This is a genomic window from Micromonospora sp. NBC_01412 (genome assembly GCF_045040215.1).
Taxonomy (GTDB): domain Bacteria; phylum Actinomycetota; class Actinomycetes; order Mycobacteriales; family Micromonosporaceae; genus Micromonospora; species Micromonospora rubida.
This window is the reverse complement of sequence record NZ_CP109528.1, coordinates 863,421-978,763: the sequence shown is the minus strand read 5'-3', so window position 1 is coordinate 978,763 and position 115,343 is coordinate 863,421. Positions and strand designations below refer to the sequence as shown.

General features: G+C 73.3%; 99 protein-coding genes and 2 pseudogenes (2 of these 101 cut by a window edge). 60 read left to right on the top strand and 41 right to left on the bottom strand.

Annotated features, from left to right (window positions below; all coding sequences use genetic code 11):
- The 3 genes from rsgA to OG617_RS04115 form a co-directional block, all read left to right on the top strand.
- Window positions 1-712: the 3' portion of a ribosome small subunit-dependent GTPase A gene (gene rsgA / locus OG617_RS04125; RefSeq protein WP_405098807.1), read on the top strand. The gene continues 341 nt to the left of window position 1, outside the view; the window shows 712 of its 1,053 coding nt (coding positions 342-1,053); the start codon falls outside the window, past its left edge; the stop codon is at window positions 710-712.
- Window positions 713-1,062: 350 nt separating this feature from the next.
- Window positions 1,063-4,008 (top strand): excinuclease ABC subunit UvrA, encoded by a 2,946-nt coding sequence (uvrA, locus tag OG617_RS04120; protein ID WP_405098805.1) that lies wholly within the window; start codon window positions 1,063-1,065, stop codon window positions 4,006-4,008.
- A 176-nt stretch (window positions 4,009-4,184) separates the two neighbouring features.
- Window positions 4,185-4,670, top strand: coding sequence for a Rieske (2Fe-2S) protein (locus OG617_RS04115; protein ID WP_396681968.1), 486 nt, complete (start codon window positions 4,185-4,187; stop codon window positions 4,668-4,670).
- 48 nt (window positions 4,671-4,718) lie between these two features.
- On the opposite strand, the gene OG617_RS04110 is transcribed toward OG617_RS04115, so the two are convergent.
- Window positions 4,719-7,907 carry a penicillin acylase family protein gene (locus tag OG617_RS04110; RefSeq protein WP_405098802.1) on the bottom strand — a complete coding sequence of 1,063 codons (3,189 nt, stop codon included), beginning with the start codon at window positions 7,905-7,907 and terminating at the stop codon, window positions 4,719-4,721.
- A 232-nt stretch (window positions 7,908-8,139) separates the two neighbouring features.
- Between OG617_RS04110 and OG617_RS04105 the strand changes: the two genes are divergently transcribed.
- On the top strand, window positions 8,140-9,486 hold the full coding sequence (locus OG617_RS04105; RefSeq protein WP_405098800.1) for a jacalin-like lectin: 1,347 nt from the start codon (window positions 8,140-8,142) through the stop codon (window positions 9,484-9,486).
- 10 nt (window positions 9,487-9,496) lie between these two features.
- Window positions 9,497-11,464: an excinuclease ABC subunit UvrC gene (gene uvrC / locus OG617_RS04100; RefSeq protein WP_405098798.1), complete on the top strand. Its 1,968-nt coding sequence runs from the start codon at window positions 9,497-9,499 to the stop codon at window positions 11,462-11,464.
- A 61-nt stretch (window positions 11,465-11,525) separates the two neighbouring features.
- Here the strand turns inward: uvrC and OG617_RS04095 are convergent, their stop codons facing one another.
- Together OG617_RS04095 and OG617_RS04090 are read right to left on the bottom strand one after the other, a co-directional pair.
- Window positions 11,526-11,939: a MarR family winged helix-turn-helix transcriptional regulator gene (locus OG617_RS04095; RefSeq protein WP_405098796.1), complete on the bottom strand. Its 414-nt coding sequence runs from the start codon at window positions 11,937-11,939 to the stop codon at window positions 11,526-11,528.
- A 23-nt stretch (window positions 11,940-11,962) separates the two neighbouring features.
- Entirely contained in the window at window positions 11,963-12,343 is a 381-nt protein-coding gene (locus tag OG617_RS04090) for a hypothetical protein (RefSeq protein WP_405098794.1), read from the bottom strand.
- A 370-nt stretch (window positions 12,344-12,713) separates the two neighbouring features.
- On the opposite strand from OG617_RS04090, the gene OG617_RS04085 reads away from it, so the two are divergent.
- From OG617_RS04085 to OG617_RS04075, 3 genes are all read left to right on the top strand, one after another.
- Window positions 12,714-13,733 carry a hypothetical protein gene (locus OG617_RS04085; RefSeq protein WP_405098792.1) on the top strand — a complete coding sequence of 340 codons (1,020 nt, stop codon included), beginning with the start codon at window positions 12,714-12,716 and terminating at the stop codon, window positions 13,731-13,733.
- Window positions 13,734-14,245: 512 nt separating this feature from the next.
- On the top strand, window positions 14,246-14,461 hold the full coding sequence (locus OG617_RS04080) for a DUF397 domain-containing protein (protein ID WP_405104098.1): 216 nt from the start codon (window positions 14,246-14,248) through the stop codon (window positions 14,459-14,461).
- 65 nt (window positions 14,462-14,526) lie between these two features.
- Window positions 14,527-15,426 (top strand): SWIM zinc finger family protein, encoded by a 900-nt coding sequence (locus OG617_RS04075; RefSeq protein WP_405098790.1) that lies wholly within the window; start codon window positions 14,527-14,529, stop codon window positions 15,424-15,426.
- A 72-nt stretch (window positions 15,427-15,498) separates the two neighbouring features.
- Here OG617_RS04075 and OG617_RS04070 read toward each other — a convergent pair whose 3' ends face one another.
- The gene (locus OG617_RS04070; protein WP_405098788.1) at window positions 15,499-16,500 is read right to left on the bottom strand and encodes a hypothetical protein; all 1,002 of its coding nucleotides are present in this window, start codon (window positions 16,498-16,500) and stop codon (window positions 15,499-15,501) included.
- Window positions 16,501-16,970: 470 nt separating this feature from the next.
- Here OG617_RS04070 and rapZ point away from each other — a divergent pair, with 470 nt between their 5' ends.
- The 8 genes from rapZ to OG617_RS04030 all read left to right on the top strand — a co-directional run bounded on the left by rapZ (window position 16,971) and on the right by OG617_RS04030 (window position 24,064).
- Window positions 16,971-17,894, top strand: coding sequence for an RNase adapter RapZ (gene rapZ / locus OG617_RS04065; protein ID WP_405098786.1), 924 nt, complete (start codon window positions 16,971-16,973; stop codon window positions 17,892-17,894).
- On the top strand, window positions 17,891-18,871 hold the full coding sequence (gene yvcK / locus OG617_RS04060; protein ID WP_405098784.1) for a uridine diphosphate-N-acetylglucosamine-binding protein YvcK: 981 nt from the start codon (window positions 17,891-17,893) through the stop codon (window positions 18,869-18,871). Before rapZ ends, yvcK begins: the two co-directional genes overlap by 4 nt.
- A 54-nt stretch (window positions 18,872-18,925) precedes the next feature.
- Window positions 18,926-19,906, top strand: coding sequence for a DNA-binding protein WhiA (whiA, locus tag OG617_RS04055; RefSeq protein ID WP_396681985.1), 981 nt, complete (start codon window positions 18,926-18,928; stop codon window positions 19,904-19,906).
- 330 nt (window positions 19,907-20,236) lie between these two features.
- The gene (gene gap / locus OG617_RS04050) at window positions 20,237-21,241 is read left to right on the top strand and encodes a type I glyceraldehyde-3-phosphate dehydrogenase (protein WP_396681987.1); all 1,005 of its coding nucleotides are present in this window, start codon (window positions 20,237-20,239) and stop codon (window positions 21,239-21,241) included.
- Window positions 21,238-22,437, top strand: a complete 1,200-nt coding sequence (locus tag OG617_RS04045) for a phosphoglycerate kinase (RefSeq protein ID WP_405098781.1) — start codon at window positions 21,238-21,240, stop codon at window positions 22,435-22,437. The genes gap and OG617_RS04045 overlap by 4 nt, the downstream gene beginning before the upstream one ends.
- The gene (gene tpiA / locus OG617_RS04040) at window positions 22,437-23,228 is read left to right on the top strand and encodes a triose-phosphate isomerase (RefSeq protein WP_405098779.1); all 792 of its coding nucleotides are present in this window, start codon (window positions 22,437-22,439) and stop codon (window positions 23,226-23,228) included. Before OG617_RS04045 ends, tpiA begins: the two co-directional genes overlap by 1 nt.
- Before the next feature lie 95 nt (window positions 23,229-23,323).
- On the top strand, window positions 23,324-23,584 hold the full coding sequence (gene secG, locus OG617_RS04035) for a preprotein translocase subunit SecG (protein ID WP_396681992.1): 261 nt from the start codon (window positions 23,324-23,326) through the stop codon (window positions 23,582-23,584).
- Between the two features lie 135 nt (window positions 23,585-23,719).
- Window positions 23,720-24,064: an RNA polymerase-binding protein RbpA gene (locus OG617_RS04030; RefSeq protein WP_405098776.1), complete on the top strand. Its 345-nt coding sequence runs from the start codon at window positions 23,720-23,722 to the stop codon at window positions 24,062-24,064.
- 110 nt (window positions 24,065-24,174) lie between these two features.
- On the opposite strand, the gene pgl is transcribed toward OG617_RS04030, so the two are convergent.
- The 6 genes from pgl to tkt all read right to left on the bottom strand — a co-directional run bounded on the left by pgl (window position 24,175) and on the right by tkt (window position 32,691).
- A complete protein-coding gene (pgl, locus tag OG617_RS04025; RefSeq protein WP_405098774.1) occupies window positions 24,175-24,945 on the bottom strand; it encodes a 6-phosphogluconolactonase in 771 nt (256 codons plus the stop codon).
- Window positions 24,946-25,063: 118 nt separating this feature from the next.
- Window positions 25,064-26,080, bottom strand: coding sequence for a glucose-6-phosphate dehydrogenase assembly protein OpcA (locus OG617_RS04020; protein WP_405098772.1), 1,017 nt, complete (start codon window positions 26,078-26,080; stop codon window positions 25,064-25,066).
- Window positions 26,081-26,111: 31 nt separating this feature from the next.
- Entirely contained in the window at window positions 26,112-27,662 is a 1,551-nt protein-coding gene (zwf, locus tag OG617_RS04015) for a glucose-6-phosphate dehydrogenase (RefSeq protein WP_405098770.1), read from the bottom strand.
- Between the two features lie 2 nt (window positions 27,663-27,664).
- On the bottom strand, window positions 27,665-29,311 hold the full coding sequence (locus OG617_RS04010; protein WP_405098768.1) for a glucose-6-phosphate isomerase: 1,647 nt from the start codon (window positions 29,309-29,311) through the stop codon (window positions 27,665-27,667).
- Between the two features lie 46 nt (window positions 29,312-29,357).
- Window positions 29,358-30,536 carry a transaldolase gene (tal, locus tag OG617_RS04005; RefSeq protein ID WP_405098766.1) on the bottom strand — a complete coding sequence of 393 codons (1,179 nt, stop codon included), beginning with the start codon at window positions 30,534-30,536 and terminating at the stop codon, window positions 29,358-29,360.
- A gap of 16 nt (window positions 30,537-30,552) precedes the next feature.
- Complete coding sequence (gene tkt / locus OG617_RS04000) at window positions 30,553-32,691, bottom strand: transketolase (protein ID WP_405098764.1); 2,139 nt, start codon at window positions 32,689-32,691, stop codon at window positions 30,553-30,555.
- A 251-nt stretch (window positions 32,692-32,942) separates the two neighbouring features.
- Between tkt and OG617_RS03995 the strand changes: the two genes are divergently transcribed.
- From OG617_RS03995 to OG617_RS03985, 3 genes are all read left to right on the top strand, one after another.
- Entirely contained in the window at window positions 32,943-33,902 is a 960-nt protein-coding gene (locus OG617_RS03995; protein ID WP_405098762.1) for a heme o synthase, read from the top strand.
- Window positions 33,903-34,254: 352 nt separating this feature from the next.
- On the top strand, window positions 34,255-34,593 hold the full coding sequence (locus OG617_RS03990; RefSeq protein ID WP_405098760.1) for a hypothetical protein: 339 nt from the start codon (window positions 34,255-34,257) through the stop codon (window positions 34,591-34,593).
- A gap of 7 nt (window positions 34,594-34,600) precedes the next feature.
- Window positions 34,601-35,524: a RimK family alpha-L-glutamate ligase gene (locus OG617_RS03985; RefSeq protein ID WP_405098758.1), complete on the top strand. Its 924-nt coding sequence runs from the start codon at window positions 34,601-34,603 to the stop codon at window positions 35,522-35,524.
- A gap of 141 nt (window positions 35,525-35,665) precedes the next feature.
- Here OG617_RS03985 and OG617_RS03980 read toward each other — a convergent pair whose 3' ends face one another.
- Entirely contained in the window at window positions 35,666-36,628 is a 963-nt protein-coding gene (locus OG617_RS03980) for a COX15/CtaA family protein (protein ID WP_405098756.1), read from the bottom strand.
- A 98-nt stretch (window positions 36,629-36,726) separates the two neighbouring features.
- Between OG617_RS03980 and OG617_RS03975 the strand changes: the two genes are divergently transcribed.
- The 12 genes from OG617_RS03975 to OG617_RS03920 all read left to right on the top strand — a co-directional run bounded on the left by OG617_RS03975 (window position 36,727) and on the right by OG617_RS03920 (window position 48,502).
- Window positions 36,727-37,506, top strand: coding sequence for a helix-turn-helix transcriptional regulator (locus tag OG617_RS03975; protein WP_396682016.1), 780 nt, complete (start codon window positions 36,727-36,729; stop codon window positions 37,504-37,506).
- Window positions 37,503-38,933, top strand: coding sequence for a Fe-S cluster assembly protein SufB (sufB, locus tag OG617_RS03970; protein WP_405098754.1), 1,431 nt, complete (start codon window positions 37,503-37,505; stop codon window positions 38,931-38,933). The genes OG617_RS03975 and sufB overlap by 4 nt, the downstream gene beginning before the upstream one ends.
- 81 nt (window positions 38,934-39,014) lie before the next feature.
- Entirely contained in the window at window positions 39,015-40,157 is a 1,143-nt protein-coding gene (gene sufD, locus OG617_RS03965) for a Fe-S cluster assembly protein SufD (protein WP_405098752.1), read from the top strand.
- Window positions 40,157-40,501 (top strand): non-heme iron oxygenase ferredoxin subunit, encoded by a 345-nt coding sequence (locus OG617_RS03960; protein WP_405098750.1) that lies wholly within the window; start codon window positions 40,157-40,159, stop codon window positions 40,499-40,501. The genes sufD and OG617_RS03960 overlap by 1 nt, the downstream gene beginning before the upstream one ends.
- Window positions 40,501-41,274 (top strand): Fe-S cluster assembly ATPase SufC, encoded by a 774-nt coding sequence (gene sufC, locus OG617_RS03955; protein WP_405098748.1) that lies wholly within the window; start codon window positions 40,501-40,503, stop codon window positions 41,272-41,274. Before OG617_RS03960 ends, sufC begins: the two co-directional genes overlap by 1 nt.
- 20 nt (window positions 41,275-41,294) lie before the next feature.
- Window positions 41,295-42,599, top strand: coding sequence for a cysteine desulfurase (locus OG617_RS03950; protein ID WP_405098746.1), 1,305 nt, complete (start codon window positions 41,295-41,297; stop codon window positions 42,597-42,599).
- Window positions 42,599-43,072 (top strand): Fe-S cluster assembly sulfur transfer protein SufU, encoded by a 474-nt coding sequence (gene sufU / locus OG617_RS03945; RefSeq protein ID WP_405098744.1) that lies wholly within the window; start codon window positions 42,599-42,601, stop codon window positions 43,070-43,072. The genes OG617_RS03950 and sufU overlap by 1 nt, the downstream gene beginning before the upstream one ends.
- 76 nt (window positions 43,073-43,148) lie before the next feature.
- Window positions 43,149-43,589 (top strand): metal-sulfur cluster assembly factor, encoded by a 441-nt coding sequence (locus OG617_RS03940; RefSeq protein WP_405098742.1) that lies wholly within the window; start codon window positions 43,149-43,151, stop codon window positions 43,587-43,589.
- A gap of 696 nt (window positions 43,590-44,285) precedes the next feature.
- Complete coding sequence (locus OG617_RS03935) at window positions 44,286-44,912, top strand: LysE family transporter (protein WP_405098740.1); 627 nt, start codon at window positions 44,286-44,288, stop codon at window positions 44,910-44,912.
- Window positions 44,913-44,996: 84 nt separating this feature from the next.
- The gene (locus tag OG617_RS03930) at window positions 44,997-45,656 is read left to right on the top strand and encodes an acVLRF1 family peptidyl-tRNA hydrolase (RefSeq protein ID WP_396682044.1); all 660 of its coding nucleotides are present in this window, start codon (window positions 44,997-44,999) and stop codon (window positions 45,654-45,656) included.
- A 58-nt stretch (window positions 45,657-45,714) separates the two neighbouring features.
- The gene (locus OG617_RS03925; RefSeq protein WP_405098738.1) at window positions 45,715-47,040 is read left to right on the top strand and encodes a helix-turn-helix domain-containing protein; all 1,326 of its coding nucleotides are present in this window, start codon (window positions 45,715-45,717) and stop codon (window positions 47,038-47,040) included.
- A 145-nt stretch (window positions 47,041-47,185) separates the two neighbouring features.
- Complete coding sequence (locus OG617_RS03920; protein ID WP_405098736.1) at window positions 47,186-48,502, top strand: helix-turn-helix domain-containing protein; 1,317 nt, start codon at window positions 47,186-47,188, stop codon at window positions 48,500-48,502.
- 98 nt (window positions 48,503-48,600) lie between these two features.
- Here the strand turns inward: OG617_RS03920 and OG617_RS03915 are convergent, their stop codons facing one another.
- Complete coding sequence (locus OG617_RS03915; protein WP_405098734.1) at window positions 48,601-49,443, bottom strand: carbohydrate-binding protein; 843 nt, start codon at window positions 49,441-49,443, stop codon at window positions 48,601-48,603.
- A 78-nt stretch (window positions 49,444-49,521) separates the two neighbouring features.
- Window positions 49,522-50,481 (bottom strand): helix-turn-helix domain-containing protein, encoded by a 960-nt coding sequence (locus OG617_RS03910; RefSeq protein ID WP_405098732.1) that lies wholly within the window; start codon window positions 50,479-50,481, stop codon window positions 49,522-49,524.
- A gap of 192 nt (window positions 50,482-50,673) precedes the next feature.
- Between OG617_RS03910 and OG617_RS03905 the strand changes: the two genes are divergently transcribed.
- Window positions 50,674-52,011, top strand: coding sequence for a carbohydrate-binding protein (locus OG617_RS03905; RefSeq protein WP_405098730.1), 1,338 nt, complete (start codon window positions 50,674-50,676; stop codon window positions 52,009-52,011).
- Between the two features lie 86 nt (window positions 52,012-52,097).
- Here the strand turns inward: OG617_RS03905 and OG617_RS03900 are convergent, their stop codons facing one another.
- Window positions 52,098-53,018, bottom strand: coding sequence for a neutral zinc metallopeptidase (locus OG617_RS03900; protein WP_405104097.1), 921 nt, complete (start codon window positions 53,016-53,018; stop codon window positions 52,098-52,100).
- Window positions 53,019-53,264: 246 nt separating this feature from the next.
- Here OG617_RS03900 and OG617_RS03895 point away from each other — a divergent pair, with 246 nt between their 5' ends.
- On the top strand, window positions 53,265-54,869 hold the full coding sequence (locus tag OG617_RS03895) for an ABC-F family ATP-binding cassette domain-containing protein (protein WP_396682055.1): 1,605 nt from the start codon (window positions 53,265-53,267) through the stop codon (window positions 54,867-54,869).
- A gap of 100 nt (window positions 54,870-54,969) precedes the next feature.
- Here the strand turns inward: OG617_RS03895 and OG617_RS03890 are convergent, their stop codons facing one another.
- Complete coding sequence (locus OG617_RS03890) at window positions 54,970-55,563, bottom strand: cadmium resistance transporter (protein ID WP_405098728.1); 594 nt, start codon at window positions 55,561-55,563, stop codon at window positions 54,970-54,972.
- Between the two features lie 210 nt (window positions 55,564-55,773).
- On the opposite strand from OG617_RS03890, the gene OG617_RS03885 reads away from it, so the two are divergent.
- The 3 genes from OG617_RS03885 to OG617_RS03875 all read left to right on the top strand — a co-directional run bounded on the left by OG617_RS03885 (window position 55,774) and on the right by OG617_RS03875 (window position 58,946).
- Complete coding sequence (locus tag OG617_RS03885) at window positions 55,774-56,001, top strand: helix-turn-helix domain-containing protein (RefSeq protein ID WP_007462679.1); 228 nt, start codon at window positions 55,774-55,776, stop codon at window positions 55,999-56,001.
- 46 nt (window positions 56,002-56,047) lie between these two features.
- Window positions 56,048-56,815: an enoyl-CoA hydratase/isomerase family protein gene (locus tag OG617_RS03880; protein ID WP_405098723.1), complete on the top strand. Its 768-nt coding sequence runs from the start codon at window positions 56,048-56,050 to the stop codon at window positions 56,813-56,815.
- Between the two features lie 151 nt (window positions 56,816-56,966).
- The gene (locus OG617_RS03875) at window positions 56,967-58,946 is read left to right on the top strand and encodes an ABC transporter ATP-binding protein (protein WP_405098721.1); all 1,980 of its coding nucleotides are present in this window, start codon (window positions 56,967-56,969) and stop codon (window positions 58,944-58,946) included.
- 88 nt (window positions 58,947-59,034) lie between these two features.
- On the opposite strand, the gene mug is transcribed toward OG617_RS03875, so the two are convergent.
- The 6 genes from mug to OG617_RS03845 form a co-directional block, all read right to left on the bottom strand.
- On the bottom strand, window positions 59,035-59,643 hold the full coding sequence (mug, locus tag OG617_RS03870) for a G/U mismatch-specific DNA glycosylase (RefSeq protein ID WP_405104096.1): 609 nt from the start codon (window positions 59,641-59,643) through the stop codon (window positions 59,035-59,037).
- Window positions 59,644-59,846: 203 nt separating this feature from the next.
- Complete coding sequence (locus OG617_RS03865; protein ID WP_405098719.1) at window positions 59,847-60,608, bottom strand: SDR family oxidoreductase; 762 nt, start codon at window positions 60,606-60,608, stop codon at window positions 59,847-59,849.
- Between the two features lie 33 nt (window positions 60,609-60,641).
- Window positions 60,642-61,124 carry a hypothetical protein gene (locus tag OG617_RS03860; RefSeq protein ID WP_396682066.1) on the bottom strand — a complete coding sequence of 161 codons (483 nt, stop codon included), beginning with the start codon at window positions 61,122-61,124 and terminating at the stop codon, window positions 60,642-60,644.
- Window positions 61,121-62,032, bottom strand: coding sequence for a DUF692 domain-containing protein (locus OG617_RS03855; RefSeq protein ID WP_405098716.1), 912 nt, complete (start codon window positions 62,030-62,032; stop codon window positions 61,121-61,123). Before OG617_RS03855 ends, OG617_RS03860 begins: the two co-directional genes overlap by 4 nt.
- Window positions 62,029-62,943, bottom strand: coding sequence for a TIGR04222 domain-containing membrane protein (locus OG617_RS03850; protein ID WP_405098714.1), 915 nt, complete (start codon window positions 62,941-62,943; stop codon window positions 62,029-62,031). Before OG617_RS03850 ends, OG617_RS03855 begins: the two co-directional genes overlap by 4 nt.
- A 114-nt stretch (window positions 62,944-63,057) precedes the next feature.
- Entirely contained in the window at window positions 63,058-63,630 is a 573-nt protein-coding gene (locus OG617_RS03845) for a TetR/AcrR family transcriptional regulator (RefSeq protein ID WP_405098712.1), read from the bottom strand.
- A 145-nt stretch (window positions 63,631-63,775) separates the two neighbouring features.
- On the opposite strand from OG617_RS03845, the gene OG617_RS03840 reads away from it, so the two are divergent.
- The gene (locus tag OG617_RS03840; RefSeq protein ID WP_405098710.1) at window positions 63,776-64,633 is read left to right on the top strand and encodes a carbon-nitrogen hydrolase family protein; all 858 of its coding nucleotides are present in this window, start codon (window positions 63,776-63,778) and stop codon (window positions 64,631-64,633) included.
- 64 nt (window positions 64,634-64,697) lie between these two features.
- Complete coding sequence (locus tag OG617_RS03835) at window positions 64,698-65,342, top strand: HAD family hydrolase (RefSeq protein WP_405098708.1); 645 nt, start codon at window positions 64,698-64,700, stop codon at window positions 65,340-65,342.
- A gap of 52 nt (window positions 65,343-65,394) precedes the next feature.
- On the opposite strand, the gene OG617_RS03830 is transcribed toward OG617_RS03835, so the two are convergent.
- Window positions 65,395-65,640, bottom strand: a complete 246-nt coding sequence (locus OG617_RS03830; RefSeq protein WP_396682077.1) for a DUF2630 family protein — start codon at window positions 65,638-65,640, stop codon at window positions 65,395-65,397.
- A gap of 698 nt (window positions 65,641-66,338) precedes the next feature.
- Between OG617_RS03830 and OG617_RS03825 the strand changes: the two genes are divergently transcribed.
- From OG617_RS03825 to OG617_RS03795, 7 genes are all read left to right on the top strand, one after another.
- Window positions 66,339-67,724 (top strand): cytochrome P450, encoded by a 1,386-nt coding sequence (locus OG617_RS03825; protein WP_405098706.1) that lies wholly within the window; start codon window positions 66,339-66,341, stop codon window positions 67,722-67,724.
- Window positions 67,721-68,635, top strand: a complete 915-nt coding sequence (locus OG617_RS03820) for a terpene synthase family protein (protein ID WP_405098704.1) — start codon at window positions 67,721-67,723, stop codon at window positions 68,633-68,635. The genes OG617_RS03825 and OG617_RS03820 overlap by 4 nt, the downstream gene beginning before the upstream one ends.
- Before the next feature lie 59 nt (window positions 68,636-68,694).
- Complete coding sequence (locus OG617_RS03815; RefSeq protein WP_405104095.1) at window positions 68,695-70,365, top strand: prenyltransferase/squalene oxidase repeat-containing protein; 1,671 nt, start codon at window positions 68,695-68,697, stop codon at window positions 70,363-70,365.
- Between the two features lie 98 nt (window positions 70,366-70,463).
- Window positions 70,464-73,046, top strand: a complete 2,583-nt coding sequence (locus OG617_RS03810) for a nitrate- and nitrite sensing domain-containing protein (protein WP_405098702.1) — start codon at window positions 70,464-70,466, stop codon at window positions 73,044-73,046.
- A gap of 76 nt (window positions 73,047-73,122) precedes the next feature.
- Window positions 73,123-73,545, top strand: coding sequence for a roadblock/LC7 domain-containing protein (locus OG617_RS03805; RefSeq protein WP_161689994.1), 423 nt, complete (start codon window positions 73,123-73,125; stop codon window positions 73,543-73,545).
- Between the two features lie 5 nt (window positions 73,546-73,550).
- Window positions 73,551-73,937 (top strand): DUF742 domain-containing protein, encoded by a 387-nt coding sequence (locus tag OG617_RS03800; RefSeq protein ID WP_161689993.1) that lies wholly within the window; start codon window positions 73,551-73,553, stop codon window positions 73,935-73,937.
- Complete coding sequence (locus OG617_RS03795) at window positions 73,918-74,526, top strand: GTP-binding protein (protein ID WP_405098699.1); 609 nt, start codon at window positions 73,918-73,920, stop codon at window positions 74,524-74,526. The genes OG617_RS03800 and OG617_RS03795 overlap by 20 nt, the downstream gene beginning before the upstream one ends.
- A gap of 97 nt (window positions 74,527-74,623) precedes the next feature.
- Here OG617_RS03795 and OG617_RS03790 read toward each other — a convergent pair whose 3' ends face one another.
- Window positions 74,624-77,476 carry an aconitate hydratase gene (locus OG617_RS03790; protein ID WP_405098697.1) on the bottom strand — a complete coding sequence of 951 codons (2,853 nt, stop codon included), beginning with the start codon at window positions 77,474-77,476 and terminating at the stop codon, window positions 74,624-74,626.
- Between the two features lie 159 nt (window positions 77,477-77,635).
- Here OG617_RS03790 and OG617_RS03785 point away from each other — a divergent pair, with 159 nt between their 5' ends.
- Complete coding sequence (locus OG617_RS03785) at window positions 77,636-77,992, top strand: VOC family protein (protein WP_405098695.1); 357 nt, start codon at window positions 77,636-77,638, stop codon at window positions 77,990-77,992.
- Between the two features lie 100 nt (window positions 77,993-78,092).
- On the top strand, window positions 78,093-78,758 hold the full coding sequence (locus OG617_RS03780) for a DedA family protein (RefSeq protein ID WP_405098693.1): 666 nt from the start codon (window positions 78,093-78,095) through the stop codon (window positions 78,756-78,758).
- Between the two features lie 81 nt (window positions 78,759-78,839).
- On the opposite strand, the gene OG617_RS03775 is transcribed toward OG617_RS03780, so the two are convergent.
- Together OG617_RS03775 and OG617_RS03770 are read right to left on the bottom strand one after the other, a co-directional pair.
- Window positions 78,840-79,502, bottom strand: coding sequence for a C39 family peptidase (locus tag OG617_RS03775; protein WP_405098691.1), 663 nt, complete (start codon window positions 79,500-79,502; stop codon window positions 78,840-78,842).
- Window positions 79,503-79,956: 454 nt separating this feature from the next.
- A complete protein-coding gene (locus OG617_RS03770) occupies window positions 79,957-80,136 on the bottom strand; it encodes a hypothetical protein (protein ID WP_405104094.1) in 180 nt (59 codons plus the stop codon).
- 69 nt (window positions 80,137-80,205) lie between these two features.
- Here OG617_RS03770 and OG617_RS03765 point away from each other — a divergent pair, with 69 nt between their 5' ends.
- A complete protein-coding gene (locus tag OG617_RS03765) occupies window positions 80,206-80,871 on the top strand; it encodes a hypothetical protein (RefSeq protein WP_405098689.1) in 666 nt (221 codons plus the stop codon).
- A gap of 368 nt (window positions 80,872-81,239) precedes the next feature.
- Window positions 81,240-86,744, top strand: coding sequence for a pullulanase-type alpha-1,6-glucosidase (gene pulA / locus OG617_RS03760; protein WP_405098687.1), 5,505 nt, complete (start codon window positions 81,240-81,242; stop codon window positions 86,742-86,744).
- A 208-nt stretch (window positions 86,745-86,952) separates the two neighbouring features.
- Here pulA and OG617_RS03755 read toward each other — a convergent pair whose 3' ends face one another.
- The 3 genes from OG617_RS03755 to OG617_RS03745 all read right to left on the bottom strand — a co-directional run bounded on the left by OG617_RS03755 (window position 86,953) and on the right by OG617_RS03745 (window position 92,917).
- On the bottom strand, window positions 86,953-88,914 hold the full coding sequence (locus tag OG617_RS03755; RefSeq protein WP_405098685.1) for a hypothetical protein: 1,962 nt from the start codon (window positions 88,912-88,914) through the stop codon (window positions 86,953-86,955).
- A 267-nt stretch (window positions 88,915-89,181) separates the two neighbouring features.
- Entirely contained in the window at window positions 89,182-91,119 is a 1,938-nt protein-coding gene (locus OG617_RS03750; RefSeq protein ID WP_405098683.1) for a hypothetical protein, read from the bottom strand.
- Window positions 91,120-91,435: 316 nt separating this feature from the next.
- Complete coding sequence (locus tag OG617_RS03745; protein WP_405098681.1) at window positions 91,436-92,917, bottom strand: aminopeptidase P family protein; 1,482 nt, start codon at window positions 92,915-92,917, stop codon at window positions 91,436-91,438.
- Window positions 92,918-93,028: 111 nt separating this feature from the next.
- Here OG617_RS03745 and asnB point away from each other — a divergent pair, with 111 nt between their 5' ends.
- Complete coding sequence (asnB, locus tag OG617_RS03740) at window positions 93,029-94,990, top strand: asparagine synthase (glutamine-hydrolyzing) (RefSeq protein ID WP_405098679.1); 1,962 nt, start codon at window positions 93,029-93,031, stop codon at window positions 94,988-94,990.
- Between the two features lie 61 nt (window positions 94,991-95,051).
- Here the strand turns inward: asnB and OG617_RS03735 are convergent, their stop codons facing one another.
- Window positions 95,052-96,164, bottom strand: coding sequence for a lytic polysaccharide monooxygenase (locus OG617_RS03735; protein ID WP_405098677.1), 1,113 nt, complete (start codon window positions 96,162-96,164; stop codon window positions 95,052-95,054).
- Between the two features lie 271 nt (window positions 96,165-96,435).
- Entirely contained in the window at window positions 96,436-96,810 is a 375-nt protein-coding gene (locus OG617_RS03730; RefSeq protein ID WP_405098675.1) for a nuclear transport factor 2 family protein, read from the bottom strand.
- Window positions 96,811-96,875: 65 nt separating this feature from the next.
- Between OG617_RS03730 and OG617_RS03725 the strand changes: the two genes are divergently transcribed.
- A complete protein-coding gene (locus tag OG617_RS03725; RefSeq protein ID WP_405098673.1) occupies window positions 96,876-97,811 on the top strand; it encodes a PfkB family carbohydrate kinase in 936 nt (311 codons plus the stop codon).
- A 69-nt stretch (window positions 97,812-97,880) separates the two neighbouring features.
- On the opposite strand, the gene OG617_RS03720 is transcribed toward OG617_RS03725, so the two are convergent.
- The gene (locus OG617_RS03720; RefSeq protein WP_405098671.1) at window positions 97,881-98,711 is read right to left on the bottom strand and encodes an MBL fold metallo-hydrolase; all 831 of its coding nucleotides are present in this window, start codon (window positions 98,709-98,711) and stop codon (window positions 97,881-97,883) included.
- A gap of 83 nt (window positions 98,712-98,794) precedes the next feature.
- Window positions 98,795-99,193: pseudogene (locus tag OG617_RS03715) on the bottom strand (thioesterase family protein); the annotation flags it as partial.
- Window positions 99,194-99,253: 60 nt separating this feature from the next.
- On the opposite strand from OG617_RS03715, the gene OG617_RS03710 reads away from it, so the two are divergent.
- On the top strand, window positions 99,254-100,330 hold the full coding sequence (locus tag OG617_RS03710; RefSeq protein WP_405098669.1) for a phosphatase PAP2 family protein: 1,077 nt from the start codon (window positions 99,254-99,256) through the stop codon (window positions 100,328-100,330).
- A gap of 64 nt (window positions 100,331-100,394) precedes the next feature.
- Here the strand turns inward: OG617_RS03710 and OG617_RS03705 are convergent, their stop codons facing one another.
- From OG617_RS03705 to OG617_RS03695, 3 genes are read right to left on the bottom strand one after another with little or no spacing between them, the layout of a single operon-like run.
- Window positions 100,395-101,873 carry a PH domain-containing protein gene (locus OG617_RS03705; protein WP_405098667.1) on the bottom strand — a complete coding sequence of 493 codons (1,479 nt, stop codon included), beginning with the start codon at window positions 101,871-101,873 and terminating at the stop codon, window positions 100,395-100,397.
- Window positions 101,870-102,466 carry a PH domain-containing protein gene (locus tag OG617_RS03700; protein WP_405098665.1) on the bottom strand — a complete coding sequence of 199 codons (597 nt, stop codon included), beginning with the start codon at window positions 102,464-102,466 and terminating at the stop codon, window positions 101,870-101,872. Before OG617_RS03700 ends, OG617_RS03705 begins: the two co-directional genes overlap by 4 nt.
- A 22-nt stretch (window positions 102,467-102,488) precedes the next feature.
- Window positions 102,489-102,719, bottom strand: coding sequence for a hypothetical protein (locus OG617_RS03695; protein WP_405098663.1), 231 nt, complete (start codon window positions 102,717-102,719; stop codon window positions 102,489-102,491).
- Window positions 102,720-102,956: 237 nt separating this feature from the next.
- On the opposite strand from OG617_RS03695, the gene OG617_RS03690 reads away from it, so the two are divergent.
- From OG617_RS03690 to OG617_RS03680, 3 genes are read left to right on the top strand one after another with little or no spacing between them, the layout of a single operon-like run.
- Window positions 102,957-104,072: an AAA family ATPase gene (locus OG617_RS03690; RefSeq protein WP_405098661.1), complete on the top strand. Its 1,116-nt coding sequence runs from the start codon at window positions 102,957-102,959 to the stop codon at window positions 104,070-104,072.
- Window positions 104,051-105,076: a DUF58 domain-containing protein gene (locus OG617_RS03685; RefSeq protein WP_396682287.1), complete on the top strand. Its 1,026-nt coding sequence runs from the start codon at window positions 104,051-104,053 to the stop codon at window positions 105,074-105,076. Before OG617_RS03690 ends, OG617_RS03685 begins: the two co-directional genes overlap by 22 nt.
- Window positions 105,073-106,023 carry a VWA domain-containing protein gene (locus OG617_RS03680; protein ID WP_405098658.1) on the top strand — a complete coding sequence of 317 codons (951 nt, stop codon included), beginning with the start codon at window positions 105,073-105,075 and terminating at the stop codon, window positions 106,021-106,023. Before OG617_RS03685 ends, OG617_RS03680 begins: the two co-directional genes overlap by 4 nt.
- A gap of 51 nt (window positions 106,024-106,074) precedes the next feature.
- On the opposite strand, the gene OG617_RS03675 is transcribed toward OG617_RS03680, so the two are convergent.
- The 5 genes from OG617_RS03675 to OG617_RS03655 all read right to left on the bottom strand — a co-directional run bounded on the left by OG617_RS03675 (window position 106,075) and on the right by OG617_RS03655 (window position 110,492).
- Window positions 106,075-106,197 (bottom strand): hypothetical protein, encoded by a 123-nt coding sequence (locus tag OG617_RS03675; protein WP_405098656.1) that lies wholly within the window; start codon window positions 106,195-106,197, stop codon window positions 106,075-106,077.
- 265 nt (window positions 106,198-106,462) lie between these two features.
- Window positions 106,463-107,605 (bottom strand): acyltransferase, encoded by a 1,143-nt coding sequence (locus tag OG617_RS03670; protein WP_405098654.1) that lies wholly within the window; start codon window positions 107,603-107,605, stop codon window positions 106,463-106,465.
- Window positions 107,602-108,498 carry an alpha/beta hydrolase gene (locus tag OG617_RS03665; protein WP_405098652.1) on the bottom strand — a complete coding sequence of 299 codons (897 nt, stop codon included), beginning with the start codon at window positions 108,496-108,498 and terminating at the stop codon, window positions 107,602-107,604. The genes OG617_RS03670 and OG617_RS03665 overlap by 4 nt, the downstream gene beginning before the upstream one ends.
- A 99-nt stretch (window positions 108,499-108,597) precedes the next feature.
- Window positions 108,598-109,260, bottom strand: a complete 663-nt coding sequence (locus OG617_RS03660; protein WP_405098650.1) for a response regulator — start codon at window positions 109,258-109,260, stop codon at window positions 108,598-108,600.
- Entirely contained in the window at window positions 109,257-110,492 is a 1,236-nt protein-coding gene (locus tag OG617_RS03655; protein ID WP_405098648.1) for a sensor histidine kinase, read from the bottom strand. The genes OG617_RS03660 and OG617_RS03655 overlap by 4 nt, the downstream gene beginning before the upstream one ends.
- Window positions 110,493-110,647: 155 nt before the next feature.
- Here OG617_RS03655 and fabG point away from each other — a divergent pair, with 155 nt between their 5' ends.
- The 4 genes and pseudogenes from fabG to OG617_RS03635 form a co-directional block, all read left to right on the top strand.
- Window positions 110,648-111,352, top strand: coding sequence for a 3-oxoacyl-ACP reductase FabG (fabG, locus tag OG617_RS03650; protein ID WP_396682275.1), 705 nt, complete (start codon window positions 110,648-110,650; stop codon window positions 111,350-111,352).
- A gap of 38 nt (window positions 111,353-111,390) precedes the next feature.
- On the top strand, window positions 111,391-112,158 hold the full coding sequence (gene fabI / locus OG617_RS03645; protein WP_396682273.1) for an enoyl-ACP reductase FabI: 768 nt from the start codon (window positions 111,391-111,393) through the stop codon (window positions 112,156-112,158).
- 98 nt (window positions 112,159-112,256) lie between these two features.
- Window positions 112,257-113,288, top strand: coding sequence for a ferrochelatase (locus OG617_RS03640; RefSeq protein ID WP_405098646.1), 1,032 nt, complete (start codon window positions 112,257-112,259; stop codon window positions 113,286-113,288).
- 75 nt (window positions 113,289-113,363) lie between these two features.
- Window positions 113,364-114,140, top strand: a pseudogene (locus OG617_RS03635) (HAD-IIA family hydrolase); the annotation flags it as partial.
- A gap of 203 nt (window positions 114,141-114,343) precedes the next feature.
- On the opposite strand, the gene OG617_RS03630 reads toward OG617_RS03635, so the two are convergent.
- Window positions 114,344-115,138, bottom strand: a complete 795-nt coding sequence (locus OG617_RS03630) for a hypothetical protein (protein WP_405098644.1) — start codon at window positions 115,136-115,138, stop codon at window positions 114,344-114,346.
- A 185-nt stretch (window positions 115,139-115,323) separates the two neighbouring features.
- Between OG617_RS03630 and OG617_RS03625 the strand changes: the two genes are divergently transcribed.
- On the top strand, window positions 115,324-115,343 hold the start of the coding sequence (locus OG617_RS03625; RefSeq protein WP_405098642.1) for a DUF3097 domain-containing protein. Its footprint extends 796 nt past the window's final position; 20 of the gene's 816 nt are visible here — the first part of the coding sequence; it begins with the start codon at window positions 115,324-115,326; the stop codon falls past the right edge of the window.

Below are 115,343 nucleotides of genomic sequence, written 5' to 3'. Positions count from 1 at the left end.
CGCCGCCGTCGTCGAGCCGGTGCACCCGGAGCCGGACGTCGCCCGCATCGAGCGGCTGCTCGCCCTGGCCCACGAGTCGGGCGCGACCCCGCTGGTGGTGCTCACCAAGGCCGACCTCGCCGCCGACCCGGCGGCGATCGCCCGGCAGTTCGCCGGGGTCGCGCCCGGGGTGCCGGTGCTGCCGGTCAGCGCCGAGCGGGGCGTCGGCCTCGACCCGCTGCGCGCCCACGTCGTCCCGGGCCGCACCCTGGCTCTGCTCGGGCCGTCCGGCGCCGGCAAGTCGAGCCTGGTGAACGCCCTGGCCGGGGCGGTGGTGATGCCGACCCAGGCGATCCGCCGGGTCGACGGCAAGGGCCGGCACACCACCACCTGGCGGGCGCTGGTCCCGATCCCCGGCGGCGGGGCGGTGCTGGACACCCCGGGGGTGCGGGCGGTCGGCCTGCTCGACGGCGCGGTCGGGCTGGACCGGGCCTTCGCCGACATCACCGAGCTGGCCACCGACTGCCGGTACGCCGACTGCGCGCACGACGCCGAGCCGGGCTGCGCGGTCCGCGACGCACTCGCCGCCGGGGAGCTGACCGCCCGAAGGTACGACAGCTGGCGCAAGCTGCAACGGGAGGTGGTCTTCGAGACCCGGCGCCGGGAGACCCGGCTGGCCGCGGAGCGCCGGGGCGGCTGGCGCGGTGGGCGCCGCCGGACGGGCCGACCGTGACGCGGGGTGTCCCCACCGTCGCTCCGTCCGCGCGGGTGTCGTGACGGAGGGTTGCCGTGGCGTCGCCCCGCGCGCCTCGGTGGGCCGGGCGACGCGGGGTCGCCCGGGCGTGGCCGTGGCCGGTGTCGCGCCGTCGCCGTGGGCCGTCCGCAGGTCGGGGCGGCGGTCCGGCGCAGCCGGTGTGAGCTGGGGGAATGTGCGGGCGCGGGAAGTTGTCGTACCTCGGAGCTAGAGTTGCCGAGGCGCTTCTTCTGCGCCCGCACAACCGCTCAGGGCCGTCCCGGAAGCCCCCGGACCGCCCCGGAGCGGACAGATCCTCTTCGCCTTCTTCTCCCGGGAGTACACGGACCGTGGCCGACCGACTGATCATCCGTGGCGCGCGCGAGCACAACCTGCGTGACGTCAGTCTCGACCTGCCCCGGGACGCCCTGATCGTCTTCACCGGGCTCTCCGGCTCCGGCAAGTCGAGCCTGGCCTTCGACACGATCTTCGCCGAGGGGCAGCGCCGGTACGTGGAGTCGCTCTCCTCGTACGCCCGGCAGTTCCTCGGCCAGATGGACAAGCCGGACGTCGACTTCATCGAGGGGCTCAGCCCCGCCGTGTCCATCGACCAGAAGTCCACCTCGCGCAACCCGCGCTCGACCGTCGGCACCATCACCGAGGTCTACGACTATCTGCGCCTGCTCTACGCCCGGGTCGGCGAGCCGCACTGCCCGGTCTGCGGCGAGCGGATCTCCAGGCAGAGCCCGCAGCAGATCGTCGACCGGGTGCTCGCGATGGCCGAGGGCACCAAGTTCATGGTGCTCGCCCCGGTCGTGCGGGGCCGCAAGGGCGAGTACGTCGACCTGTTCGCCGAGCTTCAGGGCAAGGGGTACGCCCGGGCCCGGATCGACGGCGTGGTGCACCCGCTGACCGAGCCGCCGAAGCTCAAGAAGCAGGAGAAGCACACCATCGAGGTGGTGATCGACCGGCTCGCCGTCAAGCCCAGCGCCAAGCGGCGGCTGACCGACTCGGTCGAGGCCGCGCTCGGGCTCTCCGGCGGCCTGGTGCTGCTCGACTTCGTCGACCTCGCCGAGGACGACCCCGACCGTGAGCGCCGCTACTCCGAGCACCTGGCCTGCCCCAACGACCACCCCCTGGCGATCGAGGACCTGGAGCCCCGGGTCTTCTCCTTCAACGCCCCGTACGGCGCCTGCCCCGAGTGCACCGGCCTGGGCACCAGGAAGGAGATCGACCCGGAGCTGGTCGTCCCCGACCCGGAGCGCAGCCTGCGCGAGGGCGCGATCCAGCCCTGGTCCACCGGGCACAACCTGGAATACTTCCTGCGCCTGCTGGAGGCCCTCGGCGAGGCCGAGCACTTCGACGTCGACACGCCGTGGCGGGCCCTGCCGGCGCGGGCGCAGAAGACCATCCTGCACGGCTCCGGCGACCAGGTGCACGTGCGCTACCGCAACAAGTTCGGCCGCGAGCGCTCCTACTACACCGGCTTCGAGGGCGTGGTGCAGTGGATCGAGCGCCGGCACACCGACACAGAGTCGGAGTGGTCGCGGGAGAAGTACGAGGGCTACATGCGCGACGTGCCCTGCGCGGCCTGCGGCGGGGCCCGGCTCAAGCCGGAGGTGCTCGCGGTCACCCTGGCCGGCAAGAGCATCGCCGAGGTCTGCAACCTGTCGGTGGGCGAGTGCGCCGAGCTGCTGGCCGGCATCGAGCTGACCGACCGGCAGAAGATGATCGCCGAGCGGGTGCTAAAGGAGATCAACGCCCGGCTGACGTTCCTGCTCGACGTCGGGCTGGACTACCTCTCCCTGGACCGCCCGGCCGGCACCCTCTCCGGCGGTGAGGCGCAGCGCATCCGGCTGGCCACCCAGATCGGCTCCGGCCTGGTCGGCGTGCTCTACGTGCTCGACGAGCCGTCCATCGGCCTGCACCAGCGGGACAACCACCGGCTGATCGAGACCCTGGTCCGGCTGCGCGGCCTGGGCAACACGCTGATCGTGGTCGAGCACGACGAGGACACCATCCGCGCCGCCGACTGGATCGTCGACATCGGCCCGGGCGCGGGCGAGCACGGCGGCCGGATCGTGCACTCCGGCTCGGTGCCCGAGCTGCTGGAGAACCCGGAGTCGGTCACCGGGGCGTACCTGTCGGGGCGCAGGGAGATCCCGACGCCGAGCCTGCGCCGGCCGCAGACGCCGGAGCGGGAGCTGGTGGTGCACGGCGCCCGCGAGCACAACCTGCGCAACCTCACCGTGTCGTTCCCGCTGGGCCAGCTCATCGCGGTCACCGGGGTCAGCGGCTCGGGCAAGTCGACGCTGGTCAACGACATCCTGCACGCGGTGCTGGCCAACCAGATCAACGGGGCCCGGCACGTGCCGGGCCGGCACACCCGGATCACCGGCCTGGAGCACGTGGACAAGGTCGTCGGCGTCGACCAGTCGCCGATCGGCCGCACCCCGCGCTCCAACCCGGCCACCTACACCGGGGTCTGGGACCACGTCCGAAAGCTGTTCGCCGAGACCACGGAGGCCAAGGTCCGGGGGTACGGGCCGGGCCGGTTCTCGTTCAACGTCAAGGGCGGCCGGTGCGAGGCGTGCTCCGGCGACGGCACGATCAAGATCGAGATGAACTTCCTGCCCGACGTGTACGTCCCGTGCGAGGTCTGCAAGGGCGCCCGGTACAACCGGGAGACCCTGGAGGTGCACTACAAGGGCAGGACCGTCTCCGACGTGCTGGAGATGCCGATCGAGGAGGCGGCGGAGTTCTTCTCCGCCATCCCGGCCATCCACCGGCACCTCAAGACGCTGGTGGACGTGGGTCTGGGCTACGTCCGGCTGGGCCAGCCCGCGCCGACGCTGTCCGGCGGCGAGGCGCAGCGGGTCAAGCTCGCCTCCGAGCTGCAGAAACGCTCCACCGGCCGGACGGTGTACGTGCTCGACGAGCCGACCACCGGCCTGCACTTCGAGGACATCCGCAAGTTGCTGATGGTGCTGGAGGGCCTGGTCGAAAAGGGCAACACCGTCATCACCATCGAGCACAACCTCGACGTGATCAAGACGGCGGACTGGCTGATCGACATGGGCCCCGAGGGCGGCCACCGGGGCGGCAGCGTGCTGGCCACCGGCACCCCGGAGGAGGTCGCCGAGGTGCCCGAGAGCCACACCGGCCAGTTCCTGCGCCAGGTGCTCAGGCTCGACGGCGACGCCAAGGGCGCCAAGGCGGCCACCGGCCGGGCCGCGAAGGCCAACGGCACCACCCGCGCCCGGCCCGGCCGGAAGGCCACGGCCGCTGCGCGCTGACCGGTCGACCGGCTCCGGGCCGGCGACGCGGCGGTCTCCCGGCGACGGGCACCGCCCGTCGCGGACCCGGAGCGATCACGGTGGTCGATTCGTTGAACCGTCAGGCACCGCGATTCGTGGACAGCGGGTACGGCCGCGGATCGTGACAGCGGCGGCAGTCGACAGAGAGGCCAGACATGAGTGACGAGCAGGTGCAGACTCCTCCAGGCACGCAGACACGCCGCGCCCTCCTTGCCGGTGCCGGTGCGGTGGGCGCGGCGGTCGTCCTGTCGGCCTGCGGGAGCGACGACGACACCGACGGCGGCCCCGCCCCGACCAGCGGCGGCCCGGGCGCGACCGGCGCGGGCGACGCCGAGGGCGGCAACCGGGACTCGTCCGCCCCGCTGGCCCGCACCGCCGACATCCCGGTCGGCGGCGGCGCGGTCTACGCCAGCAAGGGTGTGGTGATCACCCAGCCCGAGGCCGGCACGTTCAAGGGTTTCGACCCGATCTGCACCCACCAGGGCTGCCCGGTGTCGAACGTCGACGGCGGCACCATCAACTGCACCTGCCACAACAGCAAGTTCTCCATCACCGACGGCTCGGTGAAACAGGGCCCGGCGACGAAGCCGCTGGCGGCCAAGGAGATCAAGGTCGACGGCGACCAGATCAACCTGGCCTGACGGCGGCGGCCGGCACGGATCATCCGTGCCGGCCGCCGCCGCGGGGGGTCAGCGTGCGTACACCGACATCTCCCACAGCGAGAAGCCGTACTCGGTGGCCCGGGTCAGGCCGCGCATCCGCACGTACCGGGCGGTCCCGGCCGGGAACGCCGCCACGTCGGTGCCGCCGTCGCTGGCCGTGGTCGACCAGGCCGTGCGCCAGGTCGTCCCGTCGGCGGACACCTCGATCCGGTACGACCGGGCGTACGCCGCCTCCCAGGCCAGCACCACCCGGCCCACCGCTCGGGCGGAGCCCAGGTCGACGGTGAGCGTCTGGTCGTCGTTGCGGGAGCTGGCCCACCGGGTGCCGAGGTCCCCGTCGACGGACCTGGCGGCGGGGTAGCCGAACTGGGTGCTCGACGCGGTCACCGCCTTACCCGCGGCGAGGTTGGTCACGTCGTCGCCCCGCTTCGCGGGGAACGAGACGACCTGCTGGTAGGTGGGCCGGTTCTGCCAGGCGATCGTGGCGTGCTTGATCCCGCCCAGCGGCGACTGGATGATCGCGTCGGCGCACCACTGGTCGCCCGCCGAGCAGGTGGCGTCGCCGGGGTAGACCTGGGCGGCCGGGGTGGCCGCCGCGCCGCGCAGCGTGTCGAGCAGGACCTGCCGGCAGCCGGCGAGGGTGCCGCCGCCGCAGTACGTGCGGCCGAGGCCGCCGGCGACCGGGTCACCGAGCACCGCGCGCAGGTCCTTGTCGACGTACCCCCACCAGCCGTACTGGAACGACGAGCCCTTGTGCGACTGGGCCTCGGAGGGGGACTCGTTGATCTGCATGGCGTTGACCAGCGACTGGTACAGGTCCGGGCCGAGCGGGGCGGAGAACATCCCCCGCACCAGCAGCGGCCACCAGGCGTCGAAGGTGCGGATCGCGTCGGCGTGCTGGTACACCTTCGAGCCCTTGGCCGTCTCCACCCGCAGCGCGCCGGCCTGCCGCCACGCCTTCAGCCGGCTGATCTCGGCGGCCAGGGCGGCGTCGCCGACGGGCTGGCTCTCCAGCACCCGGATCAGCTCGCCGAGCACCTCGGTCCCGCGCAGGTCGGTCAGCCCGGCCTGCTCCACGAGGCTGGTCAGCGACGCCCGGTCGAACTTCTTCCCCGTCGCGAGGGCCGCCTTGAGCGGCCGGTCGAGCAGGTTGCCCCGGTGCACGGCGCCGAAGCTGAAGTTGCCGTCGGCCCCCCCGAAGTCCTTGGCCTGCTTGTTGTTCCAGCTCACGTAGTAGTCCTGGTCGACCGAGTTGGGGTGGGCGGCCAGCGGGGCGTACGTCGCGGTGTTCGTCGCCGGCTGGTAGCCCTGCCACTCGTACGCGGCCTCGGCCTTCATCGGCAGGTTCGGGTTCGACCCCGTGGCGCGCATCGGGTTGAGCCCGGAGTTGAAGTACGCCGACTGGGTGGAGTTGACGTAGAACCAGTTGAACGCGTACTCGACGTTGTTCGCCGAGGCGATGAAGGCAGCGGCGGAGCCCATCTGGGCCGGGTCGTTGAACATCTGGAAGCCGATCGCGGAGTCGGCCTCGTGCCGGTAGGTGGAGCGGAGCTGGGTGAAGGCGTGCGGCTTGCCGCCGACGGTCCCGCGCCAGGCGACCAGGCCGAGCTTCGTCCGCCAGGCGGTGAGCTTGTACGACCCGGCGGGAGTGCTGTCGGCCACCGTCGGGTTCCACTTGTTGGTGTGCGCGAGTTGCTCCATCGCCAGGCACTGACCGCGGTAGAGGTAGCGCGTGCTGGCCAGGGTGGGGGCGCTGCCGTCGGTGGTGCACAGCGGCACCGCGTACGTGTCGGTGATGTCCTGGGTGGCCGAGGTGGCGCTCCAGGCGTAGTCCTGGCCGCGACCGAGCAGCACGTAGAGGTTCAGGCCGGCGAACGCGGCGCCCCGGGCGCTGATCCCGGGGCCCTGCAACTCCTGGATCATCAGTAGCTGCGGGGAGAAGTAGCCGGTCTGCGGCCCGAACACGGCGACCGGGTGGCCGGTCGCGGAGTTGGCGGCGGAGACCAGGGCCGCGTTGGACATGCCCCGGTGCGCCGGGTCGATGGTCAGCCCGGACAGCGCGGCGGCCAGCTCGGACCCGCTGCCGGCGGAGGCGTTGCTGGCGGAGCCGGTGGGGTCGGTGAAGACCGGTTCGGCCTGCGCGGAGCCGGCGTCGGGCAGCGCCACGCTGGCCGCGTCCGGGGAGGCGGCGCCGTACGGGAAGCTCTGCCCGTTGTGCAGGGTCAGCACCGTCTCGGGGTCGTTCTGGTTGCGGAAGGCCGCCCACACCTTGTCGCCCTCGACCGGGCCGTACTTGGCGCGGGCGGAGATCCGCACCAGCGCGGACTGCATCTCGTTGCCGCCCCCGCCGCCGAACAGGCCGCCGACCACGCCGGCGATGGCGATCAGGTCGGTCATCTTGAACGGCTCCGGGCCGCCCTTGTTGGTGATCGCGTCGAGGTGCCCGGTCAGCACGTACTCGCCGGGACAGTTGCGGTCGGCCATGCAGACGCCGATGTAGGCGTTGATGCCGGCGATGTACTCCTGCACGTCGGTGTAGAGCCGCTCGCCGTTCGGCCCCTTGGTGCGCAGGGCATCCACCTGGGCCTGGAGGTCCGCGTCGGTGTACGGCGAGTTGCGCCAGACGCTCTGCTCCAGGGCCCGGTTGCCCGGGGACCCACCGGCGAACGGGGTGAGGGTGCCCAGGCCGACGTGCCGCAGCAGGTCCATGGTGAACAGTCGGTCCTCGGCGCCGGCGTAACCGGCGCCGTACATGGTGCCGCCGCGGGTGGTGCCGGTGACGTGCGGGACGCCGGTCGCCTTGTCCCGCAGGATGCGTACGTCGGAGCGGGGCGAGTAGTCGCGCTCGACCTGTCCGGAGGGGACGCCGAAGGAGGAGTCGTTGAAGAAGCTGCCGATCTGCTCCTCGCGCAGCCCGGCGTAGCCGTAGACCAGGTCGGCGTACTTGCCGAGCTGGTCGGCGGAGTGCCGGGGCATGGTGCCCACCGTCTGGTGGGCGAGGATCTCGACGAGGGTGGCGTTGCCGTTCTGGCCGGGCGGCACGATGTCGCCGCACTCGCCCAGGCAGTAGTCGTTGGCGGCGAACGTGGCGGCGGCGGTGGTGGCCGGCGCGCCCACGGCGGGGGTCGGGGTGGGGGAGGCGACGAGCAGGGCCGCGACGCCGACGGCGGCGGTCGCGCCGGCCAGCAGGCGGCGTGTGGTGGTGGGACGGGACATGGTGATCCTCCGAGGGGATGGGGATCAGGGCACGGGACGGGTGCGGATCATTACATGAAGAACATTCAGTTACCGGATGGTAATCTCCGCGCCCCGAGATTGGAAGATGCCAATCCTTGTATCGGCCGCCGGTCACCCGTGAGTGTTGAGTCGGCCGGATTCATTCGATAGTCTTCGATCCCTCCGAGCCGGTGCCGGCCGGACCCGGTCCCCTGTCGAGAAGGGACATCGGATGAGATCCGCCCGCCTGCTCGCCCCCGTGGCGCTGCTCGCCGCCCTGCTGCCCCCGTCCGCGCCCGCCGTCGCCGCGCCCGCCGCCGCACCCGCGCCGGCGCCGGCCGCCGTCACGTCCGGCACCTTCTCGGTGCTCACCTACAACGTCGCCGGCCTGCCCGAACCGCTGTCCGGCAGCAAGCCGGCGGTCAACACCCGGCCCATCGGCGAGCGGGTCAACGCGTACGACATCGTGCACGCCCAAGAGGACTTCAACTACCACGCCGACCTGTACGCCACCGACCGGCACCCGCACCGCACGCCGACCAGCGGCGGGGTGCCCATCGGCGACGGCCTCAACACGATGTCCAACTACCCGGTGTCGGACTTCGTCCGGGTCAAGTGGGACGACTGCAACGGCTTCGACTGCCTCACCCCGAAGGGGTTCAGCCGGTCCCGGGTCCGGCTCGCCGAGGGCGCCTTCGTGGACCTCTACGACGTGCACACCAACGCCGGCACGACCGAGGCCGACTTCACCGCCCGCCGGTCCAACATCAGCCAGCTCTCCGCGTACGTCGCGGCCAACTCCGCCGGCAACGCGGTGATCGTGATGGGCGACCTGAACTCCCGCTACACCCGCGTCGGCGACAACGTCCGCGACCTGGTGTCCGCCAACGGCCTCACCGACGCGTGGGTGCGCCAGGAACGCGGCGGGGTGCCCCCGGTGCTCGGCAGCCCGGCGCTGACCTGCGACCCGGCGAACGTCACCAACGCCTGCGAGGTGGTCGACAAGATCCTCTACCGGAGCAACCGGCTGGTCCGGCTCGGCCTGACCCGCTACAACAACGAGCACGCCCGGTTCCTGGACCCGGCCGGCGACCCGCTGTCCGACCACTACCCGCACGCCGCCTGGTTCACCTGGACCCTCGACCCCGGCCTGCGGGCCAGCGACACCTGGGGCGGCCCGCACGGCACCCCGTTCACCGACGCGGACGCCGTCGGACCCCGGGTCGCCACCGTCTCGCTGCGCGCCGGCGCCCGGCTCGACCAGGTCGGCGTCGGCCTCGTCGACGGCGTCACCCGCACCCACGGTGGCGGGGGCGGCACCCCGGCCAGCCTCGCGCTGGCCGCCGGTGAGTACGTCACCCAGGTCACCCTCACCCAGGGGAAGAAGGACAACCGGACCAGGATCTTCTCCGCCCGGTTCACCACCAACCTCGGGCGCACCCTGTCCGGCGGCACGCCGACCTCGGACGCGGTGACCTTCACCGCGCCGCCCGGCGGACGGCTCGCCGGCTTCTTCGGCCGGTCCGGCAGCGAGGTCGACCAGCTCGGCGTGATCTGGGCTGTCGGGGCCGGCGGCTAGTCTTCCAGGCGTGGCTGATCCCTCCACCTACCGTCCCGCGCCCGGCACGATCCCCGACTCCCCGGGGGTCTACCGGTTCCGCGACGGCACCGGCCGGGTGATCTACGTCGGCAAGGCGAAGAACCTGCGCAGCCGGCTCAGCTCCTACTTCGCCGACCTGTGGGGGCTGCACCAGCGCACCCAGCAGATGGTCACCACCGCCGAGTCGGTCGACTGGGTCACCGTCGGCACCGAGGTCGAGGCCCTCCAGCTCGAATACACCTGGATCAAGCAGTACGACCCCCGGTTCAATGTCCGCTACCGCGACGACAAGTCGTACCCGTACCTCGCCGTCACCGTCGACGAGGAGTTCCCCCGGTTCCAGGTGATGCGCGGCGCCAAGCGCAAGGGGGTGCGCTACTTCGGGCCGTACTCGCACGCCTGGGCCATCCGCGAGACGCTCGACCTGCTGCTGCGGGTCTTCCCGGCGCGCACCTGCTCGGCCGGCGTGTTCAAGCGCGCCGGCCAGGTGGGCCGCCCCTGCCTGCTGGGCTACATCGGCAAGTGCTCCGCGCCCTGCGTGGGCAGCGTCTCCGCCGAGGAACACCGGCACATCGTCGACGGCTTCTGCGACTTCATGGGCGGGCGCACCGACACCATGGTCCGCCGGCTCGAACGCGAGATGACCGAGGCCAGCGAGGCGCTGGAGTTCGAGAAGGCCGCCCGGCTGCGCGACGACGTCGCGGCCCTGCGCCGGGCGATGGAGAAGCAGACCATGGTGCTCGGCGACGGCACCGACGCCGACGTGGTCGCGTTCGCCGACGACCCCTTGGAGGCCGCCGTCCAGGTCTTCCACGTCCGCGACGGCCGGGTCCGGGGCCAGCGCGGCTGGGTGGTGGAGAAGACCGAGGACCTGACCCCCGGCGACCTGGTGCACCACTTCTGCACCCAGGTGTACGGCGAGGAGCAGGGCGAGGCCGACGTGCCCCGGGAGCTGTTGGTGCCCGCCCTGCCCGCCGACGCCGACGCGCTGGCCGACTGGCTGTCGGGCCGCCGGGGGAGCCGGGTGTCCCTGCGGGTGCCGCAGCGCGGCGACAAGCGGTCCCTGCTGGAGACGGTGGAACGCAACGCCAAGGACGGCCTGGCCCGGCACAAGCTCAAGCGCTCCGGCGACCTGACCACCCGGGGCCAGGCCCTCGACGAGATCAGCGACGCGCTCGGCATGCGCACCGTGCCGCTGCGCATCGAGTGCTTCGACATCTCCCAGATCCAGGGCACCGACGTGGTGGCCAGCATGGTCGTCTTCGAGGACGGCCTGCCCCGCAAGGGCGAGTACCGCCGGTTCATCGTCCGGGGCGCTACCGACGACCTGTCCGCCATGTCGGAGGTGCTGCGCCGCCGCTTCGCCCGCTACCTCGACGCCCGCGCCGAGACCGGCGAGCTGGGGGAGGAGACCGCCTCCGACCCGGACCGGCCGGGCATCGACCCGACGACCGGCCGGCCCCGCAAGTTCGCGTACCCGCCGCAGTTGGTGGTGGTCGACGGCGGCGCGCCGCAGGTCGCCGCGGCGGCCCAGGCCCTCGCGGAGCTGGGCATCGACGACGTGGCGCTGTGCGGCCTGGCCAAGCGGCTGGAGGAGGTGTGGCTGCCCGACGACGAGTTCCCGGTCATCCTGCCGCGCACCTCCGAGGGGCTCTACCTGCTGCAACGGGTGCGCGACGAGGCGCACCGCTTCGCCATCACGTTCCACCGGCAGCGCCGCTCGAAGCGGATGACCGAGTCGGCGCTGGACAACGTGCCCGGCCTCGGCGAGGTGCGGCGCAAGGCGCTGCTGCGTCACTTCGGCTCGCTCAAGCGGCTCGCCGCGGCCTCGGTGGAGGAGATCATCGAGGTCCCCGGCGTCGGCCGACGCACCGCCGAGGCGATCACCGCCGCCCTCAACCCCGACGCGGGCCCACAGCCGGCCCGGCCCGACGCGGCGGGCGACAGCTCGCCGTAGGAGGGCTGGACGCGGTGGTGTGGCTGTTCGCAGCCAGGCTCAGCGGCGCGTTGGCGTGGGGTCATGCGTCCAGCGCGTAGGACCGGTCGATCAGGTCCGTCATCGCCTGCTGGAAGTCACGGCGCCGCTGGACGCTCCAGTTCTCGGTGAGCCGGCCGAAGACCTGCTCCTGCCACTCGTGAGCTCGTTCCAGCATGGCGTGGCCGGATGAGGTGACCGTCGCCTGACGTTGCCGACCGTCTGTCTCCGATGCCCGCAAAATCACGTATCCGGCCTCTGTCGCGCTCTTGACCAGTCGTGATGCTCCGCTCTGGTCGATGCCGATCTCGTGGGCGACGGCATTGACCGTGGCCGTGATCCCTCGCTGCGTCAGGGAGTGGACGGACTCGGTGACGAGCACGAGCCGGCCTTGCTCGGCAACCTCGTCATCGCTGGCCGATGGCCTGCGCGACCAGTGCCGGACGAAGGCGAACAATGCCTCCCCCGGTCCTGGGCTGCTCATTCGGTGGCCGCCATCTCCCGGCAGATGTAGGCCAGCTCCAGCGCCGATTTCAGATCTGGCAGCCGGAGGGAGGCGGTCACCTTCTCGCCGGCCACCCGGAACACCGTCGCCACCCGGGTCGGGGTCTTGCTCTCAGGCCAGCTGGCGTCCTCCTCCACGACCATGAGGCGGTCGCTGACCGGATGCCACGACCGGGGGATGAGCGTGATCCCCGAGCGTTGCACCCACTCTGCGAACTGCGCGGGTGTGATCGGGCCGGCGCCCTTCGGGCCCAGAACGACGATCGGATCGCCGACCGCCCTCGCTGACCGTTCCAAGTCGCCGTCGTTCACGCTCGCGTGCCACTCGTTGAGGGCTGCTTCCAGTGCTGGCTCCATGGGGAAAGTGTATGCAAAGCGCATGCACCTCTGGAAGTCGGAGTGGTCACGATCCTCCAGCCCGGCAAGCTGGTCCGGGCTCGACTGCTGTGGGCTCACCGACCTTCGCGGGGCCTGAAGTCGACACGAAGAGTCATGATGAACTCCCTTTCGGAGCCCGCCGTCGCTGACCCTTCCAGCCGTGGGGCCGCCCGCCCCATCTTGATAATCCGTATTATCACCTTGACCGGCGTCGCCGCCCGCGCAAACTCATCGATCACAGGGCATGCTCACCGTACCGCAGCATCGTCACACTCGGTGATTGTCGGCGCCTGGCCGGCCTCGTCGCGACCGCGCAGTCACCGGGCGTCCCCCCGTGATCGGAGACCCCGTGCCGACCCATTCCGTACCACCGCCCGCCCTCACCCGCCGCGGCCTGCTCCGCGGCGCCGCGCTGCTCGGCGCCGCCACCGCGACCGGCGGCGGCCTCGGCGCCCTGGCCGCCGGCGCCCCAGCCCTGGCCGGCCCGGCCGGCTTCCCCGGCTACCGGTACGTGCGCGACGCGTTCGACAGGCCGCTGGTCTACAACCCCACCGGTGAAACGATCTTCCCCTGCGTCCGGGGCGTCTACGACAAGATCTCCGGGGCCCGGGGCCGGTACTACCTGTACTACGCCCCGCACGACAACCCCGGCGGGATCTGCCTCGCCTACGCCGACCGGATGGAGGGCCCCTACACCGAGCACCCGGGCAACCCGATCGTCGACCGGTTCCTGCCCGGCGGCGCGACGGTCAGCCACGTCTCCTCGCCGCACGTCGTCTGGAACGCCCCGACCAGCGAGTTCTTCCTCTACTTCCACGGGGAGAACTTCACCACCCGGGTCGCCCGGTCCCGCGACGGCGTCACCTTCACCGACGAGACGCCGATCCTGAGCACCCGGCTGGTCCCGAACACGACCGAGACCTCGTACGCCCGGGTCTTCGAGCACGCCGTGCCGGGGCTGGGCAACCGGTACGTGATGCTCTTCATGGGCGCGCACACGGTGAAGCCCGGCACCCGGAAGATCTTCTGGGGCTGGTCGCCAAACGGCTGGGACCGGTGGAGTTTCGACCCGCAGCCGCTGGTCTCGCCGTCGGGCGACGGGCTCACCGACATCTCCGGCCCGCACCTGCTGCACCGCAACAACACCACGTACGTCGTCTACCACGGCGGCGACGGCAGGATGCGGCTGACCGAGGTCGGCAACGCCTTCGACCGGGAGGTGCACCTGGGCGTCTTCCACACCCCGGTGGCCCCCGACAACGGCCGGGTCGCCGCGCCGACGTTCGGCACGGACGGCGGGGTCTCGTACATGCTGTACGAGGCCGGCCCCCGCCTCGACGCCCGCATCTGCGTGGCCCGCGCGATCTGACCCACCGCCCCTCACGCGCATCCCGCGCCGGCACGGCCGCGCCGTCGGGGCCGCGCGGGCACGGTCGCTGTCGCAAGATCGCGCTCGATCCGGGAAAGAGTGGCCTCCTCAGCGCGGGAGGCCACTCTTTCCGTGTTCGAGCGCGATCTTGGCCGGCCCGACCCGCGTGGGCGGGGCGACTCACGCCTTGTCGCCGCTTGCTTGACGTGGTTCCAGGCGTCGGCCCGGGACAGCAGCGTGGCGCTCGCGGCCGGCTCGGGGCGCAGGATCGTCAGCCCTCCGTGTAGACGACCGCCTGGTCCCGGGCCTCGCGCAGGTCGGCCGCCGGATAGGTCAGGTGCAGCGTCCAGCGGCGGGGCACACGCGCTACGCCCCGACCGCCGCTCGCGCTTGGAGGTGTGGTGGGTGAGCCGGGCGTCGACGTACGAGGAGAGGGGGTCCGGCCTCGCCAGCGCGTGCGCGATGGCGGCCCGGACCCGCTCGGAAACGTCGGCCCCGTCGAGCGCGGACTCGTGACCCACGTTCGGCGAGCCACCGACCTCGTGAGCGCCCAGTGGCGGAAGAGCATCCGCAGCGGCGACACGGGAGGCTCCTCCGTCGAAGTGGCTGATCTGATGCCCGTTCTGGCCGTCCGGGACTCCAAGGACCCGGGCGGGCCTGCGCTCCTCTTCGAGCGCGCCGCGTGGTCGTTGTTCATCGTCGGCCTGCGGACTGGTCTGCGCGGCTGACGCCTCAGTAAGTCGGCCGCTGCCCTGATGCCGACGGCATCACCCACGCCCGGTTAGATGGCCGGATGGCGGTACGCATCGACATCGACGCCCTGCGGGGCGAGGCCGGGGCCGTGGCCTGCGACGCGGCGGACAAGCTTCGGGCGGCCGGGCAGCCGGCGGCGATCACCTCGGCCGGCGGTGGAGCGTCCTGCGTGATCCGAGAGGCTGGGCAGCCGCCCTACGAGGTCTGGGTGGGAATCACGGCGGACGGCTTCACCGCCGAGTGTGACTGCCCGGTCAGTGCGGAGCTGTGCGCCCACGCGGTGGCCCTCACCGCCGCCGCTGTGGAGGACGGATTCGACTGGTCCTCGGCGGCCACCTCGTCGTCGACTCTGGAGATCGACCCCAGGGTCGCCGAGCTGACCGACGTCGCGCGCGACATCCCCGCCCATCGGCTCGCGTCGCTGGTCGCCGAGTGGGCGGCCGCGGATCGGGTGCTGGAGAGCAGGTTGCTGGCGCAGGCCGGCCGGCTCGCGCCTCTCACCACCGCCGAGCTGGACGACGTCGGCCGGAGCATCGACGGCATCGCCCACGAGGCGACCAGCGGTGACCGTTGGGACCTGCACGACGTCGAGAAGGCAGGTCGGGCGATCGTCGAAGAGGTACGGGTGCTGGCCGAGCGGCCGGCGACGGAGGGAACCCTGCTGGTGGTCGAGCGGGCCGCCCGCGCCTGGGACCGCATCGTCCCGCCTCTCCACGACGCCTGGGAGACGTACGAGGAGGAGCCGGGCGAGATCGGCGGTGCGCTACGGGCGGTCCACGTCCAGCTCTGCGAGCAGGTGCAGCCGGATCCCGATGAGCTGGCGGAGCGGCTGGCCGAGATCATCGGGGCGGCCGAGGTCGACTCCTGCCTCGACGAGCCGTGGGACTACCTCGGCGTGCTCGGCCGCCACCGGGTCAAGGCGCTGGAGCAGCGCCGTTGACGGCGCCCAGCCACCCTCGGCGGTCTCGCCGCTGGTGGCCGAGGCTCCGGTCACCAGCGGCGGCGTCGCGGGTCAGGCCCAGGGAGCCAGGGGATACCAGGGGATGATCTCGCGGCGGGCGAGCAGCCGTACGTCCCAGTAGAGGAACGTGAACGCGCCGGCGACGATGAACGCGACCGCGGTCAGCACCGCCAGCCGGGTCGGCCGCTCGGTGAACCACCGTTGCAGTCGGGAGCCGGCGAGCCAGGCCAGCAGCAGGAACAGCACCGCCATGATGACGATGTTGCCGATGGACTGGAGCGTGAACGCCGCCGCCCCGTACAGCGGGTTGCCGCTCTCCGCAGCGTCGCGGAACATCTGCCGGAACAGCCCGAACGGCCGACCGATCAGGAAGCCGGCGATCAGCGCACCCATGAAGATCATCGGGGCGTTGGGGTACCGGCGGGCGATCCGGGCGAACGGGTCCCGCACCACGCCGATCGAGGCCAGCCCGAGATAGACCATCACCAGCCCGATCACGCCGAAGACGACCATCGACTGGATGCTTCTCGGCGACAGGCCGCCGGGCGTGGTGGGGGCGGTGGAGAACTGTGGCATCGAGGTGCCGACGATGCCGACGATCGCGCCGTAGACGGCCGACACCGCGATCATGCCCACCGACATCCAGCCCAGCGGCTTCAGCGGCTGGACGAGCCTGCTGAACCTGCTCCCGGTGGTGGTGCCAGTCAGCGGGGCGAGGGCGCCGAAGGCGGCGATGTTGCAGGCGGTGAACGTGCCGGCGATCCCGGAGACGAAGGCGAACACGATGCCCGCCGCGATCCCCTGGATCGGTGTCTCCTTGGCGTCGTGGCCGAGGAGGGTGTTGGCAACGTTGTCGCCGATGGTCTGGTCCACGAACTCCGCCGACCAGATCACGGTCAGCAGGAAGCCGCCGAGCACGCTGAGCAGGACGATCAGTGCCCGCCGCCGGGGGAAGTGCCCGTTGACGAAGGCGGACGTCCCCTCCTGCCCGGTGTCCGGCTGGAGCCCTGCCCGCACCTCGGGTCGTCGGGGAGATCTGTGGGTCTGCGTCACGCTGCGCTCCTCACGCTGGGGGGACGAGACCCGGGCGCGGGCGCGACGGCGACGCTGGCGACTACGCCCGGACCGGGAGGCCGGTGACCGCCGGCCGCGTGGACGCGCCCGCCAACCCACCCAACGCGGTCGATTGACACAGGTCGATGTCCAATCGCATTTTGGCGGGGCTTTCGCCGATTGACTTCTTCCATCGTGCCCAATCGCTCTCCCCGCCACCCCGGCAGCCGCGATCTTGCACTTGCGGCCGCCTATATGCCGCTTGTGCGTTCTTTGTTCGGGCCGTAAGTGCAAGATCGGCGTGGGGGCGGGGCGTGGGGGCGGGGGTGGGGTGTTCGCGGGGTGGGGTGTTCGCGGGGTGGGGTGGGTGGGTGTGGGCTGCGCGGGGTGGCGGGGGCAGCGGGATAGAGTCGCAGATCGGCCATGCGCGGTCATCTCGACCGCGGTGTCATCCGTGGGGGGAGCAGGCAGTGAACGAGGCGCGGACGCCCGAGGCTCCGGTGACCGGCGACCCGACACCGGCGGTGTCGGAGGCGGAGACCACGCTGGTGGTGGTGACCGGCGTGTCCGGCGGTGGCCGCAGCACCGTGGCGCGGGCGTTGGAGAACGTCGGCTACTACGTGGTCGACAACCTGCCCCAGGCGCTGATGCTCGACATGGCCGAGTTGGCCCTCAAGGCCGGCGGCGCGGCCCGGCGTACCGCGATGGTGCTGGACGTTCGCTCGCGCGCCTTCTCCACCGACCTGGTCGGGGCGATCCGGGAGCTGAAGGACCGGGGCTTCTCTCCCCGGGTGGTCTTCGTCGACGCCGACGACGAGGTGCTGATCCGCCGGTTCGAGAGCGTGCGGCGCTCGCACCCGCTGCAGGGCGACGGGCGGCTCGCCGACGGCATCGCCGTGGAGCGGGGCCTGCTGGAGGAGGCCCGGGACCAGGCCGACGTGATCATCGACACCAGCCACCTGAACGTCAACCAGCTCCGCCGCCGGATCGAGGAGCTGTTCGGCGGCGAGGACAGCCGCCGGCTGCGGGTCACCGTGCTCTCCTTCGGCTTCAAGTACGGCCTCCCGCCCGACGCCGATTTCGTCCTCGACGCCCGGTTCCTGCCGAACCCGTACTGGGTGCCCGAGTTGCGCGAGCATACCGGCAGGGAGGAGGCCGTCAGCGCGTACGTGCTCGGCCAGGAGGGCGCGGATGCCTTCGTCGGCACGTACGCGGACCTGGTCAACGCCACCACCGTCGGCTTCGAGCGGGAGGGCAAGCGCTACCTCACCGTGGCGGTCGGCTGCACCGGCGGCAAGCACCGCAGCGTCGCCATCGCCGAGGAGCTGGCCGCCCGGCTGCGTCACGCCGGCCTCGCCGCCAAGGCCCAGCACCGCGACCTGGGGCGGGAATGACGCCGATGCGGGTGGTCGCGTTCGGCGGCGGGCACGGCCTGTCGGTGTCCCTGCGGGCACTGCGCCGTTGCGCGCCCGAGCTCGACCTGGACATCACCGCAGTGGTCACCGTCGGCGACGACGGCGGCTCCAGCGGCCGGCTGCGGGCCCGGCGCGGCGGCCTGCCGCCGGGGGACCTGCGCCAGGCGTTGGTGGCCCTCGCCGGCGACCACCCGGCCACCAGGCGCAGCGCGGGGCTGTTCCAGCACCGCTTCGCCGGCACCGCCGGTGACCCGGCGGACACCGACGACGGGCTCGCCGGGCACGCGGTCGGCAACCTGGTCCTGTGCGGGCTGATCGAGTTGCTCGGCGACCCGGTCGCCGCGCTGGAACACGCCGGGGCGATGCTCGGCGCGGTGGGCCGGGTGCTGCCGATGTCCCGCCAGCCGGTCGGCATCGAGGCCCGGGTACGCGGCGTCGACCCGGCCTGCCCCGACGAGGCGCGCACGGTGCGCGGGCAGCACCAGGTGGCGGTCACCACCGGGCGGGTAGAGTCGCTGCGACTCACCCCGACCGCCCCGGCGGCCTGCGCGGAGGCCGTTGCGGCCACCGCCGAGGCGGACTGGTTGATCTTCGGGCCGGGCAGCTGGTACACCAGCCTGCTGCCGCACCTGCTGGTGCCGGGGCTGGCCGCCGCCATCGTGGCCAGCCCGGCCCGCCGGCTGGTCACCCTCAACCTGGCGGCGGAGAAGGAGACCCTCGGTCTCTCCCTGGCCGACCACCTGGCCACCCTGCGGCACTACCTGCCCGAATTGACGGTGGACGCCGTGCTGGCGGACTCCAAGGCGGTGGGCGATCCCGGGCCCGTCGAGCGTGCGGCAGAATCGCTGGGTGCCCGGCTGATCCTCGCCCCGGTCGCCGTCACCGAAGGCGGGCCCCGTCACGATCCGGCGGCCCTGGGTGCGGCCCTGGTGCCTGTCCTGGGCGCCGATCGTTAAGCACGTACGTAATCTCCGGCGACACGCCGGAACCGGTCCGTGAGGGGGCGCACAATGGCGATGACGGCTGCGGTCAAGGACGAGCTGAGCCGGGTCGACGTGCCCAAGCCCTGCTGCCGGCGGGCGGAGATGGCGGCGCTGCTGCGCTTCGCCGGCGGGCTGCACATCGTCTCCGGTCGGGTGGTGGTGGAGGCCGAACTCGACACCGGGGCGGTGGCCCGGCGGCTGCGCCGGGAGATCGCTGAGGTCTACGGCTATTCCAGCGAGATCCACGTGCTGGCCTCCGGCGGGCTGCGCAAGGGCAGCCACTTCATCGTCCGGGTGGTCAAGGACGGCGAGGCCCTGGCCCGGCAGACCGGGCTGCTCGACGTCCGGGGGCGGCCGGTGCGGGGGCTGCCCCCGCACGTGGTGGCCGCGAACGTCTGCTGCGCGGTGTCCGCGTGGCGGGGGGCGTTCATGGCGCACGGCTCGCTGACCGAGCCGGGCCGTTCCAGCGCCCTGGAGATCACCTGCCCCGGCCCCGAGTCGGCGCTGGCACTGGTCGGCGCGGCCCGCCGGCTCGGCATCACCGCGAAGAACCGCGAGGTGCGCAACGTGGACCGGGTGGTGGTCAAGGACGGCGACGCGATCGCCGCGCTGCTCACCCGGGTGGGCGCGCACTCCAGCGTGCTGGCCTGGGAGGAGCGCCGGGTGCGCCGTGAGGTCCGGGCGACGGCCAACCGGCTGGCCAACTTCGACGACGCCAACCTGCGCCGCTCGGCGCGGGCCGCGGTGGCTGCCGCCGCGCGGGTGACCCGGGCCCTGGAGATCCTTGCCGAGGACGCCCCGAACCACCTCACGTCCGCCGGCCGGCTGCGCCTGGAGCACCGGCAGGCGTCCCTGGAGGAGCTGGGCGCGCTCGCCGACCCGCCGCTGACCAAGGACGCCATCGCAGGGCGGATCCGCCGGCTGTTGGCGCTGGCCGACAAGCGGGCCCGCGACCTGGGCATCCCGGATACGGAAGCGGCCGTCACGCCCGACATGCTCGTGGTCTGATAGGACGGTGGCGGTAGGCGGACGGCGGCGCGTGGCGGCGGGTCCCGGCCCGCCCCGCCTCGCGTCCCCGGGGCGGGACCCGGCCCGAGAACGCGAAGCGGATCACCACCCGGCGCAGCATGCCGCCACGCGCTCGGATAGGGTCGCTGCATACGGCAAGGGGGCCGGCACCGGCACTCCTCGCCGTGCTCACCGCCTCGGGCGGTCAGGGTCTTCGGACCGCGGCGGGGTGGCCGACATGAACTGTCAACGGCCGGCTCCAACGGCCGGCGCACATCACCTCGCCGGCCGAAGCTGACGCCGGCGGATCAACGCGAGGAGACGGGACCTGTGACCATCCGGGTTGGCATCAACGGCTTCGGCCGCATCGGCCGTAACTTCTTCCGGGCCGTGCTGGCGTCCGGCGCGGACATCGAGGTCGTGGCCGTCAACGACCTGACCGACAACGCGACGCTCGCTCACCTGCTCAAGTACGACAGCATCCTGGGTCGCCTCCCGCACGAGGTCAAGGCGACCGCCGACGAGATCATCGTGGGCGGCAAGGCCATCAAGGCGTACGCCGAGAAGGACCCGGCGAAGCTGCCGTGGGGCGAGGCCGGCGTGGACGTGGTCATCGAGTCCACCGGCTTCTTCACCGACGCCAACAAGGCGAAGGCGCACGTCGCCGGCGGGGCCAAGAAGGTCATCATCTCCGCTCCGGCGAAGAACGAGGACGTCACGGTCGTCATGGGCGTGAACCAGGACCAGTACGACCCGGCCAAGCACACGATCATCTCGAACGCCTCCTGCACCACCAACTGCCTCGCCCCGATGGCGAAGGTGCTGCACGACACGTTCGGCATCCAGCACGGCCTGATGACGACGATCCACGCGTACACCCAGGACCAGAACCTCCAGGACGCGCCGCACTCCGACCTGCGTCGCGCTCGGGCCGCCGCGCTGAACATCGTCCCGACCTCCACCGGCGCCGCGAAGGCCATCGGCCTGGTGATGCCGGAGCTGAAGGGCAAGCTCGACGGGTACGCGCTGCGGGTGCCGATCCCGACCGGCTCGGTCACCGACCTCACGGTCAACGTCAACCGGGAAACCACGGTGGACGAGGTCAACGCCGCGCTGAAGGCCGCCGCCGAGGGCCCGCTCAAGGGAATCCTGGTCTACAACGAGGACCCGATCGTCTCCTCGGACATCGTCACCGACCCGGCGTCCTGCATCTTCGACGCGCCGCTGACCAAGGTCGTGGGCAACCAGATCAAGGTCGTCGGCTGGTACGACAACGAGTGGGGCTACTCGAACCGCCTGGTGGACCTGGTCAAGCTGGTGGGTCAGTCGCTGTGACCATCCGCAACCTCGACGACCTGCTCGCCGAGGGGGTGACGGGTCGGCGCGTGCTCGTGCGCGCCGACCTGAACGTCCCACTCGACAAGCAGACCGGCGCGATCACGGATGATGGCCGGATCCGCGCGGTGCTGCCGACGCTGACCGCCCTGACCGGGGCCGGCGCGAAGGTCGTGGTCTTCTCGCACCTGGGCCGCCCGAAGGGCTCGCCCGACCCGCAGTTCAGCCTCCGCCCGGTCGCGGCCCGCCTCGGCGAGCTGCTCGGCGCGCAGGTGCGGTTCGCCGAGGACACCGTCGGCGACTCCGCCCGGTCCACGGTCGACGCGCTCGCCGACGGCGAGGTCGCCCTGCTGGAGAACCTCCGCTTCAACAAGGGGGAGACCAGCAAGGACGATGCCGAGCGGGGCGCGTTCGCCGACCAGCTCGCCGCGTTGGGCGAGGCGTACGTCGACGACGCGTTCGGCGCGGTGCACCGCAAGCACGCCAGCGTCTTCGACGTGCCGGCGCGGCTGCCGCACGTCGCCGGCCGGCTGGTCCTGCGCGAGGTGGAGGTGCTGGCGAAGCTCGCCGGCAAGCCGGCGCGGCCGTACGTGGTGGTGCTCGGCGGCTCCAAGGTCTCCGACAAGCTCGCGGTGATCGAGGCGCTGCTGCCGAAGGTCGACCGGCTGCTCATCGGCGGCGGGATGTGCTTCACCTTCCTCAAGGCCCAGGGCCACGAGGTGGGCACCTCGCTGCTGGAGCAGGAGATGGTGGAGACCTGCCGCAACCTTCTGGAGCGGTCCGAGGGCAAGATCATGCTCCCGGTCGACGTGGTGGTGGCGGACGCCTTCGCCCCCGACGCGGCGCACGACACGGTCCGCGCCGACGCCATCCCCAGCCACCGGCTCGGGCTCGACATCGGCCCGGAGACGGTGGCCGGCTTCGCGGCGGCCCTGTCCCAGGCGAAGACGATCTTCTGGAACGGGCCGATGGGCGTGTTCGAGATGCCGGCCTTCGCCAACGGCACCCGGGGCGTCGCCGAGGCGATCACGAAGGCCGACGCGCTCAGCGTGGTCGGCGGTGGCGACTCCGCCGCGGCGGTGCGTGCACTCGGGCTGGACGAGTCGTCCTTCGGGCACATCTCCACCGGTGGCGGCGCCTCCCTGGAATACCTGGAGGGCAAGACCCTCCCCGGCATCGCGGCGCTGGAGGACTGATGGCAGTGATCAACCGCCGGCCGCTGATGGCCGGCAACTGGAAGATGAACCTCAACCACTTCGAGGCCAACGGGCTGGTGCAGAAGCTGGCCGCGAGCCTGACCGAGAAGCAGCTCACCGACGTCGAGTGCGTCGTGCTGCCGCCCTTCACCGACCTGCGTAGCGTGCAGACCGCGGTGGACGGCGACAAGGTGCTGATCGGCTACGGCGGGCAGGACCTGTCGCCGTACCAGTCGGGGGCCTACACCGGGGACATCTCCGGGGCGATGCTGGCGAAGCTCGGCTGCACGTACGTGGTGGTCGGCCACTCCGAGCGGCGGCAGTACCATCACGAGGACGACGCGCTGGTCAACGACAAGGTGACCGCCGCGCTGGCCAACGGGCTCACCCCGATCCTGTGCATCGGGGAAGGGCTGGATGTCCGCGAGCAGCTCCGGCACGTGCCGCACTGCTGTGACCAGCTCGACGGCGCGCTGCGCGGGCTCACCCACGAGCAGGTCACCAAGGTCGTCGTGGCGTACGAGCCGGTCTGGGCGATCGGGACGGGCAAGACGGCCACCCCCGAGGACGCCCAGGAGGTGTGCGGGGAGGTCCGCAAGCGGCTGGTCGAGACCTTCGACCAGACGACCGCGGACCAGGTCCGGATCCTCTACGGCGGGTCGGTGAAGTCCTCGAACATCGCCTCGATCATGGCTCAGCCGGACGTGGACGGGGCCCTGGTCGGCGGCGCGAGCCTGGACGGCGAGGAATTCGCCAAGATCTGCCGGTTCCCGGAGCACATCAGCCGCTGACGGCTCGCTATCCTTGACTCCGCCCGTCCGTCGGCCGGTGCCGCAGTGCCCGACCTGTCCGGGCGAGGATCGTAACGAGAGGACTGACCCCAGCCATGCCGATCTGGTTCGCATACACGTTGATCGTGTTGCTGGTCATCACGAGCGTCATGCTCACCATGCTCATCCTGCTGCACCGCGGTAAGGGCGGTGGGATGTCGAGCATGTTCGGCGGTGGGGTCAGCTCCAGCCTCGCCGGCTCCTCGGTCGCCGAGAAGAACCTGGACCGCTACACCGTCCTGGTGGGCATCGTCTGGTTCGCCTGTATCGTCGGGCTGGGGCTCTGGCTGCGACTCGAGCTCACCAGCGGGGCCTGAGAGCGAGCCCACTGAGTCGTACAATCTGCGCGCGGTCCGTCACCGACGGGCCGCGCGCAGTCGTTTTCCCGCTGCACCGCGTCGCCCGCCGCCCGCCCGAGCGGCGGTCCCCTCCGATGACAGGAGCGAGCAGCCGTGGCGAGTGGCAACCTGATCCGGGGTGCCCGGACCGGATCCGGCCCGGAACGCTTCAACGAGCGGCACGCGCCGGCCCCGCGCCGGTCGGTCACCTACTGGTGCCGCAACGACCACCGGATCGACGTCCCGATCGCGGCGGAGGCCGAGCCGCCGCCGCAGTGGGACTGCCCCCGCTGCGGGGTCCCCGCCGGCCAGGACCCGGGCAACCCGCCGGGCCGGGCACGCCCGGAGCCCTACAAGACCCACCTGGCGTACGTGAAGGAACGGCGCACCCCGGAGGAGGGAGAGGCCCTGCTGGCCGAGGCCCTGGCCGCCCTGCGCCGCCGCCGGGGCCGGGCCTGAGCGACCGGGGCCGGGCCTGAGCAGCCGGGCAGGGCAGGGCGCCTGAGCAGCCGGGCGGGGGCACCCGACGGACACGCGGAAGGGCCCCCGTGGGGGCCCTTCCGTAGAGCTCAGCGCAGGCTGCGCAGCCGGGGCGGGATGTTGGCCGCCGCCGCCCGGTCCAGCAGCCAGAGGGTGCGCCCGACGCCCTGCGCCCCGGCGGCCGGGAGCTGCACCGGGCCGGCCCCGGCCAGCGCCATGCCGACCGCGCGGGCCTTGTCGGCGCCGCTGGCGACCAGCCAGACCTCCTCGGCCGTGTTGATCGCCGGGAGGGTGAGCGTGGTGCGCACCGGCGGCGGCTTGGGGCTGCCCCGCACGGCGCTGACCGGCCGGCTGTCGTGGTGCACGGGGTGCTCCGGGAAGACCGAGGCGACGTGCCCGTCCTCGCCCACCCCGAGCATCAGCACGTCGAAGTGGGGGAGGGTGGCGTGCCCGGGGCGGGTCGCCCGGGCCAGCTCGGCGGCGTACCCGGCGGCGGCGGCCTCCGGGTCGGCCCCGGCCGGACCGTCGGACGCCGGCATCGGGTGCACCCGGCCCGGGTCCAGCGGCACCACGTCCAGCAGCGCCGCCCGGGCCTGCGTCTCGTTGCGCTCCGGGTCCCCGGCAGGCAGGAACCGCTCGTCGCCCCACCAGACGTCGACCTGGGACCAGTCGACCGCGTCCCGCGCCGGCAGCGCGGCCACCGCCCGGTACACGGCGGCGGCGATCCGGCCGCCGGTCAGCACCACCGCCGCCTGGCCGCGGTCCGCCTGCGCGTCGAGCAGCTTCACCAGCAACCGGGCCGCCACCGCCTGCGCCAGCAGGTCGGCATCGGCGTGGACGGCGACACTCGTCTCACTCATGTGTTGTGCCTTCGTCTCCGACCGCCCTCGCGGTCCCTGTTCGTCGTGCCCGGGGGGCCGGCGGCCCTCCGTCGCGTGGCCGGGCCGGCGGGCCGGATCCGGCCCGCCGGCGCCGTCGTCAGGGTGTCGCGCTGGTGCCGGCGTGGGCGGTGACCCCCGCCTCGGCCCGCTTCGCGGTCGCCGGGTCCTTCCAGACGTGCACCCGCTGGGCGGGCCGCTCGTCCAGCCCGGAGATGCCGGCCACCGCGCCCAGCGCCTCGGCGTAGACCTGGTCGGCGTCCAGCCGGCGCAGCTCCTCGGCCAGCTCGTCGCCGAGCGGCCGGCGGACCAGCGGCAACTGCCGGTCGTCCTGCCCGGTGCGCCGGAACGTGGCCAGGCTGTCCTCCCGGGTCAGGGAGAGCACCTCGCCGTTGGCGCAGCTCAGCTGCACCTCCCGCATCCGGGGGGACGCGTCGCTGGGCTCCCAGCGCGGGGTGATCCCGAGCCGGCTGCCCAGCCAGCCGCACATCAACGCGGCCGTCGGGTCGGTCGGCGGGGCCACCACCCGGGCCTCGGTGACCCGGGCCTCCGTGGTGTCGAACGCGCCGGCCACCAGGGTGCGCCACGGAGTGATCCGGGTCCACGCCAGGTCGGTGTCCCCCGGGGCGTAGTCCCGGGCCCGCTGGCGCAGCGCCTCGATCGGGTCGGCGGCCTGCGCCGTGTCGGTGATCCGCCGGTCGGCGACCACGCCGAGGAAGTCCGTCGCGATCTCCGCGGCCGGCTCGCCGTGCCACCACGTCACCACCGGGACGTCCGGCACCAGCAGCGGCATCACCACCGACTCGGCGTGCAGCGCCAGCCGGCCGTACATCCGGGTGACCACCGCCTCGCACGGGCCGAGCCGGCCGCCGACGACGATTTCCGCGTCCAGCCGGTTACGCTCCCGCTCGACGTCGGCCCGGACCACCACGAGCAGCCGGCACGGATGGGCGGCGGCGGCGATGGTCGCCGCCGCCTCCGCCTCGCGGACCCGCTTCTCGTCGACCACCACGATCAGGGTGAGCGCCATGCCGCTGGCCACCCCGCCCGCGCTGCGCCGCTCGGCGGCGAGCGCCTTGACCACCTCGTTGCCGGTGGTGTCCCAGAGCCCGATCAATGGAACCTCCTGGTTCGCTCGCTGTGCCCGCTCACGCTCTCCGCCACGCCCGGCCCTCGCGGGCCAGCATCTCGTCGGCGGCCCGGGGACCCCACTCGCCGGCCCGGTACGGCTCCGGCCTCGTGCCCTCCCAGGCGTGCTCCAGCGGGTCCACCACCGCCCAGCTCTGCTCGACCTCGGCGGCGTCGGGGAAGAGGGTACGGTCGCCGATCAGCACGTCCAGCACCAGCCGCTCGTACGCCTCGGGGCTGGACTCGGTGAACGCCTCGCCGTACTGGAAGTCCATCGCGATGTCGCGGACCTCCATCGTGGTGCCCGGCACCTTGGAGCCGAACTTCAGCACCACGCCCTCGTCCGGCTGCACCCGGATGACGAGCTGGTTGTTGCCGAGCATCTCCATGTCGGCCGCGTTGAACGGCAGGTGCGGGGCCTTCTTGAACATGATGGCCACCTCGGTCACCCGCCGGGGCAGCCGCTTGCCGGCCCGGATGTAGAACGGCACCCCCGCCCAGCGGCGGTTCTGGATGCCCAGTTCCACGGCCACGTACGTCTCCGTGGTGGAGTCCGCCGGGACGCCCTCCTCGTCCAGGTAGCCGACCGCCCGCTGCCCGGCGACCCAGCCCGGCAGGTACTGCCCGCGCACGGTGCCCCGGGAGACGTCCTTCGGCAGGGTGATCGCCTTGAGCACCTTCAGCTTCTCGGCCCGGATCTCGTCGGCGTCGAAGCTCGTCGGCTCCTCCATCGCCACCAGCGCCAGGAGCTGGAGCAGGTGGTTCTGGAACACGTCCCGGGCGGTGCCGACCGAGTCGTAGAAGCCGGCCCGGCTGCCGATGCCGACGTCCTCGGCCATCGTGATCTGCACCGAGTCGACGTACTTGGAGTTCCACAGCGGCTCGAACAGGCTGTTGGCGAACCGCAGGGCCAAGATGTTCTGGACCGTCTCCTTGCCCAGGTAGTGGTCGATCCGGAAGACGTCCTGCCGGGTGAACACGTCGTCGACGAGGTCGTTGAGCGCCTTCGCCGAGGGCAGGTCGTGCCCGAAGGGCTTCTCCACCACCACCCGCCGCCAGCCGCCGGACTTCTCGTTGTCGGCCATCCCGGTGCGGGCGAGCTGCTTGAGCACCACGGGGAACGCCGTCGGGGGGATGGAGAAGTAGAAGGCCGCGTTGCCGTGGATGCCGTGGGTGCTGCGCAGCTCGTCAAGTGTCCGGTTGAGCTGGTCGAAGGCGTCGTCGTCGTCGAACGAGCCGCCGACGAACTTGATGTTGCCGGCAAGCCGGGCCCAGACCTCCTCCCGCCAGGGTGTCCGGGCGTGCTGCTTGGCCGCGTCGTGGGTCAGTGACTCGAAGTCGCCGTCGCCCCAGTCGCGCCGGGCGAAGCCCAGGACCACGAAACCGGGTGGCAGCAGCCCCCGGTTCGCCAGGTCGTAGACCGCCGGTAGCAGCTTCTTCCGCGCCAGGTCACCGGTCACCCCGAAGATCACCAGAGCGCAGGGCTCCGGGATCCGCGGCAGCCGCCGGTCCTGCGCGTCGCGCAGCGGGTTCACGCCGCCTCCTCGCTCCGCTGGTGTCACGTCGTCCATCGTCAGGTTCGTAGTTGCCGGACCGCGTCGAGCAGCTGGGCCACTCCCGCCGACCGGTCGGTCAGGTGCAGCCGCAGCACCGGACGCCCCCGGCTGGCCAGGGCCTGCCGGTCGCCCGCGGCCTGGGCAGCCTGGAGTTCCCCGAAGGAATACGGCTTCCCGGGCACATGCAGATCATTGTCGACGGTACCGGTCAACTGGAGGTAACGGCCCATCTGAGGACCGCCCCTGTGGTACTGGCCGGTGGAATGCAGGAAGCGCGGCCCCCAGCCGAAGGTGACCGGCCGGCCGGCAACCTCGGCGAGCAGCGGACGCAGCCGGGCCGCGTCGGCGTCGGCGAGCCGGTCCAGGTACGCCAGCACGGCGAGGTAGCCGTCGCCGACGCCGTCGAGCAGGTGACGCAGCGCGCCGGCCAGGTCGCCGGGGCTGCCCGCCGGGGCGTACACCTCGATCGCGCCCGCAGTCGACGACGGCGGCTCCGCCGGCGCGGCCGAGGCCAGGATGCGTGCGGTGTTCTCCTTGCTCTCGGCGACGTTCGGCTGGTCGAACGGGTTCACCCCGAGCACCGCGCCGGCCACCGCCGTGGCGTACTCCCAAGCCAGGAACTGGGCGCCGAGCGGACCGTTGACCGCGACGTCCGGCGCGCACCCACCGCCGGGGACCGCCCCGGGGGACAGCGCCCCGCCGTAGCTGACGGTGAGCACGTCCGGGCCGGCGCCGCCGGGGGCGTCGGGGGACTCCAGCACGACCGGCAGGATGCCGAGGCCGGCCTTGCCGGTGGACTCGGCGAGCAACTGCTCGATCCAGTCGCCGAGCCCGTCGATCCCGGTGCCGTCGCCGATCAGGGCGACCTTGTCCCGGCCCCCGGTGGCCGCCGCGCCGAGGGCGGCACCCAGCGCCAGGCCCGGATTGTCGGTGTCCCGGGCCAGCGACTGCGACAGCGCCTCGGCCTGGTCGAGCAGCTCGGTCACCTCGACCCCGGCCAGCGCCGCCGGCACCAGCCCGAACGCGGTCAGCGCCGAGTACCGGCCGCCCACCTGCGGGTCGGCGAGCACGGTGATCGCGCCCAGCTCGGCGGCGACGGACTCCAGCGGGGACCCCGGGTCGGTGACCACCACGAAGTGCCGGCCGGCCTCCGCCTCGGTCAGCCCGGCGTCGAGGAACGCCTGGAGGTAGGCCCGCCGGTGGCTGTCAGTCTCCACCGTGCTGCCGGACTTGCTGGCCAGCACCACCACGGTGCGCTCCAGCCGGTCGGCCAGCGCCGCCCGGACCTGGCCCGGGTCGGTGGTGTCCAGCACGGTCAGCGGCCGGCCCAGGGTGCGGGTGATCACCTCGGCGGCCAGCGACGAGCCGCCCATCCCGGCGAGCACCACGTGGTCCAGGTCCGCCAGCTCGGCGGTCAGCTCGGCGAGCTGGGGGAGCAGCTCCCAGCTGCGCCGGTGGGTGTCCAGCCAGCCGAGCCGGGTCCCCGCCTCGGCCTCGGCCTCCGGCCCCCACAGCGTGGGGTCCTTCGCGGCCAGTCGCGCCGGGACGCCCCGGGTCACCAGGGCGTCCCGGGTCGACGCGGGCGCGGACCGGTCGACCGCGTCCGCGCCGTGCACGACCAGCCCGGCGGACGCATCCGCCGGGCCGGCGAGCAGGTCGCTCACGTGGCCGCCCCGCGGCGATGCCCCGGGGAGCCGCCGTGAGCGTCGGTCACGCGTTTCCCCCCGCCTGCTGGGCGGCCTGCGCGTTGCCCTGCGCGGCCTGGCCGGGCCGCCCGGTGCCCCGACCCGCCGCGGTGAGCGACTTGCGCACCCCGTCGAGCAGTTCCAGCCAGCTCGCCTCGAACTTCTCCACGCCCTCCCGCTCCAGGGTGGCGATCACGTCGGACATGTCGACGCCGACGGCCTCCAGGTCGGTGAAGACCTTGCGGGCCGCGTCGTACGCGCCGGTGATGGTGTCGCCCCGGGTCTCGCCGTGCTCGGCGTACGCGTGGATGACCGACTCCGGCATCGTGTTGACCGTGCCGGGGGCGATCAGCTCCTCGACGTAGATGACGTCCCGGTAGTCCGGGTTCTTCGTCGAGGTGGACGCCCACAGCGGGCGCTGCGGGTGGGCGCCCGCGTCGGCCAGGGACTGCCACCGGTCGGAGGAGAAGACCTCGCTGTAGCGCTCGTACGCGAGCTGGGCGTTGGCGACGGCGGCCTTGCCGCGCAGCGCCCTGGCCTCGGCGGAGCCGATCTTCTCCAGCCGCTTGTCGACCTCGGAGTCGACCCGGGAGACGAAGAACGACGCCACCGAGCCGATCTTGGACAGGTCGTGGCCGTTCGCCCGCGCCTGCTCCAGGCCGGCGAGGAACGCCTCCATCACCTGCGAGTAGCGGTCCAGGCCGAAGATGAGCGTGACGTTGACGCTGATCCCCTCGGCCAGGGTCGCGGTGATCGCCGGCAGGCCCGCCTCGGTGGCGGGGATCTTGATGAACAGGTTCGGCCGGTCGACCAGCCACCACAGCGCCTTGGCCTCGGCGACCGTCTTGTCGGTCTCGTGGGCCAGCCGCGGGTCCACCTCGATGGAGACCCGGCCGTCGACGCCACGGCTGTCGTCGTACGACGGGCGCATCACGTCGCACGCCCACCGCACGTCGTACGTGGTGAGCATGCGCACCGACTCCTCCACCTCCACCCCACGGGTGGCGAGGTCGCGCAGCTGCCAGTCGTACTCGTCGGCGTCGCCGAGCGCCTTGGCGAAGATCGTCGGGTTGGTGGTCACCCCGACCACGTGCTTTTCCCGGCGGAGCTGGTCCAGCCCGCCGGAGCTCAGCCGCACCCGGGAGAGATCGTCGAGCCAGACCGCCACCCCGGCGGCGGTGAGTTCACTAAGCCTGTCCGTCATGCCGTCCACGCTCCCCTCAGTTGCCGGTCGTGAAACCGGTGATGTCGCCCACCCGGGTCAGCGCCGCGTGCGCGGCGGCCACGATCCGGTCGGGGGTGAAGCCGAACTGCTCGAAGAGCACGGAGTGCGGGGCGCTCGCGCCGTAGTGCTCCAGGCTCACGCTCTCGCCGGAGTCACCGACGATCCCGCGCCAGGACATGCCGATGCCCGCCTCCACGCTCACCCGTGCCTTTACCCCGCGCGGCAGGACCGACTCCCGGTACGCCTCGTCCTGCGCGTAGAACCACTCCTGGCACGGCATCGACACCACCCGGGTGGGGGTGCCGTCGGCCTCCAGCCGCTCCCGGGCGGTGAGGCAGAGCTGCACCTCGGAGCCGGTCCCGACGATGATCACCTGCGGCTTGCCGTTGGACGCCTCGGCCAGCACGTAGCCGCCCTTGGTGACGCCCTCGGCGCCGCCCAGGGTCGAACGGTCCAGGGTCGGCAGCGGCTGGCGGCTCAGCGCCAGCGCGGTCGGCCGGTCGGTGTGCTCCAGCGCCTGCCGCCACGCCCAGGCGGTCTCGTTGGCGTCGGCCGGGCGGACCACGTCCAGGCCGGGGATGGCCCGCAGCGCGGTCAGGTGCTCCACCGGCTGGTGGGTCGGGCCGTCCTCGCCGAGGCCGATCGAGTCGTGCGTCCAGACGTAGACCACCGGCAGCTTCATCAGCGCGGCGAGCCGCACCGACGGGCGCATGTAGTCGCTGAACACCAGGAAGGTGCCGCCGTACGGGCGGGTGCCGCCGTGCAGGGAGATGCCGTTGAGGATCGCGCCCATGGCGTGCTCGCGGATGCCGAAGTGCAGCGTGCGGCCGTACTCGTGGCCCGGGAAGTCCTTGGTCGCGTGCGCCGCCGGGATGAACGACGGCTCGCCCTTCATCGTGGTGTTGTTGCTCTCCGCCAGGTCGGCCGAGCCGCCCCACAGCTCGGGCAGCACCGGGGCGAGGGCCTCCAGCACCTTGCCGGACGCCGCCCGGGTGGCGACGCCCTTGGCGTCGGCCGGGAAGGTCGGCAGCGCCTCGGTCCAGCCCTCCGGCAGGACCCGCTGGGACATCCGGTCCCACAGCGCCTTGCGCTCCGGGTTGGCCTTCGCCCAGCCCTCGTACGCCTTCTCCCACTCCTGCTGGGCCTCCGCGCCGCGCTCCAGCGCCCGGCGGGCGTGGCGGAGGACCTCCTCGTCGACCTCGAAGCTCTGGGCCGGGTCGAAGCCGAGGAGCTGCTTGGTGGCGGCCACCTCGTCGGCGCCCAGCGCCGAGCCGTGGATCTTGCCGGTGTTCTGCTTGTTCGGGGCGGGCCAGCCGATGATGGTGCGCAGCGCGACGAACGAGGGGCGGCCGGTCTCGGCCTTCGCCGCCAGCAGCGCCCGGTGCAGCGCCTCGATGTCCTCGTGGTAGTCGCCCTGGTCGGCGTCGCCGGTGCGCCAGTCGACGGTCTGCACGTGCCAGCCGTACGCCTCGTAGCGGGCCGCGACGTCCTCGCTCTTGGCGATGCGGGTGTCGTCCTCGATCGAGATCTCGTTGTCGTCGTAGATCACCGTGAGGTTGCCGAGCTGCTGGTGCCCGGCGAGCGCGCTGACCTCGTGGCTGATGCCCTCCTCGACGTCGCCGTCGGAGACGATGCACCAGATGTCGTGGTCGAACACCGACGCGCCGGCCTCGGACTCCGGGTCGAACAGGCCGCGCTCGCGGCGGGCCGCCATCGCCATGCCGACCGCGTTGCCCAGGCCCTGGCCGAGCGGGCCGGTGGTGGTCTCCACGCCCGGGGTGTGCCCGTGCTCGGGGTGACCCGGCGTGAGCGAGCCCCACTGCCGCAGCGCCTTGAGGTCGTCCAGGCTCAGCGGGTAGCCGGAGAGGAAGAGCTGGATGTAGAGGGTCAGGCTGGAGTGGCCGGCGGAGAGTACGAACCGGTCCCGGCCCGCCCAGTTCGGGTCGGTCGGGTTGTGCCGGATCACCCGGTTGAACAGGAGGTACGCCGCGGGGGCGAGGCTCATCGCCGTACCGGGGTGGCCGTTGCCGGACTTCTCCACGGCGTCCATGGCCAGCACGCGGACGAGGTCGACGGCCCGGCGGTCGAGGTCGGACCAGTTGAGTGCGGGTTGCTCGGGTCGGTTGGCAGCCACGATGGTTGTGCTCCTCGGCAGTTGGGCGGAACCCTCAGTGATGACCCTATCGAGCGGCCCTAAACGTGCGCCCAGGGATCTCTGCATGCGGGTCCGTCCGGTTCGGCCGTTCCACCAGGGTGTGACGGCCCGCACCGTTGTCGGGTCGCGGGGGCAGCCAAAACGACGACGCGTAGTGTGTTGATCGGTATGTGGACCCCGACGGGTCCGACCGATCCGACCCCCCTGCCGACGCCGGAAGGTGGCAATCCGTGAGCATGATCACCGAGCGCCCCGTCAGCAACTCTGCCGGGCAGCCGCCGGTGCGCACGGTGACCGAGGCACCGGCGGTGCCCCGGCGGGACGTCCGGGCGGTGGTCTCGGCGTACGTCTCGTTGACCAAGCCGCGCATCGTGGAGCTGCTGCTGGTCACGACCATCCCGGCGATGATGTTGGCCGAGGGTGGCCTGCCGTCGCTGTGGCTGATGGCGGTGGTGCTGGTGGGCGGCTCGCTCGCCGCCGGCGCGGCCAGCGTGCTCAACTGCTACATCGACCGGGACATCGACCAGCTCATGCGGCGCACCAAGCGCCGCCCGCTGCCGACGCACACCGTCTCGCCGCGCAGCGCGCTGGTCTTCGGGCTGGTGCTCGCGGTGGTCTCGGTGGCCCTGATGGCCGCGTTCACCAACCTGCTGGCCGCCGGGCTGACGCTGGCCGCGATCGCCTACTACGACCTGGTCTACACGCTGTGGCTGAAGCGGACCACGCCGCAGAACACCTTCTGGGGCGGCGCGTGCGGGGCGGCCCCGGTGCTGATCGGCTGGGCCGCGGTGACCGGCTCGCTGGCGCCGGCGGCGTGGGCGTTGTTCGCGGTGGTCTTCTTCTGGCAGATGCCGCACTTCTACCCCCTCGCCATGAAGTACAAGGCGGACTACGCCCGCGCCGGCATCCCGATGCTGCCGGTGGTCGCCTCGACCCGCCGGGTCAACGCCGAGATCATCGGCTTCGCCTGGCTGACCCTGCTCTCCTCGCTGGCCGTCTGGCCGCTCGGGATGAGCGCCATCTACGGCGTCACCGCGCTGGTGTCCGGCGGGGTCTTCGTGTACGAGGCGCACAAGCTGTGCCGCCAGGTGGCCCGGGGCGGGGCGGTCAGGCCGATGCGGCTGTTCCACTGGTCGTACGTCTACCTGACCATCCTGTTCGCCGCCGTCGCCGTGGACGCCCTGATCTGACGCGGTCTCCGCGAGGACGCGGGCCGGGGCCGTCGGGCCCCGGCCCGCGCCGTGTCACCGCCCCCCGGTTCCCGGTGGTCCGGTTGGTCGCCGGCCTGCCGTGCTGCCCGGACAAATCACCATCGTTGATGAGTTGTCCGTATTTGGTGACATATCGGAAAAGATTTCACCCTGAGTCGGGTTCACTCAACTCGGGTGACAACGGGTGACTTTGTCGCTGAGCTATGGCCGGCTAAGTCGGATAAATCCCCACGAAGCACCTGTGGGCTTCCTTAAACGGTCGGGTAATAGGCATCACAAATTGTTCATGGTTCTCGCACGGCACAAGGGAACTCTGCTTAGGCTTCGCGTCATGGCAGAAGGTTCCGATCCGACGCTGACGGCTCAGCAGACCGTCGCCGACCAGACCCCCCCCAGCGGTCTGGTCGCGGGCATCAAGTCGTTCGCCGCCGGGCACGGCGGGGCGAAGGCGGTCATCGAGTACGTCGGCAAGCGTGGCGCGCGCATCGTCCTCGTGGGCTCCGACGGGGCCTGGGGCGACCAGTTCGCGGACGACACCGGGGTTGCGCGCGAGGCGTGCGCCAGGGCGGGAGTCACCGTCGAGAACGCCTGGGAGCGGGAGCTGATGGACCAGATGCGCCCGAGCAACGACCTCTGGCGATCGATGGCCCGACGCGCGATGGCCCGTTGACCCACAGATGACCGAACACCACCACCAGTCGACCCGGGGGGAACCCCGGGTCGCTATCGTCACGTGCGCCGAGCTGTCCGACCTCGACCCGGACAACCGGCTCCTGCTCGCCCCGCTGACCGGGCGCGGCGTCCCGGTCACCGTCGCTGTCTGGGACGACCCGGCGGTCGACTGGGCCGCGTACGACCTGGTCGTGATCCGCTCGCCCTGGGACTACGCGCTGCGCCGCGACGAGTTCGTGGCCTGGGCCGAGACCGTCCCCCGGCTGGTCAACCCGGCCGACGTGGTGCGCTGGAACACCGACAAGCGCTACCTCGGCGAACTGTCGGCCGCCGGCGTGCCCACCGTGCCGACCGGCTGGGTCCTGCCAGGGGAGAGCTGGGAGCCGCCCGCCACCCACGGCGAGTACGTGGTCAAGCCGGCGGTCAGTGCCGGCAGCCAGGACACCGGCCGGTACGACCTGGCCGACCCCGGGCACCGCGAGCTGGCCACGGCCCACGTGCGGCGGCTGTCGCGGGCCGGCCGGGTGGCCATGGTCCAGCCGTACCTGACGGCGGTGGACACCGCCGGGGAGACCGCGCTGCTGTACCTGGCCGGGCCGGACGGGCTCCGGTTCAGTCACGCGATCCGCAAGGGCCCGATGCTGACCGGCCCCGACCTGGGCCCCGACGGGCTGTTCAAGGACGAGGACATCAGCTCCCGGACGGCCACCGCCGACCAACTCGCCGTCGCCGAGCGGGTGCTGGCCGCGGTCCCGGGCGGGTCGGAGCGCCTGCTCTACGCCCGGGTCGACCTCATCCCGGGCCCCGACGGGTCACCCGTGCTGGTCGAGCTGGAGCTGACCGAGCCGTCCCTGTTCCTCGGGTACGCCGACGGCGCCCCCGACCGCCTGGCCGACGCCATCCTCACCCACCTGCACCATCCCCACTGACCCGCCCGCCCCGGGGCCGCGTCGCCCCGGGGCCGCGTCGCCCCCGCATCGGGCAAATTCACGGAAAGAGTGGCCTCCGTGTGGGTGCGAGGCCACTCTTTCCGTGAATTTGCGCGGGGTGGGGTGTGGGGGTGGGGCGCGTCAGGCGGGGGTGGGGGCGGGGGTTTTGGCTGGCGTAGGGGTCGTCGGTACCTCGGTCGGGCGGCGTTCTCGGGTCGACCAGAGCACCGCGAGGGTGGCGAGCAGGACCAGGCACGAGCCGAGCATGTGTGCTGCGACCATCGCCGCGGGCAGGTGGGTGAAGTACTGGACGAAGCCGATCAGGCCCTGGCTCAGCTCCACCGCGACCAGCACGAGGGCGGCCCGCTCGGCCCGTCGGGCGCCGACCGCGCGGAACGCGAAGACCAGCGCCACCGAGAGCCCGATCAGCAGGAACACCCCGTCGGCGTGCACCTGCGAGATCGACTGCGGGTCGAGGCCGTTGCGGGCCGCGCCCTGGTCGCCGGCGTGCGGGCCGCTGCCGGTGACCCAGGTGCCGACCACCAGCACCGCGACGCTCACCACGGTGGTGACCAGCGCCAGCGTCCGCAGCGGCCCCGGCACCGTGGGCGCCGTCGGGCCGTCCGGTTCGCCGATGCGCCGCCAGAGCGCGTACGCGACCGCGATCACCGCCATCGAGGCGAGGAAGTGCAGGCCGACCACCCACGGGTTCAGGTTGGTCAGCACGGTGATCCCGCCGACCACCGCCTGCGCGGGGATGCCGAACAGCACCCCGATCGCCAGCGGCAGCAGGGCCCGCCGCCGCGCCCCGTGCAGCAGCAAGCCCACCACCACCGCCAGCGCGATCGCGCCGACGGCGAAGGTGAGCAGCCGGTTGCCGAACTCGATGACGCCATGCACGCCCATCTCCGAAGTCGTCGTGTACGACGCGTCGGTGCACCTGGGCCAGGTGGGGCAGCCGAGGCCGGACGCGGTCAGCCGGACCGCCCCGCCGGTGACCACGATGGCGACGTTCGCGATGATCGAGGCGAGCGCCAGGCGGCGCAGCAGTGTGGTGGAGGCCGGGAACCGGACGGATCGCTTCACGGGGCAAATCCTACGCAACGTAGTGGAGCCCGATCGGGTGACTCCGCCGCGCCGGTGGCTCGGATCACCGGGACCCGGGTTTGCGGGCCTCCGGCGAATTACGTAACGTTGGCGTTGTGAAAAACGTGGCGGCGCTTCGCGGGCGACAGCCGGTGACCGGTCCGGTCGCCGGTGTGCCCGTGTCCGCCGGTGCGTCCGGTTCCGCCGTGGCCGACCTCTCCACCCGGGACCGGGTGACCCAGCTGCTGCTGGAGCAGGGGGCGACCACCGCCGCGCAACTCGGCTCGGCGCTCGGGCTCAGCCCGGCGGCGATCCGCCGGCACCTCGACGCGATGCTGGTCGACGGCGACGTGACCGCTCGTGAGCAGACCGTCCGGGGCAGCCGGGGGCGGGGCCGCCCCGCGAAGGTGTTCGTGCTGACGGACGCGGCCCGGGGTCGCTGCGGCACCCACCACTACGACAACATCGCCACCGCCGCGCTGCGCTGGATCGCCCGCAACAGCGGTTCCACGGCGGTGGAGGCGTTCGCGGCCGACCAGGTCGCCGCCCTGGAGGACCGCTGTCGGGCCGCCATGGAGAACGCCGGCGACGACCCCCTGGCGCGGGCCGAGGCGCTCGCCGAGGCGCTGACGGCCGAGGGCTACGCCGCCAGCGCGTCGACGATCGCCTCCGGCGGTCAGCTCTGTCAGCACCACTGCCCGGTGGCGCACGTAGCCGCCGAGTTCCCCCAGCTGTGCGAGGCCGAGACCGCGGTGATCTCCCGCCTGGTCGGCACCCACGTGCAGCGCCTGGCCACCATCGCGCACGGCGACGGGGTGTGCACCACGCACATCCCCGCCCAGCCGGGGCGTGCCCAGTCCGGTAGAACCGTCACCACTGTGAGGACAGATAGATGACCGAGCAGATCGTTCAGCCCCTGACCCAGGAGGAGCAGCTCGCCGCCCTCGGTCGCTACGAGTACGGCTGGGCCGACTCCGACGTCGCCGGCGCCACCGCCAAGCGCGGCCTCAACGAGGCTGTGGTGCGGGACATCTCGGCGAAGAAGAGCGAGCCCGCCTGGATGCTCGACCTGCGCCTGAAGGGCCTGCGGCTGTTCGGCCGCAAGCCGATGCCGGCCTGGGGCGCCGATCTCACCGGGATCGACTTCGACAACATCAAGTACTTCGTCCGGTCCACCGAGAAGCAGGCCACCAGCTGGGAGGACCTGCCCGAGGACATCAAGAACACGTACGACCGGCTGGGCATCCCCGAGGCGGAGAAGCAGCGGCTGGTTGCCGGCGTCGCGGCGCAGTACGAGTCCGAGGTCGTCTACCACAAGATCCGCGAGGACCTCGAGGAGCAGGGCGTCCTGTTCCTGGACACCGACACCGCGCTCAAGGAGCACGAGGACGTCTTCAAGGAGTACTTCGGCACGGTGATTCCGGTCGGCGACAACAAGTTCGCCGCGCTGAACACCTCCGTGTGGTCCGGCGGCTCGTTCATCTACGTGCCGAAGGGGGTGCGCGTGGAGATCCCGCTCCAGGCGTACTTCCGGATCAACACCGAGAACATGGGCCAGTTCGAGCGGACGCTGATCATCGTCGACGAGGACGCCTACGTGCACTACGTCGAGGGCTGCACCGCGCCGATGTACTCGTCCGACTCGCTGCACAGCGCGGTCGTGGAGATCATCGTCAAGAAGAACGCCCGGTGCCGCTACACGACCATCCAGAATTGGTCGAACAATGTCTACAACCTGGTCACCAAGCGGGCCGTGTGCCACGAGGGCGCGACCATGGAGTGGGTCGACGGCAACATCGGCTCCAAGGTCACCATGAAGTACCCGGCGGTCTACATGACCGGCGAGCACGCCAAGGGCGAGGTGCTCTCGGTGGCGATGGCCGGCGAGGGCCAGCACCAGGACGCCGGCGCCAAGATGGTGCACGCCGCGCCGCACACCTCCTCCACCATCATCTCCAAGTCGATCGCCCGGGGCGGCGGCCGCACTTCGTACCGGGGCCTGGTGCAGGTGCTGGAGGGCTCGCACCACAGCCGCAGCACGGTCAAGTGCGACGCGCTGCTGGTCGACACCATCTCCCGCTCGGACACCTACCCGTACGTCGACATCCGCGAGGACGACGTGTCGATGGGGCACGAGGCGACCGTCTCCAAGATCAGCGACGACCAGCTCTTCTACCTGATGAGCCGGGGCCTGAGCGAGGACGAGGCGATGGCGATGATCGTCCGAGGCTTCATCGAGCCGATCGCCAAGGAGCTCCCGATGGAGTACGCCCTGGAGCTGAACCGCCTGATCGAACTCCAGATGGAGGGCGCGGTCGGCTGACGCCGCCCGCCCGGTGGGCCGGTCGCACCGGCCCGTCCACCCGTCCCAGACACCGTCGTCGCAGAACACACCAAGGAAGAGATGACTACCCAGGCTTCCGCGCCGCCCAGCACCAAGTCGCAGGCGCTCCGCTCGTACGACGTCGCCGACTTCCCGGCCCTCACCGGCCTGGAGGAGGAGTGGCGCTTCACCCCGCTCAAGCGGCTGCGCGGGCTGGTCGGCGAGGCCCAGGCCGCGACCGGCGCGGTCCGGCACGAGTACGGCGACCTGCCCTCCGGCGTCACCGTCTCCCCGATCGGCAAGGACGACCCCCGGGTGGGCAGCGTGCTCACCCCGGTCGACCGGGTCAGCGCGCTGGCGTACGGCGGTGCCGGCGAGGCGCTGCTGGTGGAGGTCGCCCGCGACGCGGTGGTCGGCGAACCGGTGGGCCTGCGGGTGGTCGGCGACGGCGCCGATCACCTGGCGTTCGGGCACACCTTCATCGACGTGGGCCGGTTCGCCGAGGTGACCCTGGTGCTGGAGCACGTCGGCTCGGCGACCCTCGCCGACAACGTCGAGGTGTCCGTGGCCGACGGCGCGAAGCTGACCCTGGTCACCGTGGCCGACTGGGCTGCCGACGCGGTGCAGGCCCAGCACCTGAGGGTGAAGCTCGGCCGGGACGCCAAGGTGGTGCACATCCAGGTCAGCCTCGGCGGCGACCTGGTCCGGCAGTACACCTCGGTGGAGTACACCGGCCGGGGCGGCGAGGCCGAGCTGTACGGCGTCTACTTCGCCGACGGCGGCCAGCACCTGGAGCACCGCCAGCTCGTCGACCACAACGTGCCGGACTGCCGCAGCTACGTCGGCTACCGGGGCGCGTTGCAGGGCGCGGACGCACACACGGTCTGGGTGGGCGACGTGCTGATCCGGGCCGGGGCGACCGGCACCGACACGTACGAGATCAACCGGAACCTGCTGCTCAGCGACGGCGCCCGGGCCGACTCCGTGCCGAACCTGGAGATCGAGACCGGCGAGATCGCCGGCGCCGGGCACGCCAGCGCGACCGGCCGCTTCGACGACGAGCAGCTGTTCTACCTGATGGCCCGGGGCATCCCGGAGGACGAGGCCCGCCGCCTGGTGGTCCGCGGCTTCTTCGCCGAGCTGATCAACAAGATCCCGGTCGAGGAGCTGCGCGTGCGGCTCGGCGACGCGATCGAGGCCCGGCTGGCCACGGCGGGCGCCTGATGATCCGAATCTGTGCCACCGAGGACGTGCCGAAGGGCACGGTGATCAGCGCTGACGTCGACGGCACGCCGGTCGCCCTCGTGCACGGCGAGGACGACCGGTTCTACGCCGTGCACGACGAGTGCTCGCACGCCGCGGTCGCCCTCTCCGAGGGCGAGGTCGAGGGGTGCACGCTGGAATGCTGGCTGCACGGCTCCCGTTTCGACCTGCGTACCGGTGAGCCGACCGGCCTGCCCGCCACCGAACCCGTTCCCGTCTACGCCGTCGAGATCCGCGACGGCGACATCTACCTTCCCGTGGGCGCCGACGGCCGCCCGATGCCGAGCAATGGAGTGACCCGATAATGAGCACCCTGGAGATCCGCGACCTGAAGGTGTCGGTCAAGCTGCCCGAGGGTCAGCTCAAGCCGATCCTTGACGGGGTAGACCTGACGGTTGGTTCGGGTCAGACCCACGCCATCATGGGCCCGAACGGCTCCGGCAAGTCCACCCTGGCGTACTCCATCGCCGGTCACCCGAAGTACGAGATCACCGGCGGCTCGGTGACCCTGGACGGCGAGGACGTGCTCGCCATGTCCGTCGACGAGCGGGCCCGCGCCGGGCTCTTCCTCGCCATGCAGTACCCGGTCGAGGTGCCCGGCGTCTCGGTGGCCAACTTCCTGCGTACCGCCAAGACCGCGATCGACGGTACGGCGCCGAAGCTGCGCACCTGGGGCGGCGAGCTGCGCGGCGCGATGGAGCGCCTCCAGATGGACCCGGCGTTCGCCCAGCGCAACGTCAACGAGGGCTTCTCCGGCGGCGAGAAGAAGCGGCACGAGATCGTGCAGCTCGAGCTGCTCAAGCCGAAGATCGCGATCCTCGACGAGACCGACTCCGGCCTCGACGTCGACGCGCTGCGGGTGGTCAGCGAGGGCGTGAACCGGGTCCGCGACACCGGCGACACCGGCCTGCTGCTGATCACCCACTACACGCGCATCCTGCGCTACATCAAGCCGGACTTCGTGCACGTCTTCGTCGCCGGTCGGATCGTCGAGCAGGGCGGCCCGGAGCTGGCCGACAAGCTCGAGGCCGAGGGCTACGAGCGGTACGCCGCCGGGGCCGGCTCGGCGGGGGCCTGAGGAAGGGGCCGGTCACGCAGATGACCACCATCACGATCCCCGAGGGGATGCCGCAGTTCGACGACGTGCCGCGCTTCGACGTGGCGGCGGTGCGCGCGGACTTCCCGATTCTCGACCGGGAGGTCAACGGGCACCCGCTGGTCTACCTCGACAGCGCGAACACCTCGCACAAGCCGCGCCAGGTGCTCGACGTGCTCACCGAGCACTACGCGAGGCACAACGCCAACGTGTCCCGCTCGGTGCACACGCTGGGCACCGAGGCGACCGAGGCGTACGACGGCGCGCGGGCGAAGCTCGCCGCGTTCGTCAACGCGCCGAGCGTGGACGAGGTGGTGTTCACCAAGAACTCCACCGAGGCGATCAACATCGTGGCGTACGCGTTCTCCAACGCCTCGCCGCGTGCCGACGCCGACCCCCGCTTCCGGCTCGGCCCCGGCGACGAGATCGTGATCTCCGAGATGGAGCATCACTCGAACATCGTCCCGTGGCAGTTGCTGGCCGAGCGCACCGGCGCGACCCTGCGCTGGTTCCCGGTCACCGACCAGGGGCGACTGGACGAGTCGGGGCTGGACGACCTGGTGACCGAGCGGACGAAGATCGTCTCGCTGGTGCACATGTCGAACATTCTCGGCACCGTCAACGCCACCTCCCGGATCACCGCGCGGGTCCGCGAGGTGGGGGCGCTGCTGCTGCTCGACTGCTCGCAGTCGGTGCCGCACCTGCCGATCGACGTGGTCGACCTCGACGCCGACTTCATCGTCTTCACCGGGCACAAGATGTGCGGCCCCACCGGCGTCGGCGTGCTCTGGGGCCGGGGCGAGCTGCTCGCGGCGATGCCCCCGGTGTTCGGCGGCGGCTCGATGATCGAGACGGTCACCATGGCCCGGTCGACGTTCGCCGCCCCGCCGACCCGGTTCGAGGCGGGCACTCCGCCGATCGCCGGGGCCGTGGCGCTCGGCGCGGCGGTGGACTACCTCACCGGGATCGGTATGCGGGCGATCCAGTGGCACGAGAAGGAGCTGACGGCGTACGCGCTGGACGCCCTCGCCACCGTGCCCGACCTGCGGATCTTCGGGCCGACCGTGCCGGTGGGCCGGGGCGGGACGATCTCGTTCGCGCTCGGCGACATCCACCCGCACGACGTGGGTCAGGTGCTCGACTCGCTCGGCGTGCAGGTGCGCGTCGGCCACCACTGCGCCAAGCCGGTGTGCACCCGGTTCGGCGTGCCGGCCATGACGCGGGCCTCGTTCTACCTGTACACCACCACCGAGGAGATCGACGCCCTGGTGGGCGGTCTGGAGCAGGTGCGGAAGGTGTTCGACTGATGCAGCTCGACCAGCTCTACCAGGAGATCATCCTGGACCACTACAAGCGCCCGCACGGTCGTGGCCTGCGCGACGCCGAGGACCCGGCCGACCAGGTCGCCGAGGCGCACCACGTCAACCCGACCTGCGGTGACGAGGTGACCGTCCGGGTCGCCACCGACGGCGACGTGCTGCACGACATCTCGTACGACGGCATGGGCTGCTCGATCAGCCAGGCGTCGGCGAGCGTGCTGCACGAGCTGCTGCGTGGTCGGGGTGCGGGTGAGGCGTTCGCGGTGCACGAGGCGTTCGTCGAGTTGATGTCCGGCCGTGGCCAGGTCACGCCGGACGAGGACGTGCTCGGTGACGGGGTGGCGTTCGCGGGTGTCGCGCGCTACCCCGCCCGGGTCAAGTGCGCGTTGCTGCCGTGGATGGCGTTCAAGGACGCCGCGGCACGCGCCGGGGTGGGCGTGAGCCCGGAGGTGAAGGCATGAGCGAGCGTCAGCGAGCGAATCATCGGCACAGTGCCGGCACAGCTCATGCCGGTGCCGAGCGAAGCGAGGGGACGGCATGAGCAGCGAGGAAACCCCCACCACGCCGGAGGCCGGCGCCGTGGCGACCGACAGCGCGGTCCCGCCCACCGAGGGCGCGGCCACGCCGGCGGCCAACGGTGCGGCGACCAACGGCAAGGCCGCCGTCGCCGACGTCGAGGAGGCGATGAAGGACGTCGTCGACCCTGAGCTGGGCATCAACGTGGTCGACCTCGGCCTGGTGTACGGCGTCCACGTCGACGACGACAACGTCGCGACCCTGGACATGACGCTGACCTCGGCGGCCTGCCCGCTGACCGACGTGATCGAGGACCAGACCCGGCAGGCGCTGACCACCGGCCCCGGCGGGGGACTGGTCGACGACATCCGGATCAACTGGGTCTGGCTGCCCCCGTGGGGTCCTGACAAGATCACCGACGAGGGGCGCGACCAGCTCCGTTCCCTCGGCTTCAACGTCTGACACCGGCCCGCACCACGCATCGCGCCGCGAGCGTCTCCCCGTCCAGGGGGACGCTCGCGGCGTTTTCTTCGTCCGGCCCGCCTGCTCCGCGATGCCGCCCCGGCGGCCCCACCTACTTGCAGCCCGCCCGGGTTAACCGCTCTGCCGCCCGACTGGCCGCCTGACCCGCCCCAGCACCACCGCGTCCACCGGCAGGCCCGCCCGGCATCCCGCCCGCCTGGCATCCCGGCACCCGGGCATCCCGCCCGCCTGGCCTGCTGGCTTCTGACATGCCGGGGCTCAGATCGCGCCACCCCGTGCCCCACGGTCGTCGACCTGCGGGCCACACCTGCTAAAGCTCCCTTTGCTCTGCTGCCCCCCATGCAACGCACGCGGAGAGTGACGCCCCCTGCTGTCCGCTCGTGCTGGCCCGCGACGTGAAGCAGCTGCTCAGTGCTGATGTTGCGCTGACGGCAGCAGAGCAAAGGGGGCGAGTCCATATCGATGCCCGAAGCGGCGGGATGACGTAGCGTGACCGTGCAAGGGCGGTGCCGCCAGGGGCGTGGGGTCCAGGAAATCGCTCGCGAGCCGAAGGGCCTGGGCCGATGATGAGGCCATGATCGAGGCGTACCCGCAGCAGGTCTTTGTCCGCGCGGCTGACACCGCGCCCCGACAGCGGACCTCGCCCGGTGGCGTCTCGACCCGTCGCAGACCGTCGTGACCGGGGCGTTCCTCGCTGGCCTGGTGGCCGGCTACGGCGTCGCCGTGCCCGTCGGCGCGATCGCCGTGCTGATCCTGGGGCTCAGCGCGCGGACGTCGTTCCGGGTCGGCGCCGCCGCCGCGCTCGGCGTGGCGACCGCCGACGGTCTCTACGCCGCCGTCGCCGTGCTCGGTGGGGCAGCGGTCGCCGATCTGGTGACCCCGATCGCCGGGCCGCTGCGGCTGGTGGCAGCGGCCGTGCTGCTCGTCCTCGCCGGGCACACCGCGTGGCGGGCGCTGCGCCCGCGCCCCACGCCCGCCGGTGCGGGCGGCGGCCGGGGCCTCGGCACCCCGGGGCGGGCCTTCGCCGGGGTGCTGACGCTGACCCTGCTCAACCCGGCGACGGTGGTCTACTTCGTGGCGCTCGTGCTCGGCCGCGGCGAGGCGGCCGGCCCGGACCGCCCGGCCGCCGCCCTCTTCGTGGCCGGAGCGTTCCTCGCCTCGGCGAGCTGGCAGTTGCTGATCGCGGGCGGTGGCACACTGGTCGGCCGGGCGCTGACCGGGCCCCGGGGCCGGCTGGTGACCGCCCTGGTCTCCAGCGCGATCATCGGGGCGCTCGCGGTCGTCATGCTGCTCGCGCGCTGACCGGGGCCGCCCGGCCGAACGCGTGCCTCGACCGGAACCGGATGCCGCTCCCTGCGCGGCCCGGTCGTGCCGTACGGTCGGGCGGTGACCAGTCGACCCGCAGCAGGCGGCGGCCGGTGGGTCGAGGTCGACCCGGCCCGCGTCGCCCGCTGGGTCGAGGGCTTCGCCGACCGGCACGGCCCGCCGACCACCACCCCCCGGGAGTACGGCCTGCTGCTCGCCGCCCCGGACGGGGCGACCGCCGAGCTGCACACCCCGCCGGGCGTACCCCCGGCCCTCGACCTTGCCGGGTTCGTGGCCGCCGTCGCCGCGCCGCGCCGGATCGGGCTGCTGCTCGCCCGCAAGGGCGCGGTGGCGGTCGGCATCGCCGAGGGCGGCGACATCGTGGTGTCCAAGGTCGACACTCGGTACGTGCAGGGGCGCACCGCCGCCGGCGGCTGGTCCCAGCAGCGCTTCGCCCGCCGCCGGGACAACCAGGCGAAGGCGGCGCTGGGCGACGCGGTCGAGCTGGCCGTCCGGCTGCTGCTGCCCGAGGCCGCCACGCTCACCGCCCTGGTCGGCGGGGGCGATCGGCGGGCGGTGGACACCGTGCTGGCGGACCGGCGGCTGGCCCCGCTGGCCGCGCTGCGCGCCGACCGGCTGCTCGACGTGCCGGAGCCCCGGCACGCGGTGCTGGTCTCCGCAGTGGACGCGGCCCGCGCCGTGCGGGTCTTGGTCCGGGATCCCGGGCCGGCCGCCCCCTGACCGATCGACGGGCGTGCCCGGGCCACTAGGCTGGCGGTAGCGCGCGAAGGGGGTCGGGATGGAGGCGACGGACGGCGTCGCCGGCGGTGGCGGCCCGGGCGGTGAGCGTCTCGGTGACCGGATCCGCCGCCTGCGCACCGCCCGGGGGCTGACCCAGCAGCAGGTCGCCGTGCCCCGGTACACCCGGGCGTTCCTCGGCGCGATCGAGTCCGGCACCCGTACCCCCAGCCCGGAGGCGCTGACTCACGTCGCCGACCGGCTCGGGCTGCCGGTCGACGACCTGCGCCACGGGCGGCCGGCCGACGCGGCGGCCCGGCTGGCCGGGGAGCTGGCGGCGGCCCGGCGGGCCCTGTCGGCCGGCGACCTCGACGACGCCGACCGCGCGCTCGCCGACATCGGTCGCCGGGCCGACGACTACCACCTGCCGGAGCTGGGCGGCTGGGCGCGGTACTACGCGGCGGAGGTGGACCTGCACCGGGGCCGGGCCCCGGCCGCCGCGGCGGGCTACGCGCGGCTGGCGGCGCAGCCGCCGGCCGACTGCCCCGCGCTGCGCGCGGCGGTGCTCGCCCGGCAGTCCTACTGCCTCCTCGTCGACGGGGACGCCCCCCGCGCGGTGGCCGTCCTGGAGGACGGGCTACGGGAGCTGCGGGCCTCGGCACCGGTGGACCCCGACGCGGAGCTGCGGCTGACCAACGCGTTGATGTACACGTTCCTGGAGTTGAGCTGGCGGCACCGGGCCCGCCGGCTGGAGCGGGACGCGCTGCCGCTGCTGAGCCGGGCCACCCGGGGAGAGTGGGTGGCCCAGTTCTACGCCGTCGCGGGCCAGCTTCGGCGCGACGGCGAGCTGGACGAGGCCGACCGCTACCTGCGCGAGGCGGTCCGTCGCTACGCCGAGCTGGGACTCACCCGGGAGATCGCGCTGTGCCACTGGGCCCGGGGGTACGTACTGCGCCGGGCCGGCCGGCCCGGCGAGGCCGGACCGGAGTTGCGCAGGGCCCGGGAGATGCTCGGCGCGGTCGGTGCCGTGCTCGACCACGCGGGGGCGACCCTGGAACTGGCCGAGTCCCGCCGCCGGGAGGGCGCGCTGGACGAGGCGGCGGAGCTGGCCGGAGAGGCAGCCCGGACGGCGGCCGAGTGCCGGCACCGGGAGCTGATGGCGGAGGCCGACCTCGTGCTCGGCCTGGTGCGCGCGGGCCGGGGCGCCAGCGCGGACGCCCGCCGGTTGCTGTCCCGGGCGGCCGACCGGTACGAGCAGGCCGGGCTGATGGGGGAGGTCGTCGTCGCCTGCCGGCACCTCGGCGACTCGCTGCTCGCCGAGGGGGACCGCCCGGGGGCGGCCGAGGTGCTGCGCCGGGGCCTGCGCGCGGCGGAGCGACTGACGTGAGCGCCCGACACGCGGCGCGGCACGGCGGGGCGGACGACGTGGGGGTCCGGCGCGCGGCGCGGCGCGGCGGAGCGACTGACGGGAACGCGCGGCGCGGCGGGGCGGCTGACGCGGGCGGCCGGCGCGGCGCGGCGGGGCGGCGGTAATGACGCAGCGGCGGGACCAGGTGGGTGCCCGCCTCCAGCGGCTGCGCGCCGCGCGGGGGCTCACCCAGCGCGCCCTGGCCGAGCCGCGCTACACCGCGGCCTACGTCTCCGCCGTGGAGGGCGGCCGGCGCACCCCCTCTGCCGACGCTGTCGCCCACTTCGCCGAGCGCCTCGGAGTCACCCCGGTCGACCTGACCACCGGCCGTTCCCCGGCCGAGGTGGTGCGCCTGCACCTGCGGCTGGTCGAGGCCGACTGCGCCGGGCCGGACGATCCCGCCGGGGCGGGCGCGGGCTACCGGGAGGTGATCTCGGTCGCCGCGCCGCTGGACGCCCCGGTCCTGGTCGCCCGGGCCCGGCTCGGCCTCGCCGGCCTCGCCCTGCGGCGGGGGGACACCGGCGAGGCGGCGGCGCAGCTCGACCGGGCCGAGGAGCTGTTGACGGAGGCTGCGCCACACGTCCGCGCCGAGGCGACCGCCGTCCGCGCGGTGCTGGTGGGCCGCGGTGGCGACCTCCGGTACGCGACGTACCTGCTGGCGTCGGCCCGGGACGGGCTGGTGCGGGACGGCTATCCGGATCCCGCCGCGCTGCTGACCCTGCACGCGGAGCTGGCGGTCTGCCATCTCCAGCTCGACGACGAGCCGGCGGCGGCGGAGGCGGCGGCGCGGGCCCTGGCCCTGGCGGTGCTGGCCGAGCCGGCCCGGGTGGCCGGGCTGCACCTGGCGGTGGCGGGCAGCCTGCTGGCGGGGGGCCGCACGGCGGAGGCGGCCACGGCGGCGGAGCAGGCCCGGCAGGCAGCCCGGCAGGCCATGCTGGACGTGCAGTTGGCGTCGTGCCACCGGGCGCGTGGGCGCGGCCGGTGGGCCGCCGGGGACGTCCCGGGCGCGTTGGCGGACCTCACCACCGCGTACGACGCGCTGCGCGCCGCCGGCCAGCCGGGGCTGGCCGGGGACGCCGCGGTCGAGTTGGCCGAGGCGTACCGGGTGCTCGGGCGGCCGGCGACGGCGGACGCGCTGGTGGGGGAGGTGCTGGCCAGGGGTGGCGAGGGTCCCGGCGCCGCCCGCGCGGCGCGGGTGCGCGGACTGCTCCGCGCGGACGCCGGCGATCGGCCCGGGGCGGAGCGCTACCTGCGGGCGGCGGTCGAGGGGTTCCGCGCCGCCGGCCGGCGGCGCGAGCTGGCGGGCACCGTGCTGGCGCTGGCCGACCACCTCGCCTCCGCCGGCCGCCCCGACGAGGCGTTGGACCTGATGCGTGAGGGGTTGCGCGCGGTGGAGCGGCTCGGCGAGCGCCCGCCTTCGGCGGTGCGCCCGGCCACCTGACGCCCACCGGCCGTCCCGCCCCGGCCGCCCGTCCGTTGTTGCCGGGTGTGCGGACCGTCCGCCGGCACCGCCCAGGCCACGACAGCCTGGTCGGCCGCTCAGTCGCGGGCCCAGAGCGCCGGCGTGTTCGGCGGTTCCCAGCCCGCCTGGGCGGTGTGCGCCTGGAGGCAGCGGTAACCGGAGCCGCCGAACGTCACCCGGTCGCCGGCCCGGTACGTGGTCCCGGTCGCCCAGGTGCCCGACGGCGGCGGGGTGCCGGTGGGGCTGGCGGTGGGGGAGGGGGTCTGCGACACGTTGAGCACGAAGTCGAAGGTGGCCTCCCGGCCGCCGTCCACCGCGCGCACGGTCATCAGCAGGGCCGGGTTGAACAGCGAGTCGGTGTTGTTACGGGGCTCGCCGGGGAAGTAGAGCTGGGTGGTGAGCACCGGCCGGCCCGGGGCCTGGACCTTGACGTGGATGTGCCGGGTCCGGCCGGGGTAGAGGCCCGGCACGATCGTGGTCAGCCGGTACGCGCCGGACGCGTCGGCGAACTGGTGCCCGCGCAGCCGGTAGCCGGCGTTGTCGTAGCCGCCGTTGGCGTCGGCCTGCCAGAAGTCGAGCAGCACGTTGGGGATCGTCTGGCAGCCCAGCCCGAAGACGTAGCCGCTGAGGGTCAGTCGGGTGCCGACCGTGCCGGCCTCGATCAGGGAGGTGCGGCGTGGCGAGTTGGGCTTGAAGTAGGGGCCCTCGATCTGCGCCGGCGTCGGGTCGTCGCCGTCGTCGCACATCGGGGTGGGCGTCAGCACCGGGCCGGCGGGGTCGCCGGCCGTCGCCAGCGCCCGCGCCGCACCGCCGAGGAGCAGCGGGGCGGGCAGGGTGAGGGCCACGGCCCTCAGCACGGTCTTGCGGGTGACACCGCTGGTGTCGCGGGGCTCGTCCGCGCCGGTGGATGCGCCGGTCATGGCAGCTCCTTGTCGCTCGGTGGTGACCTTCCGAGCCGACCCGGTCGGGCCGACCGCTGCCACCGACCCTAGGAAGAGCTATCCGTTGACGTCGATGTGTTTGGTGCCTGGGTCGTGGTGTTTTCCGCCGTGCCGGCGGAAGTCGCCGGGGGTGTCGCCGACCTCGCGGCGGAAGAACCGGCAGAAGTAGGCGGCATCGGCGAAGCCCAGCCGGGCGGCGACCCGGGCCACGGTGAGGTCGGTCTGCACCAGCAGCCGCTTCGCCTCCAGCACCCGGGCCCGGCGGATGAGCTGGGCCGGGGTGGCGCCGGTGACCCGGGGGACCGCCTCGTTGAGGTGCCGCACCGAGACGCCGAGGCGGCGCGCGTAGGCGTGGGCCGGTTCGCCGAGCAGGGCCGGCTCGGCGAGCAGCTCGTCGAAGCGGCGGGCCACCGTCTCGGCCCGGCCCGCGTGTGCCGGGGAGTCGCCGTACGGGTGGGCCGCCGGTCCGGCCGGCGTCGAGCGGCTCACCTCGACGACGAGGATGTGCAGGTACGCCCGCAGCACGCTGCGGCAGCCCGGCTCGGCCCGGCGCCGCTCCCCGGCCATCCGTTCCAGCACTGACCGGATCCGGGCGGCGTGCGCGGCGTCGCGTGGGTGCCACGAGCGGTGGCCCGAGCGGTGCAGCGCGTCCCGGTCGCCCGGGTCGGCCAGCAGGAACTCGGGGGCGCACAGTACGACGTGCCCCCGCAGGTCGTCCGCGTCGCGCCAGTGGTGCACCTGGCCGGGGGTGACGAGGAAGAGCTGGGGCGGCCGGACGGCGTACGCGACGAGGTCGACGACGTGGGTGGCGTGCCCGTGGGTCACGTACGCCAGCTCGTAGAAGGTGTGCCGGTGCGGGAAGCCGGCGCGGGACAGCGGCCCGATCTCGGCGAAGGAGCCGACGGCGAACGGGAGTTCGTCGGGCGCGGGGACGTCCAGCTCGTGCCGGGGCAGAGCCGGCGGCGGGCCGGGGGCTGCCTGGCGGCGGGCCGGGCGGGGGCGGGACGAGGCGGACAACGGCCACTCCAGGCGGTCGCGGCAGTCGGATGCGGCCGATCGGGGAACGTATTGACGCATCCGCATACGTCACTTACCGTACTGGCAACAGAGTTAACAACAAAAGTTGGCTCGCCGGTAGCGCGGCGGGTGGGCGGTCCACCACGCCCGCCGCCCACCCGGTCCCTCCCCCCGTTCCGCGAGGAGATCCCCATGCGCCGACGATCCGCCACCATGGCCGCCGCCCTCCTGGGCGCCGCCGCCACGGTGCTCACCCTCACCCTGGCCGCGCAGGCAGACCCCGGTGCCGGTCCGGCCCTCGGCGGCCCGGCCGGCGTCGCCGCCCCCGACGGAATCGCGCCGGAGATGTTCGCCGCGCTCCAGCGGGACCTGCGGCTGAACCCGGAGCAGGCCCGCGCCCGGCTCGACACCGACGCCCGGGCCGGCCGGGTCCAGCAGGTGCTGCGGGCCACCCTCGGTAGCCGCTACGGGGGCGCCTGGGTGGCGCCCGACGGCGCCGCCGTGACCGTCGGCGTCACCACCGCCGACGACGCCGCGACGGTGCGTGGTCTCGGCGCGGTTCCGGCGCGGGTGCGGCACGGCGAGCGGGTCCTGGCGGCGGTGGTGGACCAGCTGGACCGGAGGGCCGGCGACGCCCCCGACGGGGTGGCCGGCTGGTACGCCGACCTGCCCACGAACAGCGTCGTGGTGCTGGCCCGCCCCGGCGGCGGCGCCGCGGCCGAGGCGTTCGCCGCCGGCGCGCCGGCCGGCACGGTCCGGGTCCAGGCCACCACGGAGGACCCCCGGCCGTACGCCGACGTGATCGGCGGCAACGCGTACTACATCGGCAGCAGCCGCTGCTCGATTGGCTTCTCCGTGCAGGGCGGGTTCGTCACCGCTGGGCACTGCGGCCGCGTGGGCGCCCGGACCTCCCAGCCGGGCGGCACGTTCCGGGGCTCCACCTTCCCCGGCCGGGACTACGCCTGGGTGCAGGTGGACGCCGGAAACACCCCGCGCGGGCTGGTGAACACCTACAGCGGCGGCACGGTCGCCGTGGCCGGCAGCACCGAGGCCGCCGTCGGCGCGGCGGTCTGCCGGTCCGGGTCCACCACCGGCTGGCGCTGCGGCACCATCCAGCAGAAGAACGCCTCCGTCACCTACCCCGAGGGCACCGTCTCCGGGCTGACCCGCAGCAACGCCTGCGCCGAACCGGGTGACTCCGGCGGCTCCTGGCTGGCCGGCAGCCAGGCCCAGGGGGTCACCTCCGGCGGCTCGGGCAACTGCACCAGCGGCGGCACCATGTACTTCCAGCCGGTGAACCCGATCCTGGCCGCGTACGGGCTGAGCCTGATCACCTCCGGCCCGGGGCCGGATCCGACGCCCACCGCGACCGGCACTCCGCCGGGCGGCACGACCTGGCAGGCGGGCACCGGGTACGCCGCCGGGGCGACGGTGACCTACGCCGGCCAGTCGTACCGGTGCCTACAGGGGCACACGGCCCAGGTGGGCTGGGAGCCGCCGAACGTCCCCGCCCTGTGGCAGCAGGTCTGAGCCCTCCCGGAGGACGGGACGGGCCCGGTCGCCGAGGTGGTGACCGGGCCCGTCCCGTCGTGTCGCGGGGGTGCCGGGGCGGCGGGTCAGAGGCTGCCGCTGAAGGTGTCGCAGGACTTCGGGTCGCCGGTGTCGTACCCCTTGGTGAACCACTGCCTGCGCTGCTCGGACGTGCCGTGAGTGAACTCGTCGGGGTTCACCGGGCGGCCGGAGCGCTGCTGGATCGCGTCGTCGCCGATCTTCTCGGCGGTGTCGATCGCCTGTTGGATGTCCTGCTCGGTGATGCTGGTGAAGATCTTCTGGCCCTTCTCGTCGGCGGTGCCGGTGGCGTTCTTGGCCCACGCGCCGGCGTAGCAGTCGGCCTGGAGCTCCAGCTTCACCGACAGCGCGTTGGCGCTGTCCGGGTCGCGCTGCTGCTGACGGCGCATCTGCGCCTCGGTGCCGAGCAGGTCCTGCACGTGGTGGCCGTACTCGTGGGCCAGCACGTACGGCTGGGCGAACTCGCCCTTCGCGCCGAGCTGGTCGGCGAGCTGCTGGTAGAAGGTCAGGTCGATGTAGACCAGGTCGTCGGCGGGGCAGTAGAACGGCCCGACGCCGGAGTCGGCCTGGCCGCAGCCGGTGTTGACGCCCTGGCTGAAGAAGACGGTCTTCGAGGCCTGGTACTGCTCGCCGAATACCTCCGGCAGCGCGGTACGCCAGTACGCCTGGATCGAGTTGACGTAGAGGGTGTTGCGGCAGTCGAGCTGCTTCAGGGCGTCCTCGGCCGAGCACTTCTGCGCGAGCGAGGTGTTGTCGCCCTGCTCGGTGCCGTCGCCTCCGCCGGTCATCGCGTTCAGGCCGAAGCCGCCACCGACCAGGGCGACCAGCACCGCGACGATGATGCCGACGATGCCGCCGCGCCCACCGCCGAGCGGGATGGGGATGCCACCCAGGCCGCCGCCTCCCCCGGACCCCCGCCGATCGTCCACCTGACTGGTGTCGACCCGCGCGTTCTCGTTCAGCTCCATGTTGACCCCGATCACCGATTCATCACGTTTGGTGGTTGCGGTACCGGACCGGGTCCGGACGGCATTCTCGGTACCCGATGATCTTGATCGGTAACCGTGGCGGCGTCGTCGGGGACGCCCGGTACAATTGCGGCGTGCTGCTCTGCGAAGGCTGAACCGCCCCGCGCCGACGGGAACCACCGACCCGCCGGCGCTTTCGCGTGCCCATGAGTCAGCCCTTCCAGACCTCGAGAGCGAGCCCCTCACATGATCACTGCCACCGGCCTGGAACTGCGCGCCGGCGCCCGGATCCTGCTGTCCGACACCACCCTGCGGGTGCAGCCCGGCGACCGCATCGGCCTGGTCGGCCGCAACGGCGCAGGCAAGACCACCACGCTGAAGGTGCTCGCGGGGGAGGGGCAGCCGTACGCCGGGCAGATCGATCGGCGCAGCGCCGTCGGCTACCTGCCCCAGGACCCCCGTACCGGTGACCTGGAGGTCACCGGCCGGGACCGGGTGCTCTCCGCCCGTGGCCTGGACGTGCTGATGGCCCAGATGCAGGAGGTCGAGGCCAAGCTCGCCGACAGCGTCGAAGACAAGCTGGTCCGCCGCTACGGCGCCCTGGAGGACCAGTTCGCCGCCCTCGGCGGGTACGCGGCCGAGGCCGAGGCCGCCCGGATCTGCGCCAACCTCGGCCTGCCCGACCGGGCCCTCGCGCAGACCATCGGCACCCTCTCCGGCGGTCAGCGCCGCCGCATCGAGCTCGCCCGGATCCTGTTCCGCGACGCCGGGGAGAACGGCGGCGGCATCCTGCTGCTCGACGAGCCGACCAACCACCTCGACGCCGACTCGATCACCTGGCTGCGCGGCTTCCTCGCCAACCACAAGGGCGGGCTGATCGTGATCTCCCACGACGGCGCGCTGCTGGAGTCGGTGGTCAACAAGGTCTGGTTCCTCGACGCCACCCGTTCCGTGGTCGACGTCTACAACCTGGGCTGGAAGGCGTACCTGGAGGCGCGGGAGACCGACGAGCGGCGCCGCCGCCGGGAGCGGGCCAACGCCGAGAAGAAGGCCGGCGCGCTGATGGCCCAGGCCGACAAGATGCGGGCCAAGGCCACCAAGACCGTCGCCGCGCAGAACATGGCCCGCCGGGCCGAGAAGCTGATCTCCGGGCTGGAGGAGGTCCGGGTCTCCGACCGGGTGGCCAAGGTCCGCTTCCCGAATCCCGCGTCGTGCGGCAAGACGCCGCTCACCGCGTCCGGGCTGTCCAAGTCGTACGGCTCGCTGGAGATCTTCACCGACGTCAACGTGGCGGTCGACCGGGGCTCCCGGGTGGCCATCCTCGGCCTCAACGGCGCCGGCAAGACCACCCTGCTGCGGATGCTCGGCGGCCTGCTCAAGCCGGACACCGGCGAGGTGCACGCCGGGCACGGGCTGCGGCTGGGCTACTACGCCCAGGAGCACGAGACCCTGGACGTGAACCGGACGGTGCTGGAGAACATGCGCGCCGCCTCCACCGAGCAGACCGACACCGAGCTGCGGAAGATCCTCGGCGCGTTCCTGTTCTCCGGCGAGGACGTGGACAAGCCGGCCGGGGTGCTCTCCGGTGGGGAGAAGACCCGGCTGGCCCTGTCCACCCTCGTCTGCTCCGGCGCCAACGTGCTGTTGCTCGACGAGCCGACGAACAACCTCGACCCGGTCAGCCGGGAACAGGTGCTCGACGCCATCGCCAACTACCCGGGGGCGATCGTGCTGGTCACCCACGACCCCGGCGCGGTGCTGGCGCTCAAGCCGGACCGGGCGATCCTGCTCCCCGACGGCGACGAGGACGCCTGGAGCGACGACCTGCTCGAACTGGTCGAGCTGGCCTGAGCCCGCCCGCCGCGTCGATCGCGGAGCCGGGGTGGGCGGAAAGCGACTTCATGCACCTTTCGCGAAGCGCCGTACTCCATGATCCTCGGCGGGGCGAGGGTCAGGTGGTCAGGTGGGTCAGTACGCCGGAGCTGACCAGGATCACCACGCCGATCGCGACGAAGACGGCCGGGACCAGCCAGTGGCCGGCCCGGCCGACCAGCCGGACCACCGCCGGGTGGCCGCCGAGGCCGGCGGCGACCGCGCACCACAGCCCGACCAGCGCCACGAACACCAGCAGCCAGACCAGTCCGTCGATCGGGTCGAGGGCGCGGAACACCGGCACGTACACGGCGATGTTGTCGGCGCCGTTGGCGATCGTCACCCCGGTCACGCCCAGCAGCCCACCGACCACGGCCGGCGGCTCGGCGTCGTCGCGCCGGGCCAGCAGGGCGCGCACGCCGAGCGCGATCGGCAGCAGGCCGAGCAGGCCGGTCCACGGGTCGGGCACCACGAGCAGCCCGGCGGCGACCACCACGGCGGCGGCGACCAGCGCGCCGATGCCCAGGTACTGGCCGCCGACGATGTGCCATGGCCGGGGCCTCCCGGTGCTCCGGGCGGCCACGAAGAGCACGGTCAGCACGATGACGTCGTCGATGTTGGTGGCGGCGAACACCAGCGCCGCGGCGGCCGCGGTCGCGATCAGGTCGGTCACGCGAGGCAGGGTACGGCCGCCGCGCCCGCCCCGCCCCCGCACGCCGTCGCGGGGCACCCTCAGCCGGCGACCACCGTCACCCTATCGGTTAACCGACACTGCATAGCGTGTCGGTTGGCGAATAGTTGATATCTGGCGCATGATCGTTCGAGGCGGTCTAATAGGTGGGACCGTATCCGAACCGCACAGTCTGGGACGTGAGGAATCAGCATGGCAGCCACTGGCACAGCCACCAGCACTGAGAAGGGTCGCCGGATCGTCGGAGCCGAGCGTCAGACGCTCGCCAAGGACCTGGTAAAGCGGTACACCTCGGGGGAGAGCATCCGCGCGCTCGCGGCCTCCACCGGGCGTTCCTACGGGTTCATCCATCGGGTGCTCACCGAGTCCGGCGTCCAGCTGCGTCAGCGCGGCGGTGCCCGGCGTCGCAAGAAGGCGTGACCCGCCCACCGACGTCGTCCACCAGCGCCGACCCCCGGGCCGCCCGGTGACCCCCGGCGCGGTCGGGGTACGACTCGACTGCGACGGGCCGGTCGCGACGGTCACGTTGTGCCGGCCCGACGTGCTCAACGCCCAGACCCCGGCGATGTGGCGCGCGATGAGCGACTTCTCCCGGGACCTGCCCGGCGATGTGCGGGTCGTCGTCGTGCGCGGCGAGGGGCGGGCGTTCTCCGCCGGCCTCGACCTGTCGGTGGCCGGAGCCTCCGGCCCGGGCTCCTTCGCCGAGCTGGCCACCCTGCCCGAGCAGGAGTGCGCCGATCGGATCGCGGAGTTCCAGGGCGGCTTCACCTGGCTGCACCGGCCGGACGTGATCTCGGTGGCGGCCGTGCAGGGGCACGCCATCGGTGCCGGCCTCCAGCTCGCGCTCGCCTGTGACCTGCGGGTGCTGGCCGCCGACGCCAAACTCTCCATGGCCGAGGTGACCCTGGGCCTCGTCCCCGACCTGGCCGGCACCAGGCGGCTGGTCGAGCTGGTCGGATACGCCCGCGCCCTGGAGATCTGCGCCACCGGCCGGCGGATGGACGCCACCGAAGCCGACCGGCTCGGGCTGGCCACCCTGGTGGTGCCGAACGCCGAGCTGGACGCCGCCGTGCGCGACCTCACCGCCGGTCTGCTCGCCAACGACCGGAACGCCGTGGTGGAGATCAAGGCGCTGCTCGCCGGTGCCGCCGGCCGGTCCCATGCCGAACAGCAGCGGGCCGAACGCGAGGCCCAGACCCGTCGCCTCCGCGACCTCGCCGGCCGAGGCGACTAGCCGCGCCGGGCAGGGCGGAACGGTCTCGCTGGGGCGAACCCGGACGGTGAGGACTGTCCGGGAAGAACCGGGTTGCGGCCGAGGTTGTCGTAGCCGTCGGGAGAATCGACCCGACGGCACGATTCCGCCCACGACCCGGAGGTGACGCGCGATGTCTGATGGCGGCATGGGCGGCTGGAACATGATTCGGTCGATGCGCAACCGGGACGAGGTCTCCGCCCACCGGCTCAAGCGCGGCACCGCCCGGCGGATCATCGAGTTCGCCCGGCCCTACCAGCGGGACATGGTCGTCTTCCTGGTCACCGTGGTGATCGCCGCGGTGATCGGCGTCGCCACCCCGGTGCTCGCCGGTGACGTGATCAACGCGATCAGCCGCAGTGGCCCGGACGCCGGGCCGACCGTGGTCCGGCTGGCCCTGGTCATCGCCGCCCTGGCGGTCGCCGACGCGCTCTTCTCGCTGGCCCAGCGGTGGTACTCGGCCCGGATCGGGGAGGGGATCATCCTCGACCTGCGGACCCGGGTCTACGACCATGTCCAGCGGATGCCGCTGCAGTTCTTCACCCGCACCCAGACCGGCGCGTTGGTCAGCCGGCTCAACAACGACGTGATGGGGGCCCAGCGGGCGTTCACCTCCACCCTCTCCGGGGTGGTCAGCAACGTCATCCAGCTGGTGCTCACCGCCGCGGTGATGCTGACCCTCTCCTGGCAGATCACCGTGCTGTCGCTGATCCTGCTGCCGATCTTCATCATCCCGGCCCGCCGGGTCGGCCGGCGGCTGGCCGACATCACCCGCGAGTCGTACGACCTCAACGCCAAGATGAGCGCCACGATGACCGAGCGGTTCGGAGTGGCCGGGGCGCTGCTGGTCAAGCTGTTCGGCTCGCCCGACGTGGAGGCGCGCCGGTTCGCCGGCCGGGCCGAGCGGGTCCGCGACATCGGCATCCAGTCCGCCATGTACTCCCGGACGTTCTTCGTGGCGATGTTGCTGGTCGCCTCGCTGGCCCAGGCGCTCACCTACGGCCTCGGCGGCTGGCTCGCGGTCGCCGGCAGCGTCAGCGCCGGCACGGTGGTGACAATGGCGCTGCTGCTCACCCGCCTCTACGGCCCGCTGACCGCGCTGTCCAACGTCCGGGTGGACGTGATGAGCGCGCTGGTCTCCTTCGACCGGGTCTTCGAGGTGCTCGACCTGCGCCCCGGCATCGAGGAGAAGTCGAATGCCGTCGCGGTGCCGCGCGGCAACGGCCGGGTCGAGTTCCACGACGTCCGGTTCCGCTACCCGAGCGCCGCCGAGGTGTCGCTGGCCTCCCTGGAGGAGGTCACCACGCTGGACCGCACCGTCAACGAGCCGGTGCTCAAGGGCGTCTCGTTCGCCGTCGAGCCGGGCCAGATGGTGGCCCTGGTCGGCCCGTCCGGCGCCGGCAAGTCCACCCTGTCCATGCTGATCTCCCGGATCTACGACGTCAGCGACGGCCAGGTGCTGGTCGGCGGGGTCGACGTCCGGGACGCCACGCTCGCCTCGCTGCGCGACGAGATCGGCGTGGTCACCCAGGACTCCCACCTGTTCCACGAGACGATCGCCGAGAACCTGCGCTACGCCAGGCCGGGCGCCACCGACGACGAGATCTGGGCTGCCCTCGCGGGGGCGCAGGTCGCCGATCTGGTCCGGTCGCTGCCCGACGGGCTGGAGACCACCGTCGGCGAGCGGGGGTACCGCTTCTCCGGCGGCGAGAAGCAGCGCATCGCGATCGCCCGGCTGCTGCTCAAGGCCCCGTCGATCGTGATCCTCGACGAGGCGACCGCGCACCTTGACTCGGAGAGCGAGGCGGCGGTGCAGCGGGCCCTGTCGGTGGCGCTGGCCGGGCGTACCGCACTGGTGATCGCGCACCGGTTCTCCACCGTCCGGGACGCCGACCAGATCCTGGTCCTCGACGAGGGGCGGATCGTCGAGCGGGGCCGGCACGAGGAGCTGGTCGCCGTCGGCGGGCTCTACGCCGAGCTGTACCGCACCCAGTTCGCGTTGGCCGAGTCGCCCGCGCCGTACGTGGACGCGACCGGGCGGGAGACGGTGATCACCGTGCCGATGGCCAACTACGTCGCCGACGAGGCGATGCCCCCCGCCGCCGCCAACTGACCGACCCGTCCTGTCCGGCCGGTCCGGCCGATCAGACAGGGCCAGCGCGTCCTGCTCGGACCCGCCGGCCCGGCCTGGCCTGGCCCGGTCAGGCAGAGGCGGTGGTCGCGGCGCGCAGCTCGCCGAAGGCCATGCCCAGGGTCTCCGCCGTGAAGTGGGCGTTCAGCCCGCTCGGGTTGGGCAGCACCCACAGCCGGGCGTCGCCGAGCAGCTCCGGCTGCGGCCCGAAGGTCGCCTTCGGCCGACCGAACCCGATCCGGTACGCGGTCACCCCGACCACCGCCACCCAGGCAGGCCGGTGCCGTCGCACCTTGTCGGCCAGGATCTCCGCCCCGTCGACCAGCTCGGCGGCGGTCAGCTCGTCGGCCCGGGCGCTGGCCCGGGCCACCATGTTGGTGATGCCCAGCCCGTACCCGGGCAGCGTGTCCTGCTCACTCGGGTGCAGCTGCTGGGGCGTGAAGCCGCCCCGGTGCAGGGCCGGCCAGAACCGGTTGCCGGGCCGGGCGAAGTGCCAGCCGGTCGCCGCCGACCAGAGCCCGGGGTTGATCCCGACGAAGAGCGCGGTCAGCCCTGGCGCGATGACGTCGGGGATGGTCCGGTCCGCCGCGGCGGCCAGCTCCTCCCGCGTCGGCCGTCGCCCCCGGTCCGCCCCGCCGGACACGGCCGGGGCCGCTCCGGTCGGCTGCGCTCCGGTCAGGGCCACTCCGGCCGGCTTCGGTCCGGCCGGGGCCGACCTGGTCGGCGTCTGGGAGATCGGCTTCGCTCCGGTCGGGGCCGGGGAGGCCGGCTTCGCTCCGGCCGGCTTCGGTCCGGTCGGGGCCGGGGAGGCCGGCTTCGCTCCGGCCGGTGCCGGAGAGATCGGCGTCGGCTCCCGGTTGGGTCCGGGTGCGCGGGCGGGCATCAGAGGCCGCGCAGCGCGCCGCCGTCGACCGGAAGGGTGATCCCGGTCAGGTAGCCGGCGGCGGGGGAGAGGACGAACGCGGCGACCCGACCGAACTCCGCCGGCTCGCCGATGCGGCGCAGTGGGATGCCGGCCTCGGCCTCGGCCCGGGCCCGCCCCGCGTCCCCGGAGGCGGCGAGCAGCTCCCGGTTCCGGTCGGTCATGATCCGCCCCGGGAGCAGGCCGACGACCCGCACGCCCCGGGGGCCGTACTCGTCGGCCATGTCCTTGGCCACCCCGGCGAGGCCCGGCCGCAGCCCGTTGGAGATGCCCAGCCCGGCCAGCGGGCTGCGTGCCGAGCTGGACAGGACCAGCGCGATCGCGCCGCCGTCGGACAGCCCGGCGGCGACCGTCCGGGCGGTGCGGACGGTGCCGAGGAAGACGGTCTCGAAGGACTCGCGCCACTGCGCGTCGGTCGCCCCGGCCGCGGTGCCCGTGGGTGGGCCCCCGACCGACACGAGCGCGCCGTCGAGCCGGCCGAAGTGTTCCCGGGCGGCGGCGACCAGCCGCTCGGGGGTGGCCGGGTCGGCCAGGTCGGCGGCCAGGCCGATGGCCCGCTCCGGGCCGCCGAGCCGCTGCACCGCCTCGGCCACCCGCTCGGGGGCCCGGGCGGAGACGACCACCCGCGCCCCGTCGGCGACGAGACACTCGGCGGTGGCGAAGCCCAGCCCGCGCGAGGCGCCGGTCAGCACGTACACCCGGTCGGTGAGTCCCAGATCCATGGGGCCGATCCTGCCGTACGAGGCGGGAGGCGGTCAGCGTCGGGCTGGGCGCAGCAGGCGTACCCGGCCGGCGAGCTGCACCGCGACGGCGCCGCCGGCGTGGGCCACGGACGGCAGCCGGCGGCGGCGCGGCGTCCCCGCGCCGTCGTAACGGCTGGCCGCTTCCCGGGCGGCCAGCTCCTCGGCGCCCAGCGGCGGCAGCTCGCCCCGCTCGCGCAGCTCCCGGGCCAGGTCCCAGCCGTCGCGCAGCGAGCCGTTGGTGGGCCGGCCGGCCGCCCATCCGACGAACGTCGCCGGCCAGGCCGCACCGAGGCCGGCGGCGAGCAGCGGCCAGTGCCGCGCCACGTCGCCGGCCCGCTTGCGCAGCAGGGCCCGGCGGGCGGCGTCGACCGGTGCCGGGGCGAACCCGGGCGGCAGCGGTCCGCCCGCGACCAGGGTCGCCACCAGCTCGGCCTGCCGGGCGGCCAGATCGCCGGGCCGGTGGGGCGCAGCGGGGTGGCCCCGGTCGTCGCTCACGTCACCACCGGGTACCCGGAGGCGGCGGCGATCGCGTCCAGCTCGGCGCGCAGCTCCGGAGCGGGCGGCCAGTGGCCGTCGCGCTCCAGCAGCAGCGCCGGCGGGCGGTGCCGGGCGCACAGCGCGCCGACCAGGTCGAGCACGACCGGCGGCACCGGGTCGGTGTGCGTGTCATGGTAGAAGCCGCCCTGCTCGGCGCCGCCGGCGACGTGCACGTACGCGACCCGGTCCAGCGGCAGCCGGTCCAGCAGGGCGAGCGGGTCCGTGCCCCGGTTGCGGGAGTTGGCGTGCACGTTGGCGATGTCCAGCAGCAGCCTCGCGCCCGTGGCGTCCAGGATCTCGGTGAGGAAGTCAGCCTCGTCCAGCTCGTCGTCCGGCCAGTCGAACAGCGCCGCGATCGGCTCCAGCGCCAGCGGCACCGGCAGCTCGGCCTGCGCCCGGCGGACGTTGGCCACCACCGCGGCGACGGCCTCCCGGCTGCGCGGCAGCGGCAGCAGGTGACCGGCCTCCAGCCCGCCGGCCCGGACGAAGGCGATGTGCTCGCTGACCAGCGGCGCCCCGACCAGCTCGGCCACCCGCGCCAGGTGGGCGACCCGGGCCGGGTCGACCGGTTCCGTGCCGCCGAGGGAGAGCCGCACCCCGTGCGGTACGACGGTGACGCCGCGCTCGACCAGCTCGGCGAGCCCGGCCGGCGGCGGCCCCTGTGGGGCGACGGCCTCCGCCACCACCTCGACGAACCGCAGCCCCGGCAGCTCGGCGACGAAGCCGGCGATCTCCGGCCGCCAGCCGATGCCGACCCCGGCGGGACCCTGGCCGCCCCCGGCGGCCTCGCCCGCGCCGGCCGCGTCCCGGCCCGCCCCGGCCACCCAGGCACCCGGGCCGGTCGTGGCGGTTCCCGGGCCGGTCATCCGCCGCACCCGCCGCCTCCACACCCGCCTCCGCCGCCGCAGGAGCTGCCGCCGCCGCACGAGCTCCCCCCGCCGCTGCACGAGGTGCCGCCACTGGAGGTGCCGCCGGGGGAGAGCGCCTGTCGCTGGATCTCGGCCTGCTCGGCGAAGCCCGGGTCCATCGCCCAGAGCGAGGCGGTGCCGAACAGGGCGACGCCCAGCGCCGCGCCGGCCGCTCCGTAGGTGGAATAGGCCGGGGCGGACGCGGGGAGGAGATGCAGGTTGCGCCGGCGCAGCTCGCGCAGGGCGACGTCGGCGGCCCGGGTCCGCCAGGGCACCCGGGCGATCAGCGCGGCCGCGACGGCCAGCGGGATCAGGAGGAGGATCAGGAAGCCGACCGGGCGGTCGTTGGCCAGCCCGGCGACGATCCGGACAACGCCGAGCAGCACGAGCGAGAGCAGCAGGAACGACCCGCGCCGGGCGGAGAGCCGCTGCGCCTGCGTCAGCGCCAGGCCCTGCCGCTGCAGGCCGTCGCGCAGCTGTTCGAGCGCCCGCACCACCCACCCGTCGCGGCCCAGCTCGCTGGCGTACAGGTTGCGGCTGGCGGCGTGGTGGACCGCCCGGTCCAGCGGGGTGGCCCCGACCGGCAGCTGGCCGCCCACCGCCAGCCGCCGGTTGGGCTGGACGCCGACGATCCCGGTGCCGCGCAGGCCGCCGAGCGAGGCCCAGATCGCGAGCTGGTTGCCGCCGTTGAGGAAGGCCACCTGCTGGGGGGTGAGCTGGCTGATGTCGGCGGCCGGGGGGCCGGCGAGGACCCGGCGCCGGTGCACGATCGAGCCGACGACGACCACTAGGGCCGCCAGCAGGTAGATCCGGAGGAAGGTGGGGCCGGAGACGCCCCAGGTGTCGCCGGGCGCCGCGATGACGGTCATGCTGCTCTCCTGTCGCGCGAGGGGAACGCGACCCCATTGTGGAACAGGCCCGCCACGGTCAGCCTCGGCCGAGGACGCAGTTATCGGACCGAGACCGGGCCGGGCGGGTGCCGGTCAGCGGCGGCGGACGGCCTCCTCGACCAGGTCGAGCACCGGGCCCAGGTCGCCGGCCGGGCGCCCCATCGCCAGGTGCAGCACCAGGCCGTCGTAGGCGAGCTCGAGGAACTGGGCCAGCACGTCGATCGGCACGTCCTCGCGGAGCACGCCGGCCTCCAGTTGGCGGGCCAGCCGCTCCCGGGTGGCCTCGGCGATGGCGGCGGAGCGCTCGGCCCAGCGCCGGGCGAACGCGGGGTCGGTGCGCAGCCGCCGGGACACCTCAAGCTGGCTGCCCAGCCAGCCGGTGGTGTCGGGCGAGACGGCCCGGGCCAGCAGGTCCCGCATCACCTGGACCAGGCCGTTGCGGGCGACCGTCTCCACCATGGCCGCCGCGTCGTCCTCGGCGACCGCCAGGAAGAGCGAGTCCTTGTCCCGGAAGTGGTGGAAGATGGCGCCCCGGGAGAGCCCGGTGGCCTCCTCGAGCCGCCGCACCGTGGCGCCCTCGTACCCGTGCCGGGCGAAACACGCCCGGGCTGCGGTGAGAATCTCCTGCCGGCGGGCGTCGAGCTGGTCCTGACTTACTCTGGGCACGGCCTGATCGTGTCAGGTGCCCGGACGCTCTGCAAACCGTACGTACGGCTTGGAGGCGGTGGCGGGAACGTCGCCCGCAGCGGCGACCGGGGCCGGCGGGCCGTGCGCGGTGATCGCCCCGCCCGCTGCCGGCTACGATCGCCCGATGACACCCCCCGCCACCCCCGCCGCACCGCTGACCGTGGCGGCCGTCCAGGCCGACTCGGTGCCCGGGGACCTCGCCGGCAACGCCGTCGCCGCCGCCCGGCTCACCGGACGGGCCGTCTCCGAGGGCGCGCGGATGGTGGTGCTGCCGGAGCTGTTCCTGCCCGCGTACCATCCGCCGACGCTGGCCGCCGACCCGGCCGGCACCGACCTCGTGGCGGCCGGGGACGGCACGGTGGACGACGCCCGGCTCGACCCGCTGCGGGCCGCCGCCCGCGACGGCGCGGCGGTCGTGGTCGTCGGGGCGGCCGTCCGGCACCCGGACGGCCGGCGGACCATCTCCGCCCTGGTCGTCGACCGCGGCGGCGTCGTCCATGCGGCGTACGACAAGCAGCAGCTCTGGGGTGACGAGCGAGCGCTGTTCCAGCCCGGCCGGCGTGGGGCGACCCTGCTCGTCGAGGACTGGCGGTTCGGCCTGGGCATCTGTTACGACGGCTGCTTCCCCGAGCACGGTCGCGCCGCCGCGGCCGACGGCGCGCACGGCTACCTCTGCCCGAGCGGCTACCTCGTGGGCTCCGCGCACCGCAGGGACCTCTACTACGCGGCCCGGGCCCTGGACAACACCATGTTCGTCGTGTTCGCCAACGCCGTCGACGGCGTGGACCCGTGGCGGTTCAACGGCGGCGCGGCGGTCTACGACCCGCAGGGCCAGCCGCTGGCCCGGGGCGCGGACACCGGCGAGGACGTGCTGGTGGCCGTCCTCGACCCGGCCGTGCTCGCGGACACCCGGGCGGCGCACTCGATGCTGGCCGACCGTCCCGCCGACCCCGGGGCGGCCCGCGCGGCGCTGCGAGGCTGAGCTGACCGAGGTCGCCGCGGGCTGACCCTGTCGGACGGCGGCCCGTCTGCCTTAAAGTGCCCGAGTGCCGTTGCTCCTGCTGGATCTGGACAACACCCTGCTCGACCGGGCCGGCCCGTTTCGTGCCTGGGGCGAGCGTTTCCTCGACGGCGTCGGCGCCCCGGCCACCGACATCGACTGGCTGCTGTCCGTCGACGCCGACGGGCTGACCGACCGCTGGGACGTCGCGGACGCGATCCGGGACCGGTACGGGCTGCTCATCCCCTCGGTCGACCTGGTGGAGGAGCTGCACGACGGGGTGTTGGCCAGCAGCCGGCTGGACGCGCTGGTGGCCTGCGCGCTGCGCATCGCCGACGGGGCCGGCTGGATGCCGGTGGTGGTCAGCAACGGCGCCGTACGCCAGCAGGACGCGATGATCCGCCGCACCGGCCTGGACCGGTACGTCGCCGACTGGGTGATCTCCGAGGAGGTCGGGGTCAGCAAGCCCAACCCGCGGATCTTCGCGCTGGCGGCCCAGCGGGTCCGGATGCCGCTGAGCGGGGCGTGGGTGGTGGGGGACAGCCCGGAGGCGGACATCGGCGGGGCGGCGGCGGTGGGCCTGCCCAGCGTCTGGCTGCACCGGGGCCGGGCCTGGACGGACAGCCGCTTCGCCCCGACGTACACGGTCGACGGACTGATCGCCGCCGTCGCCACGGTGCTCGCCGCCTGAGCCGGCCGTCGGCCCCGGGGACGGGCGGGGCGCCGTCCGTCCCCGACGTCGACTACTGCAGGTACCGCTCCACCTCCGGCCTGGGGCGCATCCCCGCGGTGTCGGGGTCGCCGTGGGTCTCGCGGGCGGCCCGCCGCCGGCGCAGCAGGTCCCAGCACTGGTCCAGGGACTCCTCCAGCGCGCGCAGCCGGTCCCGGTCGTCCTCGGTGCCGGACTCGCGGGTCTGCGCCGTCGAGCGGAGCCGGTGCTCCTCGTCGACCAGCTCGGAGATCCGGTTCAGGATGGTCTTGTCGTCCATGCCCTGAGCCTGGCACAGCGGCCGGGGGCGTGCCCGGCTTCTCCCGCGCGCCGGCCGGCCGAAAGCTGTCGCGCGGGGCGGGCGGCCGAGGTACGTTGCCACGCCATGACGCTCACCGTACGGCCGTTCGCCGACACCGGTGCCTCCGTCGAGGTGCTCCGGGCGACCCAGCCGCATCTGGTGGCCACCCCTGAGTTGATCCGCTGGCAGGTCGGCGGTGTCCGGGCCGCCGAGCGGTTCGGCGCTCTGGTGGCCGAGGTCGACGGCGTGCCGGTCGGGCTGGCGCGTACCGGACTGCTGCACGAGAGCGCCGAGCCCGGGTTGGGGTTCGTCAACCTGGCGGTGCGACCGGAGCGGCGGGTGCGGGCTGGCCCGGCTCGTCAAGCACGCCGCCCTGGCCGGGGCCAGGGCGGCCGGATTCCGCCACGCGATGACGGTCAACGACGCCGGCAACGACGCGATGCTCGGCCTCAACGCCTGGCTCGATTACCGGCCGGTCGCAGACCAGTGGCGCTGCCGGCGGGATCTGCGCTGGTAGGAGGCCCACGTCAGGTCTTTTGTGGACTCGTCAAATTTTGTCCGCGAAATTTTCTCCCTTGCCTATGGAGAAGTTGCCCTGCTCAATGGCATGCTCGGGCAGACCGTGACTTTGCACAGTCGCTCCGCGACGCACTGCGATAAGGGGAGCTCAACCAGCCGTGGTAACCCCACACACCGCCCCGAACCGTGCCCGGCGAGCGAGATCCGTTCCACTGTGGCACGTGCTGCCGGGCCTGGCACGAGACCCGGTCCGGGCCCTGCTCGGGTTCGGCGAGCGCGCCGCCGGCGAGGTCGTCCGGCTCAACCTCGGTTCGTTCCGCCCCTACCTGGTGACCGATCCGGCCCACGTGCAGCAGGTGCTGGGCGACCGGGCCGAGAACTTCGGCCGCGCCGGCGACGGGCCGTTCTGGGGCCCGCTGCGCCGGTTGTTCGGCGACGGCATCCTCAGCGACGGTCCGGCGTGGTCGGACAGCCGGCGCATCCTCCAGCCCCTGTTCACGGCCAGACGGGTCGAGGCGATGATGGGCGGGATCGCCGAGACGATCGCCGACGCGGTCGCCGAGATGGACGCCCCGGCCCGGGCCGGCCGCCCGGTGGACATCGGCGCCGAACAGGCCCGGATCGTCTGCCGGGCGATCATGAAGGCGTTCTTCGCCGACCGCATCTCGGTTTCCGACGCGCTGCGCGTCATCGAGGCCCAGGACGCGATCGCCACCTCGGTCATCCCCCGGGTGCTGGTGCCGTTCGTCCCGCTGTCGCTGCCCATGCCGGGCGACCGGACCTTCCGCGACGCCGTCCGGCGCATCGACGAGGTGCTGGTGCCCATCGTCCGGTCGGCGCGGGCCACCGCCGCGCACGGCGACGACATCATCTCCACCCTGTGGCGGGGCACCACGGACGACGGGCGGCCACTGGACGAGCAGCAGGTCCGCAACGACACCGTCGCGATGGTCGCGGTGACCACCGAGACGACCATCAACGTGCTGACCTGGCTCTGGCCGCACCTGGAGCGCTCGCCCGAGGTCGCCGCCCGGCTCCAGGAGGAGATCGACCAGGTGGTCGGCGGCGACCGGGTCGGCCCTGAACACCTGCCGCAGCTGCGCTACACCCGGATGGTGCTGGACGAGCTGATCCGGCTCTACCCGGTGGCCTGGCTGGCCCCCCGGCAGGTGGTCCGGTCGGTCTCCCTCGGCGGGGTGGAGCTGGAGGAGGGTGCGACGCTGCTGGTCAGTCCGTTGATCACCCAGCGGCTGGAGCGGTACTGGGAGCGGCCCGAGGTCTTCGACCCGGACCGGTTCGCCCCGGACCGGGTCCGGGCCCGGCACCGGTACGCCTTCTTCCCCTTCGGCGGCGGGCCGCACCAGTGCCTGGGGATGCACCTGTTCTATCTGGAGGCACAACTGATCGTGGCCAACGTGCTGAGCCGCTACCGGCTGCGAGTACCCAGCCTGCGCCTGCCCACCATGCAACTCGCCGCCGCGCTGCGCACCAAGGACCGCGTGGAGCTGGAACTGCGCCCGGCCCACCCCGCGGGCGTCGCATGAACGTCTCCGCCAGCCCCTCGATCCTGTTGCCCGACCAGCTTTCCGCCGCCGCCGAACAGGGCCGGATCTGCGCACTCGCCGCCAAGGGGCAGCGGGACCTGCAACGGCAGGCCGCCCGGTACCCCGACCTCTTCACCGGCCCGCCCTTCGACGGCGCCCTGTTCAGCAACATCGCCCTGGCCATCGCCTTCGGGGCGCCCTGGTGCACCGCCGAGCAGCTGCGGCTGACCAACCGGGCGGTGCTGTGGGGGTTCGCCCTGGACTGGCAGATCGACTACCTGGCGAAGTCCCGAGCGGACGTCGACCGGGTGGCGGCCGGCGCCCTGGCGGTCGCCGACGGCGCCACCCCGGACGCCGATGACCCGCTCGGCCGGCTGCTCGCCGAGCTGCGCGACGAGCTGGCCGGAGTCCCGGCCTTCGCCGAACTGGGCGACGCCTGGCGCGCGGCGGTACGCCGGACGGTCACCGCGATGGCCCGCGAGTGGGACTGGAAGACCGCCCGGGAGCGCGACGGCGCGCCGCTGCCCGGCTTCGCCGAGTACCTCGACAACGCCGACAACCTCGCCTGCACGGTGGTCAACGTCGCGCACTGGATCTGGACGGGGGACGCCGAGACGCACCGGCGGCTCGACCGGCTGGTCACGGTCAGCGACGAGGTTCAGCGGGTGCTGCGGCTGGTCAACGACCTGGCGACCTACGAGCGGGACCTCCAGTGGGGCGACCTGAACGCCCTGCTGCTCGTCGCCGACCGCGCCGAGGTGGACCAGCGCATCGTCGAGCTGGTCGAGCGGTGCACCGAGCTGCTCGCCCCGCTGGCCGGCGGCTGCCCGTTGCAGGCGGCGTACCTGTCCCGGCAGATCGGCTTCAGCAGCGGCTTCTACCGGTCGACCGACTTCTGGGGGGAACGGTGACGGCCGTCCGGTCGTGGACCGGTCACGACGGTGGGTCCGGCGGCACCGCCCACCGGCCCTTGCGGGCCACCGGCGACGGCACCGCCCACCCGCCCCGGCGGGACCCGGAGTCCGCGGCCGACGCCCGCGAGCTGGTCTCCGCGATGACCCTCACCTTCTCGGGGCAGTCCTCCGTGTCGGTCTACGAGACCGCCCGCCTGGTCGGCCTCGCGCCGTGGCTGACCCACCACGTCGAGCGGATCGCGTACCTGCTGGCCGCCCAGCGCCCGGACGGGACGTGGGGCGGCCCGGAGGGGTACGCCCTGGTGCCGACGTTGAGCGCCACCGAGGCGCTGCTCACCGCCCTGCGTCGCGGCGACGCCGCCTGGCTGCGCGAGGCGCGCGCCGCCGAGCGGCTGACCCGCGCCGTCGACAGCGGCCTGCACGTCCTGTACACCCGGCTCACCGGCCCGGCCGGCCCCGAGCTGCCCGACCTGCCGGCCACCGACCTGACCGTCCCGGCGCTGGTCGACTCGCTCAACGCGCACCTCGACGCGCTGCGCGCCGACCCGCTGCCCGGCCTGACCGCCTGGCGCGACGCGCGGGCGCTGCCGCTGCCGTCGGGGCTGGACAGCGCCCGGCTCGACCGGGTCCGCGCGCTGCTCACCGCCGGCCGGCCGCTGCCGGAGAAGCTGCTGCACGCCCTGGAGGTCGTCGGCCCGGCGGCCCACCGCGCCGCCGAGGTGGCCCCCGTCGGGCCGGGCACCGTCGGCGCCTCGCCGGCGGCCACCGCGGCCTGGCTCGGCGTGCCCGTCCCCGGGGCCGGGGTCTCCGCGGCGGTGTCCTACCTGGAGGACGTGGCCCGTCAGCAGGGCGGGCCGGTGCCCTGCGCCACCCCGATCACCGTGTTCGAGCGGGCCTGGGCGCTGAGCACGATGAGCCGGGCCGGCATCGCGCTGCCGGTCCCGCCCCGGCTGCTGGCCGGCCTGGTGGCGACGGTCGGTCCCGCCGGCACCGCCACCGCCCCCGGCCTGCCCGCCGACGCCGACACCACCGCGGTGACCCTGTACGCGTTGGCCCGGCTCGGCCGCCCCGTCGGCCCGGACAGCCTCTGGGGGTACGACACCGGCGAGCACTTCTGCACCTGGCAGGGGGAGGACGGGGCCTCGGTCACCACCAACGCCCACGTGCTCGACGCGTTCGGCTGGCACCTGAGGCACCGGGCACCGGGCGACGCCCGGCTCACCGCGGTGGTGCGGCGGCTCACCGGCTGGCTCGTCGAGCGGCAGCACCCCGACGGGCGATGGTCCGACCGCTGGCACGCCTCGCCGTACTACGCCACGAGCTGCGCGGTGCTCGCCCTGGCCGGCTACGGCCGGGGGGCGGCCGTGCCGGGCTCGGTGGCCCGGGCGGCCGGGTGGGTGCTGGCGGGGCAGCGCGCCGACGGCTCCTGGGGGCGCTGGGGCGGCACGGTCGAGGAGACCGCGTACGCCGTACACGCCCTGCACGCCGCCGGGCCGGCCGCGCCGGCCGGCGTCGGGGCGGCGCTCGGGCGTGCCCGGCGCTACCTGGCCACCATGGACGGACGCGACGGGGAGCCCGCGCTCTGGCACGACAAGGACCTGTACCGGCCGGCCGTGATCGTCCGTGCCGCCGTCGTCGCCGCCCACCATCTCGTCCGCGCCGGGGCCGGTGACGGCACCGCCGAGAGGCCCGCGAACCGGACGCCCCCGTTGATCAGTGCCGCTTGAGTGAACAATCGGACACTGCTAGCGTGCGCCCGTGGCCGACGGTGTACCGGCCACGGGCGCTCCGGCATCCCCCTCGAACACCCGGCCAGGACGGTGTGATGCGTTCCCGCAGTACGAATCTCCGTACCAAAGTCGTCGCTCTGCTGGCGTCGCTCGTCGCGCTCTGGGCCTTCGCGGCGTGGGTGACCGTGCGGGACGGGTTCAACCTCCTCGGTGTGCAGACGCTCAACGAGTCGGTGTCCGAGCCGAGCGAGACGCTGGTGCTCCAGCTGCAGCGGGAACGCCGGACGTCGCTGGCGTACCTCGGGCGACCGGACGACGCGGGGCGGGAGACGCTGGGCGCGGAGCGGCGGCGCACCGACGAGTTGGCGGTGGCGTTCCGCGAGTCGGCCGGCGACTGGCGCACCGCCGTGGCCGCCAGCGACACGCTGGAACAGCGGCTCGACGTGGCCTACGGGCAGCTGTCCCGGCTGGGGCAGGCCCGCGCCAAGGTGGACGACCGCAGCGCGGACCGGTCGTCGACCTTCACCGCGTACGGCAGTGTGGTGCGGTCCATCTTCGACGTCTACACGGCCCTGGGCCTCCTCGACGACGAGCAGGTCGCCGAGGACACCACCGCGCTGATCGAGCTCAACCGCGCCCGCGAGCTGCTCTCCCAGGAGGACGCCCTGCTCACCGGCGTGCTCGCGGCGGGCCGGGTGACCGAGGTCGAGCGGGCCCAGGTCGCCCAGATCATCGGTGCGCAGCGGTTCTCCGCCGACCTCGCGGTGAGCCGGCTGCCGGCCGCCGACCGCCAGCGCTACGCCGCCATGGTCGGCGGTACGGCGTTCGAGAAGCTGCGCGCCCTGGAGGACAGCACCCTCCAGGGCCGGGGCAGCGCCCCCCGACTGGGGTTCGAGGCCGCCGAGTGGGACGAGGCCGTGGCGCCGGCGCTGGCCCGGTGGAGCGAGGTGGTGGTCGAAGGCGGCGACGACGTCGTGGATCGGGCCACCCCGGTCGCCGTCATGGTGGTCATCCGACTGGTGCTCGCCACCGGCCTGGGCCTGCTCGCCGTCGTGGCGTCCATCATCGTGTCGATCACCACCGCCAAGGCGCTGCTGCGGCAGCTGGAGCGGCTGCGCGAGGCGGCCTTCACGCTCGCCAACGACCAGTTGCCCAGCGTGGTCGAGCGGCTGGGCCACGGCGAGGAGGTGGACGTCGCCAAAGAGGCGCCGCCGCTGGAGTTCGGCGACGACGAGGTCGGGCAGGTGGGCAAGGCGTTCAACGTGGTCCAGGAGACCGCGCTGCGCACCGCCGTCGAGCAGGCCGAGCTGCGCCGCAACGTCCGCGAGGTCTTCCTCAGCCTGGCCCGGCGCACCCAGGCCCTGGTGCACCGCCAGCTCACCCTGCTCGACGCGATGGAACGGCGCGAGCACGACGCCGAGGAGCTGGAGGACCTGTTCCGGGTCGACCACCTCGCCACCCGGATGCGGCGTAACGCCGAGAACCTGATCGTGCTCTCCGGCTCCACCCCGGGCCGGGCCTGGCGACGCAACGTCCCGATGGTCGACGTGGTGCGCGGCGCGGTCGCCGAGGTGGAGGACTACACCCGGGTCAACGTGCTGCCGCTGGGGGCGGTGTCGCTGGCCGGCCGGGCCGTCGGCGACGTCATCCACCTGCTGGCCGAGCTGATCGAGAACGGCCTGTCCTTCTCGCCCCCGCACACCACGGTCGAGGTGCGCGGCCAGATGGTGGCCAACGGCTTCGTCCTGGAGATCGAGGACCGGGGCCTCGGGATGAGCGACGATGACCTCGCCGCCGCGAACGACCGGATCGTGGACCGGTCCGAGCTGAACCTGGCCAACGCAGCCCGGCTCGGGCTGTACGTGGTCAGCCGGCTCACCGAGCGACACGGCGTCCGGGTGCAGCTCAAGGAGTCGGCGTACGGCGGCACCACCGCTGTCGTGCTGATCCCGCCGGACATGGTCGCCGACCCGGGCGGCGACGCCGACGCCCCGGAGCGCCCCGGCCTGCCGGGGACCTCCGCGCCGGTCGCCCTGGCCCCGCCGCCCGCCCGCCCGGCAGCCCACCCGACCGCCCGGCAGGCCGGGCCGGTCGCGGTGGCGGAGCCCGTGACGGCCCCAGTCGCGCCGCCGGCACCGGAGGCCGGCGGGGCCGACGGCGGAGCGGCCCTGCCCACCCGCGCGCGCCAGCGCACGGCTCCGGGGGCCCCGGACGCGCCGGCCGGGGAGGGCGCCGGGCTGCCGGTACGCCCGCGCCGCCCGGCCGGGCAGTCGGCGTTGGACGCGCCGACCGTGCCGGGTGGGTTCCCGGTGACCGCGCCCCGGCCGGTCGCGGACGAGGCAGGCACGCCGGCCCCGGACGCCCCGGACGTCCCGGACCTGTCGACCGGGCTGACCCCGGCGGCGTCGCCGGCGCAGCAAACCGGTTCCGGGCTGCCGGTGCGGGTCCGGCAGGCGAACATCGTGCCCGAGCTGCGGGAGGATCCGTCCGAGCAGCAGGTGGACGACGACGAGGATGCGATCAGGCCACCGGAGCAGGTCCGCCAGATGATGAGCTCCTACCAGACCGGCACCCGGCGTGGCCGCACCGACGCGGCCCGGCTGTTCGACGGTGCCGCCGAGACCGGTGAGGCGGAGCCCGCTGACGGCACCGACGCCGGTGGGCGCGAGGCCACCTGAGGGGCGGCGCGGACGAAACCGCGCCGCAGGTCCCAGACGACAACGGCGACACCAGCCGGGAAGAAGAGGACGACGAGTGGGGCAGAAGACGGCATCGAGTGCCGACCTGACGTGGTTGCTGGATGATCTGGTCGGCCGGGTGAAACAGGCCGAACACGCTGTCGCGCTCTCCACAGACGGCCTGCTGATGGCGTCGTCGCGGGAGCTGAGCCGGGACGACGGCGAGCACCTCGCGGCGATGGCGGCCGGGATCCAGAGCCTGGCCCGGGGCGCGGGGAAGCGGTTCGGTGGCGGGCAGGTCCAGCAGACCATCATCGAGATGCAGTCGTCGTTCCTCTTCGTCACAGCCGCCGGTCGCAACGCCTGCCTCGCGGTGCTGGCCTCCGAGGACGCCGACGTCGGCCTCATCGCGTACGAGATGGCCATGCTGGTAACCCGGGTGGGCAAGTACGTGGCCTCCCCGACCCGGCTCCCTGAGCAGCCGGTCGGCGAGAAGTAGTCGCGATGACGGCCCCAGGGGAGTCCACGGAGGAACAGTGGGTCGACGACCACGCCGGCCCGGTGGTCCGCCCGTACGCGGTGACGCGTGGCCGGGCTCGGCCGGTCACCGGCACGTTCGACCTGATCTCCCTGGTGACGGCCACCCGCGTGGAGGCGTCACCGGAGGTCGGGCTGGGCCCCGAGCACCTGGCGATCGTCGCGCTCTGCCAGCGGATCCAGTCCGTCGCCGAGGTCGCCGCCCACCTGGACCTGCCAGTGGGCACCATCCGGGTCCTGCTCGGCGACCTGGTGGCCCGCGATCTGGTCGAGGTGCGCGAGCCCCGGGTCACCGCGGGCCTTCCCGACGACAGTATTTTCGAGGCGGTTATCAATGGACTACGGGCACTCTGAGCGGCCGGCGGGAGCCGTGCCGCTGCCCACCGCGATCAAGATCCTGATCGCGGGCGGTTTCGGCGTCGGCAAGACCACCATGGTCGGTGCGGTGAGCGAGACCCGGCCGCTGCGGACCGAGGAGGTGCTGACCGAGACCGGGGTCGGGATCGACGATCTGTCGGGGGTGGAGGGCAAGACCACCACCACGGTGGCGATGGACTTCGGCCGGATCACCATCGGCGAGGACTTGGTCCTCTACCTGTTCGGCACGCCCGGGCAGGACCGCTTCTGGTTCGTCTGGGACGAGCTGGCGCTCGGCGCGCTCGGCGCGGTGGTGCTCGCCGACACCCGCAGGTTGGCCGACTGCTTCCCCTCGATCGACTACTTCGAGGGGCGCGGCACCCCGTTCGTGGTGGCGGTCAACTGCTTCGAGGGGGCCCGCCAGTACCGGCTGCACGAGGTGCAGGCCGCGCTCAACCTCGACCCGGGGGTGCCGGTGCTGCTCTGTGACGCCCGGCAGCGGGAGTCGAGCAAGGAGGTGCTCATCACGCTGATGGAGCACGCCATGAAGACCCGCGACGCCCGCCGCGCCACGTCGGCCGAGTAGCCCGGCTCCGGCCGGCGCGTGTCGCCGGGCAGCCGCTCCGTTCTCCGACGAGGGGCCCCTGCCGTAGCGGCAGGGGCCCCTCGTCGTGTGTGTCGGGTCAGTTGGCGATCATGCGGCGCAGGACGTACTGCAGGATGCCGCCGTGGCGGTAGTAGTCCGCCTCACCGGGCGTGTCGATCCGGAGCACCGCGTCGAACTCGACGCCGGTGTCGGTGGTGACCTTCACGGTGCGCGGGGTCTCGCCGTCGTTCAGCACGGTCACGCCGGTGATCGAGAAGGTCTCGGTGCCGGTGAGGCCGAGCGACTCGGCGGTGACGTCGACCGGGAACTGCAACGGCAGGACGCCCATGCCGATCAGGTTCGAGCGGTGGATCCGCTCGTACGACTCGGCGATGACCGCCCGAACGCCGAGCAGCATGGTGCCCTTGGCCGCCCAGTCCCGCGACGAGCCGGAGCCGTACTCCTTGCCGGCCAGGATGACCAGCGGCACGCCCGCCTCCTGGTAGGCGGTGGAGGCGTCGTAGATCGAGGTCTGCTCGCCGGTCAGGTGGTTGACCGTGAAGCCGCCCTCCACACCCGGGACGAGCTGGTTGCGCAGCCGGATGTTGGCGAACGTGCCCCGGATCATCACCTCGTGGTTGCCCCGGCGCGAGCCGTACGAGTTGAACTCGTGGCGCGGCACGCCGTGCTCGGCGAGGTACGTGCCGGCGGGGGAGTCGGCCTTGATCGAGCCGGCCGGGGAGATGTGGTCGGTGGTCACCGAGTCGCCCAGCTTGGCCAGCACCCGCGCGTCGGCGATGTCGACGACCGCCTTCGGCTTCCGCTCCATGCCCTCGAAGTACGGGGGCTTGCGGACGTAGGTGCTCTCGTCCTCCCAGGCGAAGGTGTCGCCGGTCGGGGTCGGCAGCGACTGCCAGCGCTCGTCACCGGCGAACACGTCCGCGTATGCCGCGCTGAACCCGGTCGCGCCGATCGCCTGGGCGATGACGTCCTGGATCTCGGCGCTGTTCGGCCAGATGTCGCGCAGGAAGACCGGGTCGCCCTGGGTGTCCTCGCCGATCGGCTCGTTGGCCAGGTCGATGTCCATCGTGCCGGCGAGCGCGTACGCGACCACCAGCGGCGGGGACGCCAGGTAGTTCATCTTGACGTCCGGGTTGATCCGGCCCTCGAAGTTCCGGTTGCCCGACAGCACCGAGACGACGGCGAGGTCGGCCTCGTTGACGGCGGCGGAGACCTCCTCCAGCAGCGGGCCGGAGTTGCCGATGCAGGTGGTGCAGCCGTAGCCGACCAGGTTGAAGCCGAGCTTCTCCAGGTACGGGGTGAGGCCGGCGCGGTCGTAGTAGTCCATGACGACCTTGGAGCCCGGCGCCAGGGTGGTCTTCACCCACGGCTTGCGGGACAGGCCCTTGTCGACGGCGTTGCGGGCCAGCAGCGCCGCGCCGATCATCACCTGTGGGTTCGAGGTGTTGGTGCAGGAGGTGATCGCGGCGATCACCACGGCGCCGTGGTCCAGCTCGTACTCGACGCCGTCGGCGCTGGTCACCCGGACCGGGTTGCTGGCCCGGCCGCCGGAGCCCATGGCCGCGGTCTCCAGGTCGCGCGGCTCGTCGGCCGGGTCGCTGAAGTCGTTGGCCGGCGGGTCGCTGGCCGGGAACGACTCGGCGCTGGCCTCGTCGGCCGGGCCGCCGGTGCCCCGGGGGAGCTGCTCGCGGGCGACGCCCGGCTTGAGGTCCCGCTCGCCGGCGGAGTCGTCGGCCACGTAGTCGGTCAGCGCGGAGCGGAACAGGGTCTTGGCGCTGCCCAGCGGCACCCGGTCCTGCGGGCGCTTCGGGCCGGCCAGGGACGGCTCGATGGTGCCCAGGTCGAGTTCCAGCCGCTCGGAGTACTCCGGCTCGGCGGCCGGGTCGTGCCAGAGGCCCTGCTCCTTGGCGTACGCCTCGACGAGCGCGACCTGCTGCGGGTCCCGGCCGGTCAGCTCCAGGTAGCGGATGGTCTCGGCGTCGATCGGGAAGATCGCGACGGTGGAGCCGTACTCCGGGGACATGTTGCCGATGGTGGCCCGGTTGGCCAGCGGCACCGCGCTGACGCCGGGGCCGTAGAACTCGACGAACTTGCCGACCACGCCGTGCTTGCGCAGCATCTCGGTGATGGTGAGCACCAGGTCGGTGGCGGTGGTGCCGGCCGGCATCTCGCCGTGCAGCTTGAAGCCGACGACCCGGGGGATCAGCATGCTGACCGGCTGGCCGAGCATCGCGGCCTCGGCCTCGATGCCGCCGACGCCCCAGCCCAGCACGCCCAGGCCGTTGACCATGGTGGTGTGCGAGTCGGTGCCGACCACGGTGTCCGGGTATGCCTGGCCGTTGCGCTCCATGATCGTACGGGCCAGGTACTCGATGTTGACCTGGTGCACGATGCCGGTGCCCGGCGGGACGACCTTGAACTCGTTGAACGCGGTCTGGCCCCAGCGCAGGAACTGGTAGCGCTCCTTGTTGCGCTCGTACTCCAGCTCGACGTTGCGCTCGAAGGCGTCCGCGCGGCCGAACAGGTCGGCGATGACCGAGTGGTCGATGACCAGCTCGGCCGGGGCGAGCGGGTTGACCTTGGTGGCATCGCCGCCGAGGTCGCGGACCGCCTCGCGCATGGTGGCCAGGTCGACCACGCAGGGCACGCCGGTGAAGTCCTGCATGAGCACCCGCGCCGGGGTGAACTGGATCTCCACGCTCGGGTCGGCCGCCGAGTCCCAGGCGCCGAGCTGGCGGATGTGGTCGGCGGTGATGTTCGCGCCGTCCTCGGTCCGCAGCAGGTTCTCCAGCAGGATCTTCAGGCTGTAGGGGAGCCGCTCCTGCCCCTCCACCTTACTGATCTTGAAAATCTCGTAGCTCGCGTCTCCGACGCGTAGCTGGGTCTTCGCACCGAAGGTGTCGAGGCTCGCCACGTCGTACTCCTTCACACCAGCGACCGTGAGTAGTCCTGAGCAGTCTGTCGCACCGTCCGGGACGACGCCCCGGTTAGGTGACACTTACCGTGATTACTGCTTCCAACAAAACCGTACGTCCGTCTTGCTATCAGCGCAACCTCGTGCCAGGCTCCGGGACGAGGAGGTGCCACCATGATCCATCACGTCCTGCTCGCCTGCCCACCCGGCTCCGAAGCCGCCTCCCGGGCGTTCTACGTCGGGCTGCTCGGCATGGCCGAGAAGCCCAAACCCCCGGCCCTCGCCCCCCGCGGCGGTTGCTGGTTCACCGGGTACGGCGCAGAGCTGCACCTCGGCGTCTCCGACGACTTCCGCCCCGCCCGCAAGGCCCACGTCGCCCTGCTCCGCCCCGACCTCGACGGCCTCGCCGCCCGGCTGGCTGCCGCCGGCCACCCGGTCGACTGGGGCGGCGAGGACGAGCTGCCCGGGATGCGGCGCTTTCACACCGAGGACGCCCACGGCAACCGCCTGGAGTTCGTCGCCCCGCGCTGACGGGGCGCCGGGCCGCCCGGGCGGGTGGCACCGGCGGCGAGGGGCCGCGGTGCCCCGGCGGCGCGGGTAGGGTTCGAGGCCGGACCTGAAGGGGTGGGCCGTGATCGATGTGTCGCACTGGCTGTCCGCGCTGCCCCCGGTCGCGGTCTACCTGATCGTCGCCGGGGTGATCGGCGTGGAGAGCATGGGCGTTCCGCTGCCCGGCGAGATCGTCCTGGTCAGCTCCGCCCTGCTCGCCGCCACCGGCGTGGTGGAGCCGGAGTGGGTGGCCATCGCCGCGGCCTTCGGCGCCATCGCGGGCGACTCGATCGGGTACGCGGTGGGCCGCCGGGGCGGCCGTCCGCTGCTGGCCCGGCTGGGCCGGCGCTTCCCCAGACACCTCGGCCCCGCACACCTCGCCCGCGCCGAGCAGAGCTTCGCCCGGCACGGGGTGTGGGCGGTCTTCTTCGGCCGGTTCGTGGCGCTGCTGCGGATCCTCGCCGGCCCCCTGGCCGGTGCGCTGCACGTGCCGTACCGCCGGTTCCTGCTGGCCAACGCGGCCGGCGGCCTGGTCTGGGCCTTCGGCACCACCTACCTGCTGTACAGCGTCGGCCGGGCCGCCGAGCACTGGCTCAAGGACATCTCCTGGGCCGGGCTGGTCCTCGCGGTGCTCGCCGGCCTGGGCAGCACCTGGTGGCTGCGGCGGCGGGCCCGGCGGCTGGAGCCGGCGGGGCCGGCCGATGCGGACGCCGCAGCCGAGCCGGTCCGCGCGGGCACCGACCGCTGACCCTCCGGGTCGGCGCCACGTCCCTTCGTACGACGAAAGGGCCGGTCCCCGGGTGGGGGCCGGCCCTTGTCGTTGTCGTTGTCAGGAGGTGGCGTAGCCGCGGGTGGCGGTCCAGTCGGCAAGGTTGTCGACGGTGACCTCGTAGCTGGCCTGGTCGGGGTTGGCCGAGTCGGCGATCCTCACGATGCCGCCGTTGTCGCGGTAACCGACGACGCTGATGTAGTGGCCGCCCTCGAACGAGTGGACGCCGCCGTCGATGTCAGTGGAGGTGCCGGCGATGTTGGCCACCACCGCACGACCGCTGTCGACGGTGCGGACGACGTCGGCGCGCAGCTTGTCGGTCTGACCGTCGTCGGCCTTGCCGGTCTTGATCTCGACACTGCGGTACGCGTCAGCCTTACCGGTCTCCTTGTTCAGCACAGGAGTGATGTCGTTGATCGAATCAGTCCCGTCCTCGGTGGTGCCCATCTCCTTGGCCATGGCGTCAACACTGATGGCCTTGCCCTGCACGGACAGGGCGTTACGCGCGGCGGCGGGGCCGCAGTAGTAGAAGTTCGGCTGGGCTTCGTAGCGGACGTCGAGCTGCCGCTCGCCGGCGGCCTTGCGGTCGGCCTGCACGGACGTGGTGGCGGCCTTCTCGGCCGGAGCCGCCTGGGCGGCGATGGCGGGGGCGGCGATACCACCGGCGGTGGCGGTGAGGATGCCGGCGGTGAGGGCGGTCCTGCGGATCAGATCGGTACGCATGGTGGCGTGCTCCTCTGGTCGGGGGACACGCGGCAACACCCGCTGGGAAGCGACGTGTGCCGCGAGGGGGGTCAGGTTCGGGGGGACGGGCCCGGCGATCGGGGGGACCTGCTCGGGCGTCCGGGGGATGTAACGACCCCGGCCGGCCCCGCATTCCACGGGGGTCTCGGTTCCGGGGGCTACCCCGAGCCGGTCTCACCCGGGTGAACCATGTACAACGCCCCCGCCCCCCAACCGATTCCCCCGCCGGGGTGGCCCGGCCCACGCCCACCCACCCAAAACCACCCAAACAACCCAGGCCGCCCACCACCCCTCCCGCCTAGCCGCGTTGATCAAGAGGTTTACGTCTGCGGGGCGGCGGATCCTGACGTAAACCTCTTGATCAACGCGGCGAGAGCGGGGCGGGGTGGGGCGGGGTGGGGTGGGGGGGTTTGGGTGGTTTGGGGTGGTGGGTTCAGGCTGGGGCGTCGGGGCCGGTGCCGGGGGTGCTGGCCTCCGCGTGCCGGTCGCGCAGGCGGGCCCGGATCTCCTCCGGGGTGTACGCCCGTCGCCGTCGCTCCGCCCGGGCGACGACCACCCCGGTCGCGGCGACACCCGCGAGACCAGCCAGCCCGAGGACCTTCCACCACCGCATCCTTTGCCGCATCCGCTTAGGGTAGACCCCCATGAGCGAGCAGACCGCCGGCGGCACCGGGGTGAGGGCATGAGCATCAGCCTGGACGAGGCCGTGGAGTTGACCCGCACCGGCGACGTATGGGTGTTCCGGGGCCGTAGCGCACCCGACCGCGCCATCCAGTTCACCACCAACAGTCCGGTCAACCACGTCGGCATGGCGGTGGTGCTGGACGACATGCCGCCGCTGATGTGGCACGCCGAGTTGGGCCGGTCGCTGCCGGACATGTGGACCGGCACCCACCAGCGCGGGGTGCAGCTGCACGACCTGCGGGACGCGGTCTGCGTCTGGGCCAACCGGTACGGCCAGCGGGCCTGGCTCCGGCAGCTCGAACCGTCCGCCGACGCGGAGATGGAGAAGGCGGTGCTTCGTACCGTCGCCCGCCTCGACGGCACCCCCTTCCCGTCCACCGCCCAGCTCGCCTGGCGCTGGGCGCGGGGCCGGGTGCCACGGGTGCGGCTGCCCCTGCCGGCCCGGCGGGACACCCCCGGTGGCGGCGCGGTGCGCGACCGGGCGCTGGAGACGGCGTACTGCGCCGAGGTGGTCGCGGTGACCTACGAGGCGATGGGCCTGCTGCCCGCCGGCCGCCGGCCGAACTGGTACGACCCGGGCCGGTTCTGGAGCGGCGACGACCTCGGCCTGGCCGCCGGGGCACAGCTCGGCGCCGAGATCGAGGTACACATCCCGCAACGCTGAGCGACGACAGCGCCGCCCCCGGGGCCGGTTTGCCGAGGTGGCCGTGGAGTGGGAGTTCCTGGACAGCCAGGGGCGGCGGGTGCCCGGCGAGCGCTACCGGCACCTGCTGCGCGGCACCGACAGCGGACCCGCCATCTGCACGGTCATCCGCGCCGCCTGACCCCGCCGAGCCACGGTTCCCGTCAGTTCCGCCGGGGCCGCAGCCAGGCCCGGTCGTCGGCGGGGCACACACCGACCGTGACGGTGCCCACCCGCGAGTCGGCGTTTGCAAGATGACTGCATTTGTTGCGGCTTCGTTTGCAAGGTATTGCAGAACGTTTCGGCAAGGGCTAGCGTGCGGGCGAATCACGACCAGAGGAAGGCCGTCGATGAATCCCCCGCCGATGTCCCGTAAGGCGTTGCTCGCCTTGGTCTCCGCCCTCACCCTCACCCTCGTCGGTACCCCCGTCGCCGCGCACCAGCTCGCCGCCGAGGCCGCCCCGAGAACGACCGGCACCGACCCTCTCGCCGCCGCCGGCGCGGTGCAGTGGCGCTCCGAACCCTCCGTCGAGGCCCTGCTGAAGGCGGGCTCCGGCGACGCCCGCGCCGAGCAGTTCTACTTCGTCCTGCCGGACCGGTTCGCCAACGGCGACCCGCGCAACGACTCCGGCGGGCTCGCCGGGGACCGGCTGAAGACCGGCCTCGACCCCAAGGACAAGGGCTTCTACCACGGCGGCGACCTCAAGGGGGTGCTGGACAAGCTCGACTACATCCAGGGGCTCGGCACCACGGCGATCTGGCTCGCCCCGATCTTCAAGAACCGGCCCGTGCAGGGCGTCGGCGCGGACGTCTCGGCCGGCTACCACGGCTACTGGATCACCGACTTCACCCAGGTCGACCCGCACTTCGGCACCAATGAGGAGCTGAAGAGGCTGGTCAAGCTCTCGCACCAGCGGGGCATCAAGGTGTACCTCGACGTCATCGTCAACCACACCGCCGACGTCATCAAGTACGCCGAGGGCAGGTACGCGTACATCGACAAGAAGACCGCGCCGTACACCGACGCGCAGGGGCGGGCCTTCGAGGACCGGAACTACGCCGACGGCAGCCGGGAATTCCCGAAGGTGGACGCGGCGGAGTCCTTCCCGTACACCCCGGTCTTCGACACCCCGGCCGACGCGAAGGTCAAGGTCCCGGCGTGGCTCAACGACGCCACCATGTACCACAACCGGGGCGACTCGACCTTCTCCGGCGAGAACAGCGAGTACGGCGACTTCTACGGCCTGGACGACCTGTGGACCGAGCGCCCCGAGGTGGTGCGCGGCCTGACCAAGGTCTACGGCGACTGGATCGGCGGCACCGGCGTCGACGGGTTCCGGCTGGACACCGTCAAGCACACCAACCTGGAGTTCTGGCCGCAGTTCAGCCGGGGCATCGAGCGGGCCGCCGAGGCCGCCGGCAAGAAGGACTTCTTCATGTTCGGTGAGGTCTACAGCGCCGACCCGGAGATCACCTCCACGTACGTGCGGCGCGGCGGCCTGCCCGCCACCCTCGACTTCGCGTTCCAGGAGGCCGCCCGGGGCTACACCGCCGCCGACGGCTCCGCGAAGGCGCTCGCCGACGTGTACGCCCGCGACGACCTCTACGCCTCCAGGGACACCGGCGCCAACCGGCTGACCACCTTCCTCGGCAACCACGACATGGGCCGGATCGGCTCGTTCATCGCGGCCTCCGGCGGCGACGACGCCGCGCAGCTACGCCGCGACCAGCTCGCCCACCAGCTCATGTTCCTCACCCGAGGACAGCCGGTGGTGTACTCCGGCGACGAGCAGGGCTTCACCGGCCCGGGCGGCGACAAGGACGCCCGGCAGGACATGTTCGCGTCGAAGGTGCCCGACTACCTCGACGACGACCTGATCGGCACCGACCGCACCCACGCCGGCGACCAGTTCGACCCGACGCACCCGCTCTACCGCACCATCGCCGAGCTGGGCCGGCTCCGGCAGGCCCACCCGGCGCTGCGCGACGGCATCCAGGTCACCCGGTACGCCGCCGACGGCCCCGGCGTCTTCGCCTTCTCCCGGATCGACCCGAAGCAGCGCACCGAGTACGTCGTCGCCGTGAACAACGCCGGCACCGCGCAGACCGTCACAGTGGACACCTGGTCGGCCGGGGCAGCCTTCGCCGGGATCCACGGCGGCGCGGCGACCGCGACCGCCGGGGCCGACGGCAGGCTGACGGTGACCGTGCCGGCGCTGTCCGCCGCGGTGTACCGGGCCGGCCGGGCGATCCCGCAGGCCGACGCGAAGCCGTCGATCAACATCACCGCCCCCGCCCCGGACGCCCCGGTGGCCACCCGCGCCGCCATCACCGCCCAGGTCACCGGGGATCCGCTGGCCACCGTCACCGTCGCCGCCCGGGTCGCCGGCGGCAGGTGGACGCTGCTGGGCAGCGCCCACCGGGCCCCGTACACCGTGCACCACGACCTGACCGGCCTGGCCGGCGGAACGCGGATCGAGTACAAGGCCGTCGTCCGCGACGGCAGGGGGCGCACCGCGAGCACCCGCTCCACCGCCACCGCCGGCACCCCGGCGCAGGGCGCGTCGCGGGACTGGGCGGTGGTGCACTACCAGCGCCCGGCCGGCGGATACGACGACTGGGGCCTGTACGTGTGGGGCGACATCGACCCCGCGTACGCCACCGAGTGGCCGAAGGGGCAGCCGTTCGCCGGTGAGGACTCGTTCGGCCGGTTCGCCTGGGTGAAGCTGAAGCCGGGCGCGAAGTCGGTCGGCTTCCTGGTGGTCGACTCCGCCGGGAACAAGGACGTCGCCAACGACCGGACCATCGACGTCACGCAGACCGGCGAGGTGTGGGTGAAGCAGGGCGACGCCGCGCTCTACCCGACCCGGCAGGCAGCCACCGGCGAGCCGGATCCGCCCGTCGACGAGGGCACCGCGCTGATCCACTACCGCCGGGCCGACAACAACTACGACGGCTGGGGCCTGCACCTGTGGGATGGCGCGGCCGACCCGACCGAGTGGTCCGCCCCGCTCAAGCCGGAGCGGACCGACGCGTTCGGCGCGTTCTTCCGGGTGCCGCTGGCGGCCGGGGCCACCGGGCTGAGCTACATCATCCACAACGGCGACGCCAAGGACCTGCCTGACGACCAGCGGCTCGACTTCGCCGCCGCCGGCCGGGAGGTGTGGCTGCTCGCCGGCACGCCGGGCCGCCTGCTGCCGTCGACCTCGTCCGGGGTGTCCAGGGACGTGGACATCACCCAGCAGAAGGCGCACTGGATCGACCGGTCCACCGTCGCCTGGCAGGCCGGGCCCACCGACGGCCGGACGTACGCGCTGGTGGCCGCCCCGGCCGGCGGGCTGAGCGTCGTCGACGGGGAGCTGTCCGGTACGTACACCACGCTGCCGCTGCGGGCGCAGCGCAACGGGCTCACCGAGGCCCAGCGCGCGAAGCACCCGCACCTGTGGGCGTACCAGGCGTTCAGCCTGGACCGGGGCGACCTGGCGAAGGTGCCGGCGGCGCTGCGCGGGCAGCTCGTGGTGACCGAGCGGGACGCGCGGGGCGCGCTGCTCGGCGCGACCGGCGTGCAGGTCCCGGGCGTGCTCGACGACGTCTACGCCGCCGCCACCGACGCGGGGCTTGGGGCGACCTTCGCCGGCGGGGCACCCACCCTCGCGGTGTGGGCGCCCACCGCCCGGGCGGTGGCGCTGGAACTGTTCGACTCTCCGACCGCCACGCCGCGCACCGTGCCGATGCGCCGCGACGACCGCACCGGCGTCTGGTCGGCGCGCGGCGACCGGGGCTGGACCGGCAAGTACTACCGGTACCGGGTCGAGGCGTGGCAGCCGGCGGCGCAGAAGGTGGTCATCGCCTCGGTGACCGACCCGTACTCGGTGGCGCTCGCGCCGAACTCCACGCACAGCCAGATCGTCGACCTGGCCGACCCGGCGCTGGCCCCGGAGGGGTGGGCGAAGCTGCGCAAGCCTGCGGCGCCGCCGGCCGCGAAGGCGCAGATCCAGGAGGTCTCCGTCCGGGACTTCTCCATCGCCGACAGCACCGTGCCGGCCGAGCGGCGGGGCACCTACCTCGCCTTCACCGACCCGGACACGGCCGGGATGAGGCACCTGAGGGCGCTCGGCGGCGCCGGGGTCGACTACCTGCACCTGCTGCCGGCGTTCGACTTCGCCACCATCCCCGAGCGCCGCGCCGACCAGCGGCAGCCGGCCTGTGACCTGGCGAAGCTGCCCCCGGACTCCGAGGAGCAGCAGAAGTGCGTCGCGGCGGTGGCGGAGTCCGACGGCTACAACTGGGGGTACGACCCGCTGCACTACACCGTGCCGGAGGGCGGCTACGCCGTCGACCCGGCCGGGTCGAAGCGGACCACCGAGTTCCGGCGGATGGTCGCCGGGATCAACGGCGCCGGCCTGCGGGTGGTCATGGACGTGGTCTACAACCACACGTCGGCGGCCGGCACCGACGGCAAGTCGGTGCTCGACCAGGTGGTGCCGGGCTACTACCACCGGCTGCTGTCCGACGGTACGGTCGCCAACTCGACCTGTTGCGCGAACACCGCCCCCGAGCACGCCATGATGGGCAAGCTGGTGGTCGACTCCCTGGTCACCTGGGCGAGGCAGTACAAGGTGGACGGGTTCCGGTTCGACCTGATGGGCCACCACCCGAAGGCGAACATCCTGGCCGTGCGGGCCGCCCTGGACAGGCTCACCCTCGCCCGCGACGGCGTGGACGGGCAGAAGATCCTGCTGTACGGCGAGGGTTGGAACTTCGGCGAGGTGGCCGACGACGCCCGGTTCGTGCAGGCCACCCAGGCCAACATGGCGGGGACCGGGATCGGCACGTTCAACGACCGGCTCCGCGACGCGGTGCGCGGCGGCGGGCCGTTCGACCCGAACCCGCGGGTGCAGGGCTTCGCGTCGGGCCTGTTCACCGACCCCAACGGCGACCCGGTGAACGGGTCGGCGGCCGAGCAGAAGGCCCGGCTGCTGCACGCCCACGATCTGATCAAGGTCGGGCTGACGGGCAACCTGCGCGGCTACCGGTTCACCGACTCGGCCGGGCGGCAGGTCACCGGCGGCCAGGTCGACTACAACGGCTCGCCCGCCGGCTACACCGCCGCGCCGGGGGAGGCCGTCACCTACGTCGACGCGCACGACAACGAGATCCTGTACGACGCGTTGGCGTACAAGCTGCCGCAGGCCACCTCGGCGGCGGACCGGGCCCGGATGCAGGTGCTCGCCCTCTCCACGGTGGTGATGGGCCAGGGGACCGGGTTCGTGGCGGCCGGCTCGGAGCGGCTGCGCTCGAAGTCGCTGGACCGTAACTCGTACAACTCCGGTGACTGGTTCAACCAGATCCGCTGGGACTGCGCCGAGGGCAACGGCTTCGGTGCCGGCCTCCCGCAGGCGGCGGACAACCAGGACAAGTGGTCGTACGCGAAGCCGCTGCTGGCCGATCCGTCGCTGGTGCCGGGCTGCGCGGCGATCGACCTGGCCGACGCCCGGTACGCGGAGCTGCTGCGCATCCGCGAGTCCTCGCCGGTGTTCGGGCTGCCCACCGCCGACCAGGTGCAGAGGCGGGTCGCCTTCCCGCTCTCCGGCACCGGTGAGGCCCCGGGCGTGCTCACCATGACCCTCGACGCCCGCGGGCTCGACGGGAAGTGGCGGTCGGTGACCGTCGTGTTCAACGCCACCCCGGAGGCGGCGCGGCAGCGGGTCACCGGGCTGCGCGGGGCGGACGTGGCGCTGCACCCGGTGCTGAGGGCCTCCGCCGACCCGGTGCTGCGCACCGCGTCGTTCGACCGGGGCACGGGCACCTTCACGGTGCCGGCGCGCAGTGTGGCGGTCTTCGTCCAGAAGTAGCCGTCGACCGACCGGCCCCCTTCCACCCGTGGCGGAAGGGGGCCGGCCCGTGTCCGGCCCGTGTCCGGCCCGTCCGCGCCGGAGACGGCCGCCGGCCCCGCCCGGTGGGATCCGTGCGGATCCTTCCCGAGCGGGGCCGGTGGACTGCCCGTGGCCGGTGTCGCCGTTGCCGGCTACCAGCCCTGCCGGCTACCAGTCCTGCCTGCCGTCAGGCGAAGCAGTTGGGGATGTGGCCGGTGCAGTTGGTGGGGTCGTTGTCGATGACGATGGATTCGTCGTCGAGGTTGACTTTGCCGTCGTTGTTGACGATGCCGCCGGCGATGTCGTAGGTCTTGTTGGTGTCGGTGGCGGTGTTCTTGGTGATTCTGGTTTTGGTGATGTTGACTGTGCCGCGGTTGTTGAAGATGCCGCCGCCGTTGCCGGCGGTGTTGCCCTTGACCTCGCTGTTGCGGAGGGTGAGGGTTGCGCGGTTGTCTTTGTTGGGGCCGGGTTTGAGGTCGGGGTCGCCGTTGAAGATGCCGCCGCCGCGGCGGCCGGCGGTGTTGCCGCGGATGGCGCTGTCGTCGATGGTGGCGGTGCCGCGGTCCTTGTTGTCGTTGTTGTCGTAGTCATCGGTTTTGGGTTTGTTGGTGGTGCTGGTGTTGAAGATGCCGCCGCCGTCTTTGCTGGCTTTGTTGTTGTCGATGGTGACGTGGCGGAGGTGGAGGTTGGTGTCGGTGGCGTAGATGCCGCCTCCGCTGTGGCAGGCGGTGTTGTCCTTGATGTCGGTGGAGGTGATGTCGAGGAAGCCGTTGGCGGTGAAGATGCCGCCGCCGTTTTGGTCGGCGGTGTTGTTGTGGATGGTGCTCTTGGTGATTTCGACGGTGCCGGTGGCGGTGGTGCCGATGGCGATCTTGGGTTCGTAGGTGTTGTCGTTGCCGTTGGCGATGCCGCCGCCGTTCTTGCCGGCGGTGTTGTTGCTGATGCGGGTTTCCTTGAGCTTGAGGATGCCGGTGTTGAAGATGGCGCCGCCGTTTTCCTTGGCGTGGTTGTTTTCCACGGTGGTGCGGTCGAGGGAGACGCGGCCGAAGTTGGCGATGGCGCCGCCGTTGCCGCTGGCGTTGTTGTTGAACAGGTTGCTGTCTTCGAGGAAGGCGCTGCCTCCGGGCTTGACGAGGATCGCGCCGCCGTCGGCGCCGTCGTCGTAGGTGCCGGATGAGCCGTCACCTGGCTTGGTCGGTGTTTCGGGCATGACCGGCATCCCCGGCGCGGCCGGCGTTTCCGGCAGGACCGGCGTCCCCGGCGCGGCCGGCGCGGCCGGTGTGGCCGGTGTGGCCGGTGTGGTCCCCGGGGCTGGCACGGCGGGCGCCGTACCGGCTACCGGAGCAGCGGCTACCGGAGCAGCTGCGGCTACCGGAGCGGCGGCCGACCCCGCCTTGTCTGCCGGAGCGGCGGCGGCCATCGGCGCAGCCCCGGCCCCGGGTGCGGCGGCGCCTGCCGGCGCGGTCCCGGCGGCCGGCGCGGCTGCCTGGTCTGGCTTGGCGGCCGCGGGCGGGGTGTCGGTCTTGGTGGGCCAGGGTTCCGGGTCCTTCTTCTTCTCGCGGGCGGCGTTGCCGTCCTTGAGGGTGACGCCCTTGAGGGTGAGTTCGCCGCCCTCGCCGACGGTGAAGATGCGGAAGGCGTTGCTGGAGTCGCGCTTGATGATGGACTTGTCGCCCTTGATGGTGATCCGTTGGCGGATCGTGGGTAGGGCCGAGCCGTTCTTGCGGTCGTGGTCGCTCAGTTCGTACTTGCAGTCCCGGGCGAGCTTCAGGGTGCCGCCCAGTTCGTTGTTGGCCCGTACCACCGCTTCGACCAACGCGTCGTCGTCGCAGGGCACCTCACGAACCCGGCCCTCCTCGTCACGCTCACCCCGACCACCCCGGTCCTTGTCCCGGTCCTCGTCACGGTGCTCGTCGCGATCGTCCCTGCCGGGCCCGTCGTCCTTGACGACCTGCTCGGCGGTGGACCACTTGAGGCTGTCCAGCCGGTTCATTCCCGCCGCCCCCGCGCCGGTGGCGGCACCCACGGTGACGAGGCTGACGACGCCGGTCAGGCCGGCGACGCCGGTGACGAGCCACAGCTTGCGGTGGCGCGGCGCCGCCCCGGTTTCCCGCGCCGTATCGGTGCTCTTCGGAAGGTAGTTGGACATCGGAGCTCTCTGCTCTCTCCTCGTACCAGACAAGGTGCTTCGCCAGCGCGAGGCGCCTTGGCTACAAATCGGTTGTAGCTACTTAAGGACACCGTATGAGAATGTTCTTCGTAGCGGGGTCAGATCCGAAGAAACCGCACATTAGGTGTACGGCACGCTCAGGGCACCCCTAATCCGGACGTAGCTCGCCGGGTACGCGAGCGGGCCCCTCCCGCCGCCGATGGGCGGTCGGGAGGGGCCCGTCCCCTCTATGTGGTGCAGCTCGGATCAGGCGAAGCAGTTGGGGATGTGGCCGGTGCAGTTGGTGGGGTCGTTGTCGATGACGATGGATTCGTCGTCGAGGTTGACTTTGCCGTCGTTGTTGACGATGCCGCCGGCGATGTCGTAGGTCTTGTTGGTGTCGGTGGCGGTGTTCTTGGTGATTCTGGTTTTGGTGATGTTGACTGTGCCGCGGTTGTTGAAGATGCCGCCGCCGTTGCCGGCGGTGTTGCCCTTGACCTCGCTGTTGCGGAGGGTGAGGGTTGCGCGGTTGTCTTTGTTGGGGCCGGGTTTGAGGTCGGGGTCGCCGTTGAAGATGCCGCCGCCGCGGCGGCCGGCGGTGTTGCCGCGGATGGCGCTGTCGTCGATGGTGGCGCTGCCGCGGTCCTTGTTGTCGTTGTTGTCGTAGTCATCGGTTTTGGGTTTGTTGGTGGTGCTGGTGTTGAAGATGCCGCCGCCGTCTTTGCTGGCTTTGTTGTTGTCGATGGTGACGTGGCGGAGGTGGAGGTTGGTGTCGGTGGCGTAGATGCCGCCTCCGCTGTGGCAGGCGGTGTTGTCCTTGATGTCGGTGGAGGTGATGTCGAGGAAGCCGTTGGCGGTGAAGATGCCGCCGCCGTTTTGGTCGGCGGTGTTGTTGTGGATGGTGCTCTTGGTGATTTCGACGGTGCCGGTGGCGGTGGTGCCGATGGCGATCTTGGGTTCGTAGGTGTTGTCGTTGCCGTTGGCGATGCCGCCGCCGTTCTTGCCGGCGGTGTTGTTGCTGATGCGGGTTTCCTTGAGCTTGAGGATGCCGGTGTTGAAGATGGCGCCGCCGTTTTCCTTGGCGTGGTTGTTTTCCACGGTGGTGCGGTCGAGGGAGACGCGGCCGAAGTTGGCGATGGCGCCGCCGTTGCCGCTGGCGTTGTTGTTGAACAGGTTGCTGTCTTCGAGGAAGGCGCTGCCTCCGGGCTTGACGAGGATCGCGCCGCCGTCGGCGCCGTCGTCGTAGGTGCCGGATGAGCCGTCACCTGGCTTGGTCGGTGTTTCGGGCATGACCGGCATCCCCGGCGCGGCCGGCGTTTCCGGCAGGACCGGCGTCCCCGGCGCGGCCGGCGCGGCCGGTGTGGCCGGTGTGGCCGGTGTGGTCCCCGGGGCTGGCACGGCGGGCGCCGTACCGGCTACCGGAGCAGCGGCTACCGGAGCAGCTGCGGCTACCGGAGCGGCGGCCGGGCCTGCCTTGGCCACCCCACCGGCTGCCTGGTCTGGCTTGGTGGCCGTGGGTGGGGTGTTGGTCTTGGTGGGCCAGGGTTCCGGGTCCTTCTTCTTCTCGCGGGCGGCGTTGCCGTCCTTGAGGGTGACGCCCTTGAGGGTGAGTTCGCCGCCCTCGCCGACGGTGAAGATGCGGAAGGCGTTGCTGGAGTCGCGCTTGATGATGGACTTGTCGCCCTTGATGGTGATCCGTTGGCGGATCGTGGGTAGGGCCGAGCCGTTCTTGCGGTCGTGGTCGCTCAGTTCGTACTTGCAGTCCCGGGCGAGCTTCAGGGTGCCGCCCAGTTCGTTGTTGGCCCGTACCACCGCTTCGACCAACGCGTCGTCGTCGCAGGGCACCTCACGAACCCGGCCCTCCTCGTCACGCTCACCCCGACCACCCCGGTCCTTGCCGGACCAGTCGTCCTGTCCGGACCACTCGGCATCGTCCCAGTCGTCCTGGTCGTCGTTCTCCTTGCCGGTTTCCTCGTCGGCCCGGCCGGCGTCGCTGACGTTCTGCTTCGCGGTGGACGAGTGCTGGTCCGACAGTCGGTTCGCGTCGTCGGACTTGTCGTTGCGGGCGGCCAACCCGCCGAGCGCCGCCAGACCGACGACGCCGGTCAGGCCGGCCACGCCGGTGGCGACCCAGAGCGCCCGCCGCCGTTTCGCCGGCGGGGTGGCGTGCACCCCGCCGGCGGGAGTCGTTTTGTCGTTGGACATCAGAACCTTCCGCCCTTTCCTGCTATCAGACGGGGCCGCACCGCCCGAAGGGGCGCGACCAGCTACAAATCGGTTGCAGCCTTCTGATCCCCACCGTATGAGAAGGTTCTTCGCGAGGGGGACGTATCCGAGAAAACCCCGCATTGTTCTCGGATCGGGCGGGAGTCCGCAGTCGGGCGATGCCGTGCGGGAAGGTGCCGATGCCTACGGGAAGGTGCCGCAGGGCGGAAACGGCGGCGGGCCCCGCCACCGGTGCGTCGACGGTCGAAACGTCGCGTACCGGCGGCGGGGCCCGCCGTGGGTCGTACCCTGAGGATCAGCCGGGCAGGCGCGGACCCGCCTCGCGCTGCTCGGCCAGCCAGGTCTCCACCTCGTCGGCCCGGCGCGGCAGCCCGGCCGAGAGGTTGACCGTGCCGGTCGCCGTCACCAGCACGTCGTCCTCGATCCGGATGCCGATGCCGCGCAGCTCCTCGGGGACCAGATCGTCCTCCGGCTGGAAGTACAGCCCCGGCTCGACGGTGAGCACGTAGCCCTCGCCGAGCGCGCCGTCGCGGTACATCTCCTTGCGGGCGTTCGCGCAGTCGTGCACGTCGATGCCGAGCATGTGCCCGAAGCCGTGCAGCGTCCACCGGCGGTAGACCGTCGACTTCTCGTCCATCGCCTCGTCCACGCTCACCGGCAGCAGGCCCAGGTCGTGCAGGCCCTCGGCCAGCACCCGCATGCACGTCAGCTGGACGTCCTTGAACTGCACCCCGGGCCTGATGAAGTCGATGCCGGCCTGCTGGGAGGCGTACACGATGTCGTAGACCTGCCGCTGCAACGGGGTGAACCGGCCGTCGACCGGGAGCACCCGGGTCACGTCGGCGGTGTAGAGGTTGCGGTTCTCCACGCCCATGTCCATCAGCAGCAGCTCGCCCGGCCGGGTGGCTCCGTGGTTGTGCACCCAGTGCAGGATCGTGGCGTGCTCGCCGGCCCCGACGATCGAGCCGTAGCCGACGTCGTTGCCGTCGTGCCGGGCGCGCAGCGCGAAGATCCCCTCCAGCAGCCGCTCGGAGACCGCCCGGTCGGCCGGCAGGACCCGGGCCACGTCCTCGAAGCCACGCACCGTGGCGTCGACCGCGTCCTGGAGCTGGGCGATCTCCCACTCGTCCTTGACCAGCTTGGCCTCGGAGATCGCGATCGCCAGCTCCCGGTCCCGGGCGGGCTGCCCCTCGGCGCGCGGCCCGTCGTACGGGCGCACGGCCGAGTCCACCCGGGTGTCGAAGCCGCGCAGCACCCGGGTACGCCCTGGCGCCAGCTCGGCCAGCGCCGCGTCCAGCTCGGTCAGGTCGGCGGTGGGCAGGCCCAGCTCGGTCGACTTCTCGGCCAGGGTGTGCCGCCGGCCCACCCACAGCTCGCCGTGCCGGCTGCGGAAGAACTCGTCGTTGTCCCGGGAGGACCGGGGCCGCGTGTACAGGGTGGCGTCGTGCCCCGAGCCGTTCGGCCGCAGCACCAGCACGCCGTCCGGGTCGTGGTCGCCGGTCAGGTACGCGTAGTCGCTGCCCGGCCGGAACGGGTAATCGGTGTCGTTGGCGCGTACCTTCTCGCCGCCGGTGGGGATCACCAGCGTCTCGCCCGGGAAGGCCGCGGAAAGCTCGGCCCGCCGCTTGGCGTGGTTCGGCACCTCCACCCGGGGGCCGACCGGAAGGGTCGTGTCCCGCCAGCCCTCGCGCATGAACGACAGGAACGCCTCCGGGAAATCCGGGTCGTGTGACTCGGTGCCCTCCACAGGCTGGTCGCCCGCCCGCTGCTCGCTCATGATCCGCTCCCTCCGCCACGTCGTTGGCCCAGACGGTACCTCGCGCGCGGGGATGTGGAGAGCCTGCGGTGCCTGCGACGGCCGTCCCGGTCGCGTGGAAAGATGACCGGCATGTGCGGACTCCTGGCCTTCTTCAGCGCGAACGGCAACGCCGCCGCCCACCGCGACCACATCGCGGGGGCGTTGGAGTGCCTGCACCACCGTGGACCGGACGAGACAGGTGTCGAGGTGGTCGGCGACGCTACCGGCCACTACGCGGACGGGGTGTTCGGGCACAAGCGCCTCGCGATCATCGACGTGGCGTCCAGCCACGAGCCGCTGCCGTACGCGGGCGGACGCTACCTGCTGACCTTCAACGGCGAGATCTACAACTACATCGAGCTGCGCGACGAGCTGGTGCGCACCTACGGGGCCCAGTTCGCCACCGCCGGCGACGGCGAGGTGATCGTCGCCGGCTACCACTTCTGGGGCGAGCAGGTGCTCACCCGGCTGCGCGGCATGTTCGCGTTCGTGATCTGGGACCGGCAGGAGCGCCGCGCGTTCGGCGCCCGTGACTACTTCGGCATCAAGCCGCTGCACTACCTGGAGACCGCCGACGGGCTCTACCTCGCCTCGGAGAAGAAGGCGCTGCTGCCGTTCGCGCAGTCCGCGTACGCCGGGGACGCCGGGATCGACCCGGCGAGCCTGAGCCACTACCTGACCCTCCAGTACGTCCCGGAGCCCGGCACCCTGCACCGGGGGATCAACCGGATCGGCTCGGGGGAGTACCTGACCTGGTCCCCGGGCGGCCGGATCGACGTGCGCCGGTGGTACCGGCCGGTGTTCCGGCCGGCCCCGGTCAGCGACGAGCAGCGGCTCTACCACGAGATCCGGGAGACTCTGCGCGAGAGCGTCCGGGTGCACATGCGCTCGGACGTGCCGGTGGGCTCGTTCCTGTCCAGCGGCATCGACTCCACCGCCGTGGTCGCTCTGGCCCGGGAGTTCAACCCGAACATCCTCACCTTCACCGTCGGCTACGACGTCCCCGGGTACTCGGAGATCGACGTCGCCCAGGAGTCGGCCCGGCACCTCGACGTGACCATCATGCCCACCAAGATCGGGCCGCAGGACATGATCGACGCGCTGCCGAAGATCGTCTGGCACCTGGACGACCCGGTCGCCGACCCGGCGCTGGTGCCGCTGTACTTCGTGGCGAAGAAGGCCGCCGAGCACGTCACCGTGGTCCTCTCCGGCGAGGGCGCCGACGAGTTCTTCGGCGGGTACACCATCTACCGGGAGCCGCTCTCCCTCGGCACGGTCAACGGCCTGCCCGGCGGGGTGCAGAAGGGCCTGCGCGCGGTCTCCAAGGCCATCCCGCAGGGGGTGAAGGGCAAGAGCTTCCTGGAGCGCGGCACCACTCCGATCGAGCAGCGTTACTACGGCAACGCCCGGATGTTCACCGAGGAGGAGAAGCAGCACCTGATGCGCCGCTACGACCCCTCGGTGCGCTACACCGACGTCACCGCCCCGATCTACGCCGAGTGCGCCGAGCTCGACGACGTCACCAAGATGCAGTACGTCGACCTGTACACCTGGCTGCGCGGCGACATCCTGGTCAAGGCCGACCGGATCTCGATGGCGCACTCGCTGGAGGTCCGGGTGCCGTTCCTGGACCGGGCGGTGTTCGACGTGGCGGCCACCATCCCGGTGGACCTGAAGCTCCCGCCGCGCTCCGACGCCACCAAGTACGCCATGCGCCAGGCCCTCCAGGGCGTGGTGCCCCCGGCCATCGTCAACCGCAGGAAGCTCGGCTTCCCCACCCCGACGCGGGTGTGGCTGCGCGGCGAGATGTACGAGTGGGCCCGCTGGGTGCTGTCCAACTCCGGCGCGGGCGAGCTGATCGACCTGCCGTACGCGATGCGGCTGCTGGAGGAGCACAAGCGGGAGGAGGCCGACCACTCCCGCAAGGTGTGGACGGTGCTGATCTTCTGCATCTGGCACGCGATCTTCGTGGCCAAGACGCTCGACCCGGGCATCCAGCGCAACCAGTCCGCGCTGCTGACCAAGCCGGTGGTCGGCTCCATGGTCCGCTGAGCCGGAACGGAGGCCCCCTGCCGTCGCGCGTGGCAGGGGGCCTCCGCTCACCCGGGCGGAGTCACGCCCGGGCGCAGCTCACCGTCGGCAGGGCGTTCGCCCCGGGGCTGCTCGCGAGGAAGCCGAACGCGGTCGTCCCCTCCGGGGCGACCGTGCCGTTCCAGGCTGCGTTGGTCACCGTCGTGGTCGATCCGGACGTGGTGTACGAGCCGTTCCACAGGCTGTTGACCGTCTGACCGCTGGGCCAGACCAGCGTCGCCTTCCAGCCGGCGAACGACGTCGCGCCGTGGTTCATGATCGTCACCTCGCCCTGGAATCCGCCGGACCAGGCGCCGACCACCTTGTAGACCGCCATGCAGTCCCCGCTGTGCGGCGGCGGGGTGGTCGGGCTCGGCGGAGGGCTGGTGGGGCTGGGCGGGGGAGTCGTCGGGCTCGGCGGCGGGGTGGTCGGGTTGGGCGAGCCGCCGTTGCCCACCCCGGTGACCTCGCCGTTGCCCCCGTCGAAGGCCACGTCGGAGCAGGCGAAGAAGTTCTCCTGGCTGTCCGAGCGGACCCAGCGCGAGTAGATGATGTGCCGGCCGCTCTTGCTCGACGGCAGGTTGCCGCTGAAGTAGTAGTGCCCCTCGTTGGTGCCCACGCCGCCGTTCTGCGGCGGGTTGGTCACCGTGAGGAAGGGCTGCTCCTCCAGGTCGCCCCAGGCCAGCGGCCGGGTCGGGCTCCAACTGTCCTTCGTCACGTAGAAGTAGAAGGTGCCCGGGTGGTGGGCCCAGTTGCTGTACTTGAAGTCGTGCCGGGCCCCGGAGGTCAGGTGGGTCAGCGGCCAGTCGGTGCGGGCCAGGTCGTACCCGGTGTAGCCGGGGTTGCCGCCGCTGCACAGCTTGCCGTCGGGGATGAAGCCGACGGTCCGGCCGCCGGCGTCGGAGCGCAGCACGCTGAACCAGTTGTAGAGCGAGTTCGCCCCGCTCTGGGCGACCGCCGCCGTGCAGGCCGGGTTGATCGGCTTGATCTCGCCGGTGGGGCTGAGGCCGTCCTTCCAGCACAGGTAGGTCCGGCTGCCGGGGGTCATCGGGGTGCCGTGGGCGGCGGCCGGGTCGGGGCCGGCCACCAGGGCGACGGCGCCCGCGGCGAGGGTGGCGACCGCGGTGAGCAGCGCGGCCGTACGGGAACGGGTCACGGGGTTCTCCTGACTCGCGGGACGCGGGCGCCCCGCGGGCAACGCGGGGCGGCAGCGCCGCCCGCCCCGCTGCGACGCGGATACGGCGGTCGAGGCGGACGTGTCCCGGCGGATGGCCGGCGTACGTGCGCCGTCGGTGGTCCGACTCGCGGACCGGTGCCCTCGCGTGGATGTGAACCCGGCGCCGGCGGCACGGCAGCCCCCGCACCGCCCGGCAAGCGCTATCCCACCACGGGACGCCGACGGCGCGCAATAGCTGTTGCTCGATGTGTCAGTAGCGCTCGGCGAGATGCTCGCGGCCGGGCGGCGGCTCGTAGGGCTCCGGCCAGAACTCGGTGACCTCGCGGACGAGACCGGCCTCGTCGAGGTCGAAGAAGCTGGTGGCCGCGAGCTGCGCGCCCTCGTAGGAGCAGGTGATCCAGGTGGCGGCCTGCCGGCCCGAGCCGATCACCCGGGTCACCGTGAGGTGCCACCCGTCGGGGTATTCCCGGTTGAACCGCACCACGGTGGAGCGGCCGGTGATCCGCTCCCTGGTCTGCGGGAGGTGGTAGACCACGTCGTCGGCGAGCAGCCCGCCGAAGGTCTCCCAGTCCCTCGCCTCGCACGCCTGCCAGTAGGCCAATACGGTGGCTTCAGCGCTCGTCATGGCGCGTACCGTGCCAGCCTGGTACGACAAGATCGCTCGGCGCTCGGTGTGGATGGAGGACCGGAATGGGATACGCGGTGGTGCTCGGCGAGGCACTGGTCGACCTGCTCGACACCGAGTACGCCGGCGAGCCGGTCTACCGGCAGGCCGTCGGCGGCGGGCCGCTGAACGTTGCGGTCGCCGTCGCCCGGCTCGGCGGTGCGGTGCAGTTCGTCGGGTCGCTCGGCGACGACGTCCTGGCCGGGCGGATCCGCGACTTCCTGGCCGGGGCGGGCGTCGGCCTGGCCGGGGCGGTCACTGTCCCCGTCCCGACCGCGCTGGCGGTGGCCACCTTCGCCGGTCCCGAGCCCGACTTCCGGTTCTACGGCGAGCCGCCCTCCTACGGCCTGCTCGGTCCCGACGACCTCGACACCGACCTGGTCGCGGGCGCCGACGTCGTCTACTGCGGGTCGATCGTGCTGCTCCAGCCGCCGGTGCTGGCCGCCGCCCGCCGGGCCTGGGGGATCGCCCCCGGGCTGCGGGTCTTCGACCCGAACGTGCGGCCCCGGCTGCTCGACGGGCCGGCCGCGCTGGCCGGGCTGCGCGAGACGGTGGCCGAGTTCGCCGCCTCCGCCCACCTGGTCAAGCTGAGCACCGCCGACGCCGAGCTGCTCTACCCCGGCGAGCCGGTCGAGGGGGTCGCCACGTACCTGCGCGAACTGGGGGCGGCGACCGTGGTGGTGACCCTCGGCCCGGACGGTGCGGTGGTCGCCGCCACAGGCGCCGATCCGGTACGCGTGCCCGCGCCCAGGGTGCGCGCGGTGGACGCCACCGGCGCCGGTGACTCGGTGATGGGGGCGCTCGTCGCCGACCTGCTGGTCGACGGCGAGCCGACCGATCCGGCCGACTGGCACCGGCGGGTCGCGTTCGCGCTGCGGGTCGCCGGCCTGGTCTGCGAGGCACCGGGCGGCGCGGTGGCCATGCCCACCCGGGCCGAGGTGCTGCGCCGCTTCGCCGGCTGACCCCGGCCGCCCTGCCCCACCTGACCCGCCTGGCCACCCTCGTCACCCCCGCCGACTGACCAGGTCAGGTCAGGCGGCGCCGTCGAGTTCGGCGTAGCCCCGGCGGGCCGCGAGCAGGGCGGCGCGGGCCCCGAAGGGGGCGTCGGCGGCCACCCGCTCCGGCGGGGCGCCCCCGGTGTGGCCGGCCCGGATCAGCCGGGCCAGCTCGACCAGCTCGCCGTGCTGGGCCCGGACGAACTCCGGGCCGATCAGCTCGCCGTGCCCCGGCACGACGACCGTGCCCGGGGTGGTCAGCCGCAGCAGCTCGGCCACCGCGTCCGGCCACCGCAACGGGTACGACTCCTCGAACGCCGGCGGGCCGCCCTGCTCGACGAGGTCCCCGGCGACCAGCACGTCCGCGTCCGGCACGTGCACCACCAGGTCGGCGTCGGTGTGCCCGGGCCCCGGATGCCGCAGCAGCACCCGCCGGCCCCCGACGTCCAGCACCGTCTCCGTGCGTACGACGTGCGTCGGGGCCAGCAGCGCCGTGCCGGCCAGCTCGGCGGCCAGCCCCGGCCGCTCGCCGCGCATCTCCTCGTACGCCGCCCGGCGCAGCTCGTCGGGGCGCTCGCGCAGCGCCGCGGCGGCGACCTCGTGCGCGTACACCGGGTGGGCCGGGTCGGCGGCGAGCGTGGCGTTGCCGAAGCAGTGGTCGAAGTGGTGGTGGGTGTTCACCACAGTCCACGGGCACGAGGTGATCGCCCGGGCGGCGGCGGCCAGCTCGGTGGCCTGCCCGGCGGTGGAGAGGGTGTCCACCACCAGCGCCGCGCCGTCGCCGACGACCAGCGTGACGTTGACGTCGAGCAGCGGCTCCCGTAGCACGTGCACCCGGTCGGCGACCTCGACGAACCGCAGCGTCATGACGTGGCTGACGCCGCGCGGTCACCGGGGCGACCGCCGGCCGGAGCGTCGACGGGCCCCCCGCCGGCCGGAGAGCCGGGCCGGGCCCCGCCGGCCCGCTCGACGAAGCGCTGCCGGTCGACCAGCACCCGGTCCACCAGCCCCCGGGCGACCGTCTCCGCGCCGTCGGTGACGCTCACCTCGAACCGCAGCCGTCGCCCGTCGACCGTGGCGAGCCGGGCGTGCGCCGCCACCGTGCGGCCGACCGGGGTGGGGGCCAGGTGGTCCAGCTCGACCCGGAGCCCGACCGTGGTCCGGCCGGGCGGCATGCCGTCGGCGGTGGCCGCGACCGTGGCAGCCTCGACCAGGGCGAGCACCCGGGGGGTGCCCAGCACCGGCACGTCGCCGGAGCCGACGGCCCGCGCGGTGTCGGCGTCGGTCACGGTCAGCTCGACCCGGGCCGACAGGCCCGGCGCGAAGGATTGCTCGGACTGCTCCTGCATGCGCCCACCCTAGGTGGTCGCCGTCGAGGGGTCACGGTGCCGCCGTTAACCTGGACGGCGATGGCCGTCGTGACTGACCCCCAGCCCCCCGCCCCCGCCGGACCGCCCGCGCCGCCCGCCCCACCCGACGGCGGTCGCCGTCGGGTGATCGCCATGTCGGTCTGGGCCGTCGCCTTCGTGGCCGGCTGGCTCGGCATCGGCCTGCCCACCGACCCGACGTACGCGTTCCTCTGGATCTGGGCGGGCACCGTCGCCTGGAACTCGCACCGCCCGTGGCGCACCCACCTGCTGTTCGCCCGGGACTGGGTGCCGGTGGTGCTGCTCCTCGCGGCCTACAACCTGTCCCGGGGGTTCGCCGACAACGGTGCCACCCCGCACGCGATGGAGCTGATCGTCGCCGACCGGTTCATGTTCGGCTGGGCGACCGGCGGCGAGGTGCCGACCGTCTGGTTGCAGGAACACCTCTACCGGCCCGAGGTGCGCTGGTGGGACGTGGTCGCCAGCTGGGTCTACTTCTCCCACTTCGTGGTGGCCCTCGCCGCCGCCGGGGTGCTCTGGATGCGGAACCGGGGCCGGTGGGCCGCGTACATGCGGCGCTTCGGGTTCCTCTGCGCGGCCGGGCTGGTCACGTACTTCCTCTACCCGGCTGCCCCGCCCTGGTGGGCGGCGCAGAACGGCCTGCTCACCGAGGTGGCCCGGATCTCCACCCGGGGCTGGAAGGCGTTCGGCATGCACGGCGCGGGCAACCTGCTCAACGCCGGGCAGATGGCCTCCAACCCGGTGGCCGCGATGCCGTCGCTGCACACCGCGTGGGCGCTGTTCGTGGTGCTGTTCTTCCTGCGGGCGACCCGCCGCCGGTGGTGGCCGCTGCTGCTGGCGTACCCGCTGGCGATGACCTTCACCCTGGTCTACGCCGGCGAGCACTACGTCATCGACGTGCTGGTCGGCTGGGCGTACGTGGGGATGGCCTTCCTCGTGGTCGGCCTGGCCGAGCGCTGGTGGGCCGCCCGCCGGGCGCCGGTCGCGCCGGAGCCGGCCGGCGACCCTCAGGGCGGTCCGGAGCGGGCCGACGGGGCGCCCGAGCCGGCCGGTCCCGCCACCGGAGGCGACCAGCCGGCGGTCCCGGCCGCCCGCTGAGGCCCCTGCGCGGACCACCGCCGGACCCGTCGCGGCAGGCGTCCCGGCCGCGCGGCGGGCCGGCTCAGCCGGGGTGGCGGGCGGCGTGCGCCCGCGCGGTCAGCTCCGCAGCCAGCCACCACGCCTCGGCGAGGTCGCGGTCGAGCGCGGCGGCGCCCGCGCCGCCCGCGGTGTCCGCGTGCACGGTCGCCAGCCGCAGCCGCCGTTGCGCCGGGCCCTGGGTCACCCGCACGCTCTGGATCCGCGCGTACGGCACGACGGTGAGCTGCCGGGTGACCAGCCCGGACCGGGCGGCGAAGACCTGTTCGTCGAGCCCGGCGCCGACGGCCCGGCGGCTCAGCGGGCGCAGCCACCGGGCCCGGGCCGGCGGGAGGCTCGTCGCCAGCCCGCTCAGCCGCACCCCCGGCAGCACCTCCGTCACGATCCGTTCCCCGGTGTGCGCGTCGCCCACCGGCAGCAGCCGGTCGGGCCGGTTCCGGTCGTCCGGTTCGCCGGCCGCGTAGCCGGCCACCTCCAGCCGCAGCCGCAGCCAGCCCTTTGCGCGCCAGAGCAGCGGCCAGGTGACCCCGACCGTCTGCACCCGGCTCAACGGCACGGTCTGCGCCCGGGTCTCCAGCAGGCCGTTGCGGATCCGCAGGGTGCCCTCGTCCCGGGCCAGCCGGAAGTTCCAGTCGTCGAGGACGCGGCGTACCGGTTGCAGCAGCACGCCGGCCATCGCGGTGAGCGTGCTCGCCACCGCGATGAACGACCAGGAGTCCTCGGAGAGGAACTGGGCCACGACGAAGGCCACGCCGAGGGGCAGCAGGAGCGCCTGCGGGGTGAGCAGCTGGCTGACCAGCAGGTCCCGGTTGGCCACGTTGTGCAGCGCCCGCCCGGGCGGGACCGGCGGGGCCCCGTGTCCGATTCCCGGCCCGTCCGTCGCCGTGGTCGCCGGCTGAGGGCCGGGGGCGGTCCCGGGGCCGGCGAGCGCGAGCAGCCGCTGCCGCAGGGTGGCGGCCTCGGCCACCCCCAGGTACGCCAGCGGCGCCTCGGTCTTCCCGCCGCCGACCACCTCCAGCCGCAGCTCGGCCAGCCCGGTGAGCTGGGCGAGCAGCGGGCGGACCACCTCGACGGCCTGGAGGCGCTCCAGCGGGATGGCCCGGGTGCGCCGCCAGAGCAGGCCCTCGTACACCCGCAGCTCGCGGCCGACCACGTGGTAGCCGGTGTTGTACCAGCTGACCACCGCGAGCACGGTCGCGCCGAGGGCCAGCACGGTCACCATCGCCGCGAACCAGCCGAAGCCGACCCGGGACAGGGTCGACCAGGACAGCCCGGCGATGACCACGACCAGCGACTTGGCCCCGTGCAGCGCGGGACTCAGCGGGTGCAGCCGCTGCCGGGGCTCCCCGCCCCCGGCCGGCTGGTCGGGGAGCTGCGGCCCCGGCCCGCCCGGCGGGGCGACGGCCGCCTCGGGCCCGTGCGGGGGGCCGGTGGTCGGTGCGGCGGGCACGGGGGCCGGGAACTGCGGGGAGTGGGGGTCGGTGTTGTGCTGGCCCTGGCTCACAGGCCCTCCGCGCGGTCCTCGCCGAGCGCGGTGAGCCGGTCGCGCAGCCGGGACGCCTCCGCCGGGCGCAGCCCCGGCACCCGGGCGTCGCTGGCCGCGGCGGCGGTGTGCAGCTGCACCGTGGCCACGTCGAACGCGCGCTCCAGCGGGCCGGCGCTGACGTCGACGAACTGCATCCGCGAGTACGGCACGATGGACAGCCGGCGGACCAGCAGCCCGTGCCGCACCAGCAGGTCGTTCTCGCGCTCGGCGTACCCCCAGGCGTGCACCGCGCGCACGATGGTGACGACCCGCCACGCGCCGGCCAGCACGACCGCGCCGAGGGCTGCGCCGAACAGCCAGTGCCCGCTCAACGCCCAGCCGACGGCGAGACCCAGCAGCAGCACCCCGAGCGCCGCCGCCAGCCGCAGCAGCTCCACCCAGATCAGGTCGCCGGACACCGGCTGCCAGCGCACGGTGTCCGGCCACGGCTCCAGCGGGCCCGGCGGGAACGCCGCCGACCAGGCCGGCACCGGCGGCGGGGCGGGGTGCGGGTCGGGTGGGACGGCCGGCGGGCCGGGTGGGGGTGGGCCGCCGACAGGGTCGCCGGTCACCGGGAGGGTCCGCTCTGCGCGCTCACCAGTCGAGCGTAGGCGATCCGGCCAGCGGCGTGACCTCCCGAAGGAAGCCGCGCGCGTCGAGGAAGTCACCGAGCGAGGACCGGTGGTCGGCGCAGGCCAGCCAGGTCTTGCGCCGGTCGGCGGTGTGCAGGCGCGGATTGTTCCAGCGAAGTGCCCACTCGGCGGGCGCGCGACAGCCCCGGGCCGAGCAGATCGGTGCCGCGTCGGCGGGGAGGGGGGCGCTCATCCGGGCCAGTCTAGGTGCGCGGCGAGAAGATTGAGCGCCGGGCGGCCACGGGGGGAGCCGCCCGGCGACGGGGTGAATGGTACACACGCCGGACCCCCTGGTGTAAACCCTGATCGGCGATTCGGGACGGTGGGACGGCGTGGCGAAAAACGGCTTCTCCCGGCCTCGGCACTCAGCCGGGCATGCGAGTCTTGACACGCACCACGTCGCGACAACCGATCATGCTGTGGAGGACCGGTGGCCCAGCCGACCACGCCCGACACCCCGACGCCGAACGGCAGCGCGCCGGACAACCCCCCGACCTCGGCGCCGCCGACGACCACCCCCGCCCAGGACGCGACGCTGTTGGAGCGGGCGCTGTTCGAGATCAAGCGGGTGATCGTCGGCCAGGACCGGATGGTCGAGCGGATGTTCGTGGCGCTGCTCGCCCGGGGGCACTGCCTGCTGGAGGGGGTGCCCGGGGTGGCGAAGACCCTCGCTGTGGAGACCCTCGCCAAGGTGGTCGGCGGATCCTTCGCCCGGGTGCAGTTCACCCCGGACCTGGTCCCCGCCGACATCATGGGCACCCGGATCTACCGGCAGTCCAGCGAGAAGTTCGACGTCGAGTTGGGCCCGGTCTTCGTCAACTTCCTGCTCGCCGACGAGATCAACCGGGCCCCGGCCAAGGTCCAGTCGGCCCTGCTGGAGGTGATGAGCGAGCGGCAGGTGTCGATCGGCGGCCAGACCCACCGGGTGCCGGAGCCGTTCCTCGTGATGGCCACCCAGAACCCGATCGAGCAGGAGGGCGTCTACCCGCTGCCGGAGGCGCAGCGGGACCGCTTCCTGATGAAGATCATCGTTGGGTATCCGACCGACGCCGAGGAGCGGGAGATCGTGTACCGGATGGGGGTGACCCCGCCGCAGCCGACGCAGATCTTCGACACCGGGGACCTGATCGCGTTGCAGCGCAAGGCCGACCAGGTCTTCGTGCACAACGCGCTGGTCGACTACGCGGTCCGGCTGGTGCTGGCCACCCGCGCCCCCGCCGAGCACGGCATGCCCGACGTCGCGCAACTGATCCAGTACGGCGCCAGCCCGCGCGCCTCACTCGGCCTGGTCCGGGCCACCCGGGCGCTGGCGCTGCTGCGCGGCCGGGACTACGCCCTCCCGCAGGACGTGCAGGACATCGCGCCGGACATCCTGCGCCACCGGCTGGTGCTCAGCTACGACGCGCTCGCCGACGACGTGCCGGCCGACCACGTGGTGCACCGGGTGATGTCGACCATCCCGCTGCCGTCGGTGGCCCCGCGCCAGCAGGCCACCCCGAACGGCCCGCCGCCGGCCGCCGCCGGGTGGCCCGGGCAGCGGCCGTGACCTCACCCACCCCCACCCCCTCCGGGGGTACGCGGTGGTCGCCCTCACCCGCCGCCGCCCCCCGCAGCGACGCGCTGCTGTCCCGGCTCCAGCTGATGGTCACCCGCAAGCTCGACGGCCTGCTCCAGGGCGACTACGCCGGGCTGCTGCCCGGCCCGGGCAGCGAGGCGGGGGAGTCGCGCGAGTACCGCCCGGGCGACGACGTACGCCGGATGGACTGGCCGGTGACCGCGCGCACGACGACGCCGCACGTGCGGCGCACGGTCGCCGACCGGGAGCTGGAGACGTGGCTCGCGGTGGACCTGTCCGCGAGCCTGGACTTCGGCACCGGTCAATGGCTGAAGCGGGACGTGGTGGTGGCCGCCGCCGCCGCGCTGACCCACCTGACCGTGCGCGGCGGCAACCGGATCGGGGCGGTGGTCGGCAGCGGCGCCGCGCCGGCGGCCCCGGCCGGACGCCGCCGGGGCACGCCGCCGCCCGGCCCCGGCCGGCTGGTCCGGCTGCCCGCCCGGTCCGGGCGGAAGGAGGCGCAGGGGCTGCTGCGGGCGATCGCCGGCACCGAGATCCGGCCCGGGCGCAGCGACCTGGGCGCGCTGGTCGACATGCTGAACCGGCCGCCCCGCCGGCGCGGGCTCGCGGTGGTCATCTCCGACTTCCTCGCGCCGCCGCCGCAGTGGGCGCGGCCGATGCGTAAGCTGCGGGTCCGGCACGACGTGCTGGCGATCGAGGTGGTGGACCCGCGCGAGCTGGAGCTGCCCGACGTGGGGGTGCTGCCGGTGGTGGACCCGGAGACCGGGGAGCTGCACGAGGTGCAGACCGCCGACCCGCGGCTGCGCCGCCGGTACGCCGAGGCCGCCGCCGCCCAGCGCGCGGAGATCTCCGCCCAGCTCCGCGCCGCCGGCGCGGCCCACCTGCGACTGCGGACCGACACCGACTGGCTGCTCGACATGGTGCGCTTCGTCGCCGCGCAGCGGCACGCCCGCACCCGGGGGACGACACGATGATCCGTTTTCTGCAACCGTGGTGGCTGCTGGCCGTGCTGCCGGTGCTCGCCCTCGCCGCGCTGTACGTGTGGCGGCAGCTGCACCGCCGGGCGTACGCGATGCGGTTCACCAACGTGGACCTGCTGCGCACCCTGGCGCCGAAGGGGCTGGGCTGGCGGCGGCACGTTCCGGCGGTGGCGTTCCTGCTCTGCCTGCTGGTGCTGTCCACCGCCCTGGCCCGGCCGGCGATCGACACCAGGGAACCGCTGGAGCGGGCCACCGTCATGCTGGCCATCGACGTTTCGCTGTCCATGCAGGCCGACGACGTGGCGCCGAACCGGCTGGAGGCGGCACAGGAGGCGGCGAAGCAGTTCGTCGGCGAGCTTCCGGAGAGCTACAACCTCGGCCTGGTCTCGTTCGCCAAGTCGGCGAACGTGCTGGTGCCGCCCGGCAAGGACCGGGGCGCGGTGACCACCGCGATCGACGGGCTGGTGCTGGCGGAGGCGACGGCGACCGGTGAGGCGGTGTTCACCTGCCTGGAGTCGATCCGGTCGGTGCCGGCCGACGGCGCGGCGGGCATCCCGCCGGCCCGGATCGTGCTGCTCTCCGACGGCTTCCGCACCTCCGGCCGGTCGGTGGAGGAGGCCGCCGCCGCCGCCCAGGCGGCCAACGTGCCGGTCTCCACCATCGCTTTCGGCACGGACGCCGGCCAGGTCGACATCGGCGGGCAGCTCCAGCGGGTGCCGGTGGACCGGCTGGCGCTGGCCGACCTGGCGGAGACCACCGACGGTTACTTCTACGAGGCGGCCTCGGTCAGCGAACTCAAGCAGGTCTACCAGGACATGGGCAGCTCGATCGGGTTCCGCACGGAGCCCCGCGAGGTCACCCAGTGGTACGCCGGGATCGCGCTGCTGCTGGCCCTCTGCGCGGGCGCCACGAGTCTCCTGTGGTCCTCCCGGCTGATCTGACCGACCCCGGTCCCGTCCGCGTCGACCGTGGGGTCGGCGTGGGCGGGGCGGTCAGTGGCCGGCGGAGGCGAGGACGAAGACGACGGCCACCCAGACGGCGGCGAGGGTGAAGCCCAGCGGGGCGACGTAGCGGCTCATGGACGGCTCCGGGTGGCGACTGGACGGTCCGCGCATGCGGGGGCGGACCGCAGGGGGTGGATCAGGACGCGCACACAAAGTCGTGACCGGGCTGCTCCCGGCGCGGCCCGGTCATCCGGCGCGGGGCCGGTGACCGGGCGGAGGCGGGGAGCGGAGCTGGGTCAGCTCACCTACTGAGTCGTGGCTCAGCGGGGCTGACGTTCGGCCCGGCCACGACTGGGAGGATCGCTATCTCGCACAGCGATCACCTCCTGCGTTCGGCGGGGCCCGGAACGCGGACCACACGGCCCGCAAACGTGGATCATCGTACACCTGGATGGTCGCCGGACGGCACTCGGCCGACCGGTTGGCCGAGCCGCTCCGCAGGGCCCACCGCCGGGCGGTCCGCGACCCGCCGGGGACGCAGCAGCAGCGCCAGGACGACGGCCAGCACGGGCAGCCAGCAGAGCCGGGCGGCCAGCCAGGGCAGGCCGTCCGGGGTGGTGTGCAGTCCCGGCAGCGCACCTCCGGCCCGGGCGGCCAGCGCGGTGACACCGACCAGCACCGGCTGGTGCCAGAGGTAGACGCGCACCGCGTTCCGGTTGACCGCGCCCACCACCCGCCCGGGCAGCGGCCGCCGCAGCAGCCGGGTCAGCGCGGGCCCGACGAGCAGTCCCACCCCCACCTGGGTCACCGCCAGGGCGACCGCCAGCAGCGAGGGCGGGTTCAGGTTGGACACGCCCGCACCGGGTACCCCGACGGCGCTGACGGGGTAGCCGACGCCGACCAGCGTCGCGAGGCCGGCCACGCCGATGGCCACCAGCGCCACGGCCGGGCGCCGGCCCGCCAGCCGGCCGTCGGCGTGGGCCAGCCCGAGCAGGTACGGCACCGCCCACGCGGCCAGCACGCTGACCGGCAGCAGCCCGTCGGCGGCCGGCAGCAGGCGCGCGGCGAGGTCGCCGGCACCCACCACGACCACCTCCGGCGCCGCGCACCACAGGGGCCCCCACCGGCGTACGGCGGCGGTCAGCGGGGCGGTCAGCGCCACCAGGGCGGCCAGCGGCAGCAGGAACCACAGCGGGGTCGCCGCCAGGGTCAGCGCCACGGTGAGCGTGGCGTCTGGCGTGCCCAGCACGGTGGCGATCAGCAGCACCGCCGCGCCGGTGCCGAGCAGCGCCACGGCCGGCAGCGCCAGCCGGCCGATCCGCCGCGCCAGCCAGCCCCGGGCACCGCCGGGGTGGGCGGCCATCGACCGGGCGGAGGCGTACCCGGCGGTGAAGAAGAACAGCCCGAGCGTCTGGAACAGCCAGGTGGCCGGGGCCAGGGCCGGCATGGCGCTCAGCGGGCTGGCCTGGCTCAGCGAACCGTCGGGCGCCAGCACGAGGCCGGTGACGAGCCAGTGCCCGAGTACGACGCCACCCATGGCGTACGCGCGCAGCCCGTCGACCACCGGGTCCCGGCTCACCGGGAACCCCCCACCGACACACCGGTGAGCAGCACAGACGCCACCGCGGTCAGCGTCGGGCTGCCGGGCACCAGGTAGCCGTCGTGTCCCGCGACACCGGCGGCCGGCAACGGCCGGGCGCCGAAGGCGGGGTCGCCGGGGCGGCGGCCGTGCCCCAGACCGGGCACCCGTAGCTGCGGCACCCGCCGGATCCAGTCGGTGTCGGCCTCGCCCGCCCAGACCCGCCGGGTCCCGCCGAGCGCGTCGGCGCGGTCGACGCCCACGCCGATGCCACCCAGCGTCACCACGTCGGTGACCTGAGCCGGGGCCTGTGCCGCCGCCAACCCCACCACGAGCGAGCCGTAGCTGTGGCCGATCAGCGTGATCGAGGCGGCCGGGCGGTGGGCGGCCAGGGCGCGCAGCAGGTCGAGCAGGGCGGCGGCGCCCTGGCGGGCGCTGGCCGCCCCGGCGGCCCCGATCACGCCGCCGGGCGGGTTGTAGCCGAGCCAGGCGAGCACGGCGACCCGGGCGTCCGGGTCGATCCGCCGCGCCTCGGCGTGCACCTGCCGCGCCTGGCCGGCCGGCGCGCGGCGGGCCACCCCGCCCAGCCCCCGGTCGAAGTCGCGCAGCGTGCTGCCGACCCCCGGGATCAGCACCGCGATCCGGTCCGCCGTCGCGAGGTCGCCGAGCACCTCGACGGCCAGCCCGTCGCCGCGCGGGTCGAAGGTCAGGAACCGCCGCCCGGTCGCCGCCCAGCCGGCGTACGGCGCTCCGGCCGCGCGCATCGCCGCCGCCGTGCCCGGGTACGCCTCGACGAAGGCGGCCGCCGCGACCGGATCGGCTCCGGCCGGTGCGACCAGGCCGATCCCGAGCAGCGCGGGCAGCGCGAACCGGGTGACACCTCTGAACCGCATCGTGTTCTCCCTCCGGAAGGTTTTCCGGTGAGAGCGTGCGATGCGGACGGGTACGCGGGCGTCACCCCGGGGAGCCGTCTCCGGCCTACCCCCGTGGGGCTACTCGCCGGCCGCGACCAGCCCCGTCTCGTACGCGAGCACCACGGCCTGGGCCCGGTCGCGCAGGCCGAGCTTGGTCAGCACCCGCCCGACGTGGGTCTTGACGGTCTGCTCGGCGACCACCAGGTCGGCGGCGATCTCGGAATTGGAGCGCCCCCGCGCGATCAGCCGGAGGACCTCCGTCTCGCGGGGCGTCAGCCGGGCCAGGACGGTGGGTCGGGGCCGGTGCCGGTCCGGCCGGGCGGCGAACTCGGCGATCAGCCGACGGGTGACCGCCGGGGCCAACAGGGCGTCACCGGAGGCCACCACGCGGACGGCGTGCACCAGGTCGGCCGCCGGGGCGTCCTTGAGCAGGAAGCCGCTGGCCCCGGCCCGCAGCGCCTCGTAGACGTAGTCGTCGAGGTCGAAGGTGGTCAGGATGAGCACCTTCGGGCGTTCGGCCGGCCGGGTGCCGAGCAGTTCGCGGGTGGCGGCGAGCCCGTCCAGCACCGGCATCCGGACGTCCATCAGCACCACGTCCGGGTCGAGCCGGCGGGCGGCGGAGACCGCCTGCGCGCCGTCGGCGGCGTCGCCGACCACGACCAGGTCCGGCTGGGCGGCCAGCAGCGCGCCGAAGCCCTGTCGGACCATCGCCTGGTCGTCGGCGATCAGCACCTTGATCATTGCGTTCCGGCCTCCCCGTCGTAGGGCAGCACTGCGGCGACCGCGTATCCGCCGCCGTCGGAGTGCCCGGCGGTGAAGCTACCGCCCAGCGAGACCGCCCGCTCCCGCATCCCGGTCAGCCCGTGGCCGGCCCGGCCGCCGTCCTCGGCACCCGCGCCGCCCGGGTCGTTCTCCACGCGTACCACCAGCGCCCCGGACCGGGCGCGGAGCGTCACCCGCGCCGCCGCCCCGGGCGCGTGCCGGGCCGCGTTGGCCAGCGCCTCCTGCACGATGCGGTACGCGGCCAGCCCGACCGGCGCGGGCACGGCGGGGAGCGCGTCGACGGCCAGGGTCACCGTCATGCCGGCCCGGCGGGCGGCGTCGACCAGGGCGGGCACCTCCGGCAGGTCCGGTTGCGGCGCGGTCTGCGGGTCCGTTGAGTCGCTGCGCAGCACGCCCAGCAGGCGTCGCATGTCGGTCAGCGCGTCCCGGGCGGAGCCCGCGATGGCGGTGAACTCGGCGCGCGCCGACTCGGGCAGCCCGTTCAGCCGGTACGGCGCGGTCTCCGCCTGCACGGCGATCATCGACATGTGGTGGGCCACCACGTCGTGCATCTCGCGGGCGATCCGGGTGCGTTCCTCCAGCACCGCCCGCCGGGCCTGTTCCCGCTCGCTGCGCTCGGCCTGGTCGGCGAGCGCCCGCTGGCTGCGCCGGCGGCGGCCGATCTGGTCGCCGAGGACGAGGGCGACGATGACCAGCACGGTGACGCCGTACACGTTCGCCTGGTGTGGGACGAGGAGGTAGACCGGCAGCAGGCTCAGCAGGCCCGCCCAGGTGGCCACGCCGGTGTCGGTGCGCGCGGCGAGCACGACGAGCACGACGAGGTAGCCGACGATCTGCACCGGGTTCCACGGCCAGGCCTCCGCCCGGGTCGCGTCGATGACGCCCAGGTAGAGCAGGGGGTAGCCGATGCGCCACGCCCAGAGCGGGTGGCGAGCGGCGAGGCCGGCGGGCAGCGTGCTGCCGAGGCCCAACGCGAGCGCGTACGGCTCCGGCAGCCCTCGGGTGTCGGCCAGGTACCGGGCGGCGGCGATCGTCAGGCCCAGCCCCGCGAGCAGGCAGGCCGGGACCAGGTAGCCGTGCCAGCGGCGTCGTCGGCGGGTGGGCGCCGACGGTCGGGGAGCGTCCGGGCCGACGAGCAGCCGGCGCAGGTCGCGCAGCGCGGCGCGTACGGCTCCGGCGGGTTGGCTCATTCCTGGCAGGCTACGGCGGTCGGGGGTGCCGGGGCGTGCCACCACGGGGTGATCCGGGTGTCGTACCAGGGAGTGACCCGGGCGGCGTTAGCGCTTACCTGCCGGTAACGCCTAGGCTCCGACCGACCGGGAGATCATCGAACCGAGGGGGACCCGTGGCCCGAACCGTGCTGGTGACCGGCGGCAACCGGGGGATCGGCCTGGCCATCGCCCAGGCCTTCGCCAAGCAGGGCGACCGGGTGGCGGTGACGCACCGTAGTGGTGACGCCCCGGAAGGGCTGTTCGGGGTGCGGTGCGACGTGACCGACTCCGCCTCTGTCGACGCGGCCTTCGGCACCATCGAGGCCGAGCTGGGCCCGGTCGAGGTGCTGGTGGCCAACGCCGGCATCACCGACGACACCCTGATCATGCGGATGTCGGAGGAGCAGTTCACCCGGGTGGTGGACACCAACCTCACCGGCGCGTTCCGCTGTGCCAAGCGCGCCTCGACGAAGATGCTCCGGGCCCGGTGGGGCCGGATGATCTTCATCTCCTCGGTCGTCGGCCTGTACGGCGGCCCCGGCCAGGTCAACTACGCGGCGAGCAAGGCCGGCATGGTCGGCGTGGCCCGCTCGATCACCCGGGAGCTGGGCGGACGCAACATCACCGCCAACGTCGTCGCGCCCGGCTTCATCGACACCGACATGACCGCCGCGCTGCCCGAGGACCGCCGGGCCGAGTACCTCAAGTCCATCCCCGCGGGCCGGTTCGCCACCCCCGACGAGGTCGCCCAGGTGGTCGCCTGGCTGGCCTCGGACGGCGCCGGCTACATCTCCGGCGCAGTGATCCCGGTCGACGGCGGCCTGGGCATGGGCCACTGACGCAGCTCATCGCACCGACTCAACGGAGGAACTCCCACATGTCCGGACTGCTGGCCGGTAAGCGGCTGCTGGTCACCGGCGTCATCACCGACGCCTCGATCGCCTTCTCGGTGGCGAAGCTCGCCCAGGAGAACGGCGCGCAGGTCGTGCTCACCGGCTACGGCCGGCTCTCCCTCGTCGAGCGGATCGCCCGGCGGCTGCCCGAGCCGGCCCCGGTCATCGAGCTGGACGTGACCGACGCCGAGCAGCTCGCCGGCCTGGCCGACAAGGTCCGCGAGCACGTCGACGGCCTCGACGGGGTGGTGCACTCGATCGGCTTCGCCCCGCAGAGCTGCCTCGGCGGCGGCTTCCTCGACGCGCCGTGGGAGGACGTGGCCACCGCGCTGCACGTCTCGACGTACTCCTACAAGTCCCTGGCCATGGCGGCGCTGCCGCTCATGCAGCCGGGCGGCGCGGTGGTCGGGCTGACCTTCGACGCCACCAAGGCGTGGCCGGTCTACGACTGGATGGGCGTGGCCAAGGCCGGGCTGGAGTCCGCCTCCCGCTACCTGGCGATGCACCTGGGCAAGCAGGGCATCCGCAGCAACCTGGTCGCCGCCGGCCCGCTGCGCACCATCGCGGCGAAGTCGATCCCCGGCTTCGAGCAGTTCGAGGACGCCTGGGCCGAGCGCGCCCCGCTGGGCTGGAGCCTCACCGACCAGGAGCCGGCCGCCCGGGCCTGCCTGGCGCTGATGTCGGACTGGTTCCCGGCCACCACCGGCGAGATCGTCCACGTCGACGGCGGCTACCACGCCATCGGCGCCTGACGTCGCGGGCGGGCCCCGCCGACGCGGGAGCCCGCCCTTCCACCCCCGGACCAGGGGGCGTCGCCAGGCCCCCGCCGAGGGCGGGGAAGAATAGGCCCATGGCGTACGACGCGTTGGTGCTGGTCTCCTTCGGCGGCCCGGAGCGGCCCGAGGACGTGCTGCCCTTCCTCCAGAACGTGACCCGGGGGCGCGGCGTGCCCCCGGAGCGGCTGGCGGAGGTCGTCGAGCACTACCAGCACTTCGGCGGTGTCTCCCCGATCAACCAGCAGTGCCGCGACCTGCTCGCCGCCATCCGGGCGGACTTCGCCGCCCACGGCGTCGACCTGCCGGTCTACTGGGGCAACCGGAACTGGGACCCGATGCTCGCCGACACCGTGGCCCGGATGCGCGACGACGGGATCACCACCGCCCTGGCGCTCGTGACCAGCGCCTACGGCGGCTACTCCTCCTGCCGTCAGTACCAGGAGGACATCGCGAAGGCCCGCGCGGCCGTCGGCCCGGACGCCCCGGTGATCGAGAAGCTGCGCCAGTTCTGGGACCATCCGGGCTTCGTCGAGCCGCACGCCGACGCGGTCAGGGCGGCGCTGGGCCAGCTCGACCCGGCGAAGCGGGCCACCACCCGGCTGGTGTTCACCGCCCACTCCGTCCCCGTCTCGGCGGCCGCGAACGCCGGTCCGCACGGCGGCCGGTACACCGCCCAGCTCGCCGAGGTCGCCCGGCTGGTACACGCCGCCGCCGCGCCCGACCTGCCGTACGACCTGGTGTGGCAGAGCCGCTCCGGCCCGCCCCAGGTGCCGTGGCTGGAGCCGGACGTCAACGACCACCTGGCCGCCCTCGCCGAGGCCGGCACCACCACCGCCGTGGTGGTCAGCCCGATCGGGTTCGTCTCCGACCACCTGGAGGTGGTGTGGGACCTCGACACCGAGGCGCTGGAGACGGCCAGGCAACTCGGGCTGGACTTCGCCCGGGCCGGCACCCCGGGCACCGACCCGCGCTTCGTGGCCATGGTGCGCGAGCTGGTCGCCGAGCGCACCGAGCCGGGCGGGGAGCGGCTGCGCCGCCGCCTCGGCGAGCTGCCGCTGTGGGACACCTGCCCGACGGTGTGCTGCGTGCCGGCCCGCCGGCCCTGACCGCCGCCCGCCACCTCCGACACCCGTGCGGGTCACCGTCCGACGGCCCCGCCCCGAGACCCCCTGGGACGACGAATGCACGAACGTAAGCCGGTGCAGAGCTGGCTGACCGACATGGACGGCGTGCTGGTGCACGAGGGCCAGCCGGTGCCCGGGGCACCGGAGTTCATCAACAAGCTGCGCTCCTCCGGCAAGCCGTTCCTGGTGCTGACCAACAACTCCATCTACACCCCGCGCGACCTGCAGGCCCGGCTGACCCGGATGGGCTTCGAGGTGCCCGAGCACGCCATCTGGACGGCGGCGCTGGCCACCGCCCAGTTCCTGGCCGACCAGCGGCCGGGCGGCACCGCGTACGCGATCGGGGAGGCCGGGCTGACCACGGCGCTGCACGCGGTCGGCTACGTGCTCACCGACTACGCCCCCGACTACGTGGTGCTGGGCGAGACCCGGACGTACAGCTTCGAGGCGATCACCAAGGCGGTCCGGCTGATCAACGAGGGGGCGCGGTTCATCTGCACCAACCCGGACGTCACCGGCCCGTCGGCCGAGGGCGCGCTGCCGGCCGCCGGCTCGGTCGCGGCGATGGTCTCGAAGGCGACCGGGGTGGCGCCGTACTTCGTCGGCAAGCCCAACCCGATGATGATGCGCTCGGCGCTGAACACGATCGACGCGCACTCCGAGACGACCGCGATGATCGGCGACCGGATGGACACCGACGTGCTGTGCGGCCTGGAGGCCGGGCTGGAGACGATCCTGGTGCTGACCGGGATCAGCACCCGGGTCGAGGCCGAGCGGTACCCGTACCGCCCGTCGCGGATCGTCAACTCGGTGGCCGACCTGATGGACGAGATCCGACCCACCCCCGGACCGCCGACCTGCGGCCGGCCGGCGACGGTCAGCCGCCAGGCCCGGCGGGCGCCAGGGCACTGAGCCCGGCGGGCACCAGAGCACTGGGGCGCTGAGGCCGGCGGGCGCCAGGGCGCTGGGAGCCGGCCGGCGGGCGGCCAGGGGTCGGGGCCCGGCGGGCTCCAGGGGGCGCTCAGGGCCGGCGGGCGTCAGGGGCGCAGCGGGGCGTTGCAGGCCGCGACGAGGGCCTGCCGGCAGGCGGTGGTGAGCGGGCGCAGTGCGGCGTCGCGCTGCTGGGCCTCGTAGTTGTTGATCGCGCCGCCCGGCGCGCTGTGCCCGGCCAGCGCCAGCACCCGGTCCAGCACGGCGGCGCGGGCGAACAGCCGCCGCGCCCGGGGGTCGAAGCCCGGCGGCAGGTCGGTGGTCCCGTCGGGGCGGCGCAGCGCGGCCAGCGCGCCGGCCAGCTCGGGCCGCCACTGGGCCACGTCGAGCCGGGTCAGCGCCGCGGTGGTCTCGGCGAGCGCACTGGCCAGTTCCGCCTCCGCCTCGGCGGCGCCGGGGGAGGCCAGTGAGGCGGCCGAGGCGTCGGCGGGCAGCGGGTAGCAGCGCCAGAGCACCGTCTCGAAGGTCATCCCCGAGCCGGAGGTGTGCGTGCGGACCTGCGGGATCAGCCCGATCCCGCCGGCCACCACCGCCTCGCCGGCGACCAGCGCGATGCCCGCGAAGTCGCCCGGCCCGGGCAGCCCCCGAGGGTCGCCGGGCGCGGGCAGCACCAGCCGGATCTCGTCCGGGGAGAGCTTCGCCAGGGTGGGCAGCGCGTCCCGCAGTGGGACGTCGGTCCAGGTGCCGGGGGCGTCCGAGACGAGATGCTCCTCGTCGCCGGCGATCTCCTCGGCGACCTCGTCGTACGGCACGAGGCCGGCGCGCCACGCGCGCACCCAGGCGACGAACCGGCTCGACCGGCGGGGCGCGAGGGTGACCGCGCCCGCTGCGGGGGAGGACATGCAAGAGAGGGTACGTGGTGCGCGCCGCCCCTGTCTCGACTGCCGCGTGCCCCGTCTTGGTTGGCGTCGATCATGGACTCGTGGTGACCGGATATTCCGTTCGTGCCCCTTTTTAGGGGCGCCCCTGACTCCATGATCGGCGCGGCTGACGAGCCCCGGGGTGGGGCGGGGGTTAGCGTGGCGGCATGGTGGGGCGGTACGGCGA

Bases quoted from the DNA above. Each gene is read 5' to 3' on its own strand.
- OG617_RS04115 (WP_396681968.1), top strand. From the start codon at position 4,185: ATGAGTGACGAGCAGGTGCAGACTCCTCCAGGCACGCAGACACGCCGC.
- OG617_RS04110 (WP_405098802.1), bottom strand. From the start codon at position 7,907: ATGTCCCGTCCCACCACCACACGCCGCCTGCTGGCCGGCGCGACCGCC.
- OG617_RS04105 (WP_405098800.1), top strand. From the start codon at position 8,140: ATGAGATCCGCCCGCCTGCTCGCCCCCGTGGCGCTGCTCGCCGCCCTG.
- OG617_RS04090 (WP_405098794.1), bottom strand. From the start codon at position 12,343: ATGGAGCCAGCACTGGAAGCAGCCCTCAACGAGTGGCACGCGAGCGTG.
- OG617_RS04075 (WP_405098790.1), top strand. From the start codon at position 14,527: ATGGCGGTACGCATCGACATCGACGCCCTGCGGGGCGAGGCCGGGGCC.
- yvcK (WP_405098784.1), top strand. From the start codon at position 17,891: ATGACGCCGATGCGGGTGGTCGCGTTCGGCGGCGGGCACGGCCTGTCG.
- whiA (WP_396681985.1), top strand. From the start codon at position 18,926: ATGGCGATGACGGCTGCGGTCAAGGACGAGCTGAGCCGGGTCGACGTG.
- tpiA (WP_405098779.1), top strand. From the start codon at position 22,437: ATGGCAGTGATCAACCGCCGGCCGCTGATGGCCGGCAACTGGAAGATG.
- secG (WP_396681992.1), top strand. From the start codon at position 23,324: ATGCCGATCTGGTTCGCATACACGTTGATCGTGTTGCTGGTCATCACG.
- pgl (WP_405098774.1), bottom strand. From the start codon at position 24,945: ATGAGTGAGACGAGTGTCGCCGTCCACGCCGATGCCGACCTGCTGGCG.
- zwf (WP_405098770.1), bottom strand. From the start codon at position 27,662: ATGGACGACGTGACACCAGCGGAGCGAGGAGGCGGCGTGAACCCGCTG.
- tal (WP_405098766.1), bottom strand. From the start codon at position 30,536: ATGACGGACAGGCTTAGTGAACTCACCGCCGCCGGGGTGGCGGTCTGG.
- OG617_RS03990 (WP_405098760.1), top strand. From the start codon at position 34,255: ATGGCAGAAGGTTCCGATCCGACGCTGACGGCTCAGCAGACCGTCGCC.
- OG617_RS03985 (WP_405098758.1), top strand. From the start codon at position 34,601: ATGACCGAACACCACCACCAGTCGACCCGGGGGGAACCCCGGGTCGCT.
- sufB (WP_405098754.1), top strand. From the start codon at position 37,503: ATGACCGAGCAGATCGTTCAGCCCCTGACCCAGGAGGAGCAGCTCGCC.
- sufD (WP_405098752.1), top strand. From the start codon at position 39,015: ATGACTACCCAGGCTTCCGCGCCGCCCAGCACCAAGTCGCAGGCGCTC.
- OG617_RS03960 (WP_405098750.1), top strand. From the start codon at position 40,157: ATGATCCGAATCTGTGCCACCGAGGACGTGCCGAAGGGCACGGTGATC.
- sufC (WP_405098748.1), top strand. From the start codon at position 40,501: ATGAGCACCCTGGAGATCCGCGACCTGAAGGTGTCGGTCAAGCTGCCC.
- OG617_RS03950 (WP_405098746.1), top strand. From the start codon at position 41,295: ATGACCACCATCACGATCCCCGAGGGGATGCCGCAGTTCGACGACGTG.
- sufU (WP_405098744.1), top strand. From the start codon at position 42,599: ATGCAGCTCGACCAGCTCTACCAGGAGATCATCCTGGACCACTACAAG.
- OG617_RS03940 (WP_405098742.1), top strand. From the start codon at position 43,149: ATGAGCAGCGAGGAAACCCCCACCACGCCGGAGGCCGGCGCCGTGGCG.
- OG617_RS03925 (WP_405098738.1), top strand. From the start codon at position 45,715: ATGGAGGCGACGGACGGCGTCGCCGGCGGTGGCGGCCCGGGCGGTGAG.
- OG617_RS03920 (WP_405098736.1), top strand. From the start codon at position 47,186: ATGACGCAGCGGCGGGACCAGGTGGGTGCCCGCCTCCAGCGGCTGCGC.
- OG617_RS03915 (WP_405098734.1), bottom strand. From the start codon at position 49,443: ATGACCGGCGCATCCACCGGCGCGGACGAGCCCCGCGACACCAGCGGT.
- OG617_RS03905 (WP_405098730.1), top strand. From the start codon at position 50,674: ATGCGCCGACGATCCGCCACCATGGCCGCCGCCCTCCTGGGCGCCGCC.
- OG617_RS03900 (WP_405104097.1), bottom strand. From the start codon at position 53,018: ATGGAGCTGAACGAGAACGCGCGGGTCGACACCAGTCAGGTGGACGAT.
- OG617_RS03895 (WP_396682055.1), top strand. From the start codon at position 53,265: ATGATCACTGCCACCGGCCTGGAACTGCGCGCCGGCGCCCGGATCCTG.
- OG617_RS03885 (WP_007462679.1), top strand. From the start codon at position 55,774: ATGGCAGCCACTGGCACAGCCACCAGCACTGAGAAGGGTCGCCGGATC.
- OG617_RS03875 (WP_405098721.1), top strand. From the start codon at position 56,967: ATGTCTGATGGCGGCATGGGCGGCTGGAACATGATTCGGTCGATGCGC.
- OG617_RS03865 (WP_405098719.1), bottom strand. From the start codon at position 60,608: ATGGATCTGGGACTCACCGACCGGGTGTACGTGCTGACCGGCGCCTCG.
- OG617_RS03855 (WP_405098716.1), bottom strand. From the start codon at position 62,032: ATGACCGGCCCGGGAACCGCCACGACCGGCCCGGGTGCCTGGGTGGCC.
- OG617_RS03850 (WP_405098714.1), bottom strand. From the start codon at position 62,943: ATGACCGTCATCGCGGCGCCCGGCGACACCTGGGGCGTCTCCGGCCCC.
- OG617_RS03840 (WP_405098710.1), top strand. From the start codon at position 63,776: ATGACACCCCCCGCCACCCCCGCCGCACCGCTGACCGTGGCGGCCGTC.
- OG617_RS03830 (WP_396682077.1), bottom strand. From the start codon at position 65,640: ATGGACGACAAGACCATCCTGAACCGGATCTCCGAGCTGGTCGACGAG.
- OG617_RS03820 (WP_405098704.1), top strand. From the start codon at position 67,721: ATGAACGTCTCCGCCAGCCCCTCGATCCTGTTGCCCGACCAGCTTTCC.
- OG617_RS03810 (WP_405098702.1), top strand. From the start codon at position 70,464: ATGCGTTCCCGCAGTACGAATCTCCGTACCAAAGTCGTCGCTCTGCTG.
- OG617_RS03800 (WP_161689993.1), top strand. From the start codon at position 73,551: ATGACGGCCCCAGGGGAGTCCACGGAGGAACAGTGGGTCGACGACCAC.
- OG617_RS03795 (WP_405098699.1), top strand. From the start codon at position 73,918: ATGGACTACGGGCACTCTGAGCGGCCGGCGGGAGCCGTGCCGCTGCCC.
- OG617_RS03785 (WP_405098695.1), top strand. From the start codon at position 77,636: ATGATCCATCACGTCCTGCTCGCCTGCCCACCCGGCTCCGAAGCCGCC.
- OG617_RS03775 (WP_405098691.1), bottom strand. From the start codon at position 79,502: ATGCGTACCGATCTGATCCGCAGGACCGCCCTCACCGCCGGCATCCTC.
- OG617_RS03770 (WP_405104094.1), bottom strand. From the start codon at position 80,136: ATGCGGTGGTGGAAGGTCCTCGGGCTGGCTGGTCTCGCGGGTGTCGCC.
- OG617_RS03765 (WP_405098689.1), top strand. From the start codon at position 80,206: ATGAGCATCAGCCTGGACGAGGCCGTGGAGTTGACCCGCACCGGCGAC.
- pulA (WP_405098687.1), top strand. From the start codon at position 81,240: ATGAATCCCCCGCCGATGTCCCGTAAGGCGTTGCTCGCCTTGGTCTCC.
- OG617_RS03755 (WP_405098685.1), bottom strand. From the start codon at position 88,914: ATGTCCAACTACCTTCCGAAGAGCACCGATACGGCGCGGGAAACCGGG.
- OG617_RS03750 (WP_405098683.1), bottom strand. From the start codon at position 91,119: ATGTCCAACGACAAAACGACTCCCGCCGGCGGGGTGCACGCCACCCCG.
- OG617_RS03745 (WP_405098681.1), bottom strand. From the start codon at position 92,917: ATGAGCGAGCAGCGGGCGGGCGACCAGCCTGTGGAGGGCACCGAGTCA.
- asnB (WP_405098679.1), top strand. From the start codon at position 93,029: ATGTGCGGACTCCTGGCCTTCTTCAGCGCGAACGGCAACGCCGCCGCC.
- OG617_RS03730 (WP_405098675.1), bottom strand. From the start codon at position 96,810: ATGACGAGCGCTGAAGCCACCGTATTGGCCTACTGGCAGGCGTGCGAG.
- OG617_RS03725 (WP_405098673.1), top strand. From the start codon at position 96,876: ATGGGATACGCGGTGGTGCTCGGCGAGGCACTGGTCGACCTGCTCGAC.
- OG617_RS03720 (WP_405098671.1), bottom strand. From the start codon at position 98,711: ATGACGCTGCGGTTCGTCGAGGTCGCCGACCGGGTGCACGTGCTACGG.
- OG617_RS03710 (WP_405098669.1), top strand. From the start codon at position 99,254: ATGGCCGTCGTGACTGACCCCCAGCCCCCCGCCCCCGCCGGACCGCCC.
- OG617_RS03695 (WP_405098663.1), bottom strand. From the start codon at position 102,719: ATGAGCGCCCCCCTCCCCGCCGACGCGGCACCGATCTGCTCGGCCCGG.
- OG617_RS03680 (WP_405098658.1), top strand. From the start codon at position 105,073: ATGATCCGTTTTCTGCAACCGTGGTGGCTGCTGGCCGTGCTGCCGGTG.
- OG617_RS03675 (WP_405098656.1), bottom strand. From the start codon at position 106,197: ATGCGCGGACCGTCCAGTCGCCACCCGGAGCCGTCCATGAGCCGCTAC.
- OG617_RS03665 (WP_405098652.1), bottom strand. From the start codon at position 108,498: ATGCGGTTCAGAGGTGTCACCCGGTTCGCGCTGCCCGCGCTGCTCGGG.
- OG617_RS03660 (WP_405098650.1), bottom strand. From the start codon at position 109,260: ATGATCAAGGTGCTGATCGCCGACGACCAGGCGATGGTCCGACAGGGC.
- OG617_RS03655 (WP_405098648.1), bottom strand. From the start codon at position 110,492: ATGAGCCAACCCGCCGGAGCCGTACGCGCCGCGCTGCGCGACCTGCGC.
- fabI (WP_396682273.1), top strand. From the start codon at position 111,391: ATGTCCGGACTGCTGGCCGGTAAGCGGCTGCTGGTCACCGGCGTCATC.
- OG617_RS03640 (WP_405098646.1), top strand. From the start codon at position 112,257: ATGGCGTACGACGCGTTGGTGCTGGTCTCCTTCGGCGGCCCGGAGCGG.
- OG617_RS03630 (WP_405098644.1), bottom strand. From the start codon at position 115,138: ATGTCCTCCCCCGCAGCGGGCGCGGTCACCCTCGCGCCCCGCCGGTCG.